The sequence below is a fragment of the Ralstonia sp. Ralssp110 genome (assembly GCF_047325135.1).
GTDB classification, from domain to species: domain Bacteria; phylum Pseudomonadota; class Gammaproteobacteria; order Burkholderiales; family Burkholderiaceae; genus Ralstonia; species Ralstonia mojiangensis.
The window spans coordinates 572,325-686,533 of record NZ_CP168609.1 but is presented as its reverse complement, the minus strand read 5'-3'; the positions used below and the strand labels follow the sequence as shown (position 1 = coordinate 686,533).

The window sequence follows — 114,209 nt, the reverse complement described above, 5'->3', positions numbered from 1 at the left end:
GCTCGATGGGCGAGCTGGGCCGCGCCGGCAGCCACGGCGGGTTGCACACGATCAGCGGCGCACGGCCTTCGGGAAACAGATCTGCATCGACAACGTCCACCCGCGCTTGCAGACCGAGACGCGCCAGATTGTCGCGCGCACAGGCCAGCGCACGCGGGTCCTGATCGGTGCCGATGACGTGCTTCACGCCGCGTTTGGCCAGCACCGCTGCCAGCACGCCCGTGCCTGTGCCGATATCGAACGCCAGGGTTTTCGAAGGCAACGGCGCCTTTGCCACCAGATCGATGTATTCGCCGCGCACGGGCGAGAACACGCCGTAGTGCGGGTGAATGCGCTCACCACCGAGCGCGGAAATCTCGACCCCTTTCTTGCGCCACTCATGCGCGCCGATCAGACCGAGCAGCTCGCGCAGCGAGACGACGGAAGCGGCCTGGCTGGTGCCGTAGGCCTCGGTGCAGGCCTCGCGCATATCGGGTGCCCGGCGCAGCGGGATTGTGTAATCCACGTCCAGCGGAATCAGCAGCATGCCGAGCGTGCGGGCGCGCTGCGATTGCGCCTGTCGGTGCAGGTTGAACGCATTGATGGCCGAGGTGGCTTCCTTGCGCGTCTTGCCGGGTTTGCGATCAGTGCGGCGGGACATGGCCTGCAGCAGTTGGCGCGCGTTCTGGAAATCGCCCTGCCAAAGCAATGCCGTGCCTTCGCAGGCGAGGCGGTAGGCCGCATCGGCGGTGGTGCGATCGTCCGCAACGACCACGCGCTTGGGCGGCGCGTTGCCGGCTTCGGAGCGCCAGAGGACGGTATGGACGGCGTCGTTGCTGGCGTCTGGGCGGTCGTCGGTCCAGGTAAGGGTGGGGTGATCGGTCACGGGGAAATGGCAGGAAAGCGGGGAGGGTGCGGTAGTGGGCGACACAATACCGCTGTCGGCCTGATCGCACAAATGCGGATGGGCGACCCGGATGCCCTCCGCGGCAGCGCTGGAGTGACTCTGTTTCGGCGAAGACCCTCGCCATTACAGGCCCAATGCCCCGCTATGCACTGGAGGATGCAGCCCTATATCGCAGGCGAGCCGATTGATCGCCTTGATTCTTCTTGGGAAGTGATTCTTTTGCCACTCGAAGACGCAGGTCCGACCCGGCAGGCAGTGTAAACTCCAGCCTTTTTTCGGCACTCGTAGCATGGCGCACGTCCAGCAACGCAGGGCGCTCAGCGGCCCTGCGCTGATCCGCATTCTTGCTCGCCTGACGGACGTCGACGTTTCCGCATCCGCGCAGCCCCTTTCAGATCAGTTGAGCCAATGGCTCAGCTGGACGGATGCCATCACGCTTTCATCGGCACTAAGCGCGGCGCCGCCCGCCATTGCCTCCAGCACGCTGGCGGCCGGTCCGGACGCAGAGACGATCGGGGGCCGTGTTCGGGCAGCGTTGGCGAAATCCATCGCGTCCAGCTGTGCGCCTGAAGCCAGGACGGGCCCACGCGCGCCGATCCAGAGCCCGTCGGCGCCGCTAGTGGTCGACTATGCCGACTTTCGGCAGCGCTACGTGCTGATGCAGCAGACGATGGAGCTGGAAATTGGCGACCTGCGTGGCCGCCTGCGACGCCTGCTGGCCGCCAGGACGCCCGACCTCGCGCGACTTGCGGTATTGGACGCCAGCATGGAGCAGGCGCTCGCAGGCCGCGAACGTTCGTTGCTGGGGACCATTCCGTCGATGCTTGGGCCGTACTTCGAGCGCCTGCGCGCGGCCGAGCAGCAGCGGCAGGCCGAGTTGCCCGCAGAGGGCCAGGCCACCCAATCCACATCCCGCGCCTGGCTGGATGCGTTCCGCAAGGATATGCAGAGCGTCCTCCTGGCCGAGCTCGATGTTCGTTTTCAACCGGTCGACGGGTTGCTTGCAGCCCTTGGCCCCCGCTAAGCGGGACAGACACCATTCATGTCCAGACTTCACCTGAATCTCATCGTTTTCTCTGCCGGGCTGGCGGCCTTGGGGTGGATTGCCATCGGCTACCTCGTTGGCGGAAATCTGCTGGCGCTGGCCGTCACGCTCGTGATTGGTGCTGCCTACGTGGCCGGCGCCCTGGAACTGCGCCGCTATCGCCAAGCCACGAACACCGTTACGCAGGCCGTTGCGGGGCTTACCGAGCCGCCGCCCAAGCTGTCCGCTTGGCTGGAACAACTGCACCCCGGCCTGCGCAACGCCGTGCGCCTGCGTGTGGAAGGCGAACGTGTGGCACTGCCTGCGCCCGCGTTGACGCCGTATCTGGTGGGCCTGCTGGTGCTGCTCGGCATGCTGGGCACGCTGCTCGGCATGGTGGTAACGCTCAAGGGCACAGGCGCGGCGCTGGAGAGCGCGACGGACTTGCAGGCGATCCGCGCATCGCTTGCCGCCCCGATCAAGGGGTTGGGGTTCTCGTTCGGGACCTCGATTGCCGGTGTGGCGACGTCCGCCATGCTGGGGTTGCTCTCGGCGCTGTGCCGGCGCGAGCGGTTGCAGGCAGTCCAGGCGCTCGACGCAAAGATCGCGACCACGCTGCGCATCTATTCGCACGCGCATCAGCGTGAAGAGACGTTCAAGCTTCTGCAGCGGCAATCCGATGTGATGCCCGCGCTGGTTGACCGGTTGCAGGCGATGATGGCGTCGCTGGAACAGCAGGGCGCGGCCAGCAGCGAGCGACAGATCGCCGCCCAGCAGGCATTTCTCGACAAGACGGAAGCTGCCTACAGCCAGCTTGCTTCTTCGGTGGGTCAGTCGTTGAAGGACAGCGCAGCGGAGAGCGCACGCGTTGCCAACGCCGCGCTGCAGCCTGTGGTGGAAACGACGATGGCTGGGCTCGCGCGTGAATCGGCTGCGCTGCAGGAGACGGTAACCCATGCGGTGCAGCGTCAGCTCGACGGCCTGTCGACCCGTTTTGAAGCCACGGCCGAGACGGTTTCCGGCATTTGGAACAACGCCTTGTCGGCGCATCAACGTTCCAGCGAAGCCCTGGTTGGCCAAGTCGGCACCTCGCTCGACCGGTTTGCTGAAACATTCGAGCAACGCTCGGCGCGGTTGCTTGACGGCGTTGCCGAGCGCCTTGATGCCACAGCAGGCGGCTTGTCCGCTGCCTGGCGCGATGCGCTTGCCCGGCAAGAACACGCCCACACCGAACTCGCCGTCCAGAACCAGCGCGCGCTGGAGGCCGCCGCCGCCACGTTCGAGCAGCACGCCGTATCGTTGCAAGACGCGTCGCGCCAGTCGCATACGGCGCTGCAAGCTGCGTTGGAAGCACGAGACGCGCAACGTCTCGCGGCCTGGACCGAGGCGCTCAGCGCCACGGGCGAAAAGCTGAGCCAGGCGTGGGAGAAAGCGGGCGCCGATACGGCAAATCGTCAGCAAGATATCTGCGATGCGTTGGCGCAGACCGCGCGCGATATCGCTTCGCAGCAGGATGCGTCGCGCCAGTCGCATGCCACGCTGCAAGCCGCGCTGGAAGCGCGAGACGCGCAACGTCTGGCGGCCTGGACTGATGCACTCGGCACGATGGCCGCCAAGCTGAGCGAGGCGTGGGAGAAAACAGGCACCGATACCGCGAGCCGTCAGCAACAGATTTGCGATGCGCTCGCGCAAACCGCGCGCGACATTTCTGCGCAAACGCAGGCGCACGCCAACAACACGATCAGCGAGATTTCTCGCCTGGTGCAGGCCGCATCGGAAGCGCCCAAGGCTGCGGCCGAAGTGGTGGCCGAGCTGCGCCAGAAGCTGTCCGACAGCATGGTGCGCGATACCGCCATGCTGGACGAGCGTGCGCGCCTGCTGGGCACGCTGGAAACGCTGCTCGACGCCGTCAACCATGCATCGACCGAGCAGCGCACGGCGGTGGATGCGCTGGTGGCAACGTCGGCGGATCTGCTCGAGCGCGTGGGCGTGCGATTTACCGATCGGGTGGAAGCCGAGACCGGCAAGCTCGGCGCGGTGGCCGCCCAGGTAACTGGCAGCGCGATCGAGGTGGCGAGCCTGGGCGAGGCCTTTGGTGCGGCCGTGCAGCTGTTCGGCGAGTCGAACGACAAGCTTGCAGCCCAGCTGCAGCGCATTGAAACCGCGCTCGACAAGTCGCTCACGCGCAGCGACGAGCAGCTTGCCTACTACGTGGCGCAGGCGCGCGAGGTGATCGACCTGAGCATGCTGTCCCAAAAACAGATCCTGGAAGACCTGCAACGGTTGGGTGACCAGCGCGCACTGGCCGGGGCTGACGCGGCATGAGCGACGAGATTGACGGTGGCATCGACGACACAGCGCCAGTCTGGGCCGCGTTTGGCGACCTGATGTCGGTGTTGCTGGGCGCGTTCGTGCTGATTCTGGTGGGTGTGATCGGCGTGCAGTTGGAGCTATCGTCCAAGCTGGAAAACGAGGTCAAGCAGCGCGAGGCCGAAGCCCAGCGCCGCAAGACGCTGGAGCAGGCGCTGGCCGGCCCGCTGGCGGCCGGGCGCGTGACGCTCGTCAACGGGCGCATCGGCATCAATGGCAATGTGCTGTTCGCGATCAATTCCGATCAGTTGCAACCCGAGGGCCGCGCGCTGATGAAGAGCCTGGCAGGGCCGCTGGCCGCGTATCTCACGTCGCGTGAAGAGATCCTGATGGTGAGCGGGTTCTCTGACGACCAGCAGGTGCGTGCCGGCAACCGCCTGTTTGCAGATAACTGGGAGCTGTCCGCCAAGCGCGCCTTGACCGTCACGCGCGCCCTGATTGACGAAGGTATTCCCGCGTCCAGTGTGTTTGCGGCAGCGTTTGGCTCGCAGCAGCCAGTGAGTTCCAATGCGGACGACGTCGGCCGTGCGAAGAACCGGCGTGTGGAGATCGCGCCGGTTCCAAGGCAGGCCGCTTCCAACGGTGGACGCCGTGAGCCACATTGATTTGTCTACGCAGGCCACGCTCGACGGTTGGCGCGCAACCGGCGCGGATCGGCTGAACCGCGTGCGCTTTCGCTTTATTGAGGCGCTGCATCGACGCACAGCCAATCAAACCGGCGAGGCGCGACGCATGCTCGAAGCGCGGCTGGGCACGCTGATCGCGGCTTATGCAGAAGACGTTGACCGCGCGCCGGCGACGTCCGATGCGACCGACGCAGACGCGCCTTCCGGTAGCGCGTTGGCCGAACTACTGCGAGACATTGCCAGCCGTGAACGCATGGATGTCGGCTGCATTGCAGAAGGTGGTTCCGTACGTCATCTGCAAGCATTGCCGGAGCTGAAGATTCTTGAAGACGTGCGGGACACGTGGTCCCGCGTGAGCGCCGAGAAACAGCTGCGCGACGCCTTGGATAAGGTGCCGGTGAATGCCGGTCCGCTGAATTCGAGCAGTCTTGTGCATCGGTCACTGCTATTGATGCGCGAGGTCTCCCCCGATTATCTGCGGCAATTTTTGTCGTATGTCGATGCGCTTTCCTGGCTGGAACGCATGAGCGGGGATGGGGCCGCCGGTGGCCACGAGGCTGCTCGCAGTGGCGGAAAGGCGCGGGGCAAGGCGCGCTAGGAATTCCAGCGATCCATCAGTCGGCAATGTGACATGGATATCACCGCCGGTTCTTTTTGACCGGCAGGCACGCAAAAAAGGGAGCCGAGGCTCCCTTTTTCTTTGCGGCGGCTATTAGCTGTTGACCGCTGCGTCCTTGACCTTCTTCAGGGCACGGACCTTGACACGCACAGTTGCCGGTTTGGCTTCGAACCACTGGTCGACGCCGGTAAAGGGGTTCTTGCCGAAGCGGCGCTTGGTTGCCGGAACCTTGACCGACGTCACCTTGAAGAGGCCGGGCAGCGTGAATTCACCGGCGCCCTTCTTGTGCAGCGAAGCCACGATGGTGTTCTCCAGATGGAGCAGCACCGCCTTCACCGCCTTGGCGTCGACGGCAGCTTGTTCAGCCAGATGGCTCACCAGGCTCGCCTTGGTGAACGTGTCCTTCAAAGGCTTGAGGGTCGGCGTCGTTGCGGCAGGCTTCTTAGCCGGAGCGGCCTTCTTAGCCGGCGAGGCCTTCTTTGCAGCGGTCTTGGCAGCGGTCTTGGTTTTGGTGGCCATAGTGAGAATAGATGGTTGAGTAAAGTTGACCATTCAATGGAAGCAGCGCTGTACAGCGCGCTTCGAGCAAGCATAGCAAAGGTTCAGCACCGTGGAGGCGTTATCTAGCCTGTTTGGGGGCCAGGGAACGCTTATTGCATGCGGTTTGGTCGTTTATCAACCAGTTGAGACACTCCAAGTCGGCACAAGCATGGCCCAACCAAAATCGTCGCGGAGCGTGGTGAGCCCCGAAAATCGCGCGCCCGTGCTAGCCCGGCTACGTCAATCCAAGATGACGCGCTCGACCCATGCGTACGTTCGCGGCAGCACCGTGAAGTTTTATGAGTGGCTGAGCGAGGTGCAGCCTCACGCTTTCCCGGAGGGGCCCGTCATCTGGATTTGCGGCGATTGCCATGTGGGTAATCTCGGCCCTATTGGCGACGCCTCCGGCGCCACGCGCATACAAATCCGGGATCTGGATCAGACGGTGCTTGGCAATCCTGCGCACGACCTGATTCGGCTTGGCGTGTCGCTGGCGACGGCCGCTCGCGGTTCGGACCTCCCGGGCATCGTGACCGCACGAATGGTGGAAGCGCTGATGTCGGGCTACTTGCACGGCATCCATCCGGATGCTGCGGTGCACCTGCCGCCGCGCCCCGCATCCGTGCGCACTGCCATGAAGGCGGCGACTGCGCGCACCTGGAAGCAGCTGGCCCAGGAGCGGCTCGATGGCGCGTCCCCCTCCATTCCTCTGGGGCGTCATTTCTGGCCCCTCTCACGAGAAGAACAGCGCGAACTGAAACAACTCGTGAGCCAGCGCGGGGTGGTTGCCCTGGTGGCATGTCTTTACGAAATGCCCGGCGAAGCCTCTGTCCGCATTGTGGACGCGGCGTACTGGGTCAAAGGGTGCAGCTCACTTGGGCAGCGGCGCTATGCCGTCTTGCTTGCGGTCGACCAGGATCGCGGGCCGCGGTATCGGCTGATTGACGTCAAGGAAGCGGGGAAGGCCGCTGCACCCAGTGCCTCTGCGGGCGAGATGCCCCGGATCAACGGCGAGCGCGTGGTCACCGGCGCGCGGTGTCTCTCTCCCGACCTCGGAAACCGAATGGCATGGGGGCGCATGCTGGGCAGCAGCTTTTTCATGCGTGAGCTGCAACCGCAAGATCTCAAGTTGTCTGTCGACAAGCTGGAGCACAAGGACGCCACGGTATTGGCCGCCTACCTGGGGAACATCGTCGGCCTTGCACATGGCAGCCAGATGCCTAGGGATGTCGCGATGGCGTGGCATCGCGAGTTGAAGGCGCGTCACGGCCGATCCATCAATGCGCCGTTCTGGCTCTGGTCTTCGATCGTCGACCTGCTTGGGTTGCACGAACGCCAGTATCTCGAACACTGTCGCGCCTGGGCCGGCTGATCTGCTGCGCCGCATCCATCTACGGGCACAAACGCTGCTATCAACGCTTCCAGGCCATCGTGAGTCAATCAACGATTGCGGATGGCGCTCGGCTGCGCAGGTGCGCAGCCCAGACATCAAGGAGGAGGCGCGATGTATGTAGTGATGGGTGCAACCGGACATGTGGGGGCCGCAGTTGCAGAAACGCTGCTGGCAAGCGGAGAAGACGTGACGATCCTGACCCGGCGGCCGGAACGCGCGGGGCGCTGGCGCGACAAAGGCGCATCGGTTGCGATGGCCGACGTGGAGGACGTCGATTCGCTAAGGGCGGCATTCCGGCGCGGGCAGCGCGCATTTCTGCTTAACCCACCTGCGGATGTTGCCGGCGACACCGACGCGACGGAGCGCCGGACGATCGCCAACATTCTCGCCGCGCTGGAGGATTCAGGGCTGGAGAAAGTGGTGGCCGCGTCAACCTATGGCGCGCGGCCCGGGCAGGGCATCGGCGATCTGACCACGCTGTGGGAGTTGGAGGAGGGCTTGCGTCGCCAGCCAATCCCGGCCGCAATCAATCGTGGCGCCTACTACATGACCAACTGGGCCGGCTTGCTGGAGATGGTTGCGCAAACAGGCAAGCTGCCGAGCATGTATCCCGCCGACATGCCCATGCCGATGGTGGCACCGGTCGACCTTGGCGAGGCGGCAGCGGCGCGGCTTCTGACACCGCTTGACGACGTGGCCGTGCGCTACGTGGAGGGCCCGCAGCGCTACACACCGCGGGATGTTGCGCAGGCGATGTCGCGCACGCTCGGTTGCGAGGTAGCGGTTGAAGTTGCGCCGCGAGACCGCTGGGAGGCCATCTACAAGGGGCTCGGTTTCTCCGATGAAGCTGCCCGCGCCTATACACGGATGACGGCCGTAAGCCTGGACGAGGGTTTCGACAAGTCGGGTGACATTGTGCGCGGCCACGTCTCGCTGTCGGATTTCATTGCAGCGGCGGCAGTGCGCGCGGCGCATGCGTGATACCCCCAACAATGAACGCCGTCGCACATTGCTACGCGGCGAGATGGACGAGAAGTGCACCGTTCAACCCGGCCACCAGCACGGCCCCCACCGTGGCCAGCACAATCAGGCACTGACTTGCGGCGTGCTGTCCCATCAAATCGGGCCGGCGCGCCAACCAGATCAGTGCCGCCATGGGAAACGGCACCACCATGCTCAGAATGACCTGGCTGAGCACAAGGGCGCGTGTGACATCCATACCCGCCCCGATGACGATGAACGCAGGCACCATGGTGATCAGCCGGCGCATCCAGACCGGCAAACGCACACGCAGGAAACCCTGCAGCACCATCTGCCCCGCCAGTGTGCCAACCACCGAGCTGGACAACCCCGAGGCGATCAGTCCAACCAGAAACACCAGCCCGGCCGATGCCCCGAACAGCGGCGCCAACGTGACGTAGGCATCCTCAATGCCGGCCACCTCTGCATGTGTGCCGTGAAACGCGCCCGCTGACACCATCACCATGGCTAGGTTGATGCAGCCGGCAGCGGCCAGCGCGGCCACCACCTCGCGGTTGGAATACCGAAGCAGTTGCGACGTCTCCGATGCGCTGCGCGGGCGCACACGCGCATTGACCAGACCCGAGTGCAGAAAGAGCGCGTGAGGCATCACCGTCGCCCCGACAATGCCTGCCGCCAACATGAACGCGTCGGGCGGCAGCGCAGTAGGCACCAGGGTCTGCCGGAGCGCGGCCGCCCACGAAACGGGCAAGATCCACACTTGGATGATGTAAGAGATACCGATCACGGCCACCAGCGCGCCAATCATCAGCTCGATATGGCGGAACCCGCGCGCCTGCAGCGTCAGCAGCAGATAGGTCAGCACACCGGCGACGACCATGGCGTGCAGCAACGGCATTCCTGTCAGGAGCGCGATGCCCACGGCGGCACCCACGAACTCCGCAAGGTCGGTCGCCATGGCCGCAAGCTCGGCGATCAGCCACATGCCAATCCCGGCCGGCGCGGGCAGATGCGTGCGACAGAGCTGCGCGAGATTCTGGCCCGTCACAATGCCCACCCGTGCTGAGAGCATCTGGAACAGCATCGCCACCAGGCTGGATGCGAGCACGACCCAGAGCAACTGATACCCGTATCGCGCACCGGCTTCAATGCCGGTGGCGATGTTGCCCGGATCGGTATACGCCACCGAAACCACCACGGCCGGCCCGACAAACGGGATGAACGTGCGCCAACCACGTCGCCGGCCTTCCAACGCTTCGCGCGCGTGGGCAACGACGCATCGCGATGCAGAGGAGGTGTCGTTTTCAAGCGCGAGACTGTCGTCCATGGAATCTCCGGAATGGATGGCGCAGGCCCCCTCCGCAACGCTCGTACCTGATCGCTCGCAGGGCAGGCGTGCGGCGTGCGATGGAACGGGTGTTGCGGAGGAGGGTGGCGCCATGAAGGCGCTCACCCATTCCCGGAGAACCCCCATGTTCATGCACAACAAGCGATTGCAGTACACCGTTCGGGTCAGCGAAACCAATCCCGGCTTGGCCAACCTGCTGCTGGAGCAGTTCGGTGGCCCGCAAGGCGAGCTTGCTGCCGCCATGCGCTACTTCACGCAAGCCGTCGCCGAAGAAGATGCAGGCCGCAAGGACATGCTCTACGACATCGCGACGGAGGAGCTGAGTCACCTGGAGATCATCGGCACCATCGTCGCCATGCTCAATCGCGGCGCCAAGGGGGAATTGGCGGAAGCAGTGGATGAGCAGGCGGAGCTGTATCGCAAGCTCAATGGCGCCGGTAACGACAGCCATGTGACGCAGGTGCTTTATGGCGGCGGCCCGTCGTTGACGAACTCGGCGGGCGTTCCGTGGACGGCGGCCTACATCGATTCGCTGGGCGAGCCGACGGCAGACTTGCGCTCGAACATTGCGGCCGAAGCACGCGCCAAGATCATCTATGAACGGCTGATCAATGTGAGCGATGACCCCGGTGTGCGCGACGCGCTGGGCTTTCTCATGACGCGCGAAGTGTCGCACCAGAAGTCGTTCGAGAAAGCGCTGTATGCCATCAACGGCAACTTCCCCCCGGGCAAGCGGCCACCGGTGCCCGAGTTCAGCGAAGCGTATTTCAAGATGTCGCGCGGTGGCCCCATCGTGCAGGCGCCGTGGAATAGCGGCACGGGCCTCGAGCTGGTCTCGGACCCACCCGTGCCCGTCGACGGCGGGGACGGCAACGCATCAGTCAACCTGACCGACGCCGAACTGGAAGCGCTTGAGGCCATGAAGACGCGCCTGGCGGCGGATCCGGCTGTCGATCCGACTACCGGCGCGGAGCTTGGTGAAGCGAAGGCGTAACGTCCACGTAACGACCGCACCCAGGCCCGGGTGCTGCGCCGCTCGGGCCTGGACATTGCGTCTACGCCAGGCACTGGCTGTTTCAAGCTCGAACAGACATGGAGACGCTCATGCATATGCAAGAACTGCTTGCGATCGCGGCGCTCACTCTTGCCGTGATTGCCATGTATTCCCTCGCCCGCGGCTTGCCCGCCGGGGTGTTCGAGGCGGGCGCGCAACCTCTCGCGTCGATGTACCCAGGACTCAACCCGTCGCCCCCCTTCTTGAACGGAAGGCGATGATGGCGAGCGATGCAACGCACGAAGGCGAGGTGCGGTTCGAGTGTGCCGGCCATACCGTCACTGTCAGCGCGGAGCAAGACGCACAAGGCGTCTGGGTGCCGCGCATCTCTGTTGTAAACGGTGAGCGCCAGTTCCAAATCCGGGAAATATCCCAGACGTGGCGCGGCTGGCATACCGAAGGCGAGGCCATTCGCGACGGCATGGAACAGGCTCGCCTGCTGCTCACGCATGAGCGGCCTTGAGCTCGGTGCTCTAAGCGATGGGCCTACGGCTGAAGCGGCCAGACGCGGTCGTCAATCACTCCATAGAGCGCTTCGCCCGGCGCAACGGGTGCCGTCCACAACCCTGTGAACTCGCCGAATGCGGGTAGCAGCGCTCCGCGTTGCCCGAAGCGGAAGCACGGCAGCCGGAGCCGGTCTTTTCCGCGTCCGCTGATGACAATGCCTGGGTGCACGTGGCCCGCGATGACGTAGCGATCGGGCACCACCTGCGGCTCATGGCATAGCGCGAAGGGGCCGATTGCCCACGGTTCTTCCACCACGTTGAATCGCAGGGCCGCAGGCGGGTCGCCCGCATGGCGGTCGTGGTTGCCGCGGACCAGCGTGCAGGCTACCTCTGCGTGTCGGGTGCGCCAGGCGGCGAGCGCGTCGATGGCCGCGTGCGCCTCGCGTGCGTGCAGCAGGTCGCCCAGCCACGCGATATGTTCGACGGGCAGCCGATCCAGCATGGCATCCAACCGGGCAACGGCCTGGACGGTGCTTCCGGCAGGCACCGGAACGCCGCGCGCGCGGAACGTCGCCGCCTTGCCGAAGTGCGCATCGGCCACCATCAGCATGCGTTGCGCGGGCCACCAGAGCGCGCGTTCGGGCAGCAGCCAGACGGTCTCGCCCGCGCACTGGATGACGAGGTCTTGGGCGGAGGTCATAGCAGTGGCAGCGGTTTCGATATCTTGCGTGGCCGGCGGGTGCGGCGGCTGGACTTGCCTGCGGCTTCGGGCGACTCGGTCAGGCGCAAGGCGGCCTGCACGTCTGCATCGATCACCGGCCTTGTTGCAGCATCCGGATCGGTCGGCTCGGGGCCTGCCGCGCGCTCAGCTTCGGCCAGCATGCGGGCGATCCGATCGGCGAGTTTCTCGGTCGAGAGCTGCTCGCGAAAACGCTCCACCATCAACGGAAAGCCGAACGGCGAAGGCCGGGTCAGCGCGCACAGTTCTAGCCGCAAACCACGCATGCGGATGAGGGCGGATTCAATGCGGTCCAGGTCCAGCTCCTGGCGCAGCACTTCCGTTTCTGCTTGCGAGAGCAGCAGGTTGCCGGGGTCGTGGCGCCGGAACACTTCATAGAACAAGCCGGACGACGCCTGCAACTGGCGCGCGCTCTTGTGCGCGCCGGGGTAGCCCTGGAACACCAGCCCCGATACGCGTGCGATCTCGCGAAAGCGGCGTTGCGCCAGTTCTCCGGCGTTGAGGCTGGCCAGCACATCCTGCATGAGCGTGTGCGTGGCAAAGAGTTCGCCGCTGGCAAGCAGCGCGGGCCAGTCGATAGGCGTGGCCGACAGGAGTTCGAGGCCGTAGTCGTTGAACGCCAGGGAGAACGTGGCCGGCGTGCGATTGGCTGCGCGCCAGCCCAGCAAGCTTGCCAGCCCCAGGTGCGCATGCCGCCCGGCAAACGGGTAGAGAAACAGATGCCAGCCCTCGCGGGAGTGCAGGGTCTCGGCCACCAGCGTTGCCGTGGTTGGCAATGCAGACCAGCGCCCTTGCAGCTCCAGCAGCGGACGTGCGGCTTCCATTTCGGGGCTGTCGAACCGCGCATGTGCCGCCGCATCGAGCTGCGCGACCACCGCGTGCGCCAGCTCGGTAGAAAGTGGCATGCGACCGCCGTTCCAGCGTGGCACGGCAGCGCGTTTGCCGGTGGCACGCCGCACATAGGCCGTCATGTCCTGCACGCGCACCAGCTCCAGCAGGCGGCCAGCAAACAGGAAGTTGTCGCCGGGGCGAAGCCTGGCAATGAACCCTTCCTCAATCGAGCCCAGGGCACCGCCGCCGGCTGCGCGCCACCAGCGCACGGTCATCGTTGCATCGCTGACGATGGTGCCGATGCTCATGCGGTGCCGCCGTGCGAGCCGTGCATCGGGCACGCGCCAGATGCCGTGTTCATCTGGCGTGACGCGGTGGTAGTCGGGATATGCGGTGAGCGAGTGGCCGCCCTGCCGCACGAAGTCGAGCGCCCATTGCCATTCGTCATCGCGCAAATCCCGGTAGGCCCATGCGCGGCGCACTTCCTGCAACAGCGCGTCGGGCACGAAGCCGCCGCCCAGTGCCACCGTCACCAGATGCTGGACAAGCACATCGAGCGGCTTGTGCGGCGAGGTGCGGGCTTCCACGTGGCCCGACACGGCGGCTGCGCGTGCGGCCGCGCCTTCCACGAGTTCAAGGCTATGCGTGGGCACCACCGTCACGCGAGAAGGCCGGCCCGGCGCATGGCCCGATCGCCCTGCACGCTGCAAGAGCCGCGCCACGCCCTTGGGCGAGCCGATCTGCAATACGCGTTCCACCGGCAGAAAATCGACGCCCAAATCCAGGCTTGATGTACAGAACACCGCCTTGAGCATGCCTTGCTTGAGCCCGGTCTCGACCCAGTCGCGCGTTGAGCGGTCCAGCGAACCGTGATGCAACGCAATCAGCCCGGCCCATTCCGGCCGCGCGTTGATGACGGCCTGATACCACAGCTCCGCTTGCGAGCGCGTGTTGAGAAACACCAGCGCGGTGCGGGCGCTTTCCAGCTCCTCCAGCACATGCGGCAGCATCGCCATGCCCAGATGCCCGGCCCACGGAAACCGGCCTACGCCATCGGGGAGCAGCGTATCGATCTCCAGGCGCTTGGGCAGGTGGCCTTGCACCAGCGTGCCGGCGGTGGGCGTCGTCGCATCGCCCAGCGCGTCCATGGCTTCCGGCAGGTTGCCCAGCGTGGCTGAGAGGCCCCACACGACCAGCCCCGGTGACCACGTGCGCAGCCGCGCCAGCGCCAACTGCACCTGCACGCCGCGTTTGTTGCCCACCAGTTCGTGCCATTCGTCGACGACGACCACGCGCACAGAGCCCAGGGCTTCACGCGCATCGGCGCGCGCGAGCAGCAACGACAGGCTTTCGGGCGTTGTCACCAGGGCGGTGGGCAAACGGCGCGATTGCGCGGCGCGCTCGGCATTGCCGGTGTCGCCGGTGCGCTGCCCGAGGGTCCAGTGCGGCGCCAATGCCTGTGCGGCGTCGGTCAATGCGCGCGTGGTGTCGGCCGCCAGCGCGCGCATGGGAGTAAGCCACAGCACCGACAACGGCGGCGCGCCGCCGCGCCCGCGCACTTGCGCCAACCGTTGCAGCGCACCGAGCCAGACCGCATAGGTTTTCCCCGCGCCTGTGGTGGCATGCAGCAGGCCCGATTCGCCGCGTGCCATGGCCGACCACACGGCGCGCTGGAACGGCATTGGCTCCCAGCCGCGCGCGGCAAACCATGCATCAAGATCGGGCAGCGCGGCTTCGTTCATGACGGCGGCAGCAGGCTTTCCAGCGTCTGCAGGGTATCGGCTTCGGCAACGGGCTTGTCATGGCGCCAGCGCAGCATGCGCGGAAACCGCACCGCGATGCCGCTCTTGTGGCGCGCGCTGCGTGCAATGCCTTCAAAGCCGAGTTCGAACACCAGGGTGGGCGCTACGCTGCGCACTGGGCCGAAGCTCTCCACCGTGGTTTTGCGGATCAACGCGTCGACCTGGCGGATCTCTGCGTCGTTCAGGCCGGAGTACGCCTTGGCAAAGGGCACCAGCTTGCGCTCCGGCACGTCGGGCGGTGCATCCCATACGGCGAAGGTGTAGTCGGTGTACAGGCTCGCGCGCCGGCCGTGGCCACGCTGCGCATAGATCAGGACGGCATCGACCGAGAACGGATCGATCTTCCACTTCCACCACACGCCCACATCCTTGGTGCGCCCCACGCCGTAGCGTGCGTCGCGCCGCTTGAGCATCAGCCCTTCAACGCCCAGCTCGCGCGAGGCCTCGCGCTGGTGCGCAAGATGCTGCCAGTCGTCGCCTTGAAGCAACGGAGACAGCTCCAGCGCCGGATGGATGCATTCGGCAATCACACGTTCGAGTTGCGCGCGCCGTTCGCTTTGCGTGCGCTCGCGCAAATCCTGCCCTTGCCATTCGAGCAGGTCATACGCCAGCAGCACGGCTGGCGCCTCTCGCAGCACGCGCGCGTTCAGCGTTTTGCGGCCGATGCGTTGCTGAAGCAGCGCAAACGGCTGGACGCGACCGTCTTGCCAGACCACGATCTCGCCGTCGAGCACGGTGCCCGGCGGCAGCACCTCCGCCATGGCGGACAGCTCGGGAAAACGATCGGTGATGAGTTCCTCGCCGCGCGACCACAGCCATGCGCTGTCGGCCCGGCGCACGAGTTGCGCGCGAATGCCATCCCACTTCCATTCGATTTGCCATTCAGCAGGCGCGCCGAGCAGGGTGTCGAAAGCGTCCACTTCGGCCTGCAGCGGATGCGCGAGAAAGAACGGATACGGGTGGCCGGTATCGAGCGCGTGGCCGTCGACGCTGGCATCGGCCAGCAGCGCCCGATAACGCTCGGCTGTGGGCGCCTGCCCGATGTCGGTATAGCCCATCAGCCGTTGCGCGACGTGCTTGGGGTCGGTGCCGCCCACCTCAGCCAGCGCGCGCGTGACCAGCAGTTTTGACACCCCCACGCGAAACGCGCCGGTCATCAACTTCATCAACACCAGCCGCGCTTGCAGCGGAAGGCCTCGGCACAGTTCCGCAAGGCGAGGCAGTACCAGCTCGGGCGGCTGACCGCGCAACGGCAGCAAACGCGTTTCCATCCACTCGGCCAGGGTGGCGTCGTCTGCGTGATCCGCATCGGGCAGGACGAGGGCGATGGTCTCAGCCAAGTCGCCCACGGCTTGGTAGCACTCCTCAAACAGCCAATCCGGCAAGCCGGAGGTGGTCTGCGCAAAGCTGGCGAGCACGCGCAGCGGCACCAGCTGGCGCGGCTTGCCCCCGGCCAGGAAGTAGACCGCCCAGGCGGCGTCGGCATCGGGCGCGGTGCGCAGATATGCCACCAGTGCGGCCAGCTTGCCGTTGTTCGACGTGGTGGCGTCGAGCTGCGCGTACAGATCGGCAAAGGTTCTCATGGCGCGGGCTGATCCACTGGCGCGGACGTGTCGCGTGCTTCGGCTGCATCGCCTTCTTCGCCGTCGTCGCCATACTCGGTGGCGAAGGCGCGCGCATCCAGGCCACGCTCGCACAGCCAGCGCACCATCGGGGCCACTTGCCCGTGCGTGACATAGACACGCGTGGCACCTGTGGCGTCAATGGCCTGTAGCAAGCCGGGCCAGTCGGCATGATCTGACAGCACGATGCCGCGATCGACGCCGCGCCGCCGACGCGCCCCGCGAAGCTGCATCCAGCCGCTGGCAAACGCATCGGCATAGTCACCAAAACGGCGCATCCACGGCGTGCGTTGTGCGGACGGCGGGGCCAGCACGAGCGCGCGTCGCAAGTCTGCACGCGGCACATCGGTCACAACTTTCGTGGGTGGGAGCGCAACGCCCGCGTGCCGATAGGCGGCGTCTAACTGCAGCATGGCGCCGTGCGAAACAATCGGCCCAATGCCGGTATCGAGCCCCGAGAGAATGCGCTGTGCCTTGCCGAACGCGTAGCAGAACACAACGCTTGCGCGGCCCGCCTCGGCATTGCCGCGCCACCAAGCGTTGAGCTGCGCAAAGATCTCGGTCTGCGGGCGCCAGTGGTAGATCGGCAGTCCGAAAGTGGATTCGGTGATGAAGGTATTGCATCGCACGGGCTCGAACGGTGTGCAGGTGCTGTCCGCCTCGACCTTGTAGTCGCCGGACACGACCCACACGTCACCGCCATATTCCAGCCGCACCTGCGCAGACCCCAGTACATGCCCCGCCGGACGAAAGCTCAACCGGACCCCGTGATGGACGATGGATTCACCGTATGGCAGCGTCTGCAGGGCGATGTCGGCCCCCAGCCGCGCGCGCAGCACGCCCGCCCCCGGGGCGGCAGCCAGGTAATGCTGGTGCCCGACGCGGGCATGGTCACTGTGAGCGTGCGTGATGACGGCACGGTCAACCGGTCGCCATGGGTCAATGTAGAAGTCGCCTGCCGGGCAGTACAGGCCGCTGGGCGTTGTCACGATCAGGTCTGCCGCGCTGGTCATCGTTCGCTCTCATTGGTTGCCCTTATCTGACGCCTGCGCCAGCGTTAACGCAATGGCTGCTTGCGCACGGGCTCGCCGCGCATGTCGGCCGGGCCGCCGGGGCCTGCTGCGGCATTGGTGCCCGAAGGATCATGGCTGCCGCCAGGCTCGCGCGATCCTACGGGCGTGTCCGTAGCCAGTGGGTCAGACGATTTTGGCGCAGATGCCGGCATGGTGTCCGGATACCGTGACAAGGAGTGTTTTGCCGTCTTAGGTTGAGCCGCTGGTGCGGCGTCTGGCGATGCCGGATGCGGGGCAGCGGGCTGTGCGAGCGAAAGCGCGCTGCCAGTCGTCGATACCAGGAAGAACAGCCAACCCGCTGCTGTTCGCTTTGTCACTCGTAATGCGTGATGCATGCGTGGCCTCCGTTGCGCTCCCGTGGCGGAAGCAGCCGGCATGCCCGGTCTGGTGATCGGTGGGTGCGGTGCAGTTAGCTTCGCGGCCCGCGGCGGCGGTTTGCCATGTCTTCAATGGCGGGAAAAAGGGACGGTCGGCAGCCTCGGGGCAGTTCAGAAGTTGATCTGTATCAGCCAGCGAAGGCCAGCATCGGCGTACCGTGAAGCCTATTAGAAAGAGCCATCCAATAGGCTAAAACGGGGAAACGTCATGCTTGAACATCAACCGGACGAGGTGGTTGCCGCCACCCTTTGGGAACTGGAGTCCTCTGTGTCCCATGCGCTACCCAGAGGCGCGCTCGTCAGCTCTGCTCGTACCAATTGCGGCGGCTACGACGTCGCAGCGAAGTGGACGATGTCGACACTCCGTGGCAATCGGCAGGAATGTACGTTGGCAGTGCATTTCAGCTTGGCCGAGGCGAAGGCGTACTGCCGATTGAACCATCCGAGACGGGAAGTGATTCGCCGGCGGGTGGGCGAATGGCTGTGCGTCCAGTTGGAGTTCCGGGGCTCGGAGCCGTGCGCAGACACAGGCTACGACTTGGCGCTCACCGTGCCCAACGCATTCTTCGTCGACGAGAGAGACGCCATCCGTGTAGGCCGTGAAGACCGGGAACACGATTTTTCGCTCCATCGGGGCGCATCACGGCCGCCATTGACGTGAGGGCCGCCGATTGGCGCTCTAAACGCCGGTTCGTTGTGCGCCGTCAACGCATGGAGTTACACAGCAGCTACCTTCGAATGGCGGCCCGTCAATGTGGGCACGCGGGAATACGGAGGCCTTATGCGCGAGCGGATCAACGAAGTCGAAAGGACTGGTCTACGTGAACTCCAAGATGCGCTCACAGAGACGCTGCCCCGTCGCGCCGTCTTGCGGCTTGAAGGGGATGAACTGGACGGAATAGATGTACACGCGTGGTGGATCGTGGAAGGTCCGCAAGGCGACAAGCAGGTCAATTCGATTTCATTCCACCTGACGGAGTTGATGTTGCAAAGCTACTTTCACCAGTCCGTCGACGCCCGTGCAAGTACATGCCGACGATTGAAGGATTGGGCGAGCTGGGCGCTCGAAGGCGCAGAAGAGACAGACGACAACGAGATGGGCTTCGATATCTGCGCGGTTGTACCCGGAGGCATTTTTCATCCAAGCGTCGACGCACAACGGCCCTGACATCCCGGTCGCGGGGTGGTATCGGCTTGCGTCGGTGTTCAGGATGTAAGCGTTGGATGACTGCGTTATGCAGCGCTTCCCCCACGCTGAGCGTTGTGGGGAGGCGGGACAGGCCAATCGACAGGCGATTGAGAGCAGACGTTGCGGCAGGCGAAAATCGCCCGCAAAGCCTCGTAGTACAGGGATTTTTGAGTTTTGTGCCGTTAGGAGATTCGTGGCCGGAAAATAAGCCATAAGCTGACCACAACACGGGGATTTCTTTCGACGTGCCGATAGACAGATAAAGCATAAGTTGTGGGTTACGTGGTCAAGCGCGAGAGCGCGAGCATTACCGTGCGTCGGTGCTGCTCGCGCCACAGCTTTCCAATTAGAACGTGATGGCGACTGGCGTCGTGTGGTCGTTTCCGACATAGGCCGGTGCAAGGCAATTTTGGCCGTCGCACTCCGCGGACTTCACGTTCCCTTGAACTTGTGTCTGCCACGAACCTGCCTGGATCTCATGGCGCCACTGCAGCGTGCCACCAGAGCTGAGGTTCCACATGACGTTCTTCCAAGCGTTCGTACAGTCGGATCCGAAGGCGTTACTGTCGGTGATATTGAAGTACCCCGGTACACCGTTCCTGACGGTGTAAGAAGCGGGGCCGGCATCGTGCATGCAGTGGCTCGCTGTCTTTGTCATGGTGATGTCTGAACCGGTGTTATTCAACAAGATGAGCGTGTAGGTAGCAGACTTGTTGATGGGGCCTCTCTTCTTACTCTTCTCGGCCAGTGCTTGGCCTCCGACGCCAAGAAGGGCCGCGACCATAACGGTAGCAACGACTTTCAAATGGGCTGCTTTCATTTCACGAACCTCGCGCTTGGTGGTGAGTTTTCTATGCGGCGGATGACGCTGTGAGAGCGGTGTGCGCACGTCACGCCCGCCTCAAGCAGCAGACTAGGAAACTTCTGATCCGGCGCCCCGTGAAAGATTTTTAGTTCTGATGTTGAGCGTTGCGAGCGCGCGAGCACAACGAGAAAGAAGGAAACAAAAAGCGTTTACCTTCTCGCAACACTTCCTTGGTCTTCAAGACTGTTCGGCTGAATATCGAACTCCACCGAGGTAGTGAACCCGCTGTCATTCACGTTGTGAACGACGCGTTCCATCGACCAACCCGTGCTGTCGATCTGCAGCTTCCACCCGCTCACCTTTGCATGTAGCGACGGAAACAACTCAGCCCGCCCACGCGCCAGCGTGATGTTGAGCGTCGCCACCCCACGTTGAATCTTCTGCCACTCGGCCCGCGCTGCACGCTCGGCGTTGGACTTTGAAGCGTACGTGTGCCGCGGCACCTTCACGTTGTCGGGGTTCGGGGCGGCCTGCACCGTCTCCTGCTTCTTTGTCCCTTGGGTGGTCCGTTGCTCTTTCGTCGCCACGGCGTTGGAAGCATCGATGACAACCTCGCCGCGCACGCCGGCGCGTGTCCTGATAGTGCGCCTTCGCACCGTTGTAGTTCTCCCGATCGGTAACGCTGAATGTATGCGCACCGCCCGACGCGCGGGTGATGTCGACGGTTGACAGCAGCAGGCGCGAACCGCTGGCCGGCTCGCCGGCGGGGATGAAAAGCAGCGTGCCGTTTTTGACGGTCGCAATGGCGTCGAACTCTTTCTCCAGGCGAGAGAGAAAGTTGGCGTCTGACTCGCCGGTCTGGTCGACGTGAACAATGACCTAGCCAGCGAGCTTCTTGCCCACCAGTCAGGTGAACTTGTTGCGCTTTTCTTTCTCGTCGATCCGATCTTTGAGATGCCACCACTTGCCGCCAGAGGGCGACACTTCGAGGTAGAGGCCGTTGCCATCGAACAGGCGTTGTAGCTTGTCGGCCGGCCTGGCATTTCGGATTGCGATATCAGTTAGTGACATTTGGGGGCAACTCATTTTCGGGGACCAAAGTTGCCCCAATGTTGCCCGCAGAATTGTCGCGCTGCCAACGAATGGCAATGGACGACAGCAGGCGAAAATCGCCCGAAAAGCTTGGTAATACCGCGATTCTTGAGTTTTGTTGTTCCTCAATAAATCATCAGATGGTGGGGCGTACAGGATTTGAACCTGCCTGCCTGCGCCGGTAAACCGCCGCCGCTCGACCCATGAGCTACCGCCCCGCCTTCACTATATCGACCCTTCCTGAGGAAACCCGAGTCGGGACATCTCCCTAGCCGGATCGGCCAGTGCGCCGCTGCGGCGCAGGCATCCGGATGCTCTACCCCGGAATGATTCTGCGCTGGCGTAAGTCGTCGAAGATGCGCACGAACATCGCTTCTGTCTCCACGTATTCGTGAAAACCAAAGCGGCGTGCCTTGGAGCCGTCACCGAACATGTCGTAGTCCCACGAGAAGACGAAGTCGGCAAAGCGCCACGAAGACACATCGCGGTAGGGCGTGTTCGCCAAATCATGTTTGGCGATCATGCTTTGCCAGAGCGGCGCCTTGTCGGCCATGACGGTGTCGAGCGACAAAGGCAGTGGCGGGGCGACTTCCAACGCAAAGTAACCGGCGATCTTGGGCCACATTTCGCTCCAGCGGAACAGGTCTCCGTTGTTGACGTTGAAAGCCTGGTTGGCGCAGCGCGGGTCAGTGGCGGCCCACACGGTGGCGCGGGCAAGCACACCGGCATCGGTCATCTCCAGCAGGTGATCATATGCGCCGGGTTTGCCGGGAAAGCGCAGCGGCAGGCCCAACTCTTTCGAGATCGACGCATACACGGCAATGGCCACCGCCAGATTCATCGGGTTGCCCAGCGCGAAGCCGCCCACCACCGACGGGCGGATGGCCGACCACGTCCGGGCCTTGCCCTGCTGGCGCGCTTCCAGAAAGGTCTGCTGATCGAACATGAATTCAGGCGGCATGAAGTGCGCATCGGTTTCGCGCGCCGGCGTTTTGAAAGGCCCGAGGTGACCGCCGTAGACCTTGTAACCCTGCATCAGGCTGATGTGCGCGAGGTGGGGCGACGCGGCTTCGATGGCGTCGACCACGTTGGTCAGCATGGCGAGGTTGGGCGGCACCAGCTCGGCCCAGGTCGGACGGTCTTGGTACGCGGCGTAGAAGACGTGGGTGACGTTGCCCAGTGCGCCGAGCTTGATGCGCGTGTCAGCCGCGTCGAGCAGGTCGACGGCGATGTGCCGGATGTGCTCTGTCGATTCACCGCCGCGACGCGACAGGCCCACGATGCGCCAGTCGTCCAATGTGGCGAGGTGCTCGATCAGGTTGCGGCCGATCACGCCCTGTGCGCCCACGACGAGCGCGACTTTGTTCTGTGCAGTCATGTTGGTGTTGGGATTGAGCCCGGAGCATCAATGGCAAGGGCAATGGCAACGAGTATGAGAACGATCGAATCTGTGCGATAGACTGCCTACAAGCACAACATCTATGAATTGAAATCACAATGTCGCGGCTTGATGTCAATCGCTTTGGCGAGATGGAAGTTTTCGTGCGGGTCGTGGAAGAGAGCGGCTTCTCTGCCGCGGCGCGCGCCTGCCGGATGACGCCGTCGGCGGTGAGCAAACTGGTGGCACGGCTGGAAGCCCGACTGGGCGCGAGACTGGTGAACCGTTCCACGCGGCGCTTTCGGCTCACGCCCGAGGGCATGGCGTTCTATGAACGCAGCGTGACGGTACTGGCCGATCTGGACGAGGCCGAGCGTGAGGCTTCCGCCGGGGCGCAGCCTTCAGGGCGCTTGCGCATCAATTCCAATGTGCCGGTCGGCACGCATCTGCTGCTGCCGATCGTGCCGGCGTTTCTGGCATGCCATCCGGAGGTGTCGCTCGACATTGCGCTCACGGATCGCGTGGTCGACCTGCTGGAAGACCGCACCGATGTTGCGCTGCGTAGCGGCCCGCTGAAGAGTTCTCGGCTGGTGGCGCGCAAGCTGGGGCAGACGCGCTTGATGGTGGTGGCATCGCCCGCCTATCTGGCCCGCGCCGGCACGCCGCGAACGCCGGCCGATTTGGCAAGCCACAACTGCCTGACGTTCAGCTATGTGCGGGCCGCCAACGCCTGGCCCTTTATCAAGCGGGGTCGCCGCACAGAATTCACCCCACACGGCAACACGCAGATCAGCGATGGCGAGGCGCTGCGCGCCGTGGCGGTCGCCGGGCTGGGTTTGGCGCGTCTGGCCGAGTTTCAGGTGCGCGCCGATCTGGATGCGGGCCGTCTCGTCCCTGTGCTGGAGGATTACAACCCGGGCGAGACCGAAGACATCCACGCCGTCTATGTCGGTCAAGGGGCACATCTGCCGGCGCGCGTTCGAGCGTTTCTGGATTTCCTGGTCGCCCACGTAAAGGTTGCCTAGGCTTTTGTTTCCCCACGCTGGAAGGGCATGGCCTTCACATTCGCGAAACCCTTCAAGTTGCCAAATGCCGTGCCGTTTACCGCCACATAACGTGTGCTTGAACGGGGGAAGACAATGTCGCAGCACGAAGTCGATGAACGGACCAATCTGACGAACAACAACCGCTTTGAACTGTTGTTGTTTCGCCTGGGCGAATCTGCGCGCTCCAATCAGCGCGAGATGTTCGGCATTAACGTGTTCAAGGTGCGCGAGATCATGGTCATGCCGCCTGTGACGCATGTGGCGGATGCCGGCGCCCATATCCTGGGCGCGGTCAATGTGCGCGGCCAGATCATTCCCGTGATTGACCTCGCCAGCGTGATCGGCACCAAAAACGGCAATGCCAACATCCTGCTGATTACCGAATATGCGCGCTCCACCCAAGGCTTTGCGGTGGAAGAAGTGGACGAGATCGTGCGCCTGGAGTGGAGCCAGATCTTCCCGGCCGAGGCGAGCGTGGGCAGCAGCAACATCACCAGCCTGGCGCGCCTTGACGGCAACGCCGACAACTCGCGTCTGGCACAGGTGATCGACGTCGAACAGATTCTGGTGGATGTGTTCCCGACCCGCCGTACCGATCTGGCGCCCGACAATGACGAGCGTCCGATCAAGCTGCCGCCGGGTGCCAAGCTGCTGGTGGCGGATGACTCGGGCCTCGCGCGCTCGCTCATCGCCAACGGTCTGGAAGCGATGGGCACACCGTACGTGATGACCAAGAGCGGCCAGGAAGCGTGGGACACGCTGCAGAACATCGCACGCGATGCGGCCCGCGAAGGCAAAACTGTGCGCGACAAGATCGCGCTGGTGCTGACCGATCTGGAAATGCCCGAGATGGACGGATTCACGCTCACACGCAAGATCAAAACCGAGCCGGCATTCCAGTCGATTCCGGTGGTGATTCACTCGTCCCTGTCGGGCTCGGCCAACGAAGACCACGTGCGCCGCGTCGGCGCCAACGGCTACGTCGCCAAGTTTGAAGCGAACGAACTCGCGCAGGCCATTGCTTCTGCGCTCGGCTAGTCACTGAGCTAAGCACTGAGGCCCGGCTGGCGTGCAATGCGCCGGCCGGGCTTGTTATCACTTGCGGCTATGGTGGTCGCCGCCAAGCGGGTCCACGACGATCATGGTGCGATCAAGCACGCCGTTGTCGTCGAAGAGGGCGTTGAAGTGCGCCTGCTGATACCCGAGGACGTACATCCGGTATGACCACGCCTCCCGCTTCATCAGCGGGTAGTACTGCGTTGGCTCGCGCGGCATGCCAAAGCGCTCCGCCACATCACGCTTGGTCCAGACGCCGGGCCGGGCTTCGTAGATTTCCTTTTCAGTCAGCATCTGCCGGAAGTTGGTGAGCTTGCCGCTCGCGTCAAAGTCTGCGGCATAGACTTCATGCCCCATCGGCTGCTTGGAATAGATCCAGCGGTGCGTGCCGCCTGCCAACTGGTACGTCTCGGTGGGGACGCCGAAGGTCTCGCGTACGGCACTTTCGGGCTGGCCGATCATCTTTTGCGCCGTCTGGATCGGCGAGAGCGACGCGCATGCGCTCAGCACGAGCGCGGCGGCGCCGATCCATCTGCCTGGTCGCATCTGCATGGTGGTTCTCCGGTGTGTGGCCTGTGCTGATGGTAAACACTTCGGGTGCGAGCAATATTCCATCGACCCGCGGTCCAGCAGTCTCTACAGCCCGTTTTCCACCATTTCCACTACACGCAACGCAATGGCGCCGGTCTGCTCGGGCGGGCGCCCGCGCAACGGCCCATCGATGATGAGCAGGGCCAGCCCATGCACGGCCGACCATGCGAGGTATTCGGCACCCGGGCGGCGTTCGGCCGGCAGTACGCCGGCAGCGGTCATCCGGTCCAGCGCCAGACTCAGCAACTGGAACGGGTTCAGGCCGCTATTGCCCGCCTTGGCGGGGTCCGCATCGTTTTCCACTTCATCAGGTACCGCAAAGGCCGTGCGGAAGAGGCCGGTCTCCGTCTGCGCAAACCGCAGATAACCCACGCCGATGGCGCGTAGCGACGCACGTGCGCGCGCATCCTCGGGCCACGTCGGGTCGATGGCATCCAACTCTGCTTCCATGGCCCGCGCCAACGCGGCCAATGCCTCTGCCCGGACGGCCTGCAGCAAGTCCTGTCGCCCCGCGAAGTGCCGGTAGGCGGCATTCGGCACCACGCCCGCGCGGCGCGTGGCTTCGCGCAGCACGATGGCGTCAGGCCCGCCGGCGCGCGCCAGTTCAGTGCCGGCGTCGAGCAGCGCGCGTCGCAAGTCGCCATGGCGATACGTGGTGCGCACGGGTGGTCGAGGCGGTTCCTGGGTCATGCAATGCAACTCCGCAAGTTCTATGTGGACACCGTCCATTATGTCTGCTATCGTTTGTGGACAGTGTTCACAATTCAACCCTAGGCGCTGTGACGCAAATTTCCAAGCCTTTAGTGCGACAGATTCTTGGGAGGTCAACATGACGATTGCCATCACCCCAGCGAATGACGAGGTCCAACTGCGCACGTTGATTGACACATGGGCTGCCGCCGTTCGCGCCAAGGATATCGACGCCGTTATGCGTCATTACGCACCCGATGTTGTGGTGTTCGATGTGATGCCGCCGCTGTTTGTAAAGGGCGTCGATGCATACCGTCGCAACTGGCAAAGCTGGTTCGATGCGCTTGAGGGCCAGGCTGATTTCCAATTCACCGAGCTGCACCTTGAGGTGAGCGGCGATCTGGCCTATTGCTTCAGCGTGAATCGCCTGCGTGCGCGCTATCGCGACGGAGCGAAGCACGATGCGCAGACGCGCGCCACCGTGTGTTTCCGCAAGCGCGATGGCCATTGGCAAGTCGTACACGAGCATGCCTCAGTGCCGATGCCGGTGCCTGAACCGGCGTGCGGCTGAGCGACGTTTTCCCCGACCGCGTGGCGCAATGCGCGGCTTTGCAGTCCCCCAAGTCCACCCCAAGGAGTTGTGATGCAAGTTCAACCGTATCTGTTCTTCGAAGGTCGTTGTGAAGAAGCGCTGGAGTTCTACAAGAAGACGCTCAGCGCCAAGGTCGATGTGGTGATGCACTACAAAGATGCGCCCAAGGACGCGCAGCCCACCGCCGAGCAATGCGGCGGCATGGCACCGCCGCTCGACAAGGTGATGCACGCCGCCTTCCGCGTGGGCGAAACCCAGATTCTTGCCTCTGATGGCATGGCCGGCGGCAAGACAGATTTCAAGGGTTTCGGGTTGTCAGTCAGCGTGCCCGACAACGCCGCGGCCGAGCGCACATTCAAGGCACTCGGCGACGGCGGCCAAGTCACGATGCCGATGTCCGAAACGTTTTTCGCCAACGCGTTCGGCATGGTGACCGACCGCTTTGGCATCACGTGGATGGTGATTGCGCCCAAGCCGATGTAATGGCTGCAATGCATGTGCAAACGGCCACCGGGCGGTGGCCGTTCTACGCAAAATCGTAGGACGCCCGCTTTGGTGCAGGGCGATGGTCCGGTGCTAGACTGCGCGATCACCGGGGCCTTACCAATATCAACGAAATCACCCCCTGGGTGACGACCGGCTGTTCTGGCCGCGACCCTTTGCATGGCGTGCGCAAAGGCGTCCTTTCACCTGCTGCCCCCATCTGTTGGAGCGCTCTTCATGCTGAAGATCATTGCGATCGTCATAGCCGTCGCGATTGCTGCTGTGCTGGGTTTTGCCGCCACCCGCCCGAATACCTTCCGCGTGCAGCGCGAGATCGACATCAAGGCGGCGCCTGAAAAGGTGTTCGCCCTGATCAACGATTTCCACCGCTGGACGGCCTGGTCTCCGTGGGAAAAGCGTGACCCCGCGATGAAGCGCACCTATGGCGGTCCCGCCAATGGCAAGGGCGCGAACTATGCGTGGGATGGCTCGCGGGAAGTTGGGGCGGGGCGCATGGAGATCGTCGATTCAACGTCGCCCAGTCGCATCCAGATTCAGTTGGATTTTTTGAAACCGTTCGAAGCGCGCAACACGGCGGAATTCACGCTCAAGCCTGCCGGCGATGTGACGCACGTCACCTGGGCCATGTATGGCCCGAGCCCATTCATCTCCAAGATGATGGGTCTGTTTTTCAGTATGGACGCGATGATCGGCAAGGACTTTGAAGCCGGTCTCGCCAACCTCAAATCGGCTGCGCAATCCTGAGCAACATTCAGGCGCGGCGGCCAATCATAGGAGTGACTCCATGACGCATGGCATCGACGAACGCAAGCGCTGGCTTGCCCTCATCGTGCTCTGCCTGGGCGTGCTGATGATCGTGCTGGATACGACCATCGTGAACGTTGCGCTGCCGTCCATCCAGGCAGACCTGGGCTTTACTGAAACCTCGCTCGTGTGGGTCGTCAACGCCTACATGCTGACCTTTGGCGGCTGCCTGTTGCTGGGTGGCCGGCTGGGTGACCTGTTCGGACATCGCAAGCTGTTCCTGCTGGGGCTGACGCTGTTCACGCTGGCATCGGCTGCGTGCGGGCTGGCGAATTCGCAAGGGCTGCTCATTACCGCGCGCGCCGTGCAGGGGCTGGGCGGCGCGGTGGTGTCGGCGGTGTCGCTGTCGCTGATCATGAACCTGTTCACCTCGCCGGCAGATCGCGCCAAGGCGATGGGCATCTACGGCTTTGTGTGTGCGGGCGGTGGCAGCATCGGCGTGTTGCTCGGTGGCTTGCTGACGAGCACGCTGAGCTGGCACTGGATCTTCCTGGTCAACCTGCCAATTGGCGTGGCCGTGTATGCCGCCTGCGTCGCGTTGTTGCCTGCGGGCAAGCCGTTGGCCGATCGCACGAAGCTGGACGTGGCAGGCGCGATTGCCGTGACCGCGTCGCTGATGCTGGCGGTGTACGCCGTCGTGCATGGCAATGAAGCCGGTTGGACCTCCACGCAAACGCTAACGCAGCTGGGCATGGCCATTGCGCTGATGATCGCGTTCCTGATCATTGAATCTCGCGTGTCGCATCCGTTGATGCCGCTGCACATGTTTGCTCTGCGCAACGTGGCTACGGCCAACGTGGTGGGCGTGTTGTGGGCGGCGGCGATGTTCGCGTGGTTCTTCATCTCGGCGCTGTACATGCAGCGCGTGCTCGGCTACAGCGCCATGCAGGTGGGGCTGGCCTTCCTGCCGGCCAACATCATCATGGCGGTGTTCTCGCTGGGTTTGTCGGCCAAGCTGGTGATGCGCTTTGGCATTCGCGCGCCGCTCTCGGTGGGTTTGCTGGTGGCAGGCATTGGGCTGGTGCTGTTTGCGCGCGCGCCTGCGGGCGGCAGCTTTGTGCTGGACGTGCTGCCCGGCATGCTATTGCTGGGCTTGGGCGCCGGTGTGGCATTCAACCCGGTGCTGCTGGCCGCCATGAGCGATGTGGCGCCGGATGAATCGGGCTTGGCGTCGGGCGTGGTCAACACCTCGTTCATGATGGGTGGCGCATTGGGCCTCGCCATCCTGGCAAGTCTGGCTGCCGGGCGCACCGAAGGTCTGGCTGCGGCAGGGGCCGATGTCACGACCGCGCTGAATGGCGGCTATCACCTCGCGTTCCTGCTGGGGGCGGTTGCAGCATTGCTCGGCTCGGTGCTGGCGGGCGTGTTCGTGCGCACGCGCGCGCACGGAGCGGCGCAGGGCGACGCATCGTCGGCAGCGCCAATCTGAGCCACCGAGAAAGGACCCGAGGAAGGGAGCGCACCGCATGTCTCACACGAGGCATGCGGTGAAATCCTTTATTGACCGACCGGTCGGACGGTTTATAATCGATCCATCCAAAACACGGCGCGCATGATGCACCGTGCACATGCCCAGAAAGCGGCCGGAGGATCGCATGTACACCCAAAGCCTCGACCAGCCTGGCGGTCTGCCCACGGAGCAGGAGCTGGCGGCCGCCTCTCAAGGCGAAGCCGATTTGCAGGCGCGGTTTGACGCCCGAATTGGCGCAGACCAAAAAATCGAGCCGCAAGACTGGATGCCTGCGCCGTACCGCAAGACGCTGCTGCGGCAGATTTCCCAGCACGCGCATTCCGAGGTGGTGGGCATGCTGCCCGAGGGCAACTGGATCAGCCGGGCGCCGTCGCTCAAGCGCAAGGCCATCCTTCTGGCCAAGGTGCAGGACGAAGCGGGCCACGGCCTCTATCTCTATTCCGCCGCGGAAACGCTCGGCAGCTCGCGCGACGAGATGATCGACGCGCTGCACGAAGGTCGCGCGAAGTATTCGTCGATCTTCAATTACCCGACGCTCTCCTGGGCAGACGTGGGCGTGATCGGCTGGCTGGTCGACGGCGCGGCCATCATGAACCAGGTGCCGCTGTGCCGTTGCTCATACGGCCCGTATGCGCGCGCCATGATCCGCATCTGCAAGGAAGAATCGTTTCACCAGCGTCAGGGCTATGAATCGTTGCTGACGATGATGGGCGGCACGCAGGCGCAACGCGACATGGTGCAGGAATCCGTCAACCGCTGGTGGTTTCCGGTGCTGATGATGTTCGGGCCGCCCGATACTGCATCGCCCAACAGCGCGCAGACCATGGCCTGGGGCATCAAGCGCATCTCGAACGACGATCTGCGGCAACGCTTTGTCGATGCCACCGTTGAACAGGCGCGCGTGCTCGGCGTGACGCTGCCCGACCCGGGCCTTACATGGAACGAAGCGCGCGGCCGTTACGATTTCTCGCCGCTCGATTGGTCCGAGTTCAAGCGCGTGCTGGACGGCCACGGCCCGTGCAACCGCGAGCGCCTCGCCACGCGCAAGCGCGCACACGAGGAAGGCGAATGGGTGCGCGAAGCAGCGCTCGCCTATGCGCGCAAGCAGGCCGAACGCGCCGCCGCCAACCAACAAGCTGCCTGAACCGGAAGGAGCCCACCATGCATCAACACGAATGGCCGCTGTGGGAAGTGTTCATCCGCAGCAAGCAGGGCCTGGAGCACAAGCACTGCGGCAGCCTGCACGCAGTGGACGCCAAGCAGGCGCTGCAGATGGCGCGCGATGTCTACACGCGCCGGCAGGAAGGCGTCTCGATCTGGGTTGTGCCGTCGGCAGCCATCACCGCCAGCGAACCTGACGACAAGCCGATGCTCTTCGACCCGATGGCCGACAAGATCTATCGGCACCCGACGTTCTATCGGCTGCCCGATGAAGTCAACCACATGTGAGCCGCGGTCATGACTTCCGACGCGCATCTGCAATACATCCTTCGTCTGGCCGACAACGCGCTCATCCTCGGCCAGCGCAACGCCGAATGGACTGGCCATGGTCCCGTGCTGGAAGAAGACATCGCACTGTCCAACCTGAGTCTTGACCTGATCGGCCAGGCGCGGCTGCTCTACACGCACGCAGGGCAGATCGAAGGCACGTTCACCGGTACGCCGCGCACCGAGGACGACTACGCCTACTGGCGTGCGGAGCCCGCTTTCCGCAACTACACGCTGCTGGAGTTGCCGCATGCGGGGCCGATGGTGGCGACCTCCGCAGTCGCGCGCGACTATGCCGTCACCGTCGTCCGCCATTTCCTGTACGCCGCATTGATGGTGCCGCTATGGGAAGCGTTGACGCGTTCGACCGATACCGAACTGGCTGCCATTGCCGCCAAATCGGTGAAGGAGATGCGTTACCACCTGGCCCATACGCGCGACTGGCTTGTGCGCTTCGGTGATGGCACCGAGGAATCGCATGCACGTGCGCAGGCCGCGCTCGATTGGCTGATGCCGTACACGAACGAATTTTTCGCCGCGGACGACGTTGAAACGGCCGCGGCCGAAGCCGGCATCGGCGTGCGTCCGGCTGACCTGCGCGACGCGTGGGAAGCCACCGTGCGTGACGCGCTGGACGAGGCCACGCTGCGCTGGCCTGAGCCCGGTCCCTACGTCAGCACCGGCAAGCACGGCGTGCATTCCGAGCACATGGGCTATCTGCTGGCCGAGATGCAGGGGCTGGCGCGCCAGTTTCCGGGGGCATCGTGGTAAGCGAGCGGGTGGACCGCGCGCGTATCGCGCTGGAGGCCGTGACCGATCCCGAAATTCCCGTGGTCACGCTCGCCGAGCTTGGCATCCTGCGCGATGTGCAGCTCGATGAGGCCGGCACACTGGTGGCAACGATCACGCCCACGTATTCCGGCTGCCCGGCCATGGAGCAGATTGCCGATGATGTGAGCCGCGCATTGCAGGCGGCAGACGTAGGTGCGTATCGCGTGCACTCGGTGCTGTCGCCGGCATGGACGACGGATTGGATTACCGCTGAAGGGCGCCGCAAGCTGCACGCCTTTGGTATCGCGCCGCCGGCACATGTGGCCGAAATGGATGGCGCTCGCCCGATTCGTCTCACGCGTCCCGCGCAGGCCGAGCACATCGCCTGCCCGCAATGCGGGTCGCACGATACGGCGCTCATTTCCGCCTTCGGCTCAACTGCCTGCAAAGCGCTGTACCGCTGCCGCGCGTGCCGCGAGCCGTTCGACTACTTCAAGCCTTACTGAGCCCACAGGGCACGACCGCCATGACCCCGCAATTCCACCCCTTGCGTGTTGCCGAAGTGCGCGGCGAGACGGCCGATACGATTTCCGTGCGCTTTGACGTGCCGAATGACTTGCGCGATGCGTACCGTTTTACGCAGGGCCAGTTCCTGACGCTGCGCGTGCCGCCGGGCCAATTGCCCGGACATGAAGAACTGCGGCGTTCGTATTCCATCTGCTGCGCCGTGCAGGACTATGACGCGCACGGCGAACTGCGTGTGGCGGTCAAGCGTGTCGATGCCGGGGTCTTCTCCAACCACCTGCACGACCGCATTCGCGTCGGCCAGACGCTTGATGTGCTGCCGCCGGACGGCCGCTTCTACGTACCGCTGGCGGCCGAAAGCGCGCGCCACTACGTCGCCTTTGCGGCCGGCAGCGGCATCACGCCGATCCTGTCGCTCATCAAGACGACGCTGGCTGCGGAGCCGCAGAGCCGCTTCACCCTGGTCTACGGCAACTGCAGCGTCGACAGCATCATCTTTGGCGAGGCGCTCGAAGACCTGAAAGACCGCTACCTCGATCGCTTCGCGCTGTATCACGTGTTGTCGCGCCAGGCGCAGGAGATCGCGCTGTTCAATGGGCGGCTCGACGGCGCGAAGGTGCACGCTTTTCTGGACACGCTGATCCCGCCCGACGATATTGATGCCGCCTTTATCTGTGGCCCCTCGACGATGATCGATGCGGTGGAAGCGGCGCTGCTGGAGCGCGGGGTGCCGCGCGAGCGTGTGCATGCCGAGCGCTTTGGCGTGCCGGTGGGCGATGCGTCGTCGGCGCCCAAGCCCCGCAGGCATGCCGCAGTGGCGGGTGATGTCGCGCTCAAGGTTGTGCTCGATGGCAAATCGCACGAAGTGCCCATGGCGGGCGACGCCAAGGTGCTCGACAGCGCGTTGAACGCGGGGCTCGATTTGCCCTATGCGTGCAAGGGCGGTGTGTGCTGTACGTGCCGCGCCAAGGTGCTGGAAGGCCGGGTGGAGATGGACAAGAACTTCACGCTGGAAGACTGGGAAATCCAGCAGGGGTTTGTGCTGACCTGCCAGGCGCGGCCGCTTACGCAGCGCGTGGTGGTCAGCTATGACGAGCGGTGAACGTCAACCTTTTCTGGCGCCTGAGCCGCTCAGCCCGTTTTCCAGCATGTCGATCACCATTTCCGCATAGCCCTCATACGAGAGTGGCCCGTCAGGTTTGAGCCAGGTGAATGTCCAGTTCATCATGCCGAACAGCATCATCGTGATGGGCGTGCGGTTGGCTTCATCCACCTTGTCCGGGTAAGCCGCGCCAAGTTGCCGGCCCACGGCCGCCACCACGTCCCGCTCGCGCGCGAGCACGATGTCGCGCTGCTCCGGCGCCAGGTATTTCACGTCATTGAGCAAAGCCACATGCCGGGTGCGCGACGTGGCGTATTCGGCCAGGAAGGTACGGACCAGCAGATGCAGCGTGGCACGCGCCGAAAGCTTGGCGTGCCGCGCGTCGCTCTCGGCGCGTTCAACCAGATCGGCCAGCCGGCGCGTGTAGCGGTCGAGCAGGTCGAACAGGATGGCTTCCTTGCCTTCGTAGTAGTGATACAGGCGCGATTTGGAGCCGCCGCACGCAGCGGCAAGCTGGTTCATCGACACGCTCGGGTAGCTGTCGGCCGCAAAGGCTTCGGCGGCGGTGTCGAGCACGCTTTCGCGGCGCAGCTCGAATTCGTCTTCGTTCTTGACGCGGGACATGGCTGGCGGCACATCGGTTGGATGGCCGCCATGTTAACCGGCTGGGTTGCCGCGTGTCGATGCCGCGTCGATGTATCAAGCCGTTTCGTGCACGGCCAGGAAGTCCAGCACAGCGTCCATAAATGCGTCCGGCAGCTCCACGTTGGCCAGGTGCACGGTGTCCAGCATGTGCAATTGCGCTCCTGGAATGGCGGCGGCAATTTCCTCGCCGTGACGGGCGGACGTCACGGTGTCGTGCTGGCCGGCAATGACGAGCGTCGGATGCGTGATCAGCGTGATCGTGCGGCGCAGGTCGGCATCGCGCACGGCCGTCCACCCGCCGATGATGCCCTCGCGCGGCGTTGCCAGCAGCGTGCGGCGGAACGGCTCAACGGCGGGGTCGCGTGCCTCCAGCATGCGTGCTGGAAACCAGTTGCGCAGGAGTGTTTCGGTCGTTGTCTGCATGTCGGCCGCCTGCTGAAGCTCGGCGATGGCCTGATCGAAATACTGCGTCGGGCCGATATGCGCGGCAGTGTTGGACAGGATCAGCCGGTCAATGCGTTCCGGAACATGGATCGCCAGCCACTGCGCCACGATGCCGCCCAACGACAGCCCCAGCATATGCACCCGCTCGATGCCCAGCGCATCAAGCAGTTCCACCACGTCACGTCCGAGCCGATCGATCGAATATGCGCCGGCCGGTGCATCCGAAGCGCCATGGCCGCGCGCGTCGTAGCGCAGCACATGAAAGTGTTCGGCCAGGCGCGGCACGCTCACGTCCCACATGCGCAGGTCGGTGCCGATGGAGTTGGACAGCAGCAGGACGGGCTTGTCCGCCGCGCCGTCGAAGCGGTAGGCGATGCGCGTGCCGTCACCGGTGGTGATGAAGGAAAGGTCGTTGCGGTTGGTCATGATGGGCTCCTGAAAAAGACGGTTGAAACGGTTGGGATGTCGTCATCCTAGAAGCCGATGAGATTCGTGGATACTATGAAGTTCTGACGAACTTTGTAGGTTTTGCCGACAATGCAGAACTTCACGCTCCACGAGCTGCAGTGCTTTGATGCGGTGGTGACTGGCGGTAGTTTTCAGGCGGCCGCTGACCGGTTGCATCGCTCGCACCCTTCGGTGTTTGCGGCTGTCGCCAAGCTGGAGGGGCAGGTGGGTTTGAGTCTGCTGGACCGCAGCGGCTATCGTGTGCGCTTGACGGAAGCGGGGCGATCGTTTCATCGCAAGGTGCAGTCCGTGCTGCGCGAAAGCGATGAACTGCGAACCCACGCAAAGCAGCTGGCGATGGGCGAGGAAGCCGAGCTACGCGTGGTGCTGGGTGACCTGTGCCCGCTGCAGCCCGTGCTGGCATTGCTCAGCCAGTTCTTCAGCCAGTGCCCGCAGACGCGCCTGCAATTGCAGTTTGAAGCCGTCACCGGACCGTGGGAGCGCTTACTGGAAGACGATACCGACCTGATTGTCCATCGCGTGCCAAAGGGCGACGTGCGCATGGAGTGGATCGATCTGGGCAAGATCGCCATGGTGCCGGTGGTGGCGCCGGGTTTTCTGCCGTTTCCCATAACGTCATCCATTACGCCGCAGCAGATGCAGCGCTTCATGCAATGCGTCATCAATGATTCCGCGCGGAACCCGCCGGAGCAATCCCACTACGTTATCGAAGGGGCGCCGCAGTGCGCCGTGCCGGATCAATTGATGAAGAAAGAGCTGATCCTCCACGGTATGGCGTGGGGGCATCTGCCGCGTTTCCTGGTCGATGCGGAATTGCGCGAAGGGACATTGCTGTCGATTGCGGGGCGGCATTTTCCTGGCATGGTGCAGGAGCTGGCGGTTGCGCGGCGGCGGGATCAGCCGCACGGGCCCGTCGCCAATCGGCTATGGGACTTCCTCGGCGACCACGCACCGGTGCTCAAGCCGGCGCTGGGGCGCGTGCCGCGTCAGGCAGCCGCGGCCATCAGAAAGCGGGGATAATCCGGCGCCTTGCCGATCCCTTCATGCCCCGGCAGGCATGTCATCTAGTCGACTTGGCGGAGTGCCCGCCGCGCGGTTCCGCACTATAACCATTCATGCCCAACCCTCTATTCGGGCAAAGGTGGTGAACGATGGCTGCGCATGGCACCGATCAGGTCTTCTCCGGCTCCATTCCCGAGCTGTATGACACGCTGCTGGTCCCATTGATCTTCGAGCCGTATGCGGTGGACATGGCCGCACGGGCGGCGTCATGTCAGCCGCAGCGCGTGCTGGAAGTTGCCGCAGGTACCGGAGCCGTGACGCGCGCACTGGCGCGTGCGCTGCCTGCAACCACGGAGATTGTCGCGACCGACCTGAACCCGCCGATGCTCGATCGCGCGGCCGCCGTGGGCACAGACCGGCCCGTGACATGGCAGCAGGCCGCCGCCCAACAACTGCCGTTTGCCGATGGCTCTTTCGATTTGGTGATCTGCCAGTTTGGTGCGATGTTCTTCCCCGACCGGCCCAGGGCCTTTGCTGAGGCACGGCGGGTGCTGACTCCGGGCGGCAAGCTGCTCCTGAGCGTGTGGGGCCGGATTGAAGACAACGACTTTGCAAATGTGGTGACGAAAGCGCTGGCGAAACGCTTTCCCGAGAATCCGCCGATGTTTCTGGCGCGTACGCCGCATGGTCATTACGATCCGGTGCCGATTCAAGCCGACGCGCGCGCGGGCGGCTTTACCGCAGAGGTCATGTACGACGTTGTCCCAGCGCGCAGCCGGGCAGACACGGCGCGCGCGGTTGCCATTGCGTACTGCCAGGGCACGCCGGTGCGCGGCGAACTGGAGGCATTCGGCCCCGATGCTCTGGCCGACGCCACCGACGTATGTACCGATGCATTGACGGCGCAGTTCGGCGCGGGCCCAGTCGACGGCAAGATCCAGGCGTTGATGTTCAGCGTGACAGCTTGAGGAGAGCAGGTAGCGGCATCGGTATCGCGTTACGTGGTGCAGGTGGTGCAGAGGCGTCGCTGCTCAAGATTCTTGTTGACCCAGGTGCGTACGCGAGCCGTGTCGACGGTTGCGCATCCAGTCGACGGCGCGGCGGCCCAGAGCGATGGACGGCAATTCGACATAACGATGCAGGAGCATTGCCAATACCAGCGTCAACGCAAGGTTGACGGCAAACAGCATCAGTTGCGTGCCGATCCACTCTGGCGCCAGCCTGCCCACCAGGCGGTGCGTGGCTTCGATCACGCTGGGATGTACGAGGTAGAGCGCGTACGACAGCTCACCCAGCCAGACTGCGACGCGCGGCACGCGAAGCTCGCCGCATTGCTCCATGGCCACCATGCCGATCAACAACGCGCCGGCCGGGAGCCCGCGGGCCAGCAGATCGAACTTGGGAACGGGGCCAACGACCGACATCACGAACGTTGCCACGCCTACCGCCATCAGCATCCGCGCGAAGACCGGCGTTAGGCGATGCCGATGCGCCGCATACAGCCACGCCAGCCCCGCGCCCAGCAGGAACTCCAGCACGAGCGGATTGGCTGCCATGGCCTGCAGCGGTGTTGCCCAGTCGTACAGTGCTTCCGGGTTGCGCTGCACGACGCCGCTATGCCAGAACGGCACGATGATCGTCGTCGTGAACAGCGCCAGTGCCACCAGCCCAAGCGCCCGCCGCCCGAACAGCGCCAGCCCGATCGCACACAACGCATAGAAGAACACTTCGTAGTTGAGCGACCAGCCCACATATAGCGCCGGATATCCGAAGTACGGCGCATCCACATTGGCCTGCGGCGCAAACGCGAGCGAGGTGAGCAGCACGCCCGCAGACACCGGGTTGAGCCACGTGGAGTGCAGCACCGACATCAACCAATAAGGCGGCACAAGCCGGAACGCACGCTTGATGAGAAATTCGCCGGCCGGCTCAGGCCCCTTCGGGCCAAGAACGGCGACCCACGCAATGATGAAGCCGCTGATGACGAAGAACATATCCACACCCACATGCCCGCGCTTGATCACATGCGTGGTCAGCCACGCCAGGGCAGGGATGTCGGCATGGGCCAGGGCGAGCCCGGAGTGGTACACCACCACATACAGCGCGGCAAAGCCGCGCAGCGCCTGAATGCTGAGAAGGGAAGACGAAGATCGGTTCACGCAGGATGGACGACCGTGGCGCAATCAAGGTTCCGCCGCTGTCGCGTTATCGACAAGCCAATCTGAGTAGCAAGCGGCGTGCCGCGCGGGGACTACTCCGGTGCGGCGCAGTTGGCTGCGCGTTCCAGCAATAGCGCGCGTTCTTGCCGATTGTGTGCAAGCGCTGCTGCGCGTTCGTACTCCGCGCGGGCCTCCTCCGGGCGGTTGAGGCGCGCGAGAAAATCGGCGCGCACGCTGGGCAACAGGTGATAGCTACGCAGCGCGGGTTCGGCCAGCAGCGTATCGACAATCTCAAGCCCTGCCTGCGGGCCATACGCCATGGCCACCGCCACGGCGCGGTTCAGTTCGACGATGGGCGACGGCGTGAGTTGCGCCAGTGCGTCGTACAGCGCGGCAATGCGCGTCCAGTCGGTTTGTTCGGCGGTGCGTGCGCTTGCATGGCATGCCGCAATGGCCGCCTGCAGCCCATAAGAGCCAAGCCCGCGCCCGCACGCTTCAGCTTGTGCCAGCGCCGCAAAGCCGCGCTGGATAAGCAGGTAGTCCCAACGGCTGCGGTCCTGCTCCATGAGCAGGATGGGCCGGCCGCCGGGGCCCACGCGTGCACGCAGGCGCGAGGCCTGCAACTCCATCAGCGCGAGCAGGCCAAGCACTTCCGGCTCGCCCGGCATGAGCCCTGCCAGGATGCGGCCCAGGCGCTGCGCTTCTTCACATAGCGTGGGGCGCGTCCAGTCGTCACCGGTGGTGGCGGCATAGCCTTCGTTGAAGACGAGATAGATCACCTGCAGCACGGCTGAAAGCCGCTCGGGCAACGCATCCGGCTCGGGAAGTTCAAACGGCACACGCGCGGCGGCGAGCGTCTTTTTCGCACGCACGATGCGCTGCGCCACCGTCGGTTCGGGCACCAGAAAGGCGCGGGCGATTTCGTCCGTGGTCAGCCCGCCAAGCAGTCGCAGCGTTAGCGCCACGCGACCTTCGTGCGGCAGCACTGGATGGCAGGAAATGAAGACCAGGCGCAGCAGATCGTCGCCGATGGCCTCTTCGCGCGCGGCTTCGGCATCGGCCTGGGCCAGCTCGTGTTCGATCTCCAGCTCGATGGCCAGCAGCGCATGTTTTTGCTCCGCCAGCGTGTGATGGCGCAGCCGGTCAATGGCCCGGTGTTTGGCGGTGGCCGTGAGCCACGCGGCCGGGTTGTCGGGGATACCCGATGCGGGCCATTGCTCCAGCGCCGCGACCAGCGCATCCTGCGCCAGCTCTTCGGCCAGTCCCACGTCGCGCAGCAGGCGGGCAAGCCCGGCAATGATCCTGGCCGATTCGATGCGCCACACCGCATCGATGGTGCGGTGGATGGCGAGCGCATCGGGCGTCGAACCGGCCATGACGGTGCCGTTTATTGCTGCTTGGCCGCCAGTTCTGCGCGCAGGCGTTCTTCACGTTCGCGGGCTTCGGGTGTGAACTCCGCACCAAAATCTTCCGCTTCAAACACGCGCCGGATTTCCAGGCGCACGTTGCCGCCGGCATCCAGTGCCGGCCAGCGCTTGACCCACTCCAGTGCTTCTTCTTCCGACTTGACCTGCAGCATGGTGTAGCCGGCGATCAGCTCCTTGGCTTCGGCAAACGGGCCGTCGATCACTGTTGGCTTGCCGCCCTTGAATTCCACGCGTGCGCCGCGCGAGCTGGGGTGCAGCCCTTCGCCGCCCAGCAGCACGCCCGCCTTGGCCAAGTCTTCCATGTACTTACCCATGGCGGTGAGCAGTTCTTCGCTCGGCATGACGGAGGCTTCGGTGTCTTTGTCGGCCAGTCGCAGAATCATGAATCGCATGGTGTTTCTCCTTGGGTGCGTTGGGTTGGAGGCGACGCATGATGTGCGCGCCTCTACTTGCACGTCGAATGAAGAGTGGGCGCAATCGACAGACCCGGCAACCAAAAGTGTAACAACATGTAACGGAGTGACGCCTGAAGATACCTTTCAGCCAATCAACGGCATTTGACCTCGTAATCGACAACGTGCGGCGGGTCGTCCTCCCCGGCGGTGGTGACGGTCAGCTTGCCGGCGGGGCCGGTGTAGCTGAAGTCGCAGTAGGCGAGGCCCGTGCCTGCACAGTTCTCAGTTTCTACAAGGCCACGCTTGACGAGGGCGCTCTGGCGGGGCTCTCCGTTGGGGCCGCCTCGTACAGGCTTCCAGCCCTTGGCGGCGAGTGCCTTGCGGGCCTTGTCGATTGCCATGCCGTAGATGGTCGGTACTTTGGCGCGGCCATGGCAGACGGCATCTTCGTCGGCAATTTTGCTCAGGCGCACCGTGCCATCAGCGTCGACACGCAAGTCACCGACCGGCGACACAACCATGTCGCCGTCCCACACGCGCACGGCGCCGCCTTCGAGCGCGGTGAGGGTGCCGATGGCGGTGTCTTCTGCGGATTTACCGTAGGCCAGCGCGACGAGCTTGTCGTTGTCGAACACGGCCACGTTGCCTTGCGTGATGCTGCAGGTCGCGCTGGTACCAGCCTCCAGACGGCCCGCAAAACTGATGGCGCGATACGTGCCGGAAGATGCCGAGCCAAGCGGCACATCGGCCATGACCGCCCAGCCTTGTGCCGCCACTTGCTTAGCGGCGGCCGACGCCGGCTTCATGACGGCCTGTGGGCAGTCAGCTCGGTCGCTCGTGCTGCCATTGGCCTTGGGCAGCACGTTCAGCGCCTTGATGCGGATGTCCTTCACATCGGAGGCCACGCGCAGGGCGTTCGTTTGCGCCAACGCTGGCAACGTAAGTGCGAGGCTTAGCACCAAGACGGCACCATGCACGGTGCTCGGCAAAGGTTTCACAGAGGTGGAATTTGGCATGGAGTGGCGTTGCACGGGAGAGAGCAAGTCGGCCCGACATGATCCACTGCGCATGTGAATGGAGGATTAACACCGGGATCAGAGGCGAACAAACGACGCATGCCGAAGTTGTTGCTTCAACACGGCTGAGATCAAGAGACCGCCCCGAGCGGAAGCCGTCCCTCGCCCGAACCTGCTTAGACGGTGAAGTATTCGGGGCGCAGTCGGCGCGTAATTTCCAGCACTGGCAGCACGTGATCCAGGTGCTCACGCATGGCGCGCACGGCGCGTTTCGGATTGTTGGACGCGAGGGCGTCGATCACCGCGCGGTGCTCGGCCAGGACCTCGGTCATGCGGCCTTCCAGCGGGAGGGTCAGCAGCCGGTAGCGGTCGATCTGCGTTTTGACTTCCAGGATGATCTGCCAGACGCCGGGGTAGCCCGACAGCTCGGCCAGCGTGGCGTGAAAGGCTTCGTCGGTGCGGAAGAAGCCGCGCCGGTTGCTCTCGCGCACGCATTGCGCCTGCCGCTCCAGCACGACGTTCAGCTTCTGGATGCCTTCGGGCGTCATGCGCTCGGCTGCCTTCTCGATGATGGCGACTTCCAGCGCGCCGCGCACGAGCATGGCTTCTTCCAGCGTGTTGAGCGGAATGCGCGACACGAACGTCCCGACGCGGGCCTGGACGTCGATCAGTCCTTCCTCTGCCAACCGCTGAACGGCCTCGTGAACGGGGGTGCGGCTGGTACCGAATTCTTCTGCGAGATCCTTCTCGACGATGCGCGTTCCGGGTAGCAGTTCCATCTCGACAATCCGCTCACGCAGTTTCAGATACACGCGTCGGGCGGCGGTCATGGTGGCCTCGTCCTCAGCGGGCGAGGGGAAAGGGCGCGAAGTCATACAGCTCGCAACGAGTTCGGGGGGAAGTGGAAGGGATCGCAACGGCGCAGCCTGAGGTGTCGATGCGGTCAGAGACCAAGGGCAGCGCGGGCACCATGATAGCGGCAAACTCCGCGCACTTGAACTGAGGTGAACCCCGGGGCACAGCGCCTAAACGGCACGCCGTGTCCGGTGATCAACCCGGTCAGAACCGGTGAATCATGCCGACGGCCACGGTCAGCTGCGACCCGGTTGCCGACGGCGCGCCGTTCTGGCCATCGCCGATGGACGCCGTGGCATCGATGATGCTGCCCGTGGGCGAGATCGTCTTACCCTTTGCTTTCTGATACGCCTCCAGAACGTACAGGCCCGTGCGTTTCGAGAGGCTGTAGTACTGCGACAGGTTGAACTGGTGATACGTAGCCGCGTCCGCAATGCCGTTGGCCTTGGTGGCGCGCGTGTACGAATAGCCGGCTGCCAGGTCGAGCGTCGGGGTGGCCTTGTAGTGCAGCACGGCGCCGCCGGTATTGAAGATCGCCTCGCTGGCGAACTTGGAGTTCACGCCCGGGATGTACTGCACGTTGGAGTACGACACCGATACGTCCCATGCGGGCGAGAAGGTGTACGAACCCAGCACGGCAAAGCGCTGTTGCGCCGCCGCCAGCTGGTAGCCGGCATTGATGGCGGACACGGCCGGCTGGCTGCCGTTGTTGGACAGCGCCGAGTTCGCGCCCCAGGCACCGCCGCCCACCGTCGAGTTGTTCACGCGCATGAAGCCGGCGCCCACGCCGACCGGCCCATTGGCATAGCGCGCGGCAAAGCTCCAGGTGGAACCGTTGCCCACGCTGCCCGGCGTTTCGCCCATGCCGTAGGAGCCGCTGAAGGTCACGCCGCCCAGCGTGGGCGAGGTATAGACCACGGAGTTGTTGACGCGGTAGTTGGTGTCGAGCGAGTCGATATCGCCCGGGTGTGCACCGTAGAAGCCGGTCAGCCAGTTGATCGGGCTGTATGGGGCCAGGATCGAGAAGTACGCCGTGTACTGACGGCCCAGCGTGACGGTGCCCAGGTCGCGGTTGGCCAGGCCCACGAAGGCCTGGCGATTGAACATCAACCCCGAGACCGATTGCGAGCCCGTGTCGCCGTTAAAGCCTTCTTCGAGCACGAACTGCGCGCTGTTGCCGCCGCCCAGGTCTTCGTTGCCCTTGAAGCCAAAGCGGCTGCCCGACCAGATGCCGCTGTTTTGCTTGACGACCGAATGGCCGTTCGACGTGGATCCAACCGAGGTCTGGTTACTCTGATACCCGACCGACACGTCGATGTTGCCGTACAGCGTGACGCTGCTCTGTGCATACGCCGATCCGGCGATGCCCCCCGTGAGCGCGATCGCTGCCGCGATTGCTACTTGGCTCTTCATGATGACTCCTTCCTTGATGTCGCAGCCGTGGCTGCATGTTGGTTATTCGCTTGGGGGCTCAATACACCGGGTGCCCGTTGATCACGCTCGGCAGCCAGGTCGAGAAGAACGGCATGTAAGTCACCACGTTGATGGCAGTGAAGATGGCGAGGTAATAAGGCCAGGCGATCTTGGTGGTCTCGCCGATGGAGACCTCGCCGATGGCGCAGCCGACAAACTGCACCGAACCGATGGGCGGATGCACCAGACCCAGCGAGCAGTTGAGCAGCAGCATGATCCCGAACTGCACCGGGCCGACGCCGCAATGCATGGCCATGGGCAGGAACAACGGCGTGGTGATCAGGATGTGCGCCGCCATGTCGACGAACGTGCCCAGGAACACCTGCAGGATGTTGATGTAGAGCAGCATCAGCCACGGTGCGGCGCTGGTCTGCGTGAGCATCTGCTCGATGGCGTCCGGAATCTCCAGGTAGGCCATCTGGAAGCGCAGCATGTTCGACACGGCAATCAGCAGCAGCACCACGCCGGTGGTCTTGGCGGCGTGGGCCAGCGCGCGGCGAAACTTGGTCCACGTCATGGAGCGATAGACGAGCACCGTCAGGCACAGCGAATAGGCGACTGCGATGGCGGCGGCTTCGGTGGCGGTGGCAATGCCCATGGCCACGCACACCAGAATCAGTGCGATCACCATCAGGCCCGGTACTGCGCCCACAAAGGCACGTGCGACGGCAAACCAGCCAGGGAAGGGCGGCAGCTCGGTTGAGCCATCGGCGCGGCGCGGGAAACCGTAGCGCTTGGCTTGCCAGTAGGCGGCGATCAGCACGAAGCCCATGACCCACAGCACCGGCAGCAGCCCCGAGAACAGCAGGTCGCCAATCGACACACCGCTCACCTGCTGGCCGTTGAGCGAGCCCACGATGCCTTGCGCCGCAAAGGCGTAGATGATCATGTTGGTGGAAGTCGGCATGAGCGCGCCGGCCAGGGAGGCATGCGTGGTCACGTTCACTGCGTAGGCCGCGCTGTAGCCTTCGCGCTTCATCAGCGGAATCACCACACCGCCCATGGCTGACGTGTCGGCAGTGGGCGAGCCCGAGACACCGCCGAACAGCGTGCAGGCGACCACGTTGGCCATGCCCAGGCCACCGCGAAAGTGCCCCACCAGTGTTTGCGCGAAGCGCAGGATGCGGTCTGCAATGCCGCCGTGCAGCATCAACTCGCCGGACAGGATGAAGAACGGTACGGCCAGGAACGAGAACGCGTTCATGCCCGAGATCATCGACTGCATGGCGGTGGCCGCCGGCAGGCCTTCGTGCAGATACGTCAGCACGCATGACAGGCCGAGCGCGAACGAAACCGGTACGCCCAGCAGAAGAAACGCCAGAAAACTGACGGAGAGAATGGCGAGATCCATAGTGACTTAACTTGCGTCTTGCGCGAACAGCCCGATCAGGCGTTCGAGAGCGAACAGGGCGATGGCGACACTGGCCACGATAGGAATCCAGTAGCGGACGGCTTCAGGCAGGCCGAGGATGGGAATGCGGTCACCGAACGTGGTTTCGGCCATGTCGAAGCAGCCGATGAAGATCACCACGGCAAAGGCGATCAGGCACAGCTTCTGCAGCACGTGTGCGGCGCGCTTGCCGCCCGTGGGCAGGCGTTCAACAAAGGAATCCAGGCCGATATGGCCGCCTTCGCGCACCTTCAGCGCAGCCCCGAACATGGCAATGGCCACCACCATGAGTAGCGCGATGGGTTCCACAAAATCCGGCGCGTTGTTGAAGACGTAGCGCATGATCACGCCGTAGAAGACAAGCACGGTCAGCGTGGCCAGGCATGACGCCGCCACAAGCGTGAGCACGAGCGCAAACGCATCGTTGATGCGTTTGAGTAAAGACATCGATTGCATGCTGAACCTGGAGGGGAACGCGGTATCGGAGGTGGGCAGGCGGGGCCGGTGTATCAACGGCGTACATCGGTAGCCTGCCCGGCGCACGGGCCTGCGGGAAAGGCGCCGGCCCAGCGCTTGAGCGGTGATGCAGGCTTACTTGGTGGCCACGATCGCGTTGACGATGTCCTTCATCTGCGGCGTCGTTTCGTACTTCGTCCAGAGCGGTTGCATGGCCTTGACGAAGGCGGCGCGATCAACCTGTGAGGCCGGCACGATGGTGGCGTTGCCTTTGGTCACGGTTGCCGTGGCGGCTTGCTCACGCGCGGTCCAGAGCTTGACGTAGTACGGCACGGAGTCGGCAGCAGCCTTGCGGATGGCGGCTTGCTCCTGCGGCGTGAGCGTGTCCCAGATCTTCTTGGAGAACACCAGTACTTCCGGCGTCATCGCATGCTGCGTTTCGGAGTAGATCTGCGCGACTTCAAAGTGCTTGGTTTCTTCATACGACGGGATGTTGTTTTCCGCCGCATCCACCAGGCCCGTCTTCAGGCCGGTGTAGACCTCGCTGAAAGGCATCGGCGTGGGCGTGCCGCCCATGGCCTTGATCTCGTCGACCATCAGGTCCGACGGCTGCACGCGGATCTTCACGCCCTTCATATCGGCCGGCGTGTGGATGGCCTTCTTGGCGTAGATCGACCGCGCGCCGCTCTCGTAGAACGTCAGGGCGACGAAGCCCTTGGCGGCAAACGAATCGAGAATCTTCTGGCCGACCGGACCGTACATCACCTTGCGGAAGTGGTCGATGTCGCGGAACAGGAAGGGCAGCGAGGGGATGACCGATTCCGGAACGATCTCGTTGAAGGCTGCGCCATTGGCACGCACCATGTCGATGGCACCGATGCGCACCTGGTCGATGGTGTCTTTCTCCGAGCCCAGCGCGCTGTTACCGAACACCTTGACGGAGTCCTTGCCGTCGGTGGCCTTCTTGATTTCTTCCCCCATGAACTTGACGGCCATGTTGGTGGGGTAGGTGTCGCCGTGGACATCGGCAACACGGAAAGTGCGCGCTTGCGCAGCGCCGCTTGCGAAGGCGGCCAGCAATGCGGCGAACAGCAGGGACGATCGAGCGATGGCGGTAGGGCGGTTCATGATGGATGTGTGGGCAGCGGGGTCGGAATAAAAAGGGCGCCGGCCAGCCGAACCAGCCGAGCGCGAAGGAGGCGGGTTGCTCAGCGGGCGTCGGTTACGGTGGTGTTGAAAGTCTGTCCTCCGATCACCACGTTCTGCAGCGTGATGTCGTGCACGTTGTAGGCGTAGATCGGCCCCGGCGTGGTGGCGTTTGCCGGGCCTGCCGCCGTGGGCGTGCCGAAGTTGCAGTTCGAGATCGTCACGCCAGTGATGGGCGGAACGGTGGGCACAGGCAGCGCGCCGTTGTAGTCGAACGCCACGGGGCCCTGCGCAACGATGGCCTGGAAGCACGAGCCCGTCAGGCTGCCAATGGTGACGTTGCCGGCGGTTACGTTGGAGATGTTCACGTTCTGCACGAGGGCCGGCCGCGTGCGGATGGCATCGGCTGCAGGCTGGTAGTCGCAGTCGAACGTGATGAGGCCGCCTTGCGAAGCGGACGGGTTTGCCGCGACCGCCGTCACCACGCCCAGCGGCACCGTGCTGTTGATCGGGCTGCCCGCCAGCATCTTGCTGCCGTAGCCCGCACCCGTGAGGTTCACCCCGTTGGGCAGGCTGACGTTGGTGACATAGAAATTCTTCACGAACCCGCCACGGTTCATGTTCGTCTTGATGCGGATGGCGATGTTCAGCGAGTTCGTTGCCCAGAATTGATTGAGCATCGCCAGGTTGCGCGCATAGATGTTCTGCACGCCGCCACCCATCTCGCTGCCCAGCGTGATGCCGCCGTGGCCGCTGTTCATCGTGCAGTTCTGGATGACGTGGTCTTGCGCCGGGCCGTAGCCGGTGTCGAGGTTCTTGCCCGATTTGATGGCGATGCAGTCGTCGCCCGTGTTGAACGTGACGTTTTCGCACAGCACATTGCTGCAGGCATCGGGATCGAAGCCGTCGTTGTTGGGGCCGATGCTGTCGACGGTTACGCCACGGATGACCACGTTCGTGCAGTGCACCGGATGGTGCTGCCAGAACGGCGTGTTGACCGTACGGTAGTTCTCCATCAGCACGTTGGTGCAGCCGATGAACTCCACCATGCTGGGGCGCAGGTAGTGACCGAGCCCGAAGATGCGCTTCTCCACCGGCACGCCGGCTTCGGACAGCGCTGGCAGGTAATTCTGGTCTTGCTGCCAGGGTGTCGCCGGATTGGTGAGCAGCGTGTACAGCGCGCTCGGAATGCCCGGTACCACGGTCTGCAGGTCGACGTTGTTCGGGTTGCTGTAAGCCTGCGACGGCGTGCTCGAGCTGGCGCAGCCATAGGCGCCGTTGCTGCCCTTGAAGGTCCACCAGCACGTGCTGGTGTTGCCCGTGCCGGCAAACGGTGTCATGGCCTGCCCGTTGAGGACCGAAGTCGCCCCTTCGCCCGTCAGCGCGATGTTGCTGGCGTTGCGTGCGTAGATGGGCGAGCCGAAATTCAGGCAATCGTCGGCCTGCCAGCGGCTGTAGTAGAGCTTGCCGTTGGTGCCGCAATCGATGGGGCCATCCTTGGCGTAGTCCGCCGGATTGGCGCTGAAGTAGATCGTGCAGTTGGCGCTCAGGTGAAAGTTGACGTTGCTCTGGAGCACGATCGGCCCGGCGCAATACCACGTGCCCGACGGCACCACCACGCGCCCGCCACCTGCCGCGTTGCATGCCGCAATGGCTGCCAGGAAAGCGGGGCGCGAGTCGAATGCGCCAGGCGCCTGCGTTGCTCCGGCGCCTGAGCTGATCGGCGATTTGGTCGGATCGGTGTAGGGGCTGATTTGTGCGACAACGCTGCATGGCTGTGCGCCATACGCCTCGACCTGGAAATCAACTGCCGGGAATGCACTCTGCGCCACGCCCTTCAGCGACGAAATGATGCTGGTGGCCAGGCCGTTCGTGCCCCAGATCGGGTCTGCCTGCACGGGTGCCGTGGGCGTGGTGGCGACCGGTGCTGGGGCGTCGTCGGAACCGCCGCCACAGGCGCTCACCAGCGCTCCGCCGACGACGGCACCCCCATAACTCAGAAAGGCACGTCGCGACGGATTGCGCGGGGCGTGGGCATCAGATGCCTGCCGCCGCCGGTTACGGAAGGGCGCTGTCATTGGGTCTCCTCGTCTGTTTTTTGTCTGACGTGTCGACCCGGCAGGAGGCTGCCGAATCCGGGCACGTCTTTTGATATATCAGAATTTATTGATTGATATATTAGAGATCAAGGGCGGGTTTTCCCGATCCCCTCCAGCGGGGGTACGCAGGCCGGCGGCAGCTATGTACCCGGCTCGGCGCGGTGTCGCATTGGGCTCGATGGCCCCCCGCAGGCATGCCTGGGGCGACCACGGATCGTCCATCTGTCACCCGCTGCGGGTGCAGCTGTGAGCCGGCGCCGCGCATGGCAGCGCGGTATTGGGCCTTCCCACACAGTATCAAACAGGTGCTCTGTTTCTGGATATCGAACTGCGATTCGATCCAACCGCGATTGAATATGCATGGCTTAAAGAAATGCCCCTGTCACACAGCATTCCTACCATGCGGATGCCAATCGATGTGACCGATTCATTTCATGAATCGCTGGCAATAAAAACAGCATCGAACGCATTCGCTATTTGAGCGTTTTTGAGAATGTTCCGTCTCGGGATGCTCAGTGCGGTTGATCTGTGTCGATGAGAATTGCGGCTTTTCAAGCATCACTTTCATTTCCCTTCGAGCGTTGGACCAACCCTGCGAGTTGCGACGGCAATCGCTTTGCCTTCTGGGTAGCCTAAAACGTAACGGAGAGAACCATGTCAATGAAAAGTCGGGTGGGTCAACAGCAGTTGACGCTGGATGATTTGGCCGCTGTTCCTGAGTTGAAGCGCAGGCAATTGCTGCGCATGATGCTGGCTTCGACGGCGGTCGGCCTGTCGGGTGTGCTGAGCGGGTGCGGTGGCGGGGATTCGTCGGATACCTCAGCGGGTTCCACGCCGCCGGGCGCGGGCGCGTCGCCAGGGGCAGGGGATCCGGGCACCGGTACGATTACGCCAAAGCTGGTGTCGTCATTTACGCTGGCAGCCTTGCCGGATACGCAATTTTATCCGCGCTATGCATCCGCAAAAATGGGCGAGTTGTATCAAAAGAATTACCCGACCATCAATCCGCAATTCGATAATCCATTCAAGGCGCAGACGCAATGGATTGCCCAAAATGCAAAGGCGCTGAAACTGGCATTTACCACACACCTTGGCGATATTGTCGACCAGTCCTGGTATTACACCTCTGAAGGTTCGGCGCCGTGGAGCACGAGTACCGATCTGCTCAGCAACAGCCAACTCAGCAACGGCACGGTGACTAAAGAGTGGGAATTGGCCAGCCAGGCAATGCAGGTGCTGGAAAAGGCCAACTGCAACTATTCGATTTGCGCGGGCAACCACGATGTCGGCGCTATCGGCTCGTCGATGCAATGGGGGCCTGACTGGGGCGTTGGCGTCTCCGGCTTCGATAACACCGACGGATACCAGGACGGCGGCAGCCACCGGCAAGGCTTGGTGGAGCCTTTCCTGAAGGTGTTCCCGACCGCGCGCGCCCAACAGCAGTCCACCTTCGGCGGGCGCCACGGGTCCGGCTTTCACGAGTACCACGTGTTCAAAGCGGAAGGGAATCAGTTCCTGGTGCTGTCGATGTCGTGGCGCGCTTCGGACGATGCGATTGCGTGGGCGAATTCGGTCATTGCAAAGAACCCCGGCATTCCGGTCATCCTGATTTGCCACCAGCTTGCGGGCATTGGCCCTGACGCTGTTACGGCGGCCGATACGGCGTATTCGAATTACCTGTGGGACAAGCTGATCAAGAACAACGACCAGATTTTCATGGCCGTGTCGGGTCACTATCACGGCTCATGCAAGATGACGAAGAAGAACGCCGCTGGCAACGACGTCATCTTCATGGTCGTCGATTATCAGATGGCGTATATGGGCGGCAATGGCCTGATGCGCTTGTACGAATTCGATCTGACGAACAACAAGATCATCGCCAGTTCATTCTCGCCATGGGTGCCGGTCAAGCCCGAAGCGAGCCTGAATCAGTTCGATACGGCATGGCTGACGGCGGATAACCAGAACTTCTCGATCGACATCGATTTTGCCAAGCGCTTTGCTGGTTTCAATCCCACCTTCAAGGCGGCGGCAGGCTCCGTGTCGAGCAGCCTGACCGACGTCGCCAAGGGTCTGATCCTCGCGAACTATCACAACCCGCCGCAGGATGCGGGCAAGCCGGCGTCCGGGCCGAACGACTACCCGGTGGTGCCAAACACGCTGGCGCACTGGCGCTTCTACAACACGGCCGCTGCCGAAGGCGAGGCGCTGTCTCCGTATCAGCCGGGCTTCCAGATTAAGGACGCATCCGTGCCGGGCGATGCCACGGCGGGCGCGAACCCCATCTCGCTCAACACGTGGATGGGCGGCCAGCCAGGCGATCTGGTCTGGTCGAAAGATCATCATCCGCTGTCTTCCGCGCCGGGCAGCCTGCAGTTCAAGAACGCCAGCCAGACGAGGTCTTCGTATTTCACAACCGACTCCACTTCGCCGCTGAACGTACAAACGTTTGCCAACGGCTACACCATCGAGGCGTTCGTCAAAATCGATTCGGCCTGGACCGCGCAGAACAATGCCTGGATGGGCATTCTTTACCGGCTTGGCGCACGCAGCGCAGCCACGGGCGTGTCGTGGCCAGGCGATGTCGACCAGGGCGACACGATGGCGATGTTTGCGTTTTCCAACCTGATGGAGTTCCAGTGGGAGGTCATCCCGACCGACAACACCGAGAACCTGGCGTGCTGGTCGGGCGGTGTCTCGGCGGGGCAGTGGCTGCACGTTGCCATCGTCAATGACGGGAAGGGCAGCACGACGATGTATGTGGAAGGCGCTCCCATCCTGCGCAACAACAGCGGGATGGACGGCATCCGCTACGTGGCGAGCACGCAGCAGATGGCGATCGGATGTGCGCAGTACGGCGGCAGCATGGGCAATGGGTTCTTCGGCAGCCTTGGAGAGATGCGGATTGTCGGCGCCCCGCTGCAACCGAACCAGTGGCTGACGGCACGCGCTTCGTAATAGCAGCCGTGAGGACGGCTCCCGCCGCAACGGTTCGGCGGGAGCGCAGTTTTGGTGTGCCGATGTGGTGGCCTAGCAACTTGGCGGCGTTTCTAGGAATAGCGACTCAATTCCGACTCATGGAGGTGCGGAGAGCGCGTTTTGCGCTTCATTTCATTGACGATGTTGGCGGCACAGCGTTTCATGTCAGCAAAGCAGCTCTTATATGGAGACGCACGTGCCACACGAAGACAACGCAGCCCCGATGTACCGAAGCGGAACGGCCGCCCGCATGGCGAAGATGCCTGTATCCACGCTCCGTGTTTGGGAGCAGCGTTATGGCGTGATTTCGCCCACCAAGTCGGAGTCCGGCCAGCGGTTGTATTCGAGCGAGGACGTCAAGCGCCTCGCGTTGCTGCGCTCGCTTGTCAACCAGGGGCATGCGATTGGCGCCATTGCGCATGCCGACAGCACAGAACTCCAGCAGTTGCTGGAAACCTCTCAGGCTTCCGAAACGCCGGCGCCAGTGCCATCCACCGAGGCAATTTCGCTTGCGGTCTGTGGTGCGTTGCTGGCGGAGCGCGTCCGGCGCAGAAAGACCACGCTTGCATCGCTGGGGATCGAGCCTGTCATCGCGCTGCCTGCACTCGACGGTGAGACCCCCCTTGAGCAGCTTCCGCACGCAGACGCACTGATCGTGGAGGCCGCATCCCTGCATCCGGAGACGGCGGAAGCCCTATTGGCGGCAACGCGCCGGTCCGGTGCCAGCGCCGTGGGCGTGATTTACAGCTTTGGCACGGTTCGCGCCACCGACATGCTGCGCGCGGCCGGCGTGCGGCTGTATCGGGAGCCCAACGCGCAAGGTGAACTCGACCAGGTCCTGCAAGAACTCGCCCAGCTCGTGCGCGTCGACGCGGTCTACGGAAAGCTCGAACCGTTGCGGCGCAATGCGCGTCGGTTTTCGGATCGCCAGCTGGAAATCTTCGCCAACGCATCGCAGACGATTGCCTGCGAGTGCCCACGGCATCTTGTCGGGCTGATCCGCCAGCTCGACGCGTTCGAGCGTTTCAGCGACGGCTGCGCGGTGCGGTCGGCGCTCGATGAACAACTGCACCGCCATCTTGGGGACGTCGCCAACCGCGCGCGGTTGATGCTCGAAGACGCGATGGAATTCGCCATTCGGGCCGAGACGCTGAATCCACCTGCGAGTTAGCTGCGTATAGGTAGCGAACGCGCCCATCCATCTCGCTGTCAGCTCGCCTAAGGCGGCATGGGCGGTGGGAGCACCGCCGACTTTTCGGAGGCAACTTCAATGAAACTGACTTTGGATCCGCCCGGGTTTGCCGGGGCGGCTGGCAGCGTGCCGCTTTCTGTCCGGATTCGGGAGCGGTTGATGAGCGCCGGCCACCGCTTTCACGCCAATGACAACATCGCCGCCTACCTGCGCGACGGCGAACTCGATCTGCTCCAGGCCGAGGTGGAGGAGCGCCTGCAGGCCGTGCTGCGCGCGCTGGTCATCGATGTCGAGCAAGACCACAACAGCCGGGAAACTGCGCGCCGCGTGGCCAAGATGTTCGTGCGCGAGGTGTTTGCCGGGCGCTATGTCCAAGCGCCCGAAGTGACGGCGTTTCCGAATGCGGAGCGGCTCAACGAACTCATGGTGGTGGGGCCGCTGCGTGTGCGCAGCGCCTGCTCGCACCACCTGTGTCCCGTCATGGGCCGTGTGTGGGTGGGTGTCATGCCGCGCCAGGACTCCCAATTGATTGGGCTATCCAAGTACGCCCGGCTGATCGACTGGGTCATGAGCCGTCCGCAGATCCAGGAAGAAGCCATCAAGCAGATCGCCGATCTGCTGGAAGACCGCATGGCGCCCGACGGGCTGGCCGTCGTGCTGGAAGCGGAGCACTACTGCATGCACTGGCGCGGCACGAAAGACGACGGGTCGCGCATGGTGAGCAGCGTGATGCGCGGCGCGTTCCTGACCGATCCGAGCTTGCGGCGCGAATTTCTTGCGCTGCTGCCCGGCCGCCACGGCGGATGAGTGTCCAGTCACCCAAAGAGACATCGCCTTGAACATTCTTCAGTTTCCTGCAAAGCGCATCGCCGTGGTCGGCTCGGGCATCTCGGGGCTGGCGGCCGCGCATTTCCTTGCGAAGCGGCACGACGTGACGCTGTTCGAGGCTGCGCCACGGCTTGGCGGACATACCAATACGGTCGACATCGAGGAGGGCGGTCAGGTCTTCGGCGTCGACACCGGCTTTCTCGTATTCAACGCGCGCACGTATCCGAACCTGATCGCGCTGTTCGACGAGCTTGACGTCGCACATTGCGAGAGCGACATGTCGTTCAGCGTATCGGTGGACGGCGGCGCGCTGGAATGGGCCGGCACCAGCCTGAGCACCGTCTTTGCGCAGCCGCGCAACCTGGTGTCGGCACGGTTCCTGTCGATGTTGGGCGACATCCTGCGCTTCAACCGGCAAGCGCACGCCAACCTGGCGGTAGCGCGCGATGAGCGCCACAGCCTGGGCGCGCTGCTCGCCGCCGGCCGCTATGGCGAGCCGTTCTGTGCGCACTATCTGTTGCCAATGGCGGCGGCAATCTGGTCCACGCCCAGCCGGGACATTCTGGCGTTCCCCGCGGAAACCTTCCTGCGGTTTTGTCTGAACCACGGCTTGCTGCAGGTCTTCAACCGGCCGCGTTGGCGCACCGTCAAAGGCGGGGCACGCAGCTATGTCCACGCGATTGCGCGCGGGCTGGCAGACGTACGCGTCGGCACGCCCGTGCGAGGCATCCGCCGCGCAGCAGACCATGTCGACGTGCGGACCGATTCAGGCAGCGAGCGCTTTGACGCCGTGGTGCTCGCCACGCACGCGCCCCAGACGCTGCGTCTGCTCGACGATGCCACGGACGACGAGCGCGCCGTGCTGGGCGCATTCCGCTATCAGCCAAACACGGCCTTCCTGCACCGCGATACGCGTCTGCTGCCGCGTCGGCGGCGCGTGTGGTCGGCGTGGAATTATCTCGATGCCCCGCGGGCGGGCACAACGGGCGCGGCGCCGTGCGTCAGCTATCTGCTGAACCAGTTGCAACCGTTGCCGGTGTCGACGCCGGTGGTCGTGACCTTGAATCCGTCCGATCCGCCCGCGCCCGAGCTGGAGTATCAGCGCTTCGAATATGAGCATCCGGTATTCGATCAACCCGCCATCGACGCGCAGGCTCGTTTGCCGGCGCTGCAAGGCCGCGGCCACACCTGGTTTGCGGGCGCCTGGACGGGATACGGGTTCCACGAAGACGGGTTGAAATCCGCCCTGCGTGTGGTGGCGGATTTTGGTTGCGCTCCCGCCTGGGCACAGGTGGCGCCATGAATGGCGACGCGCAGCTTCTCGTCGGCCAGGTCATGCACCGCCGCCTGCGGCCGGTGGCTCATCGCTTTGTCTACCCGGTGTTTGCCGTGCGCGTGAAGCTCTCGGCGCTGGGGCGCCTGACGGGCGCGTGGTTTGGCGTGGACTGCTTGCGGCCGCTGTCGTTGCGCATGCGTGACTATGGCCCGCGAGACGGCACGGACCTGCTCACCTGGATACATGGCGTGCTGGGCAGCGCGGGTTTGCCTGCCGATGGCGAGGTCTGGTTGCAGACTTTTCCGCGCATTGCCGGCTGGATGTTCAACCCCGTCTCGTTCTGGTATTGCCACGATGCGGGCGGCACGCTGCGCGCGGTATTGGCCGAGGTGAACAACACCTTCGGGCAGCACCATAGCTACCTGCTGTGCGCGCAGGACGGCGGGGCCATCGGCGCACAGACCGTGCTGACGTGCCGCAAGCAGTTGCATGTCTCGCCCTTCTGCAGGGTCGAGGGCGGTTATCGGTTCCGCTTTACCGAGACGGCGGCAACGGCGCTGGTGCGCATCGACTATCACGACCAAGACGGCCTGTTGCTGCATACCGCCATCGGCGGACGACTGCAGCCGTTTGATGCCGTTCACTTGCGCCGCGCGCTGCTGCGGCAGCCGTTGCTTGCGATGCAGGTCATCGGCCGCATCCATTGGCAAGCCCTGCGCTTGTGGCTCAAGGGCGTGCCGTTCTTTGGCCGTCATGCCCACAACAGAACTTCTCCGGAGAATTCCCGATGACAGCCTTGCGCTCCCTGGCCTGGGTGCCGCCTCATGTTCCCGCGGCCGGCCGGCTGTTCGTGGCGCTGGCCGGGCGGCTGCGACACGGCCGCCTTCACCTTGTCACGCCCGATGGCGATATGCAGATCGGCGATGCCGCGTCGCCGCTGGTGGCCGATCTGCGCATCACCGACTGGCGCGCCTGCGGGCGCATCCTGCGCAGCGGCGATGTGGGTTTTGCCGAGGCATATCGCGACGGATGGATCGACACGGGCAACCTGCCAAACCTGCTGCGACTGGCCATCGTCAATGCTGCCACGCTGGACCAGGCGATCTTCGGACATGCGCTGGCGCGTTCGGTCCTTCGTTTGCGCCACCTGCTGCACCGGAACAGCCGCCGCGGCAGCCGCCGAAACATCCACTTGCATTACGACCTCGGTAACGATTTCTATCGGCTGTGGTTGGACGAAGGCATGGCGTATTCGTCTGCCTGGTTCAACGGCAACCTGCGGCAAGGTCTGGCAGACGCGCAGGCCGCCAAGTACCGGCGCGTGTGCGATCTGCTCAGGGTGGGGCCCGGCATGGATGTGCTGGAGATCGGTTGCGGGTGGGGCGGCCTGATGGAGATGGCTTGCGCTCGGGGTGCGCATGTGCACGGCATCACGCTCTCGGAAGAACAGCGCCGCTACGCGGCCGACCGCTTGGCTGGCGAAGCCCGGGCCCGCGTTGAACTGCGCGACTACCGGGATCTGGACGGGGCATACGACGCCATCGCTTCCATCGAGATGTTCGAGGCGGTGGGCGAGGCTTACTGGTCGACCTACTTTCAGATGCTAGTGCGATGCCTGCGCCATGGGGGGCGCGCCCTGGTGCAGAGCATCACCATCGACGAGGCGCATTTCGAGCGCTACCGCGCCGGCACCGATTTCATCCAGCAGTTCATCTTCCCGGGCGGCATGCTGCCCAGCCGCGAGCGCTTTATCAAACTCGCTGAGCAGCACGGCTTGCGTGTGCTCGAGCGCCTTGACTTCGGGCGCGATTACGCAGAGACACTGCGCCGCTGGAGCCAGCGTTTCGAAGCCCGGCTCGATGCTGTGCGCGCACTCGGATTCGACGAGCCGTTCATCCGCATCTGGCGCCTGTACTTCGCCTATTGCGAGGCCGGCTTTGACGAGGGCCGGATCGGTGTGTCGCAGTTTCTACTGGAGCGGGGGTGACCATGCCCGCGGTTGGCGTCGCACTCATTGTGCTGGTGTTTCTGGTGGCGGTGTTCAGCGCCGTATGGGCGTGGCAGTTGCGCAGTGGGAACGCCGGCATGGTCGACCCGGTCTGGGCGTTATCGCTGGGCATGGTGGCATTGCTTTACGCGTGGTTGGGTGCGGGGTCGTTGCTCGCGCGTGTGTTGGTCGGCGTAGGAGGCGCAGTGTGGGGCGCGCGCCTTGGCGGGCACTTGTGGCGGCGCAATGCCGGCAAGCCCGAAGACGCGCGCTATCGCAAGTTGCGCGAGGAGTGGGGCGCCTCTGCAGCGCGAAACATGTTTGGCTTCTTCCAGTTGCAGGCCGCTGTATCGATGTTTCTGTCGATCGCGTTTGCCGTGCCGAGCTATCGGGCGGATTCACCGAGTGCCCTTGCCATGGCGGCCGCTGTGGCCCTGTGGCTGATGGCGGTGACGGGCGAGGCTCTGGCCGACAGGCAACTGCGCAGTTTTGCGGCGAACCCCCTCAACCGGGGCAAGACCTGTCGGGTGGGGCTGTGGCGTTATTCGCGGCACCCGAACTATTTCTTTGAATGCGTGCACTGGCTGGCCTACGTGCCGCTGGCGATAGGCTCGCCGTGGGCATGGCTCACGCTGCTGCCGCCGGTGGCCATGGCGTGGCTGCTCGTGAAGGTCTCGGGCGTTCCCATGCTCGAAGCCCATATGCATGCCACGCGCGACGACTATGCCGAATACACCCGCACAACGAGCGTGCTGATCCCCTGGCCGCCGCGCCACTGATGTACAGACATACAGATCCAAGGAGCCCCGACATGACTGCGCTGTCCACGCCGACCCTACTGCCGCAGGCCGCGGCCGATGCCAGTGATGGCTGGCTCATCCAATGCTGCGAGCGCGGATGGCTACCGGATGCGCTGGTGCGTGCCGGCATGCGTGCCCTCATGCGCCAGCGGCTGCAAGACGAAGGCCTTGATGACGGCGAGCTGCGTTCACGGCGCTTCAATGCGTTGCTCGATGAGTTGCACGCCAGTCCCATTGCGATTGAGACCGACGCAGCCAATACGCAGCACTATGAATTGCCGCCCGCATTCTTCGAGGCCCATCTCGGGCCGCAGTTGAAGTATTCCTGCGCGCTATACCCAAGCGGCAATGAAACGCTGGCCGAGGCAGAAGAAGCCATGTTTGCCTGCTATGCCGAACGCGCCGGCCTGGCCGACGGCCAGTGCATTCTGGACCTGGGCTGCGGCTGGGGATCGCTGTCGCTATGGATGGCCAAGCGCTATCCAAACGCACGCATTGTGGCGTTGTCGAATTCGCGCGGTCAGCGTAGCTGGATCGAGGCCCGGGCGGCCGAGCGCGGGCTGACGAACCTCAGCGTGCACACGGGAAACATCGTCGATTTCGAATTTGCAGAGATGCCCGAGGGCGGCCGCTTTGACCGCGTGGTATCGATCGAAATGTTCGAACACATGAAAAACTACGGCCTGTTGCTGAGCAAGATCGCGCGCTGGATGCGCCCGGATGCGGTGCTGTTCGTGCACATCTTTGCGCATCGCACGCTGGCGTATCACTTTCAGGTGCAGGACGGCACCGACTGGATGTCGAAGTACTTCTTCACCGGCGGCACCATGCCATCAGAGGCGTTGCTGCTGGAGTTCCAAGACGACCTGCGTGTGGCGCGTCACTGGTGGGTCGGCGGCATGCACTACGCGCGCACGGCGGACCATTGGCTGGCCAACCTTGACGCTGCCCGTGGAAGGTTGATGCCGGTGTTCGTGCAGACGTATGGCGAGCGCCAGGCCGCCGTGTGGTTTCAGCGGTGGCGCATGTTCTATCTGGCGGTGTCGAGCTTGTTCGGCTATGCCGGCGGCAACGAGTGGGGCGTGGCGCATTACCGGTTCGTCAAGCGCTAGGAAGGGCGGCAGCAGTCAGCGCGGGATGCCTGTTCCGTCGCTGCGCTCGCCCATCCATACCAATAGCGGCATCCATATCGCCCAACCGACGGCCAGCACGCCCAGCGTGGCGGCCATACCGGGAATGTGCGCCGCCCCAAGCGCTGCCCCCGCGCGAAACGACAGCGGGCCGGCAATGGCCCCCAGCACCATCGCCAGCCACCACCTGCCGCGCAGCCAACGAAAGAGGACATTCACTTGGATCGCGAACAGTACCCACAGCGCCAGCAGCCAGGGCGGTACGAACCCGGCCAACGCGGCCCCGTGCGGATAGACGATGAGCCCGGTGCGTATCAGCAGGGTTTCCCACGGCGCGGCGAGCACCACGACCCACACCACCAGCCGCCATTCCTGGTACGGCTGGCGGGCCTGCCGCAGGTGAAGCGCGAGCAATACGGCGACAAAAACGATGCCGACCCACGCGGCATCGCGCGCGGCACTGAGCACGCAGACAAACCAGCCGGCTTGTCCGGCTACCGTATAGAGGAGAGCACGATGAGAACGCATCGAAAAGGCCACCGTTGGCTCACCCTGTCAGGTTGGGCACGTCGTTTGGCGGTGGTCACGCTGGCCATCGCCAGCGCTGCCTGCTCCAGCCCACCCCCGAATCCCAACCCGCGGGCTGCCGTGCCGCTGAAGACCGTACCGGTTGATCTGCCGCGCTACATGGGGCGCTGGTATGTCATCGCCAACATTCCGTACTTTGGTGAGCGCGGCAATGTCGGCAGCTATGCCGAATGGTCCCTGCGGCCCGATGGCCGTATTGACGATGCCTACGTTTACCGGCCAGGCAGTTTCGAAGCGCCGTTCAAACGCATGCAGTTCGTCGATTCGGTGGTGGACGGCAGCGGTGGCGGCGAGTGGCGCGTGCGGTTGTTCTGGCCCATCTACGTCTCGCAGCTGACGCTGTATGTCGACCCGGAATACCGGGTGACCCTGCTCGGCTATCCAGACAAGAGCCTCGGCTGGGTATTCTCGCGCGACCCCAACATGAGCGATGCCGACTATCGCGCAGCATTGAGCCGTTTCGACGAGATGGGTTATGACATTTCGCGTTTCCGGCGGGTGCCGCAAGTGCCGAGCCAGATCGGGCAACCGGGCTTCCAGTCGCCGGGAGATGCCAACTAGCCGTACGCGCATCAACGTGACTTGCCCAGGAGATGACGACGCAGGGACGGGGCGCGCGTGCCGGGTGCCAGCCAGATATCGAAGAAGGCACGCGCGAAGGCGGGATCGTCCACCTCGGTCGTCAGTTGTCCATTGGCGTAGAAGCGCGCGCCGCGCCCGGGCAGATACACGCCGCACAAGGTGTCGCCCGGCTTGACGTCAGGGAAAGCGGGGGTCATTGCGCGCTGCCATTGCGCGAGGGTGCCGTCGGATGGGACGGGCGCCTGCAGCCTGCGGATTTCGTCGATGGCGGTTTCGATGAGGCGGCTGCGTTCGATCGCACGCCGATACGTCACCTCCAAGGCAAAGGGCGCGTCATAGCTGGGTGGGAGTTCTGCGCTCCATAGCTGCGCATCGTAGAGGCAGAACCCGAAAAGGCACAGCGCACCCTTGCCGGAGAGTTGCGGGGCGGGCACCGTGTCGCGGCAGTCCGCCCACGCTCCAACGCTCATAAGCGTGCAAAGCGTGAGGATCAGGGCTCGGACGGCGTGAATGCGTTGAGCAGGCATATCGCGAGTGCGTGCGTACGTGTAGGTCAAGCGGTGAAGTGTCCGCTTCCAAAGTCTACTGACGGAGCGCGTGACGCGGAAACGCTGGCACAAAGTTTTCTTGATGCAAAACCTGCTCACGATTGACACCGCTGAGCAACACTTGGGTTGAGGCGGCGGAAGCGGATATGCCAACTCAAACCATGTTCATTGGCGGAAATGAGCCGCTTATTCTGCTGCATTCCGTTGACGCGCTGCGTTGTGCAGCGTTTCATGTCGCAAGGAGCGGCATTCACTCTAAGGGGACTTGGATGGCAGATGTGTTCACAACTGCATTTCAATTCGCGAAGCGCGTAAGGCTGCACGGTGAAGGCGTGTTCAAGCGGAGCGGCGTTGTTCTGCGGGCCGCTGCATTGCGCGCGGTGCGTGCGCGCCTGCACTGGCTGGCACCGTTGCTCGCAGGGGCATTCCTGGCGGGCTGTGCGCCGACGAGCCCGCCCGAAGGCATCACGGCCGTCACGCCGTTTGATCTTCAACGCTATCAGGGGCGCTGGTACGAGCAGGCCAGGCTCGATCATTCGTTCGAGCGAGGCTTGACCGATGTCTCGGCCACGTACCAGCCGCAACCCGATGGCAGCGTTCGCGTGGTCAATCGTGGCTTTGATCCTGCCAAGGGCGAATGGCGCGAGGCCGTGGGCAAAGCGCTGTTCGTGGGCGAGCACGATACCGGTTCGCTGAAGGTGTCATTCTTCGGCCCGTTCTACGGCGGCTATCACGTGGCGGCGCTTGATCCAGCTTATCGCTGGGCCCTGGTTGTCGGGCCTGACCGCAGCTACTGCTGGGTGCTGACACGAGACAAGCATCTCGACCCCGCACAGCGTGAGGCGATCTTCGCGCGTGCGCGTGCGCTCGGCATTGATACGTCCGCGCTGATCTCCGTGCCCCATGAGCGGCAGGACCCGTCTCAGTAGCAGCGAGGGCGCATGCACCACACCAAGGGCGAGTACGAGGCGCAAGACCGTGGCGCCATGTTCCCGAGAACAGTGACATGAACCAGCGTGCGAAGACGCTCCGGCTGGTGCTGGGCGATCAGCTCAATCCGCGGCATTCGTGGTTTGCGCAGGTGGACGATGACGTGGTTTACGTGCTGATGGAGGTGCGGCAGGAAACCGACTACGTGCTGCATCACGCGCAAAAGATTCTCGCCATCTTTGCAGCCATGCGCGACTTTGCACGCTGTCTGCGAGCAGGTGGCCACCGCGTGCGCTATGTGGCGATCGACGATGAAAGCAACCGCCAGTCCCTGACCGAGAATCTCGCCGCGCTGGCCAGACACTACGGCGCCGAGCGGGTGGAGTGGCAATCCCCCGACGAGTGGCGCGTGGATGCACAGTTGCGCGAATGGGCGCAAGCGCAGTCGCTATCCACGTGCGAAGTCGACACCGAACACTTCCTCACGGGCCGACATGATCTGGCCGCCATGTTTGTAGGGCGTAAACAGTGGCTGATGGAGCGGTTCTATCGGGAGATGCGCCGCCGCTTCAACGTGCTGCTCGACGACACAGGTGGGCCGGAGAGCGGGCAATGGAATTTCGATCATGACAACCGCAAGCCGTGGCGCGGCACGCCCCCCGAACCTGCCGACGCGCGCCCCGTGCATGACCACCAAGCGTTGTGGCGCACCGTGGAACGCAGCGGCGTGAAATCGTTCGGCGACCCGCAGGCCAGTGAGTTTCGGTGGCCTGTGAACCGCACGGAAGCGCTGGTTTGCCTTGACGCATTTATCGAACAGACGCTGCCGCACTTTGGCGATTTTGAAGACGCCATGAGCAGCAGCCACCAGCGGCTATTCCACTCGCTGCTGTCTTTTTCACTCAACGTGAAGATGCTGAATCCGCGCGAGGTGATCGACCGGGCAGAGGCAGCGTATCGGCATGGCAAGGCCCCGTTGGCTGCAGTGGAGGGGGTCATCCGTCAGATTCTGGGCTGGAGGGAATATGTACGCGGCATCTATTGGGCGCAGATGCCCGGATACGCGTCGTGCAACGTGCTGAACCATGATGCGCCGCTGCCATCATGGTTCTGGAGTGGAAAGACCCAGATGCGCTGCCTGCAATTGGCGATTGGCCAGTCGCTGCAAACCGCCCACGCCCATCACATTCAACGTCTCATGGTGATCGGCAACTTTGCCCTGCTGGCAGGACTCTCACCTGGCGAGGTGCACCGCTGGTATCTCGGTGTGTATATCGATGCGTTCGAATGGGTGGAGCTGCCGAATACGGTCGGCATGAGCCAGTGGGCAGACGGCGGGCGTATTGCCACCAAGCCGTATGTCAGCAGTGCTGCTTACCTGTCGCGCATGAGCGATTACTGCAAGGGCTGCCACTACGACAGCAAGCAGCGTGTCGGAGAGCGCGCTTGCCCTTACAACGCGTTGTACTGGGATTTTTTCGCGCGCCACATCGAGGTGTTCGGCCGCAACCCGCGCTTAGCGATGGTGTATCGGCAGCTCGCCAAGATGGACACCGACGAGCGCGATGCCTTACGCACGCGGGCGGCCGAGCTGCGCGCGCGGCTGGAGGCGTTATGACGGATGCGACGGCGCGCAGCGCTCAGCCACAATCAGGAGCTCAACCTGGCTTGCGCATCTTGTTGACAGGCGGCACCGGATTGATCGGGCGTGCGCTTTGCCACCAGTGGCACGCGCAGGGGCACGATCTGGTGGTCTGGAGCCGCACGCCTGAGCGCGTATCTCGGCTGTGCGCCGGTGCGCACGGTGTCGCAACGCTGCGAGAGCTGGATGCTGCGGCGCCCTTTGATGCGGTGATCAATCTGGCGGGCGCGCCGATTGCCGATCGCCCATGGACGGCTCAGCGGCGAAAGGTTCTATGGCGCAGCCGGGTCGACCTGACGCGGGAACTCGTGGATTGGCTTGGCCATTGTGAGCAGCGCCCTCGCGTGCTTGTTTCCGGATCCGCCGCCGGCTGGTATGGCGATCGAGGGCAGGAGCCGCTGGATGAAGACAGCCGCCCTGGCGAGCGCGACTTTGGCAGTCAACTCTGCGTCGCGTGGGAAGACGAAGCCCGCCGCGCAGAAAGGTTAGGCATGCGCGTCGTGTTACTGCGCACGGCGCCCGTGCTGGCGAGTGATGGCGGCATGTTGCCCAGGCTGCGTCTGCCGTTCAGCATGGGACTTGGCGGACGTCTCGGCAGTGGCCGGCAATGGATGCCGTGGATCCATCTGGACGATGCGGTGGGCCTGATCGATTTCCTCTTGCACCGCGCGGATTGCCAGGGTGCCTTCAATGCATGTGCGCCGCATCTCGTCAGAAATGCGGACTTTGCCCGCACGCTGGCTGCTACGCTGCGCCGATCAATGTTCTTGTCTGTTCCCGCGTGGACATTGCGGATGGCGCTGGGCGAAATGTCAGTGTTGCTGCTGGGCAGCCAACACCTGCAGCCCAGGCGAGCCATGGAGGCCGGCTATCCGTTTCGCTTTCCGCATCTTGAAGCGGCATTGGGTTGCCTGTTGGGGCGCGAGAGACATCCCGCTACCCGACGCCCCGCAGAATGACTCCAGCGGCGGGCATCGCGCCCGCAGCGCATAGCCGGGTAGCGACCGGTGCCCGAAGGCTCCCGGCCATTTTCGTCAGACCTGCCGCAGGTTGCGCGACGTGACCGCTACCGTGGTGGGGGATTCAGCCAGCGCCACAAAGCGGCGCGTTGCGCCATCCAGCGCATCGATGCTGCCCGTTTCGATGTCATACACCCAGCCGTGCAGATTCATGCGGCCCTGCTCCAGCGCCAGTGCTACCGACGGGTGCGTGCGCAGGTTAGCCAGCTGTGCGATCACGTTTTCGCGAACCAGGCCGTCCAGCTTGGCGCGAGGCGAGTCGAACGTATGCGCGGCGTTGATGACCTTGGCGGAGTCGGAGTGGCGCAGCCAGTTGGCCACGGCGGGCAGATGGTCAAGGCAGGTGCAACGGGAGATCGCGCCCATTGCGCCGCAGTCGGAGTGGCCGCAGATCACGATGTCCTGCACGCCCAGCACAGCCACCGCATATTCAACCGTTGCAGACACGCCGCCCGGTTCAGGACCGTACGACGGCACGATGTTGCCCGCGTTGCGGATGACAAACAGTTCACCGGGTTCACGTTGTGTGAGCAGCTCCGGAACGACGCGGCTGTCCGAGCAGGTCACGAACAGGGCCTTGGGGTTCTGTGATGTCGCAAGTTGTTTGAAAAGCTCTACCCGTTGCGGATAGATGTCGCGCTGAAAGCGCAGGAAACCGTCAATGATGTCGCGCATGGCGTTCTCCACGTTCAATGGTCGGATGCCGGGGCGGTCGTAGGGGGCGCGCGTCCCGGCACGTTCGCCATTTTCGTCGATATCGCACGGAATAAGAATGTCTCCGTACGGATCACAGGGCCATGGCGCGGATACGTCCGTGGGGCAAGCGAAGTCGACCGCCGCGCAGGGCACATCGATCGGAGCCCCGATGGGTCGTCTCTTTGCGAATCCATGCTGGACAGTGCATCCAGCGCGAGCATGCCCGCGTATATGGTCGAGCCCATTGTCTTCACCTTGAACGTGTATGCGCCTTCAATTGTTCCGTATCCCACCACGCATGTGCGGCGTTGGCCGCTATCCGTGTGTTCGCTCGGCTTCGGTGTCGCATGGAGGTCGTCGATGCCTGGTGTGACGCGCCGAGCATGGATGGCAGCCGCCTTGGCGAACCTTGCCGGGTGTTCTGCCCTGGATGTCCTGAATGCGGTGTCCAAGTCCGACGCAAGCTTGCCAGCGCTGGGTCTGGCCTACGGCCCACACTCACGCCAAAGGCTGGACGTTTATCGACCTGTCCGCCCGATGGAAGGGCCGCCTCGTGCGGTTGTGTTCTTCTATGGCGGGTCGTGGCGCGACGGCGACCGCAAGGATTATGCATTCGTAGGTGAAGCGTTGGCTGCCGCTGGGGCGCTTGCGATGGTTGCCGACTACCGGCTGTATCCGGAGGTGCGCTACCCAGACTTCCTGCTGGACTGCGCAGCCGCCACGGCTTTCGCGCGGCGGTGGCTGGATCGGCAGGGCCATGCCGGCGCGCGCCTGTTCGTCGCGGGGCACAGCGCGGGCGCCTACAACGCAGCAATGTTGGCAACCGATAGCCGCTGGCTGGCGGCGCAGGGTCTGCGCATCGAAACGCTGTCGGGCTGGATCGGCATGGCTGGCCCCTACAACTTCCTTCCGATTCAGGCGGCTGATGTGAAACCGGTGTTCAACCATCCGAACGAAACAGCCGATAGCCAGCCGCTGTTCCACGTCAGCCAGGGATGGTTGCCTCCTGCATTGCTGCTCACCGGGGAGCACGATGCCTACGTGGATGTCCGGCGAAATACGCTGTCACTCGCCGAACGTCTGATGGAGTATCGCCACCCGGTGGAGCTCAAGGTTTATCCACGGCTGGACCATAAAACGCTTGTGGCCGCGCTGGCTTCGCCGCTTCAGTTTCTGGGGCCTGTGCTTTCCGATGTGGCTCGCTTCGTGGCCAGCACCTGAACGCGCCACGCAGCATTGCGGCGGGCAGGCGCGCATGCCGTCGATGCTCTCGGCTCGACGGCATAGGGCGGCCGCGTCGCCCCCGCGGCCGGTGGGAACCCGACTCGGCCACGCGGCTCACGGCACGATCACGATAGGCTCGTCCGGGTGGATCAGTCCGACATTGCGATGTGCGAACTGTGGGTTGATCTGCAGCAACTGCGCCAAGGCTGCCTCGACCTGCTGCTCATCCGACATGGACTGGCGCTGCGCATCGGAGACGTGCGCCTCGTGCAACAGCGGCGTGCGATACCGGTCGGCAATGCCGTTGAGCGTATCGCCCTGCTGCACCACGTACTCGGAATGCGTGGGTTGCGGGGTGGCCGGTGTGCTCGGAGGCTGACTGGTTGACGGCGCAGTCGGGCTGGCCGACGACGAAGGCGAGCTTGACGGTGAGAGCGACGCGGACGGCGAGACCGATGGCGACGGTGACACCGAAGGCGATGCCGATGCACTCGGTGATGCGCTAGGCGACGGCGTAACAGCCGATGTGCCGGGCGGGCGCTTGTTCTTGTCGTCCTGCATGAACAGCGGCTTGATCAGGTTGAATGCATACGCCGACAGGGGCAGCAGCGCGATGGCGATCTTGTGCTTGCTGACAAACTCCGACGCATTCGGAAAGTGCGAGCTGAAGCGTGAGAGGCCGAGCGCGCCCGACGACAGCAGCATCGGCACGCCCTTGATGTAGTCGCCACCCGCCATCTGCGCGGCGGCCAGCAGCATGCCGCCGGTGGCGGCGAGCGTATCTGCCGAGATATCGAGCCCGCGCACCGTGCGGCTGCGCTGCTCGATGTCGATGTTGCGCCCGCGCCCGAGCAGCACGCCGGTGGTGTACGCAATCGACGCTACTGTGCCGCCCGTGGGCAGCACGTACCAAATGGCCGAATCGTGCCCCAGTGTCCACGCCTTGGCCCACATCGCATGCGCATACGAGGCGAGGCCCATACTGTAACCGCCGATGGCGATCTGCCTGCCCCAATAGCCGAGCTTGGTGCGCGGGTGGCCCAGGTGCACCTGCTGCAGCCCGGTGCCGCTGAAGATGGCCTGGATCTGTTTGACCAGATCGGCCGACACGGCTTGCGTGGCCTCACTGGACTGTGTGCGCGTGATTTCCCGATTGCCCAGGCGCTGGTAGATGTTGTGCACGCTCCAGTTGGCTTCGGCAACGAAGGTGCGCAGGCGGTCCTCAATCTTTGCCAGGTCGTCCGGCTCCGTCTTTTCCTTGTGGTTTGGCAAGGCCTTGACCAGCCGGTCGACCATCGTCTGCGTGGCCTCGCTGAAGACGCGTGGGTCCGCCCGCTCGATCGTCGCCATCGTCGCCTGATGCAGCACCTGCGCCGAGCGGCCGACCCGCAGCAGCAGCATGGAGGGGTTGCTGGCGAGCGAAATCGTAGTGGCGCCGGTGCCCGGTATGCCGATCAGTACCGCACCCATGCCCCCTACCACGGAGGCCCCAACGGTCACCGTTTCTCGCACGCTCGCGCCACCCTTGGGCTTGGCGCCCGCCACGCCAAGCGCATTGAGCTCCGCCGAGGCCTGTCTGGGTGCGGCCAGCCCCTTTTGCGCGGTCTGCGTGGTTTCCACTCGCCCCGCGCTCTGCAGTTCGCCTGATGCGTCCACCGACAGCGCTTTCGCTTTCACCATGTCCTTCCAGGGAGGCAGGGGCGTGGCCGGGTTGCGAGCCGATGCCGGCAGCGCCTTGACGCCCGCGGGGCGCGCAGCTACGCCCATCTCGGTCTTCCATTGGTCGGCAAACTGGTTGGCGCGTTTTTCTGTCGGACCCAGGCGCCGCTTGGCTTCCCACAGCGGTTTGGCAAAGTCGATCTCGGTGGCGCGGGCGCGATTGACGAGCGCGCTCGTGTTGCCATTGAAAACGCGGTCGATGATCGCGTTGACGTCGCTGTCCGACAGGTTGTACTTCTGCTTGCCCAGCCGCGCGATCTCGGCCAGCAGTACCTGGTTCTGGGCGTCGTACTGGCTCTTGGAGGGGCGCTCGAACACACGCGTGAGGGCGTCGTCGCCATGCAGCCGGCCCTGGGTGGGCGCGCCGTCTTGCTCAAAGCGCAGCACCATGTCGGCCACGGCGGTGTTCAGCCGTTCGTTGGCGATGGCGTCGGCGCCATTGGTGGCGTACGACAGGCCCATATGCACCCAGGGCAGCGTGGGGCGCTCCAGCACCTGTTCGACGAGCTTGGCGTTGCCGCCGCCCGGCACGGGCTCGAGCACGGTATCCCAGCCGTGGAAGCTCACCATGACGTGCGGCGCCGATACATCGGGGTGGGTGGCGCCCCACTTCTCGAGCATCGAGAACAGCCGTACGTGGTTGTCGTACGCGTCATTGGTGCGCGCGGTGAAGTGGTCGTTGGGGCCGATGTGTGGCCGCGACGGCGCAAATTCCAGGCGGATGACCACGCCAGTCTTCGCCGACAGGTCGAGCCATTTGTCGAGATGCGACTGGTGCAGATCGTCGAGGAACAGCTTCTTCGTATCGGCGCCCTTGCCGGATTTGATCTGCGCATTCCTATGGTCGATGGTGGCGTTGCTTTCATCGATCTGCTTGGCGGCCCGCACAAAGCTCGGGTCCTGGCGCTTGCCGACGGCGGCGCGCAGCGAATACGGGTCGACCACCAGCGAGATCACCGGCATGGCGCCGCCCGTTTTTTTGATGAACGCGAGCGCCTTGGCGGGGTCGTCGCGCAGGCGATATGCCCGGCCCATCGGCGCTAGCCGTGCCTGGAGCGGAAATTCCGAACGCAGGAACGTGTTGACCATGTGCCGGTCACCTGTGGCCGCTGCCGAGTACCGCTGTGCGATGCGTTTGCCCGCGAACGGCACGCGGCGCGACACGGTGTTGGCGGCCACGTCGCGTGCCACGCGCAGCTTGAGCTTGATCTTGCGCCAGAGCTGCGCATCGGCCATCACGACCTCGGGCGCGTGGTCCTTGACCGATTTGAATTCGACATTGCTGGCATAGGGATCGTCCTTCTTTCCGGCCAGCAGCTCGACCTCGTCCAGCGGGCGGGTGAGGTTGCCCAGCTTGGGTGCATCGGGCGGCAGCGCCACCGTGGTGGTGCTGGAGAGCACCGGCTGGTACACGCCAATATCCAGGCCGGTGCCGCTGCGCTGCCATGCCTCGAATTGATCGGGCGGCAGACGCGTGAGCAGGAAGTGGGTATCCGCGCCAAAGCTGTCGTGACCGACGGCCAGTTCCTTGGCCGGGGTGCCGTTCTGCTGCGCGGCTGCCTTGTTCCAGGCGCCATACCACGTGAGGGCGTTGCCATCAGGCTCCAGCCGGCCGGTGGGCGTATGGGCGCCCAGCTCGCCCGCGTTGTCGCCTGTCTTGTAGACGTAGATGTAGTGCGTGCCGGCTTCGAGCCAGCCTTGCTTCACCAGGTCGCGCAGGTGGACGATGTTCGGTCCGCTGTAGTCGAGCGCATGGGCGTCGGTGTCGGGCAACATGCGCGCGTTGGCGTAGCCCAGAGCGGAGGCTTCCAGCGGCGTGCCGGTGGTGACGGGCTCCTCCAGCGTGCGCTGCCGCCATTGCAGAAGCTGCGCAGCGCGCCCGCGCAGGAAGCCGCCGTTGGCCTGTCGGTTCAGTGTGGTGGTCGCCTGTGCAATTTCGCCCGGCTTGAAGGCCGGCATGCCGTATTCGGCCCGCTTCCATAGCGTGCGCGGCTCCAGGAAGCCGCCCAGTTCCTTGACCGTCTCGGGCTGCACCGAGCTGACCACGAACCGTACGCCGCGCGGCGCGCTGCGCAGTGTGCGTGCGCCGTGCGTCTGCTGCTTGGCAAAGGCGGCTTCGAGGCTGCGTTCGGGCACGGTGGCGCCGTCCATCGGTGCATCCACGTGGTATGTCCACGTGCCGTCGGTACCGCGCTTGGCATGGCCCTTCGGGGCACCGCCTTTCTTGTCGATGACGTAGATGATGTTGTCGTCCTTCGCGGCGCTGGTCGCCTCTTGCACGCTCTTGTAGCGCTTGGCCCCACCAAGCTGCTGGATATGGTCGACCACCTCGGTGTCGATCTTGTCGGCCGCAGGCGAGAGCACATGAGAACCCTCATCGCCATTGATGCGCGATGGGCCGCCAAAGGCCTGCAACCGCTCGTACGACACGGGGCTGATGTAGAAGTCGACGCCCTTGCGTGCGGTGTGCATGGCTGAGTTGTCGCCACGCACGGCGCGCTTGACGATCTTGGGGACGTTGCTGCCACGTACGGCCTGGGGCGGCGCGAAGGTGCCGTCGTCGCGCAGTTGCGTGGTCGCGATGATGACGGGCGTGCCGTCCGGCTGGCTGGTGCCCTTGAGCGCGATCAGGACGGTGTTGCTGCCCGCCTTGTTGGCCAGATCGCTCAGCCTGGGCACCTCGGCGCCGGGCACGTGCCGCAATGTCCGCAAGTCTTTCACATCGAGCCATTCGGCAGCCTGCGCCGCTTTTTGGGCGCCCGACGCTGTCGCCGGCGCTGGCATGTGCGGTGTGCCGGGCGCGTCGCCGTTCCAGTGCGAGGCGTAGTACTGCACGTAGGTCTGGTCTGGCGCGACGGACGTGCGCATGCTCGCCATGGTCTGCGCCAGGCGCAGGTAGGCCTCGGGGTTGTTCGCATCCCACTGCGCGTAGGCCTGTTCCAGGGGCTGCGGCATCTGCGCGCGGGCGCCGATGTCTACACCGGTTGCGGCCAGCACCTCGTCGCGGACGTTGAACGCGTTGCCCTGCGCGCTGGCCTCGCCGGCGAGCAAGGTCCGCACGAAGCTGCCCTCGCTGTGGTGTTGCAGGCCCTGCAGATCGAGTTCGGCCTTCACAGCGTGGTCGGCCTCATGGCTCAGCGTGTAGACCAGCGCGCCGGCGTCGGGCGCGTTGGCGTCAAGCGTGATGGTCTTGCGCTCGGTATCCACCGCAGAGCCGCGGTTGCTGTGTCCGAGGCGCACCGTCCAGCCCGCGTCGTGCAGCAGGCGCAATTGGCGCGTGAGCGTGTCGGAGGCGCCAATCAATGCGTGGGCGCTGGGCGGCAGCGGTGCGCCACCAAACGACATCGTCACGCGGTCGGCCGGCGTGGTCTGGTATGTGCCGTCGTGGGGGCGGTATTGCGTGCCGGTGCCGCTGTAATCGGGCGAGCCGGCCGGGCGTGACACGGGGCCGCCGAGGTTGCGCGCGGGGTTGGCGGGGTCGATGCCGATTTCGGCAAAGCGCCGGCTGGTGGCTTTCTGCAGCGCGGCGCTGTAATCGAACGGTACGCCGTATTGCGCCGCGGCCTGCTGAGCCAGCACGGTGTCGTGCTGGGCCAAGGAGATTGCGTAGGCGCGGATGCCGCCAAAGCTCTGTTCCGGGCTGGGTGTGCGGCCGATGTCGGAGGTGCCAAATTGTGTGTTGCCGGCGGCAAATCTGTCGATGGCGCTGAGCAACCGGTCGACCATCGCAGGGGTCGGTTCCGCTGCGGTGGACACGCCGCGCAGCTGCGCCTCGGTCATCGACGGCACCGTGTCGTGGAAGTAGTCCGGATGCTGCTGTTGGTAATGCCGCAACGCCTCCACCACGCGGTCCACGGCCGCGCGGTCGGTGGCATACACGACGATGTTGTCGGCGCGCGGGCCGGCGGCGTCAGGGCCGGCCGCCTTGGCCGCGTAGATGCCGGGGAAGCGCCCGGGCTGGTCCACCACGCCGCGCACCAGGAAGTCGAGCACGTCGAGTACATGCGGCGTCTTTGCATTGACATAGACGCGCTCGGTGACGGCGTCCGGGTCGACCCGGCCGTCTTCGCGCATGAAGTGATAGAACGTGGTGCGCGCGCGGCCTTCCGTCGGCATCGTGCTGTCAACGAAGGCGCCGTCGGCTTGCGACACGGTGTAGGCCCCTTCGGGACGCTGCTCTGCCAGTGCGATCAGGCGGGGAAAATAGAATTCGCCCGGCATGGTGTCTTCCGGGCCGGTGACGCCGCCCGTGCGGGAGTACAGGCAGTACACCTGGTTATTGTTCAACGCACCCTGTGCACCGTCTGTCTGCACCCTGGCAAGCAGCGCCTGCTGCGATTCGAGTGCCGATTCGGCGCCACGCGGCCCAAGCTCGGGCACCACGCGTTGTACCGGCGTGCTGCCCGGGTCGGGCGCCACGCCCGGCATGCGCATGCCGGAAGCAGCCAGGTTGGCCGCCGCCGCCTCGTAGGCCTGCCGCTGCGATGCGCCATGCTGGCGCGCCACGCCCATGCCGGCACCCATGAGCCCCGCCGAGGTGAAGAACTGCACCCAGTCTTCGCCCGTGGCCTGGCCGTTGGATGTCGCCAGCGACTGCCCCTGGTGCAGCATCGCCGCGAGGTTGGTGTTGAGCGCGCCGGTACCCATCAGTCGATAGGCGAGGGCGCCGCCGCCCAGGAACCGCAGCCCGGCCAGCCGACGCAGGCGTGCGGGCAACCTGGCGAGCACGTCCGCCCGGTTGAGTAGCGGGATGGCCTCATTCAGCCGCTGCAAGCGTAGCGTGCCCTGCGTGAGGTCTGCGACGACGCCCGGGTTGCGCGTGACGCCGAACACGGCATTCAGCCGTTGCGCCGCGTTGGCGGTTGCCGCGGGCGACCCATACAGCGCGTGGCTGAGCACGGCGTTGGTGAGGTTGTTCTGGAACGGGCGCAAGGCCCAGCGATTGTCATTGAGCAGGCTGATGCGCGCGGCATCTTCCGCGCTGGCGCCGCGCGTGATGCGCACAGCGTTGATCGCCTCCATGAAGTCGGCGTTGTAGGCGCCCACGCGCGCTGCGGCCACGGCCGTGCGATTCACGAGCCCGCCTACGCCGGCCGCACCGCCCAGCACGTTGGCACCCAGGCCCACCCAGTTCCACGGGTCTTCACGACCCTTGGCGGTGGAGAGCGCATTGATCGAGTGTGCCGCCCCTGCCACGGCCGTCACCGCAAAGTACGCATCGGCCAAGTTCGACAGCACCACGGCCCACAGCGCAGCGGTCTCCGGTTGTACGACGGTGGTGATGATGCCGGCCGCTACCGTCAGGCCGATCTCCAGATCGGTCTTCAGGTGTTCCCAGTTGTACCAGTGGTCGTCGGGCTTGTAGGTCTTCCAGTAACCGTCGTCGGTCATTAGATTGCCGTTGGCGTCGACCACCCAGTGCGGCTGGGCGATCAGCAGGCCGCGATCCAGCCCGCTGTGCGATTGCCAGTCGCCATAGCCGTTGCGCACGGTGGTATCGGCGGGGCCCACGTCGATGTAGCGCCCGTCGGTGCCGATGCCCTCCATGATGGCCAGGCGCTTGGCGTCGCCCTTGCCCTCGCGGTTGTCCCACCACTGCATCGACAGCGAGGTGAGTGCCACGGGCGTGGCGCCGCTGGGCGTGTTCACGCCTTCGCCGTGCATGAGCTGGCTGGCCACCTGTGCCAGTGTGGTCTTGTGGCCCTTGTGATCGTAGACGACTTCGTTGCCGCTGTATTCCGCAAACTGGCCGTCGGCCATGGCTTGCTGCTCGTCCAGTGAGCGTGCCGTGTATGTCGGGTCCAGCCCATATGCCTGACCGACGGCGTTGTACACCTGGGCCTGGCTGGTGACGGTGTGCATGCCGTCTTGCCAAGGCAGCCCGACGGTGTTGCCGCTGGCCGTGACACCAGCGGTGGTGCCCGAGCTCACGCCTGCGGTGTCGGGCGCCCAGTGCAGGTCGTTCTTCAGCGGTGGGCTCGCGTTCGGGTCGGCGTTGGCCGGCGTCGGCGGCTTGGGGGAATCTTTGAAGCCGGTCTCGCGCCGGATCTCCTTGCTGACGTCGTCGCCGATGTTGTCGCCGATGATGTCCTGCGTGAGCTGCATCGGGACGTTGTCGTCCTTCACATCCTTCAGTCCGAAATCCTGTCCGGTGACCACGGCCATGCCATCGCCGCCAACAAAGTACGTGGTGTTCAGCCGCGAATCCACCGATTCTGTGCCCAGCCCGCCGTTGTCGAGGGGCTTGAGCATCAGGCCCTCGATCTGCTTGCGCAGGTCGGTCATGTCCTGGTTGCGTGCGCCGCCCGCGGCCGCGTAAATGCGCGACATGGCTTTCAGGTCAGTCACGTCCAGCTTGCCTTGGAACTGGCTGTGGTACAGCGCAGCGGCCAGGTCTGGCGCGACGCCGTTCATCTGATCGGCCGCGGCGTTGGCCTGGTCTTTCTTGTCCTTGCCGAATACCTGGGCGCCGCTCTGCTGAAACAGCGACTGGGTCTGCGGTGCCTGGATCGTGTCGTCCAGCAGTTGCGCGTAGAAGATCGTGCCCTTGTAGACATCGAGCGACGTGCCCATGGCGCTGAGCCGGCCCTGCGGCGAATCCTTGCCGTCGTTGGCGGCGGTGCACATCATGGGTGCATGGTCGAGGATGGATTGCAGCGCGCGCTGCTGCAAGCCCGAGATGCTCGCGTCCCCCATGACCTGGTCGAACAGCGGGTCACCGGACTGCATGCCGGCGAGCAGGCCCGTGAGCCGTTTGGCCGCCGCCGCGTCGCCCTTGCCCGGGCCACCGTTGGTTTGCAGGGCATGCGCGGCGATGTGCAGCACCTGTTGCGCGCCCAGCCCCGTCTGCCATTGCTGGAAGCTCGTCAGCAGTTGCTTGAACTCGGGCGAGTCCTTGCCGGTGCCGCGCGCCGCCTCCATCTCGGGCGCGATGCCGGCCATGGTGACGGCGTTCTGCGCTTTCCACAGAGTATCGACGTTGTCGGGGTTGAGCTGCCAATCGCCATCTTCGGGTTTGTGGCCGGCGGCTACGTTCAGTGCCTGGTCGAGGTCGTTGTGATACGACTGCAGGGCGCGCGCGGCAGCGGCTTTGAGGTCTGCGTTGTCGGGCGCTTTGTCAGATTTGGCCTTGGCGTCCTGCCATGCCGCGTAGTCGGTGCGGGCCTGCGTAACCGCGCCGTCCAGTGCCTTCTGGTCGGGCTGAATGTCCTGCTTCATGATGCCGGCCGTCACGCGCAGCACGTCCGGGTCGAGCACCTTCAGGTTGGCCAGGTCCTGGGCCCCGGCATCGACGGGGTCCTTTGTCGGGTCTTGGTAGTAGTCCTCCAGATGTTGCTGCGCAGCCACCGTCAGTGCGGATTGCGTCAGCATCGCTTCGTTCTGTTCGTTGCCGCCGAGCCAGGCTCGCGTGGCGGCAATGGCCTCGGGCATCGTCATGCCGCTGGCCACCAGTTGGCCCAGATGGGCGGTGGTGTCGGGCTGGGCGCCGTCGCGCTGCGTGTCGGGCGTTTTGGCATCCGGCGTTGCCGCCACGTTGCCCGTGCGCAGGGCGTTCACGCCGTCCTGCAGGTCCTGTTCGGTAAAAAGCTGGTCTCCGTCGACGTCCTTGGTGGCCTGGTCGATGGGGTCGCTGGGGGTTTGGGGCTGCCCGGCCTTGTCCCCTGTCTTGTCGCCGGTGTTGTCCTGTTGCCGTGCAACGGTCACCGCCTGGGCACGTGCCAGTACCGCGGCCTGGGCCCACGTCTGGTTGCTGATGTCGGCGTTTGCCTTGTCGTTGCGCGCGGCATCGAGCGCCTTCTGCAGACCGGCCGCATCGGCTGTGCCGCCGCCCAGCGCCTTGTCCAACGCCGCCTGGGCCTTGGACAGGTGAGCCGCATCGTCCGGCCCGACTGGCACCGTGGGCGGCGATGGCTTCAGGCCGGTGTGCTTCTGCAGCGTTTTCGACAGCGCGCCGTTCGGGTCTTCATCGATGATGGTCTGGTACGGCGCCATCGATGCATTGTTGGCCTTGGCCAGGCCCAGCGTGTCGAACGGTGTGCTGGGCGGTGTGTAGCCGTTTTCCTTGTAGCGGTCCTGGTCGGCCTGCGCGTTGTAGAGGAAGGACCGCAGGCTGCCCATGACATGGGCTGCGCCGTCGCTCTTCGGGCCGCCCAGCGCGTTGACGATGCGGCTGATGGGGCCGTAGTAATCGTCGCGCTTGTCCAGCGTTTGCATGGAGGGCGCGTAGACCTCGGGGTCGCCCGCTTTGATCTTGCTGTCGATCTTGCCTTGCAGGTTTTGGGTGTAGAGCGCCTGCGCCAGTTCAGGCGAGGCACGCTGCACGTCTTCGAGCAGCGCCGCGATGTCGCGCAGCTCACCTGGCGTGCCCACCTTTGTAATGTTGTCGTGCGTGATGCCGGCGTTCAGCACCGAGTTGACAAGGTCCTTGTACAGCACCGTGTCCTTGTAGCGCGATAGGGCGTTGCCTTCTGCCACCAGCGTGTCGTGCGGGTTCTTGCCGCTGGCTTGGGTGATGTCCTGCAGCGCGCCAGACTGGATGTCCTGCGTGCGTGCGTCGTCCATCACGCTCGCGTAGAGCGGGTCGGTGTTGGCCACGCCGCGCAACTGCTGGGTGAGCGCCTGCGCTGCTTTGAGGTTGCCGTCGGCGCCGCCCGACGCGCGCGCGGCCAGCGCGGCGTCGACGATCTCAGCGGCGTGCAGGTCGTTCAGCACGCTGGCGGCGGCAGGGGCTCCTTGCGTGCCACTTGCGGCGCTGTTGCGTTGCGCGACCAGGCGCTCGGCAAGCAGGCGCCGATCGGTCTGGAGTGGATCGGCACGCCACTGGCTGTCGGGCTGGCCGGCAGCGGCGTTCAGTTCATCGGAAAGGGCGGTGTGATAGGCCTGCTTGTCGCGCGCCAGCGTGGCCGCGTCCGCATTGGCGGCCTTATCTTTCTGCCAGGTCTCGAAGGCGGTCTGAGTGGCCTTGACGGTGTCGTCCAGGTTGGCGGCCGGCTTGAGCTCGACGTGCAGCGCCTTCACCACGTTGTCGATGGTGGGTTTGGAGAAAATGCCGAGCCAGACGTCCTGCTTGGCAGCATTCTGGATGGGGTCGGCATCGGCCGGGACCTTGCCGTCTGCCACGGCTTTTTCGGCTGCGATGGTCAGGGCGGCTTCGCTCAGGACCGTCTCGTTTTGTTCGCTGCCGCCAAGCTGGGCACGCGCCGCGTTGACGGCTTCGGCCTCTGTCATGCCGCCGTCCAGCCCCGCTTGAATGGCGGCCCGTGCGTCTTGCAGCGTCACGGCTTGCGTGGGCGGGGCCTGGTCGGTTGCCAGCGGTTTGTCGGACAGCGACTGCGTGGCGCTGTCCAGCGTCGTGTTGTCGAACACGTGCGTGAGGCCGACCTGGCTGGCGGCCTGCTTGAGCGAGTCGACCTTGGGTTGCGGCGTGGCCCGTGCCGGGCCGTTGTGCGCGGCCTGCAACAGGATGGCGGCCCGCGCAAGCGCATCTCTGCTGACTGAGGGCTGCGTCTGCTGAATTTTCTCAATGGCAGCCTTCAGCGCCGCTGTATCGTCGGGTGCCTTGCCCTGGAGCGCATTCTTCAGGGCCGTCTCGGCATCGGACACATCGCGCGCACTGGGGGGCGGCGGCGGTTGGATGGGCTGGGGCGGCGTCGGGACGCCACCACCGCCGTCGATGGCTCTGAGCATACGGTTCTCCTGGGCAGACTACGAGCACTCGCCCATGATTGCCGCGCTTGCCAAGCACGCCTATTCGGAAAACTCGTAGAAAAGCGCGCGAGACCGGCTACCTCCATACCGCGGACTACGCGTTCCAGTGGCGACTTTTCCTTGGCTCTCTCAGCAAGCCCTCCCGGACCCCGCTACAATATAGTTGACACATCAATCGTTGATGTATCATTTGTATTCCCGCCCTCCGCCATGGCCGTCCACACTGCGCTCCCGCACTCCCATACTCAGGTTCTGCCGTTCAAGGAATCGCTCTTGGCGATGATCGGCATCTGCTTTGTCGTTGTTCTGGTCGCCTTCGACCAAACCGTGGTCGGCACGGCGCTGCCGACGGTGGTGGCGGAACTCAAAGGCTTTGAGCTGTACGCCTGGGTGGCAACGTCGTATTTGCTGACGTCAGTGGTGACGGTGCCGATTTTTGGCCGCCTGGGAGATTTCTACGGACGCAAGCCGTTTGTGATTGCCTCCATCGTGGTGTTCACGTTGGCGTCGGTCATGTGCGGTATGGCGGGCAGCATGACGTTCTTGGTGTGGTCGCGGGCGCTGCAGGGCATTGGTGGCGGCATGCTGGTCGGCACGGCTTACGCGTGCATTCCCGATCTCTTTCCCGATGCGCGTGTACGTTTGCGCTGGCAGGTAATGCTGAGCGCGTCGTTTGGTATTGCCAACGCCATCGGCCCGACGCTGGGCGGCTGGATGACGCAGGCGTTCGGTTGGCGGTCGGTGTTTTACGTGAACATTCCGTTCGGTGTGCTGGGGCTGTGGTTTGCCTGGCGCTTTCTGCCGCATCTGCGCCAGAACGCGCATACCGGGCGTATCCGGCTGGACTGGCAGGGTGCGGTGCTGATCACGGTGGCGCTGGGTGCGCTGCAGTTGTTCGTGGAATGGCTGCCGCGGCATGGCCTGTCGCTGCCGCTCTTCGGTTGGCTGGTGCTGTCCGCTGCCGCATTCGTGGCGCTGTGGTGGTGGGAGCAGCGTGCCGAACAGCCGCTGCTGCCGTTTGACATGTTGCGCAATCCGGCGCTGGCTGCGCTGTTCATGCTTGCGTTGCTGTCGGGCTTCTCGATGTTTGCGGTGCTGTTCTACGCACCGCTGCTGTTCCAGGGCGGGTTTGGCATGTCGCCTCAGGAAGCCGGCCTGGTGATTACGCCGCTGGTGGTGTGCATCACGCTGGGCAGCATCATCAACGGGCGCATCGTCACGCGCATTCCCAAGCCCAATGCCATGCTGTATGCCGGCTTTGCGCTGCTGACCGTGGCGGTGGCAGGCATGTCGGTGTCGTCCAAGGGCATGCCGCACGCGGTGCTGACGTTGCTGATGCTGCTGGCAGGGCTCGGGCTCGGTTTCGTGCTGCCCAATCTGACCGTGTTTGCGCAGCAGACGGCCGGCCGCGCGCACCTGGGCATTGCCACCGCGTTGCTGCAATCGCTGCGCATGGTCGGTGGCATGGTGGGCACGGCGCTGGTCGGCACCCTGGTGAGCGAGCGCTATGCCTCGGGCGTTGCCAATGCGCTAAGCGCTGATAACGCGATGCAATGGCTGCGCCAGCTTGCCGATCCCGAAATTCTCATCGATCATGATTCGCAAGCCGCCTTGCTCTCGCAGTTGCATGTTGCCGGCCACGACGGTACGGCTCTGCTCGAAGCCGCGCGCCATGTGCTGGTCAGTGCCATCCATATCGGTCTGATTGTGGCGACGGTAGTAGCGTTGATCGGCCTTTGGTATGTGCGCCGGGTGCCGCCCGTGGTGCTGCACCATGTCGAGCCTGTGCAACATACGGAATAGGCGCCGGATAGGCGAGAACAAGCCGGAGCGGTTAGGATGCGCGGTTCCCCAGCAATCTCAGCCCTGATCGATGACCTCTGAACGCGAACGCTTCGCCGTCATGCACCAGTTCGGCCGCACGTATCGTGCGTTCATGGCCGCCTTCGAGGCGCATGTCGGCCAGCCGATGCCGCGCTGGCGCATCCTGCTGGCGCTGCATGACAACACCGGAGGCGGCATGGCCCAGAAGCAGCTCGCCGAGCGCCTGCAGATGGACCCTGGCGCGCTCACCCGCCAACTCAAGGTGCTGGAGCAGCTCGGCTGGATCGAACGCGCAACCGATGCGCGTGACAACCGCCTGACTAACGTGTCGCTGTCAGATGCTGGCCTGGCCGTCGTGCTTGAATGCATGCCGCGCCGCATCGCCTTCATCAATGCCACGCTCGACGGATTGCCCGATGATCTCGTCCACGCGCTGTCCGAAGCGCTGGCGCAGATCGAAACACGCCTGGCCGAAGTGCCGGCGCTGGCCGCCCAGGCCTCTACCGCATCCGATACCAAGACAGCAGATCAGCCCGCAGACCGCTAATGCGCGCTGAATGCGTTCCGGAGACAACCATGTCCATGGTGATCAACAGCGCGCTGTACCGTAACGGCAAGCGAGAGCGTGACCTGTCCGTCGAAGCCATCAGCGACGTACTGCACACGCCGGGCTCGTTCGTCTGGCTGGGTTTGCATGAGCCGGACAACGCCATGCTCGACCGCGTGCAGGAGGAGTTCGGCCTGCACGATCTCGCCATTGAAGATGCGCGCAATGCGCACCAGCGCCCCAAGCTCGAACTGTACGGCGACGTGCTCTTCATCGTGCTGAACACCGCGCAAATGGAAAACGGCAACGTCGTCTTTGGTGAGACGCACCTGTTTGTCGGCAGGGATTTTCTCGTCTCTGTGCGGCACGGGCCGTCGGCGTCGTATTCGCCGGTGCGCGAGCGCTGCGAGCGCACGCCGCAACTGCTGGCCAAGGGCGCACCGTTTGCGTTGTACGCGGTGATGGACTTTGTGGTCGACAACTATCAGCCCGTGCTGGAGCGCCTGCAGGAAGAGTTCGAGCAGATCGAAAGCCAGATCTTTGGCGACACGTTCGATCGCGCGGCCATTGAGCGGCTCTATACGCTCAAGCGCCAGCTTCTGCGGCTGCGCAACGCTGCGCTGCCAGTGGAAGACATCGCCGGCCAGCTCGTGCGCCTGCATGAAGACGTGGTGCCCAAAGAGCTGCGCGCGTATTTCCGCGATATTGCCGACCACGCGCACCGCGCGGTGGGCGCACTCGACGTGATTCGTGAAATGCTGACCACGGCCATCTCGGTGAACGTGGCGCTGGTGTCGGTCACGCAGAACGACATCGTGAAGCGGCTGGCGGGTTGGGGCGCTATTCTGGCAATTCCGACCGTGGTGTTCAGCAACTACGGCATGAACTTCAAAGGCATGCCGGAGCTGGAGCATCCGGCGGGGTATCCCATCGTTCTGGCGTGCACCGCCACCGCTTGCGTGTGGCTGTATCGCAAATTGCGCAAATCGGGCTGGATCTAGGAGGCAACATATGGCGCGCTGCTGCTGGGCGGGCGAAGACCCGCAGATGATCGCGTATCACGACACCGAGTGGGGCGTGCCCTCGCACGATGATCGTCACCTCTACGAGATGCTGATCCTGGAGGGGGCGCAGGCCGGTTTGTCGTGGCAGACCATCCTGCGCAAGCGTGCGCGCTATCAGGAAGTGTTCGAGGGGTTTGATGCGGCACGCGTGGCGCGCTTCACGCCGGCACGCATTGAAAAGCTGCTCGCTGATCCGGGCATCGTGCGCAATCGCGCCAAGGTGGAAGGCGCCGTCATCAACGCGCGGAAAGTGCTGGAGCTTCAGGAAGAAATGGGTTCGCTCGATGCGTTCCTGTGGTCGTTTGTCGGTGGCAAGACCATCGTCAACCGATGGGACAGCTACCGCGATGCACCCGCCGCGACCGATGCGTCGAAGGCGATGAGCAAGGCGCTGGTCAAGCGCGGTTTCAAGTTTGTCGGCCCGACCATCTGCTACGCCTTCATGCAGGCGACCGGCATGGTCGATGACCACGAGGCTGGGTGCTTTCGCGCTGGGAATGCATAACGCTCAAGGCCCTTCTTGATCGGGCGAATGTCCGTTATTCTCGCCAATCCCAACATTGACGGAGTCGCTCTTCATGTCGCTGAATTTTCTCGGCATTGCCGGCAGCCTGCGCCGCAAATCCACCAACCAGGGCCTGCTGCGTGCGGCGTCCACCCGCGTGCCCGCCGGCGTTGAAATGGACGTGGCCGATCTGACGGATATTCCGTTCTACAACGCCGACATTACGGACAAGCCTGCTTCGGTGGTGCGCGTGCTCGAACAGATCGGGCGCGCCGATGCGCTGGTGCTGGCCTGCCCTGAATACAACTACTCGCTGGCGCCGGCGCTGAAGAACATTCTTGACTGGGCCTCGCGCGAACCCAACAACGCGTTGCTGGCAGGCAAGCCGGTCGCGATCCTGGGCGCGGGCGGCGGCATGGGTACGTCGCGCGCGCAGTATCACCTGCGTCAGGTGTGCGTGTATCTGGACCTGCATCCGCTGAACAAGCCGGAAGTGTTTGCCAACGCGTTTGCCGGCGGCTTCACCGCCGATGGCGATCTCACAGACGAGCGCATCGCCGGCCTGATCACCGAGCAGATGCAGGCGCTGGCCAACTGGACGTTGAAGCACAAGGCTTGATCGAGGCCTTGCGATAGCAGTCTCACTCGCCGGCGTGCAGCGTACGGTTGCGCCCGGCGAGTGAACCCGCCACCAGGGATGCGAGCGCAATAGCGCTGAACAGCCAGCCCATCACGGCCCAGCTGCCCGTCAGATCGTGCAGCACGCCCATGAGATACGGCCCCGCGGCAGCCATGGTGTAGCCAATGCCCTGCGTCATGGCCGACAGGCTTGCCGCCACGCGCGCATCGGCCGAGCGCAGCACGATCAACGACAGCGCCACGCTGAAATTGCCGCCCTGGCCGAGTCCCAACAAGACCGCCCACCACCACAGCGTCGACAACGGCGCATACAGGCAGCCCATCAGGCCGGCCCAGCACATCAGCATCATCAAGATCACGGCGGGGCGTTGGTCGCGGCCGAGCCGCGCCACAAAGGGCCCACCCAGCGCGGTGATGAGCTGCACGAGAATCGACACCGCCACCACCACGCCCGACTGCACGGCAGACAGCCCGCGGTCTTGCAGGATCACCGGCAGCCAGCCGAAGACGCAATACGCCAGCGACGATTGCAGCCCCATATGGAGGGTCACCTGCCAGGCAATCGGCTTGTTCCACAGTGACACACGCTGCAGCCGAGTGGCCGAGCCCTTGCCGTGCGCATGCCGCATATGCGGCCACCAGCCGACAAAAGCCAGCAGCGCGGGGAGAGCCCAGAACGCCAACGCAAGCTGCCAGCCGCCCAGCCATGCCGAAAGCGGCGCGCTGGCGCCGGCTGCCACCGCCGCACCAAAGCACAGCGCCATGGTGTAGACGCCTGTCATCAGGTCAGCCTGGCGGCCGAAATCCCGCTTGACGATGCCCGGCAACAGAACGCCCGTCACGCCAATGCAGGCGCCCGCCGCCAGCGTGCCGATGAAGAGCGGTGCAACGCCACCCGCGCTGCGCAAGGCAATGCCTGCCGCCAACGCAATCAGTAAGCCGCCCACGGCGCGTTCTGCGCCAAACCGCCGAGCCAGCACCGCGGCTGCAGGCGCAAACAGGCCCAGGCACAACACCGGCAGGGTCGTCAGCAACCCCGCCGTGGCGCCCGACAACCCTGTGCCAGCCGCCACCTGTTTCAGCACGGGCGACAGGCTCGACAGCGCGGGCCGCAGGTTCACGCCCACCAGCACCAGCCCGACAACGAGCAGGATCAGCGCGCTGGACGAACGGCGGTCTGCAGCGTCATGCGCAGCAGGAGATGGCGATGTGTGTGGACGTTGGGACATGGCAGAACGGGCATGCAAGCAAGCTGCCGATTGTAGGTCGCGCGCCGGATTGGTGCATGCGCGCCACCCAATGCCAATGATCCCGACTCCGTCATTACGTAGGATCAAGGCGCGCGGCGAGGTCGGACAGTACGTCTGCGGAAGGCGCGCCGCGTTCGGCCGCCAAGGTCAGCGCACGCCGTGTGAGCGCTGTGTAAAGCGCGGCATGATCGGCGCCCAGTGCATCCAGTGCGTGCAGATGTTTGTCGATGACGCCGCCGTCTCCGCGCGAGACTGGGCCTGCCAATGCGCCAGCCAGGCCACGTGCGCGTGCCGCGGCCAGCGTGCCGTCCACCAGCGGCCACATGGCAGCCACGGCGGCATCACGGTCGATGCCTGCGGCCTCCCACAACGTGGCGGCTTCATGGAGTGCGCACAGCAGGAAGCTGGCCGCGTAGTTGGCCCCGGCGTGATACAGGGCACGTTGCCCGGCACGCACTTTCAACGGCGTGCAGCCGAGCCGCAGTGCAAAGCTGGCGAGCGCCGCGTCGTGTGGGGCATCGGCGTCAATGGCGATGGACGCGCCGCCCAGACGTTCGGCATCGTCGGGCAAGCCGGCAAACAGAAACAGCGGATGAAAGCTGGCGGTATCCGCGCCGCACCGGCGAGCGCCCTCCAGCAAGTCGCGCTCGCCGGCACCGCTGCAGTGGATGACGAGTTGGCCGGGTCGCCAGCGGATGTTATCGACCACGCCCGGGATGGCGTCATCCGGCACGGTCACGAACACCCAGTCGGCAGCATCCGCCACGCCTTGCGCGTCGACGGCCTTGGCGCCTGTAGCATGCGCGAGCCAAGCGGCAGGTGCGCTTGAACGGTTGGCAACCGCCACGGTGCGTACACCGGCGCCGTGTGCCCGCGTGGCCAATGCCCGCGCCAGCCGGCCCGCGCCAATCCAGCCCACCGAAACCGGCGTTTCGATTGCAAACGACGTCATGGCAACCCTCGATTTTTCATGGTCTGCATCTTATAGCGAAGCCACGTCAGGTGATCGGGCGGTACGGCGGCCGGTAAACTGCACGCCTTCGCCTGCAGCGTTGGGCCGCGCGCGAACAAACGGTTTTTTTGGATGGACATGTCAGTGCAGGCAGGCGTTATGCAAAGCAAAAGTAGGGCAACCGTCATCGGGCTTATCGCGGTGCTGCTATGGAGTTCGATCGTCGGGTTGATCCGGGGCGTGAGCCAGCATCTGGGGGCCGTAGGTGGCGCTGCCATGATCTATACCGTCGCGTCGATGCTGCTCGTATTGACTGTCGGCTTCCATCATTTGAAGACGTTTCCGCGGCGCTATCTGGTGTGGGGCAGCCTGCTGTTCGTGTCGTATGAGCTGTGCCTCTCGCTGTCGATCGGCTATGCCAACAGCGGGCGGCAAGCAATCGAAGTCGGGATGGTCAATTACCTGTGGCCGACGTTCACGATGCTGTCTGCGATTGCCTTCAACAAGCAGCGGGCGAATGCCCTGATCATGCCGGGTGTCCTTGTTTCCATCATCGGGATTTGCTTCGTGCTTGGCGGTGATCAAGGGTTCGATATCGCCGGCATGGCCGAGAACATCAAAGACAACCCGCTCAGTTACGGATTGGCATTCGCAGGCGCGGTGATCTGGGCGGCGTATTGCACGGTCACCAGCCGGATTGCCGAGGGCAAGAATGGCGCAACGCTGTTCTTCATCCTGACGGCGCTGGCCCTGTGGATCAAGTTTTTCGCCACGGGTGGCGGTGCAATGCATTTCAGCGTGTCGGCGATGATTTATCTCGCGTTGGCCGCGTCAGCAATGGGCTTCGGCTACGCGGCCTGGAATGTCGGCATCCTGCACGGCAATGTCACGGTGTTGGCGACCGCGTCATATTTCATCCCTGTGTTTTCTGCTGCCCTGGCCGCTGTGTTGTTGCATGCCCCGCTGTCGTTTGCGTTCTGGAAGGGCGCACTGATGGTGGTTGCGGGGTCGATCCTGTGCTGGCTTGCGACGCGTGGGGGTCGGGCAAAGACGTTGTCTTCGCCCAAGTCTTCGGCCTGACATAAGAACGGGCACACCCACACATCCGCGGTATTTAATATTCGCAATTAACCGCCAAGATTTAAGAAAAACCGCAGATATAGCCAGCACGGGAACGAGGCGTGCTAGATGCCGGGTAAGCCGCTGCGCCACGAGGGAACGGCGGCATACCAACACAGAAACAGGAGGCATCATGTTGAGCACCATTCTCATCATCGTTCTCATCTTGCTGCTGATCGGCGCGCTGCCGTCTTGGCCGTACAGCCGGGGCTGGGGCTACGGGCCGACGGGCGGCCTCGGGCTGATTGTGGTGATCGTGGTCATTCTCGTGCTGCTGGGCTATATCTGACGCCAGCCAACGCCGATGCACGCATGGTTCTGAGCATCGCCTGACCGGTTTCCGAGGGTTGGCTGAGCACCGTAGTGGGGCGAGTGTCTTGCAGACGCTTGACTGGGCATAATCCCAGCTGCGTTCCCGAAGGACACTTCCATGAAGACAGGTCGACACGCCGGCGTCCACGCGCCCGGCGGTCGCGCCCGAATCGCGCCGGTGTTGCTGGCCCTGCTGTTGGCCGGCTGCGCGGTCGGGCCCGATTACCACACGCCGCCCCTGAGCGGCCCCGAAGCGCCGCAAGGCTGGCACGCCACGCTGCCGCACCACGGCAACCGCATGGCGCTGGCGCACTGGTGGGAGCAATTTCACGACCCGGTGCTGACACAACTGGTGGAGCAAGCGGATGCGACCAGCCCGACAATCGCGCAGGCCGTCGGCCGCGTGCGCGAGGCGCGGGCGAGCGCTTCCGCCAGCCGGGCGGCGCTGTTCCCGCAACTGAAAGGTTCCGGCTCTGCCACGCGGCAGGGCGGGTTTGGTGGTAACCAGTTTGCCGGCGGCACGGGCGGGCTGTCTGCCGGTGCGCTGAGTCCCACGCTGGGCCTGGGTACGATCACCACTTTGGCGGCGCAGGCCGACGCGTCGTGGGAGATCGATCTCTTCGGCGGCAAACGCCGCAGCCTGGAAGGCGCCGATGCGCGCCTGACTGCCAGCGAAGCCGATTGGCACGACGCGCGGGTGTCGCTCGCCGCCGAGGTTGCCAATGCTTATTTGCAGCAACGCGAGTGTGAGGCGCTGGTCGACATCGGCGCGGCAACGTTGTCGTCCCGACAGGAAACGCTGCAACTGACCGAACGCAAATTCCGCGCTGGCTTTGTCGCGCCGGCTGATTTTGCGCAAGCGCAGGCCACGGTGGGGGATGCCGTCAATGCGCTGGAAGGCCAGCGTGCGCAATGTGCGCAGGGCATCGACAAGCTCGTCACGCTCACCGGCATGGACCACGATGCGCTGAACGGGCTGCTATCCAAGGCCAGCGCGCAGATTCCAGCTCCGCCCGATGCCGGCGTGCCCGATGTACCGGCGCAGGTGCTGTCGCAACGGCCGGATGTGTCGTCGGCCGAGCGCGCGGTGGCGGGGGCAAGCGCCGATATCGGGGTGGCGGTGGCGAGCCGATTGCCGTCGATCACGCTGGCGGGCTCCATCGGCATCAATTCGTACCGCCTTGGCGGGCAATCGCTGACGACCAAGTCTTGGTCGTTCGGGCCATCGGTGTCGTTGCCGATCTTTGACGGTGGCTCGGGTGCGGCGCGAGTGGAAACAGCACGCGCCCGTTACGACCAGGCGCTGGCCAGCTACCGCAGCAAGGTGCGTCAGGCTGTGCAGGAAGTGGAGGATGCGCTGGTGCGCCTGGACGCTTCCGACCGACGTGTCGACGCAGCCACCATGGCCGACGCCCAATACGCAAAGGTGCTGGAAGCGTCCAACGCCCGCTATCGTCTGGGCGCGGGCAGCCTGCTTCAGTTGGAAGACGTGCGACGCACTGCGTTGCAGGCTTCGCAGTCTCTGGCGGCGGTCAAGCTTGAACGCGCGCAAGCCTGGGTGGCGCTGTACAAGGCCGTGGGCGGCGGCTGGCGCGACGATGCGCCCAATCCTCATCCCGATAACAAGACCACTGCGCCGACCGCTCAGGGCCGGACGCATACCGGAAGCGCTTCATGACAGGACAACGAGTTTGGATGGCCGCGCTGGCCGTGATGCTGGCCAGCGCGTTGGCGGCGTGCGGCAAATCTGCGCCCGAGAACAAGAAGAACGAGCAGACGCCTGCCAAGCCGGCGCTGGCCGTCAACGTCGCGCACCTCGCGCAGCAGGTGTGGCCGCGCATCGCCACGGCCAGCGGTGCGGTGCAGCCGTGGCAGGAAGCCAGCATCGGCGCCGAGGTGAGCGGGCTGAAGCTGGCGGAAGTGCTCGTCAACGTGGGCGATGTGGTGAAGCAAGGCCAACTGCTTGCCCGTCTATCGGATGAAACCGTGCGCGCCGATGTGGCTGCGCAACGCGCCAGCCTGGCCGAAGCCGAAGCATCGGCCGCGCAAGCCGCCGGCGAGGCGCACCGCGCGCATGAACTCGACAAGAGCGGTGCGATCAGCCAACAGGATCTGATCCAGTACGACACGCAGGCCAAGACGGCTGCTGCCAAGCTGGCCGCAGCACGCGCGCAGTTCGAGAGCCAGCAATTGCGCTTGCGCTACACGCGTGTGGTCGCACCCGACGACGGCGTGATCAGCGCACGCACGGCCACCGTGGGCGCTGTGGTGTCATCCGGCACCGAACTCTTCAAGCTCATCCGCAAGAATCGCCTGGAATGGCGCGCCGAAATGCACGGCGACATCCTGCCCCGCATCCAGCCCGGCCAAGCCGCGCGCGTGCGCCGCATGGACGGCGGCGTGGTAAACGGCCGCGTGCGCCAGGTCGCTCCCACGGTCGACGCCAACACGCGCAATGGCCTCGTCTATGTCGATCTGCCGCCGGAAGCTGCAACGTCCGGCGTGAAAGCCGGCATGTATCTCTCGGGCGATGTGCAGCTGGGCGATGCGCCGGCTGCGACCGTGCCGGAGACCGCCGTGTTCTCACGCGATGGCTACGACTACGTGATGGTGATCGGCCAACAAGGCCGTGTGCGCCAGACCAAGGTTACAGCTGGCCGCCGCCAGGACGGGCAAGTCGAAATCGTGCAGGGCATCGGCGCGAAGGACGGCGTGGTCGCCGCCGGCGCAGCATTCCTGAGCGATGGCGATGTGGTGCGTGTGGCCGCTGGCGGTACAGCCTCCGCGCCCGCCGCATCGGCGCCCGCAGCCGGAGCCAAGCCATGAACTTTTCTGCCTGGGCGATCCGCAAGCCGATCCCTTCGATCCTGCTGTTCATCCTGATCACGGTGGCAGGGCTGGTGTCGTTCAAGATGTTGTCGATCCAGAACTTTCCGGACATCGATTTTCCTGCCGTATCCGTGACGGCTAGCCTGCCGGGCGCCACGCCCACGCAGATGGAAACCGAGGTCACGCGCAAGATCGAAGACAGCATTGCGAGCATCGGCGCGATCAAGCACATCACGTCCACCATCAACGACGGCAGCTCGACCACGATGGTCGAGTTCCAGCTTGAGAAGGATGTGCAGGAAGCCGTGAACGACGTGCGCGATGCGGTCAGCCGTATCCGTGCGCAGCTGCCATCTGACGTGCAGGAGCCGGTCATCTCCCGCGTGACATTCGCAAGCCTCCCGGTGCTGACGTACGCCGTGGAAGCAAGCGACATGGACGCGGAGGACCTCTCCTGGTTCGTCGACAACACGGTCAACAAGCGGTTGCTGTCGGTGCATGGCGTGGCCAAGGTGACGCGCCAGGGCGGCGTGGACCGCGAAGTGCGCGTCCAGCTCGACCCCGTACGCTTGCAGGCATTGAACGTTTCGGCGGCGGACATCAGCGCGCAAGTGCGCGGCATGCAGCAGGAAGCGCCGGGTGGGCGCGGCAACGTCGGCGGGCAGGAACAGGCGGTGCGCACGCTGGGCACCGTGAAGAGCGCGCGCGAACTGGCGCAGATGGACATCCCGTTGTCGGACGGCCGGCGCATTCGCCTTGCAGATGTCGCAGACGTGCGCGACACCGCGGCGGAGCCCCGCCAGATGGCGCTGTTCGACGGCAAGCCCGTCGTCAGCTTCCAGGTGTTCCGCTCGCGCGGTGCGAGCGAAATCTCGGTGGCCAAGGGTGTGCGCGACGCGCTGGCCGCATTGCAGGCCGAACGGCCCAATGTGCATGTGACCGAGGTCTACAACATGGTCAAGCCGGTGTCGGATGCATACACCGCCTCGATGCACGCGCTGTACGAAGGCGCCATCCTGGCCGTGATCGTGGTGTGGCTGTTCCTGCGCGATTGGCGTGCCACGTTCGTGTCGGCCGTGGCGCTGCCGCTGTCGATCATTCCCACGTTCGCGGCCATGCAGTTGCTCGACTTCACGCTCAACGGGATCACGCTGCTGGCCCTCACGCTGGTGGTCGGGATTCTCGTCGACGATGCCATCGTGGAGGTGGAGAACATCGTGCGCCACCTGCGCAATGGCAAGAAGCCGCTGGAAGCCGCCATGGAAGCCGCGCAGGAAATTGGCCTGGCCGTGGTGGCGACATCGCTCACGCTGGTGGCGGTGTTTCTGCCGACGGCGTTCATGGGCGGCATCTCGGGCAAGTTCTTCAAGCAGTTCGGCTGGACGGCATCGCTGGCGGTGCTGGCCTCGTTGCTGGTGGCGCGGCTGCTCACCCCCATGATGGCGGCCTACATGCTCAAGCCGCAGGATGAACCCAACCGCGACGGCTGGATCATGACGCGCTATCTGCAGGCGGCACGCTGGTGTCTCGTGCACCCCTGGAAAACGGGCGGTATGGCAGCGGCGTTCTTCGCTGTGTCGGTCGCCATCATCGGACTGATCCCGGCAACGTTCCTGCCGCCCGAAGACTGGGCGCAGCTGCAGATGACGGTGGAAAGCCCGCCCGGCAGCACCATCGCCCAGACCCGCGACAACACCGAGCGCGTGCGCAAGATCGTGATGCAGCACAAGGAAGTCCGTCACGTCTATACCGCCATCGGCTCGGGCGTGATGGCTGGTGTGCCAGGTTCCAGCGGCGGCGAGGTGCGCAACGGCACGCTCACGATCTCGCTGACCGACCGGCATGATCGGCACGTCAAGCAGCAGGACGTCCAGCGCCAGTTGCGCGAAATGCTGGAAGGCGTGCCGGGCGTGCGGATCTCGTTCGGCGCGGTGGGCTCTGGCGAGCAACTCCAGGTGGTGCTGACCGGCGACGACCCCGCCACGCTTCAGCAGGCCGCGCGCGATGTGATGCGCGATCTGCGTACCGTGCCGGGGCTCGGCGCGGTCACATCGTCGGCGAGTCTGCTCCGGCCCGAAATCGTCATCCGCCCGGACTTTGCGCGCGCGGCACAGCAAGGTGTGACAGCCGCCGCCATCGGCCAGGCCGTGCGCGTGGCCACCGCCGGCGACTACGACGTCAACCTGCCCAAGCTGAACCTGCCGGAGCGGCAGGTGTACATCCGCGTTGAACTCGATCCGAAGGCGCGCAACCAGATCGATACGATTCGCCAGTTGCGCGTGCCGGGCCGCAACGGCGCGGTGCCGCTGGAAAACATCGCCGATATTTCCATCGGCAGCGGCCCCGCGCAGATTGACCGCTATGACCGCAGCCGCAACGTCACCATCAGCGTCGGCCTGGAGGGGCGCGCGCTTGGCGACACCAACATGGCGGTGGAGGCGCTGCCGTCCATCAAGAACTTGCCGCCGGGCGTGCGCCGCATTGCCTCGGGGGACGTGGAGGGCATGCAGGAGCTGTTCAGCAGTTTCTTCCTCGCCATGTTCGCGGGGGTGCTGTGCGTGTATGCCGTGCTGGTGCTGCTGTTCCACGACTTCACGCAGCCGGTGACCATCCTGGCGGCGCTGCCGTTGTCGGTGGGTGGAGCGTTCGGGCTTTTGGCGCTGTTCGGCTTCAGCTTGTCGCTGCCGGCGTTGATCGGCTTGCTGATGCTGATGGGCATCGTGACCAAAAACTCGATCCTGCTGGTGGAATACGCCATCGTCGCGCGGCGTGATCTTGGCATGTCTCGCACCGAGGCCATCATCGATGCATGCCACAAGCGCGCACGCCCCATCGTCATGACCACGGTGGCCATGACGGCCGGCATGGTACCAATGGCGCTCGGTCTGGAGGGCGATGCGGGTTTCCGGGCGCCGATGGCCGTGGCGGTGATCGGCGGCCTGCTGACTTCCACGCTGCTGAGCCTGCTGGTGGTGCCGGTGGTGTTCGAAAAGGTGGATGACTTCAAGGAGTGGACGCTGCGCAAGTTCCGTGGCGTGCGCCATCACGGGCACAGCGCTGAGCCTGTACCGCAGCAGGAGCAGCGATAACGGTGGCGTCGCCCCGGCCTCACGGAGGCCGGCGAAGCGGCCGCTTCCGAGGCGCTACACGGAAGCGTCGCCGTCTTCGGCAATCGATTCCATGGGGCGGCGGCCTCGACGTGCTACGGCGGGTAGCGTCGCGGAGGTCAGCACTGGACCTTGCTGTCGCGCCCAGCGCGGCGCGCGCACTGCGTCAAATGCGGGGTTGTCCATGACTGCATTCTCGTGATCTACCGAGAAGCGCGAGAGCGCGGCAGCAAACTGCGTTGCGTCTGCGTGATAGCCGAGTCCGGGCGGGCCGCTGGTTTGCGGGCGTTTGCCGTTGTGCCCGTCAGTGTCCGTCAAGCCAAGTTTGAGTTGTACGAGCCCTGGATATCGGTACCCGCCCGGGCCCTTCATGACGCCCATCAGCCCGCGATGTGGCGCCCGGGCATAGTCCAGCGTGAGCGCCACGCCACGGGGCTTGCCGTAATCGACATCGAGCGGGCCGCCCTTGGTGGCGCGACGACCCTGGTTGTTGTTCAGCAGTTGCGGGTCCATCAAGATCATGGACGGCTGCTTGGGCAGCAGAACACGGCTCTCGACCGTCGCACGGAAGCTTTGTGCCATGGCGCCGCCCATTGACGCGCCAGAAATGAAATCGAGTTCGACATGGTTGGGCCGGGACAGGATCTTTGCGAACAACTCGCCCGCCCGCTTGGTCGCACGGTCAACATCGCCAATCCGGCCGAAGGCGCTGCTGATGTCTTGGCGCACATCCCGGAAGTTTTGCGTGCCGCCGAAGAACATGCGTATGCGTTGCGGCCCTTCAGCATCGTTGGCGGAAGCAGGCTCCAGCGCAACACTGATGTGGGCGATTCTCATGGCCTTGACCAGTTCGGCGTGCTCGCCCTCTGTCAGGGCTCCAGACAGGGCGGGATGCTCCAGCGCTGAAAGGCCGTAATTCGCGAAGTTGCCGCCGATTTCCTTGGCAAACTTCGAAAACGTCTCGCGTATGGCGGCCCGCTGCTGGGCGCGCACGTTTACATCTTCCGACGACAGGGCGCCGAATCCCAAGGCCTCGGAAAGCGCGCTGGCATCCCGATCTGGCAATTCGTCGAACGTGCGCAGCGCGTCGTGGACGAGGTTGATCTTGTGCCCCGATTTCAGCGTGTTGATTGCAGGCTTGGCCGTGCGTGCTGTCGCTGGCGACAACCGGAGTTCGGGCTCCGCCCGCAACTCAGCCAACGGGGTCGCAGACGGCCCTACGCGCCGCGTATTGGCCGCTGCTGCATCGGTGGGCAGGGGCGTTCTGTCACGAAGGTTGCCGACCAAGGTCTCGCGTTTGGCAAGTTCCAGAAACGCCTTGGCCGCCACGCCCGTCTTGGGGATGGTGTCTGGCGATCCGCCAAATCGCATCGTCAACACGCGCGCGAATGTGCGGCCCGCTCCGTTCGGGGTGCGCAAATCAGGGTTATGCGCCAGCATGGCAAGCACCGTGTCTTTGTTCGCAGCCTGGGCGAGCCGCATGACGGCCGTATTGCCGCGCGCGTCGCGGGCATCGATTGGCGCGCCCGCACGGACGAGCAGATCGACGGCATGCGCAGAGCGGGCGTTAAAAAGCGGCGTTGCGCCCTGATTGTTGGTCGCGTGCACGTCGGCACCGGCTTCGAGCAATTGCTCCAAGAGCGCCGTGTCGCGTCCTGCCACGGTATGCAGCGGCGTATTGCCCACGCCGTCCTGTGCGTTGATATTCGCGCCGTGCGCGACCAGCGCCTTGGCCAACCTGAAGTTGTCACAACCCAGCGCGCTCACGAGCAGCGGGTCGCCATGGTGGTCAACGGCATTCACGAGGTCGGGATGCTTGGCGAGAATCTCGTCGAGCCGCTCAGATGAAAAATCGTGCTGCCACACCATGTCGAGCACCTCTGCGCGATGCTCGGCCTGGTGCAGAAAGGTCATCCCCCAGCCGTCACCAGATGGAATCGACGGTGCAGCGCCAGTATTCTTTGGCGACGTTGCGGACGCCGCTTCCCGGCGGCTCGTGCTTGGCGACCACTGCGCGCCGGAGCGAATCGCCTTGATGGCGTCGTGCAGTTCCGGGTCGGCGGACGTGCGCCCAGCGGCTTTGGGGCTGCTTGTGGAAGCGGCACTAATGGCAGGCAGTGTTCCAGTGTGCTTGCGTGCGGGCAGCCGGCTGAGTTGAGGCGCAACTTTGCGAGGGCTACGCCCCGTGCTGCTGCTCGTCTGCTCCGGCATCTGCCGGGCATCGGCCACGCGGTTTGTAGGCGCGGACGAACCGAGCCAAGTGCGAACAAGAGAGACCGGGCTTTTCATGGGATCGTCCCATCGATATTAGAAAACACGAATCACTGGATTCAATATTGTTTTCTGCACGTGTCAGCCGCGTACCGTGTTGCGAAATGGTGAGCGCGTGTGCGAAGCGACGCTGCCTTGTTGGTTGACAATCGCTCTGCTGCGACAGCGCTGTGGCACCTGGTGCACGTTGTGGCAAGAGATGACGAAAAAAAAACGCCAGCTGGATGGCTCCAGCCGGCGTCTTTTGGGGGCGCGCAACAATCAGGCCGATGCGGTTTCCGCGTGAACATGCTGGCTGCCAGCATGTGCCGCGTTTGCGTGTTTGGCACGCAAGCGGCGCGTGGCTTCCACCATGCCTTGCAATGCCGCTTCCACTTCCGGCCAGCCGCGTGTTTTCAGGCCGCAGTCGGGGTTCACCCACAGGCGTTGCACCGGCACGACTTGAGCCGCCTTGTCGAGCAGCGCTTCCATCTCTTCCACGCGCGGCACGCGCGGCGAATGGATGTCGTACACGCCCGGGCCGATCTCGTTGGGGTACGCAAACTCGCCAAACGCGTCGAGCAGTTCCATGTTCGAGCGCGACGTCTCGATGGTGATCACGTCGGCATCCATCGACGCAATAGCTGGCAGGATGTCGTTGAACTCCGAATAGCACATGTGCGTGTGGATCTGCGTGTCGTTGCGCACGCCGGAGGCCGACACGCGGAACGCACGCGCCGCCCATTCCAGGTAGCCTGGCACATCAGATGCGCGCAACGGCAGGCCTTCGCGGAAAGCCGGCTCGTCGATCTGGATGGCGGCAATGCCTGCGGCTTCCAGATCGCACACTTCGTCGCGCAGGGCCAGGGCGATCTGCAGCGCGGTCTGCTCGCGCGGCTGGTCGTCGCGCACGAACGACCACTGGAGCATCGTCACCGGGCCGGTCAGCATGCCTTTCATCGGCTTGGCGGTCAGGCTTTGCGCGTATTTGGACCACTCGACCGTCATCGCTTCAGGGCGATACACGTCGCCGTAGATCACGGGCGGCTTCACGCAGCGCGAGCCGTAGCTCTGCACCCAGCCGTTGGCGGTGAACGCGTAGCCCCACAGCAGCTCGCCGAAGTATTCGACCATGTCGTTGCGCTCGGCTTCTCCGTGCACGAGCATGTCGAGGCCCAGGGCTTCCTGGCGGCGCACGACATCGGAGATCTCAGCCCGCATGCGTTGCAGGTAATCCAGTGCGGGCAGTTCGCCGCGCTTGTGCTGTGCGCGTGCCTGGCGAATCTCGGCCGTCTGCGGGAACGAGCCGATGGTGGTGGTCGGCAGCAGCGGCAGGTTCAGGCGGGCTTGCTGTGCTTCAGCGCGGGCAGCGTAGGGCGCGGCGCGGTCGGCATCTTCTGCGCGGATCGCGGCCACGCGCTTCTTGACGCTGGCGTTGTGCACGCGGCGCGATTCGGTACGCGAGGCGATGGCGGCACGGTTGTCATCGAGCGCCTTCTGCACGGCAGCGGGGCCTTCGACCAGCGCGAGCTTGAGGATCGCCAGTTCGTCCAGCTTCTGGCGCGCGAAGGCCAGCCAGCCCTTGAGTTCGTCGTCGAGCTTGGTTTCGGCAGACAGATCCACCGGCACATGCAGCAGCGAGCAGCTCGGCGCCACCCACAGGCGATCGCCAAAGGCCTCGGCCAGCGGCGCCACGCTTTCCAGCACGCGTGCCAGATTCGAACGCCAGATGTTGCGGCCATCCACCACACCAATGGAGAGGACCTTGTCGGCAGGCCACGGCGCGAAGGCGCCAAGCTGTTCCGGTGCACGCACCAGATCCAGATGCACGCCATCGACCGGCAAGGCCTTGATCAGCGCTGCGTGGTGGGAAGCGGCTTCAAAGTAGGTCGCAAGCAGCAGCTTCGGGCCCTTGGCGGCGGCCAGCGCCTGGTAAGCGGGACCGAATGCATCTACCCAGGCTTGCGGCAGATCCAGCACCAGCGCAGGTTCGTCAATCTGCACCCATTCGACATTCAGTGCGGCCAGGCGTTTGAGCACGGCCGTGTAGGCCTGCAGGATTTGCGGCAGTAGCGTGAGCTTGTCGGTCAGGCCGTTGCGGGCCTTAGCCAGATGCAGGAACGTCACCGGCCCGATCAGGGCGACCTTCACGCGGTGCCCGGCGGCCTGCGCTTCGCGCACCTCGTCGAACAGCCATTGGGTGCCGGGTCCAAAGTGCAGGTCCGGCGTGAGTTCGGGCACGAGGTAGTGGTAATTCGTGTCGAACCACTTCGTCATTTCCATGGCGGCATGGTCGGCATTGCCGCGCGCGAGCACGAACGATTGCGCCAGCGTCAGCTGTGCGGCGTCAAAGCCATAGCGTGTGGGAATGGCGCCGAGCAGCGCAGCCGTCTGCAGCATCTGGTCGTACCAGGCGAAATCGCCCACGGTCACAAAATCGAGGCCGGCATCGCGCTGTGCCGTCCAGTGGCGCTCGCGCAAAGCGCGGCCGGTGGCGCGCAGGTCATCTTCGGACGAGGCGCCTTTCCAGAACGATTCGAGGGCGAACTTCAGCTCGCGTTGTGCGCCGATGCGCGGGTAGCCGAGGGTATGGATGGTCGTCATGGTGGTCGCAGGAGAGGCGATTCGTTTTTCAGTCCTGCGATGATCGGCGACCCTACATCATGAATCAAATGATATTATTTTCGCCAAAGTTGAATCATATTCATACATTGGAAGCCGCACCAACATGCTTGAAATCCGCCACCTACGCACGCTGATCGCCCTGGCCGACGGTGGCTCCGTCTCGCGCGCCGCCGAGCGGCTGCACCTGACGCAGTCGGCGCTGTCGCATCAGTTGCGCGCGCTGGAGTCGCACTATGGGCTGGCCGTCGTGCGCCGCAAGGGCCAGACGGTGGAATTGACCGAAGCGGGCGAGCGCATGCTTGAACTCGCGCAAAAGGTCGTTGCCGACATCCAGACCGCCGAGCGCGACCTTGAACGCATCAAGGGCCGCGCGGCCGGCACGCTGCGCATCGCGCTGGAATGTCACACCTGCTTTGACTGGCTGATGCCCGTGATGGACGCTTTCCGCCAGCGCTGGCCCGAGGTCGAGATGGATCTTGTGTCGGGGTTCCATACCGATCCGCTGGCGCTGCTCAAGGACGGCCGTGCCGACGTCATCATTGGCTCCGATGCCAAGATGCGACGCGGCGTGGTGTTTGCGCCGCTGTTCCGCTTCGAGATCCTCGCCGTGCTGCCCGTTGACCACGCGTTGCGCAACAAGAAGTGGCTGGAAGCAAAGGACTTTACGGACCAGACGCTCATCACGTACCCCGTGCCCGAAGAGCGCATCGATCTGATCCGGCAGGTCCTGACGCCGGCCGGGATCGCATTCAACCGCCGCACGGCGGAACTGACCATCGCAGTGCTGCAGCTCGTCGCCAGCCGACGTGGGCTGGCCGCGCTGCCGAGCTGGGGCATCAAGAATTACGTCGATTACGAATACGTGGTGGCCAAGCGTGTCGGCAAGGAGGGCCTGTGGAGCGATCTCTACGCCGCCATGACGCGCGACTATGCGCAGGCGCCGTTTGCGCAGGACTTTATCGAGACGGCCAAGTCGATCTGCTTTGCGCAGTTGCCGGGCTTGATGCCGCTGGAAGCGTAATCAGGCGTGCCCCTTGCGGGGCAGGCGCGGCAACTTGCCTTGCAGACCGTCTTTCAGGAAGTCCAGCAAGTGCCGCGTCGCGAGCGTCCGGTATCGGCTGGGCATCGCCAGCATGTAAAGGCGGCTGCCAAACACGCTGAACCGATACCCCGGCAGCACGCGTTTGACGTGCCCGTCGCGCAGATCATCAGCCGCGGCGTAATAGGGCAGGATTCCGAGCCCATTGCCCGAACGCACGGCGGCTTGAAGGAACAGGTAGTTGTCGGACGAGACGCCCGGGTCCAGCGTCACGAGTGTCCGTTCATCGCCCAGTTGCGCCGATAGCCGCAGCGGCTGCCCAACCGCAGGCGCGCTGACGATGGTGTGTTCGCCCAGCGCGTCGAGGGTTTTTGGCATGCCATGCGCGGCCAGGTAATCCGGCGCCGCGCACAGCACCCAGTCAACCTCATCGAGCAGCGTGGCGACGAGCGATTCCGGCGGGTTCGAGACGATGCGCAGCGCCACATCCACATCTTCGCCAATCAGGTCGGACACCCGGTTGTCGAACCGCACATCCAGCCGGATATCCGGATACGCACGCTTGAAGGCCACCAGCAGCGGCGACACCAGCAAATGCCCCAACCCCGTCGGCACCGACAGCCGCACGCTGCCTTGCAGTGATTTGCCGAGCGATGAGACCAGCGCGTCGGCGGCGGCCATTTCGCGCAGGATGCTGCGGCCGTGTTCGTAGATGCCGGCACCCACCTCCGTCGGTTCCACGCGGCGCGTGGTCCGGCGCAGCAATTGCACGCCCAGTGCGCGCTCAAACGCCTTCAGCCGGTGGCTCACGTTCGAGCGCGTGGTCTGCAGCCGGCGTGCCGCCGCCGACAGGTTGCCCGCATCGACGATTTCCACGAACAGCTTGAGCGCATTGAGATCCATGGCGGCCCGCCAGATTGGTGAATTGAATTCGACATTCTGTTGATGCGGGCGCGGATTGTCAAAACACGCCAACCCGGTAACATCCCCCGGAATATCCCACAGGAGCAGGTGACATGGCGCTCGACGACGAATCCTTCGGCCTGCTGCAGCAATCGGTGCAGCGATTCATCCAGGAACGGCTCGTGCCGGCGGAAAACATTCTCGAGGAAGAGGATGACGTGCCCGCCGACATCGTTGCCGACATGAAAGAGATGGGCCTCTTCGGCCTGTCGATTCCGGAAGAGCACGGCGGGATTGGCCTGGCGATGGCGCAGGAATGCGAGGTGGCGTACGACCTCGGGCACACGGCGCTGGCTTTCCGCTCGGTGTTTGGCACCAACGTCGGCATCGGCTCGCAGGGCATCCTGATGGACGGCACCGATGCGCAAAAGGCCAACTACCTGCCGCGCATTGCCAGCGGCGAGCTCATCATCTCGTTTGCACTCACGGAACCGAACGCGGGGTCGGATGCTGCATCGCTGCAGACGCGCGCCACGCTGGAAGGCGATCACTACGTCATCAACGGGACCAAGCGTTTCATCACCAACGCGCCGCGTGCCGGGGCATTTACGCTGATGGCGCGCACGGGCGACGAAGGCGCGGGCGGCATCTCAGCCTTTATCGTGCCGGCCGACACGCCGGGCATCACGCTCGGCAAGCCCGACAAGAAGATGGGGCAGCGTGGCACCAAGACGTGTGATGTGATGCTCGATAACGTGCGCGTGCCGGCAGCCAACATCATTGGCGGCGTGGCAGGGCAGGGCTTCAAGACGGCGATGAAGGTGCTGGACCGCGGCCGCCTGCATATCTCGGCGCTGGCATGCGGCATGGCGCACCGGCTGATGACCGACGCGGTGGCCTATGCCAAGGAGCGCAAGCAGTTCGGACAGCCCATCGCAGACTTTCAATTGATCCAGGCCATGCTGGCCGACAGCCAGGCAGAGCTGTACGCCGGCATGTCGATGGTGCGGGATTGCGCGCGCCGGTACGACGCCAAGCCCGTCGGCAAACAGGACCACGAAGTCAGCATGCTGGCCTCGTGCACCAAGATGTTCTGCACGGAGATGGTCGGCCGCGTGGCGGACCGTGCTGTACAGATTCACGGTGGCGCGGGCTACATCGCCGAATACAAGGCCGAGCGTTTCTACCGCGATGTGCGCCTGCTGCGTCTGTACGAGGGCACTACGCAGATCCAGCAGCTCATCATCGCCAAGAACCTGCTGCGCGACTAGGCTGGCTCTAACAATCTTCCAGGATATGGCTCTGTTTTGGAGCCACGTTCTGGTTCAGAATGGGCGCATTCCTGTTCGATTGCACGGTTGCTGCCGGAGTTGCCATGTACGTTCCCGCCCACTTTGAAGAATCGCGCCCTGACGCGCTGCACGACCTGATCGCGCAGAACCCGTTCGGGACGCTCGTCACGCATGGCGAGCATGGGCTGGACGCAAACCACATTCCGTTTTTGCTGCTGCCGGAAGAGGGCAACCTTGGTGCGCTGCATGCCCACGTGGCACGCGCCAATCCGGTCTGGAAAGACGTGGAAAATGGCGACGAGGTGCTGGTCATCTTCCGAGCGGGCGATGCGTATATCTCGCCAACGTGGTATCCGAGCAAGCACGAAGCCCACCGGCAGGTGCCGACATGGAACTACCGCGTCGTGCATGCGCATGGTCGTATCACCGTGCGTGACGACGAGCGTTTTGTGCGCGGCGTGCTGGCACGCCTGACGCGCACACATGAGGCATCGCAACCCACGCCGTGGAAGATGTCCGACGCCCCGGCCGACTACATCGATGACTTGTTGAAGATGATCGTGGGCATCGAGATCGAGATCACGCGCCTTGAGGGCAAGCTCAAGCTCGGCCAGAACCGGGAAGCGCGCGATGCACGCGGCGCGGGCGAGGCGCTCAAGGCCAACGGCGCGCATGTCATTGGCGACGCGATGCTCGCTGCGCTGGCTGCAAAGACGGAATGATGGGAGCGGCGGACTGTTAATCCGTCGCTCCACACCGCATTACTTCACACTGCGCGCCGGCAGAATCTCGCCGCGCACTTCCCCAAAGCCCACGCGATAGCCATCGCCCTGGCACCAGCCGGTCATGGTGACTTCGTCGCCGTCTTCTAAGAAGGCGCGCGTGGTGCCGTTGCCGAGGTCCAGCGGCTGCTTGCCGTTGACGGTCAGCTCCAGCAGGCTGCCGTAGGAATCCGGCGTCGTCCCGCTGATGGTGCCCGAGCCCATCAGATCGCCCACGCGCACGTTGCAGCCGGATACGGTGTGGTGCGCGAGCTGCTGCGCCATCGTCCAGTACATCGCGCGGAAGTTTGTGCGGGCGATGGTGGTGCGCTCGCCGCCGTGGGGCCGCAGCGCAGTTTCGAGGGCGATGTCGTAAGCGTTAGGGCGGCTCTGGCGCAGGTATTCCAGCGGCTCAGGCGATTGCGCCGGGTTGGCCACGCGGAACGGCTCCAGCGCCTCCATCGTCACGATCCACGGCGAGATCGATGTGCCGAAGCCCTTCGAGTTGAACGGGCCGAGCGGCACGTATTCCCATTGCTGAATGTCGCGCGCGCTCCAGTCGTTGAGGAGCACGACGCCGAACATATGGTCCGGTGCCGCGTCGACAGAAACCGGCTCGCCGAGCGCGCTCGGTTTGCCGACCACAAAGGCCATCTCGAGTTCGTAGTCCAGCTTGCGGCAGGCCGTGAAGATCGGGCGCGGCTGATCGGGCAGCTTGATCTGGCCCATCGGGCGGTGCAGCGGTGTGCCGCTCACCACCACGGAGCTGGCGCGGCCGTTGTAGCCGATCGGGATTTCCAGCCAGTTGGGCAGCAGCGCGTTCTCGGGATCGCGGAACATGCGGCCGACGTTGGTGGCGTGCTCGCGCGACGAATAGAAATCCGTATAGCCGGGGATGTCGATGGGCAGGTGCATCACGGCATGCACTTGCGGCACCAGCGCGCGAGCGTGCAGCGTGGCGTTGTCGCGCACGTGCGTGTCGGCCACGCTGAACAGCGCTTGCAGCTTCTTGCGCGTTTCCGCCCAGATGGGCTTGCCGAGGGCGATGAAGGTGTTGAGCTTGCCGGTGCGGAACGCGCCGCGTGTTGCTGCGGGGAGCAGGCCGGCGTCATCCAGGGCGCCGAGATCGATGACCTGATCGCCCAGTGCCACACCTGCGCGTGGCGACGGGTTTTCCTTGGTGGAGAAGATGCCGAAGGGCAGGTTTTCCAGGGGGAAATGGGTGTCGGGGGTGTTGGCGGATTCCAGCCAGCTTAGTTGTCGGGCGGTCATGATGGGGGCGGTGGTTTGTTTGTTGAGTCGGTTATTGCTTGACGTTGCTGGTGCATCCTGCGCTTCGTCCCCTGCCGGGGCCGACTCACTTTCTTTGTCTTGCCAAAGAAAGTAAGCAAAGAAAGGCGCGCCCGAGATGGCGAAAGACTCCTTGAATTTCCGTAACCGGGCGGAGAAGGACCGAAACTCGCTGCGCTCAGACAGCGGTCCTTCTTTTTTCCGCTCGCTTACGAAAATTCAAGGCGCCATCTAGGGCAGGGTACGGCCACACCGTCTGGATGCTCGCCTTGGCGTCAATGTAAATTCGTCGATCGTGCTTAACGCTTGCTCGGGTCGAAATGCTTCTTCAGGCCTTGCCAGCATTCGAAGTACTTGGCTTGCAGTTGCGCCGATTCCGCCGCGAAGCGCGTGGGGCGGATCACCGCCGGCGTTTCGAACATGAAGGCCATCGTTGCGTCGACCTTGTGCGGCTTGGTGGTGTCGCCGTTGCTGGCTTTCTCGAACGTGTCGGCATCTGGCCCGTGGCCGCTCATGCAGTTGTGCAGGCTGGCGCCGCCGGGCACGAAGCCTTCGGCCTTGGCGTCGTACACGCCCTGGATCAGGCCCATGAATTCGCTGGCGACGTTGCGGTGGAACCAGGGCGGGCGGAACGTGTTTTCGGCGGCCAGCCAGCGCGGCGGGAAGATCACGAAGTCGATCGTGTCCACGCCCGGCGTGGCGGAGGGGCTCTGCAGCACCAGGAAGATCGACGGGTCCGGATGGTCGTAGCTGATCGAGCCGATGGTGTTGAACAGGCGCAGGTCGTACTTGTACGGCGCGAGGTTGCCGTGCCAGGCAACGACGTCCAGCGGCGAGTGGCCGATCTTCGCCGTCCACAAGCTGCCCTGGAATTTTGCGACGAGTTCAAAGTTGCCCTCGCGGTCTTCATACCAGGCGTGCGGCGTGAGAAAGTCGCGCGGGTTGGCCAGGCCGTTCGAGCCGATCACACCGAGGTCCGGCAAGCGGAAGAGCGCGCCGAAGTTCTCGCAGATGTAGCCGCGCGCGTCGCCATCCGGAAGTTCGACGCGGAAGCGCACGCCGCGCGGGATGACCACAATCTCCAGCGGCTCGACATCGACCACGCCCATCTCCGTCAGCAGGCGCAGGCGGCCTTGCTGCGGGACGATCAGCAGTTCGCCGTCGGCGTTGTAGAAGAAGCGGTCGGACATTGACGCGTTGGCGGCGTACAGGTGGATGCCGCAGCCGGTTTGCGCGTCCGGCCCGCCGTTGCCGGCGAAGGTGACGATGCCGTCGATGAAATCGGTGCCGGCCGCCGGTGCGGGCAGCGGGTCCCAGCGCAACTGGTTGGGCGAGGGCGGTACCTCGTTGAAGTTGCTGTGGAAGCGGCCTTGCGCCATGGCTTCGAACGGCAGATGCACGGCGCCCGGACGAATGCGATACAGCCACGAGCGGCGGTTGTGCGCACGCGGCGCGGTGAATGCCGTGCCGGAAATCTGTTCCGCATACAGGCCATACGGCGCCTTCTGCGGGGAGTTCTGGCCGTGAGGCAGCGCGCCGGGCAGCGCTTCGGTGGCGAACTCGTTGCCGAAGCCGCTTTGGTAAGCGGGCCGGTCCAGCGACGCGGGGGTGAATGCGACGGGGGACGCGCTCGGGGCCGTCGGGGCGAGCATGTTCATGGTGAAGTCCTTGGAGAAAAAGTCAGGAGCGTCTTCAGGGAAAGCGTAGTCGTTACCAGACCATCAGGCGGGCTTGCCGGTTGTGCGGCCTGAGGCAAAGCGTGCGGCGTCCGGGCCACTGGCGGCCAGCGTGAGCGCCAGCACCATGCCAAACGACACCAGTGCCGGCACCGCCGCGGCCGAGAACAAGGCCGGGCTGCTCCATTGCATGGCAATCAGTTGTCCGCCGATCACCGGGCCGATGACGGAGCCGATGCGGCCCACGCCAAGGCTCCAGCCGATGCCGGTGGCGCGCAGCGTGGTGGGGTAATACGTGGCGGCCAGCGCATTCACCGCGGGCTGTCCGCCGACGATGCAGAAGCCGGCCACGAACACCACCGCCACCAGCATGGGCAGCGCAGCCGCCACATGGCCGATCAGCCCGACCGTGACGCAGGCGATTAGGAAGCACACGGCCAGCACGCGCACAAAGCCCAGACGATCGATCAGCCGGCCCAACGTGAGCGTGCCGATCACGCCGCCCACCTGCAGCGCGGTGGCTACCAGCACAGCGGTATCCGTCGGATACCCCGCATCGCGAATCAGCGTCGGAAGCCAGTTCGACAGGAAATACAGGTCGATCAGGTTCATGAAGTTGATGACCCACAGCACGAGCGTGACCTTGGCGCGGCCTTCCGTGAATAGCGCCGAGACTGGCATGCCCCGTGCGGGCGCCTCGGGCACCACGAATTGCGTCTGCGCGTTCACTAGGAGTTGCGGCGCGAGCTTGCCCAGCCAGCGAGCCAGGCGTTGGTGGCGCGTTTGTGGATCGCCCTTGAGCACCAGGTATTGCAGGGATTCCGGCAGCCACAGCACCATCATCACGCCAATGACAAGAGGCACCAGGCCGCCCACCAGAAACACCGCATGCCACCCAAAGCGCGACAGCAGCGCCGCGCTCACAAAGCCGCCAAGTGCCGCGCCCACGGTAAAGCCGCACGACACCAGCATCATCCAGGTCACGCGCGTGCGTGCGGGGCTGAACTCGCCGGCCAGCGCCATCGCGTTGGGCATGATGCAACCCAGGCCCAGGCCTGTGATGAAGCGCAAGACGAGTAGCGCCTCCACCGTTGCCACCTGCGTGGTGGCCAGCATGCAGGCCGCAAAGAAGAACGTGGCGACGATCAGCACAGGCCGACGTCCGAAGCGGTCGCCCAGCACGCCAAACACCAGCGAGCCCACCAGCATGCCGAACAGCCCCGCGCCGAACACCGGCCCGAGGCTCGCCTTGGTGATGTTCCAGTCCTTGATGATGGCCGGCGCCACATAACCCATGGCCTGCACGTCAAAGCCGTCGATGATCAGGCACAGGCCGCAGATGGCCAGCAACAGAATCTGAAAGCCGCCAACCTTGCCCTGGTCGATCAGGCGGGCGAGGTCGATGGGCGTGGAAGGTGTTTCATGTGCGGCGGGGGCAGGGCGCATGGTGGTCTCCGGTGGCGGCGTTGCCGCTCTGTTCTGGATTCTTGGTATGCGCGTATTGTCCGGATTGGATGAAAATTTGAAATATCAATGCGAGAATGCGAGATATTGATTTTATGAATGTCAAGGCGCCGCCATGCTGAACCTGCGGGATGTCGATCTGAACCTGCTGGTGCTGTTTCAGGAAATCCTGCGCGAAAAGCGCATTTCCGTCGTGGCCGAGCGGCTTGGCTTGTCGCAGCCGGCAGTCAGCAACGCGCTCTCGCGCCTACGCCAGACCTTCGACGACGAACTCTTCGTGCGCACGCCGCGCGGCATGATGCCGACCGCACTTGCCGAGCAACTGGCAGAACCGGTCGCCACGGCGCTCGACACGCTGCAACGCGCCTTCGGCCAGCGTACGCACTTTGAAGCGGCGACCTCCACGCGCACCTTCACACTTGCCATGAGTGACGTCGGCGAGGTGTATTTCATGCCGGTGCTGGCGCAGTTATGTGCCGAGCAGGCGCCCGGCGTGCGCCTCGATACCATGCGGGCCGGCGGGTTCGACATGAAGGCCGAAATGGAGGCCGGCGCCATCGACCTCGCCATCGGCGCGTTCGATGATCTTTCCGGCGAGAGCCTCTTCCAGCGCCGGCTGTTCCGGCAGGATTACGTGACGATGTTCCGGCGCGGCCATGCGCTGTCGGAGGGCAAGCTGACGCTGGAGCGCTTTCGCGCCGCGTCGCACCTCGTGGTGGCAAGTTCGGCCAGCCCTTACAACGCGATCGGGCCGCTGCTGGACAAGGCGGGGATCACGCAATCGGCGCGTTTTTCGGTGCCACACTTCGTGGCGGTGCCGTACATCGTGAGCACGACCGACCTGGTGGTGACGGTGCCGCGCAAGCTGGCCGAGCGCGCGGCGCCGCCGTTTGGGCTGGAGTTCGTTGCGCCGCCGCTCAAGCTGCCGGCATTGCAGACCAATGTGTTCTGGCACCGGCGCTTCCATCAGGACGCCGGCAACCAGTGGCTGCGCAACGTGGTCGCGCAGCGCTTTGCCGAGCTGGAGAGCTAGGCCTCAGCCTGCCGAGACCGTGCGCTGCAGTTGTTCGCCCAGGCCGGCAATGCCCAATCGCACGGACTGCCCCGGCTTGAGATAAACCGGGCTGGGTTTGATGCCCAGCCCCACGCCCGGCGGCGTGCCCGTCGAGATGACATCGCCCGGCTGCAGGCTCATGCAGCGGCTCAGATACGCCACGAGTTGCGCCACGCCAAACACCATCGTCCGTGTATTGCCGTTCTGATAACGATGGCCGTCCACTTCCAGCCAGAGGTCCAGCGCCTGCGGGTCGGGCACCTCGTCACGCGTGACGAGCCACGGGCCAAGCGGGCCGAACGTGTCGAAGCCCTTGCCCTTGTCCCACTGGCCGCCGCGCTCGATCTGCCATTCGCGTTCGGAAACGTCGTTGACGATGCAATAGCCCGCCACGTAGTCGAGCGCGTTGGCTTCGTCGACGTACTTGGCGGCTTTGCCGATCACCACGCCCAGTTCAACCTCCCAGTCGGTCTTAACGGAGCCGCGCGGGATTTCGATGTCGTCGTTCGGGCCGCAGATGGCGCTGGTCCACTTGTTGAAGACGACCGGCTCGGCCGGCACCGGCAGGCCGGATTCGGCAGCATGGTCGGCGTAGTTCAGTCCGATGCAGACAAACTTGCCGACGCGCCCGACGCATGGGCCAATGCGGGGTTGTCCGCTGACGGCCGGCAGTGTTGCGGGATCCACGTCGCGCAGCTTGGCTAGGAATGCGTCCGACAGCACGTTACCGGCAATGTCGTCGACGATGCCTGACAGATCGCGGAGGGTGCCGGTTGCATCGAGCAGGCCCGGTTTCTCTTGGCCGTGGGGGCCGAAGCGCAGCAGTTTCATGAAAGGCTCAAATCGGTTGGGGGAAAGGCATCAAGGTATCAATTTGACCAGCCGCCGTCGATCAGGTGGGCTTGGCCTGTCGTGAAGGCGGCTTCGTCGGAAGCCAGATAGGCGGCCAGTGCGGCTATTTCTTCCGGCTGCCCGAGGCGCCCCATCGGCTGACGTGCGACAAACGCAGCTTCGACTTCTGCGCGTGGTTTGCCTTGCGTGCGGGCTTGTTCATCGATGCGCTGGGCGAGGGATGGCGATACCACCGTGCCTGGGCAGATCGCGTTGCAGCGGATGCCGCGCGACACAAAGTCTGCCGCCACGGATTTGGTCAATCCGATCACCGCGGCCTTCGATGCGCCATACACAAAGCGGTTCGGAACGCCCTTGATGCTCGACGCGGCGGACGACATGTTGATGACACTGCCGCCACCGCGTTCCAGCATGCCCGGCAGAAACGCGCGGATGGTGCGGTACATCGACTTGACGTTGAGGTCAAACGAGAAATCCCACGCATCCTCATCGCACTCCAGCACCGAGCCGGCGTGTACGAAGCCTGCGCAGTTGAAGAGAATGTCGATGCCGCCAAGCTCGGCAGCGAGCGCATTCACCTGCTGGGAATCGCGCACGTCGAGGCGGCGGACGTCGAACGGCACATCGTTCAATGCATCGATGCGCAGGTCGGTGGCGATGACGCGGGCGCCTTCGCGGGCGAAGCGCTCGGCGCAGGCGCGGCCGATACCCTGCGCAGCGGCTGTCACGAGCGCCGTCTTGCCCGCCAGGCGGCCGGGGAAAGCGGCGCCGCTCATTCTTTGGGCAGCAGGTAGGCCTGACGCGCAAACAGGCGCCAGCCGTCCGGATGCTTCTTCCACACCTGCAGCACGCCGATATGCGCGGTGCTGGTCTTGCCGTCGGGCAAGTTGTTGACGGAGTCGAACACGTGGCGCACCCACGCGTTGTCGCCGTTGACCTGCACGGTCTGATTGGTCAGCGCAATCGACTTGAATGCATTCGTGCCGTCCAGCGCCTTGAGAAAGGCTGCGTGGTCTTCCAGCTTGCCCGACGAGTGGCCGTAGGTCAGATCGTTCTCGATCAGCTTGGTGAGCGTGGCGCCGTCGCTGGCAACCATGGCGACGCGCATGCGCTCCACGGCCTGCGCCACCGTGTCGGCGTCAGTGGCGGCATGGGCGAGGGCGCTGCCGGCAGCGAGCGCGGCGGTCATCGCAACGCCCGCAATGCGGCGGACAAACGTGTGCAACAGCATGGGCAATCTCCTCTCTGATGGTGTGTGCGCTGCATCGCAGGCGGAGTCAGAAATGGGCTTCGCGGTGCGCAGCCTGTGGCGGCAGGCTTGCGGTTTCCGGCTCGGGCAACGGGGCCGCGCGGCCCACACGCCGCACCCACATCGCGGTCAGGATCGGCACGAGAATCGCCGTGACGAGGCACGCCGTGGCCACCAGCGCCGTGGCAGCCGGCACCATGGGTTTGAACTTCGGAATCATCTCGCCGATGATGGCCGGGTTGGCGACCGCCGCGCCGGCCGTGGACGATGCCGCCAACCCAGCGGCGCCATTGCCGCCGGCGATGAGCCTGTCCGCCAGAATGAGCGGCACGCCTGTGATGACGATCACCGTCAGGCCGAGCAGCAGGCCCGGGAGGCCGCTGTTGGCAATCACGTGCAGGTCGATGCCGTTGCCCAGCGCAAAGCCGAAGAACGGGATGAGCGGATGCACGCAGCGGCCGAACAGCTCGCGCAGCTCACCGTCGAGATTGCCCAGCGTAAAGCCGATCAGGAAGGGCAGCACTGCGCCCACGAACAGCCGGGGTTCAAACACGGCAATGCCCGTCGCACCCAAAATGAACATGCTGACCAGCGGTCCGGATTCGATCGACATCAGCACGAACGCACCCGCTTCTTCCTTGGTGCCGTACTGCTGCATGACGGCGGCGTAGAGCCCGCCGTTGGTCATGTCCATCGACGTTGTGATCGCCAGCACCGACAGTCCGGCAAGGATGCCGGTCTTGATGCCCTCGTCCGGAATGAACTGCGCAGCCACCAGCGTCGCCAGCCACGCCACGGCAATCTTCGTGACGAGCAGCGTGCCCGACTTGCGCAGCACCACGCCGGTGGCATGCAGGTCGATGGTCGCGCCCATGCAGAAGAACCACACCGCCAGGATCGGCACCGTGCCGGTGATCAGGCCGTTGGTGAACGAGCCGAAGTACTTCCCGGCATCGGGCGCGAACGTATGCACGCATGCGCCCAGCAGCAGCGGCACGAGCATCAGCCCGCCCGGAATGCGGTCAATCGCCTTCTTGATCTTCACGTCTCCTCCATGAGCCTCTATGGGCTCGGTTGGTCAGGGTCCAACATCGTGGAGTGACTATAGCGGATGATGTGGAACGATGTTCCATGTTTTTGACTTCGCGGATTTATCGTTTACCCTCGGGCGCAAATGTGTGCGGTGCAGCGTTACCCAGCTTTATGCCGACTTCATCTCGGAAATATGGATCGACGTTCCGTATTTTTGTTTTTTGTGCTTCAATCCAACCCACACGGCCGGCGGCGCAGTACATGCCGGTGCATCCCCCAACGGAGAAACGGCATGGAAGTGCGGCAAGGAATCCACAGCGAACACGCAAAAACCCTCGACACGGCGGGGCTGCGCCGGCAGTTTCTGGTGGAACAGGTGTTTGAGCGCGATGCGCTTCAGCTCACGTACAGCCATATCGACCGGATCATCGTTGGTGGCGCGTGGCCGGCGACGCGGCCGGTGGAGGTGCCGGCTTCGCTGGCCAAGTCGATGGGCGTGAGCCATCTGCTGGAGCGCCGCGAGCTGGGCGCGATCAACATTGGCGGCGCGGGCTGGGTGGAGGTCGATGGCACGCGGCACGACGTTGGTAATGAAGAGGCGATCTACATCGGCCAGGGCGGTCAGAACGTCGTCTTCGGCAGCAACGATGCGGCGCGGCCCGCCAAGTTCTACATCAACTGCGCGCCGGCCCATACGGCGTATCCCACGCGCACGATCACGCTGGCGCAGGCGTCGCCCGAAACGCTGGGCGATCCGGCCACGAGCAACCGGCGCACGATCTACAAATTCATCGTGCCCGACGTGCTGCCCACCTGCCAGCTTTCGATGGGCATGACCAAGCTGGAGCCCGGCAGCCTGTGGAACACCATGCCGTGCCACACGCACGAGCGCCGCATGGAGGTCTATTTCTATTTCAACCTGCCCGACAACGCCGCCGTGTTCCACATGCTCGGCGAGCCGCAGGAGACGCGTCACATCCTCGTCCACAACGAGCAGGCCGTGATCTCGCCAAGCTGGTCGATCCACTCGGGCGTGGGCACGCAGGCGTACACGTTCATCTGGGGCATGGTCGGCGAAAACCAGGTGTTCCACGACATGGACCACATCGCCATTGCCGACCTGCGCTGACACCATGCGGCTCGAGAATCCCTATCTCCAGAGCGCTAGCCTGTTCGACCTGACCGGCAAGGTGGCCATCGTCACCGGCAGCAACACGGGGCTGGGCGCGGGCATGGCGACGGCGCTTGCGGCGGCCGGTTGCGACATCGTCGGGGCCAACCGCTCCGACCCAGCGGAGACGGCCGCGCGTGTGGAAGCGGCCGGCCGCCGGTTCGTCGACGTGCGAGCCGATCTGTCTTCGCTGGAGCCGATCGGCAGCATTGTGGAAGCCGCGATGGACTCCTTCGGGCGCGTCGACATCCTCGTCAACAACGCCGGCATCATCCGCCGCTGCGACGCACTGGAATTTTCCGAAGCCGATTGGGATACCGTCATCGACGTCAATCTCAAGGGCGTGTTCTTTCTCTCGCAGGCAGTGGCGCGGCAGTTCGTGCAGCAAGGCGGGCGCGGCAAGATCATCAACGTGGCGTCGATGCTGTCGTTCCAGGGCGGCATTCGCGTGCCGTCTTACACGGCGTCGAAGAGCGGCGTGCTGGGTCTCACCCGGTTGCTGGCCAACGAGTGGGCGGGGCGCGGCATCAACGTCAACGCCATCGCACCCGGCTACATGGAAACCGACAACACGGCGCAATTGCGCGAAGACCGGCAGCGCAGCGAAGAGATCCTGGCGCGTATTCCGGCCGGGCGCTGGGGCGTGCCGGATGACCTGGCGGGCGCGGTGGTGTTTCTCGCTTCGGCGGCGTCGGATTACGTGCACGGCCACACGCTGGCAGTGGATGGCGGCTGGCTGGCGCGGTAGGCAAAGTCGGCAGGTGGATTGATGGAACGCGGTATGAGACCGGTTATGCTCTCTCCAGATTTTGAAATCACGGAACCACGAGAGATGAAAGCCACGCCCCGGCAACGCAAGCCGGAAGACCTGTCCGCCAATGAAGCCGTTGATACCGGTGCCGATAAGGCCGAATCGGTCTCGGCGGTCGACAAGGTGTTCACCATCCTGGGCGCGATGGGCGAGCTTGGCGCCGTCGGCCCGAGCGAACTGTCGCAGCGCCTTGGCATGTCCAAGACGACCGTGCACCGTTTCCTGCAGTCGCTCAAAGGCCTCGGCTATGTCGCACAGGAAGGCGACACCGACCGGTATCGGCTGACCATCCGCCTGTTCGAGCTTGGCGCGAAGGCGCTGGAAAACGTCGACCTTGTCCGCGAAGCCGACACCGAAATGCGCCGCATCGGGCAGCTCACGCGCGAGGCCGTCCACCTCGGCGCGTTTGACGAAGACGCCATCATCTACATCCACAAGATCGACGCCGATTACGGCTTGCGCATGCAGTCGCGCATCGGCCGGCGTAATCCGCTGCACAGCACGGCCATCGGCAAGGTGCTGCTGGCCTACATGCCGCCGGAAGAAGCGCGCGAGGTGCTGTCGAAGGTCGAGTTCAAGAAGTCCACGCAGAAGACGCTCGCCTCTGCCGAGGCCGTGCTGAGCATCCTGCCGCGCGTGCGCCAGCAAGGTTTTGGCGAAGACAACGAAGAGCAGGAAGACGGGCTGCTGTGCATTGCCGTGCCGGTGTTCGACCGCTTTGGCCGCGTGATCGCGGGGCTGTCGATCTCGTTCCCGACCATGCGTTGCGGCGCCGATACCAAAGCGCACTATGTCGCGCTGCTGCAGCAGGCGGGCGCGGCCATCTCCTCGCGCCTGGGCTATCACCCCGCATCCCACTGAGCGCTCTGCAGGATCGGCCGGTCCGTCCTATCCTCTGCGTTGTTTCCCGCATCTGAGCCTGTGCGCTCAGCATTCCATTCCCACCGTATTGGAGTCGATCACATGCGTTACAACCAGCTGGGCCGGACCGGCCTGTTCGTTTCGGAGCTGTGCCTCGGCACGATGACCTTCGGCGGCAACGACGGCATCTGGCAGCACATCGGCGATTTACAGCAAGCCGATGCCGAGCGCCTCATCGGGCGCGCACTCGACGCCGGCATCAACTTCATCGACACGGCCGATGTGTACGCCAACGGTGTCGCTGAACAGATGACAGGGCAGGCGCTCAAGAACCTGAAGGTGTCGCGCGACAGCGTGGTCGTCGCCACCAAGGTGTTCGGCCAGACCGGTGAGAGCGTGAATGCGCGCGGTGCCTCACGCTTGCACATCATGGACGGCATCAAGGCGAGCCTGAAACGCATGCAGCTCGACCATATCGATCTCTATCAGATCCATGGTTTCGACCCGGCCACGCCCATTGAGGAAACGGTGCGTGCGCTCGATACGCTCGTCCAACACGGTCATGTGCGCTATGTGGGCGTATCGAATTGGGCGGCGTGGCAGATCGTCAAGGCGCTGGGGATTGCGGAACGCCTCGGCTGCGCGCGCTTTGAAAGCCTGCAGGCGTATTACACCGTGGCCGGCCGCGATCTGGAGCGCGAGCTGGTGCCGATGCTCAAAAGCGAAGGCCTGGGCCTGATGGTCTGGAGCCCGCTGGCCGGTGGTCTGCTCAGCGGCAAATATACGCGCGAGCAGCACGGCGAACAGGACAGCCGCCGCAACAAGTTCGACTTCCCGCCGGTGGACCGTGCGCGCGCTTACACGTGCGTAGATGCCATGCGCGTCATGGCCAATGCCCGCAGCGTGTCGGTCGCGCAGATTGCACTCGCGTGGCTGCTGCATCAACGCGCAGTGACCACCGTGATCGTCGGTGCCAAGAAGATTGAGCAGCTCGACGACAACATCGCGGCCACCAAGGTTGAACTGACGGCGGAAGAACTGGCGCAGCTTGATGAGCTGAGCAAACTCCCGGCCGAATACCCGGGCTGGATGCTGGAGCGGCAAGGCGAGTACCGGCGTGGCCAGCTTGCCGGAACGCGGCAGGCCGGACGCTAATCTGCCGGCTCGAATCGTTCGCCTTTGAACGCGCGGTGCGGATTGCCGCGCTCCACCTGGTGATGGAGCGCGCGCCGCTGCGCACGCTGTGCCGCATCGACAGCCGCATCGCGGTCCGCCAGCTTGTGTGCGAGCAGCAGCACGGCCAGCCGCTTGTTGGCGTGCTGGCTGCGCTCGGTCTGCACCTTCACGCTGATGCCCGTGGCGATATGCGTGGCCCGCACGGCCGATTCCGTCTTGTTGACATGCTGCCCACCGGGGCCGGACGAACGCGTGGTCTCGAAGTGGATCTCGCTGGGTAGCGTTGCCGACGGCGCCGCACAGCGCGCCACCCCAAAGAACCAGTTCTTGCGCGCGTGCCGTGGCCGATACGGGCTCGGGCATGTCCACTGGATTGTGCCTTCCCATGCGCGAGCCACTGCGTTCTCGGAGTCGCCTTCCAGGCTGATCAGGGCGGAGCGCAGCGTGCCGGCGCGCTCCCCATCCTCCTGTTCCAGCAGTTCGAGTTGGACGCCGGCGGCTGCGGCTTCGCGTTGCAGCCGCCCAAGCGCTTTCACCACAGCCAGCTCGCATTCGGCCGGACCTTGCGCGGAAGAGAGTTGCAGTAACACCATCAGCAGCACTCCCCACGCGTCTTGTACGTCAACACCGGGCGCAGGCGCGCGAGCACCTTCACCAAGCCAGCATCCACCAGTGGCGCGATGACGCTCTCGATCGGCTTGTAGGCTTCGGGCGCCTCTTCGTAGATCAACTGCTTGTCCTCGCAGATGACGTGGCCGCCGAGCTTGGTGCGGTTGAGCTGCGCGGGCGTGAAGCGGCGGATGAGCCGGTCTTTGCACTCGCTGCGCATCCACTTGCGACCGGCACCGTGGGCGAGCGAGAACAAACCGTGCTCGCTCGGGCGTGGCGCGACGAGGTAGCTGTAATCCCCACGCGAACCCGGGATGACGACCACGCCGGCATCCGATGGCGTTGCGCCCTTGCGGTGCAGCCAGCCGCGCTCACCGAATATCGTGGCCGGTGCGACAAAGTTGTGATGCACGTCGAGCAACACCTTGCCCTGAGCGTGCAGACGGTCGAGCATGCGGCGCGCGATGAGTTCGCGGTTGGCCTTGGCAAAGTGCAGCGCCGTGTCGTGGCGTGCCAGATAGGCGGCGCACACCGCAGCGTCCTGTGCGAGCCCGGCGTGGCCATACGTGCGCACCTGCTCCTCGAGGATGGCCTGGCCGAGCCCTCGCGAGCCGCTGTGCACCAGCAGCAGAAACTGGCGTGGGTCCAGCGGCAGTTCCTCTGCATCGTAAATCTCGTCGACGCGCTGTAGCTCAGCGAAGTGGTTGCCGCCGCCGATGGTGCCGAGTGCGGCATCGAAGCCGGTACCAGCCGGCGCCAATGCTGCGACAAGCTCGCTCCAGCTTTCGTCGAGTGGCGCATCGATGTTGCCAAGACGCTTTTCAAGCTTGTCCAGGCTGGCCTTGTTGGCATCGAGATCGGTGGCCCACAGCGTCATGCCGCAGCCGATGTCGTTGCCGATCAATGCCGGATATAACCGGCCGACCGAGAAAAACGCCGCGCCGACTGGGTAGCCGCGACCCGGGTGCAAGTCGGGCATGCCGGCCACATGGCGCATGCCGTCGAGTGCCTTGGTGGTTTGAAGTTGTCGGATCGCGTCGCCTTCGATCCAGGTGTCGTCCGAGGCGATCAGCGAGACGCCGTCGAACAAATGCAAGATGCAATTGCCCATGAACTATCCATATCAGGTCTGAAAAAAAACTGATGTGGCAGGCCGAAGGCCGGGCAATGCGAAGACGCTGCGAACGACAGCGCGAGAGATTCGATCAACCCAGGCAAGGGCCTGCAAAGGGGAAAGCAAGGTGACGCATGATGTTTTTTCCTCCTATGCAAAATGGTTGATCGGTAA

General features: G+C 64.4%; 98 protein-coding genes, 1 tRNA gene and 1 pseudogene (1 of these 100 only partly in view). 55 read left to right on the top strand and 45 right to left on the bottom strand.

Annotation, left to right across the window (positions count from 1 at the left end; all coding sequences use genetic code 11):
- Positions 1-865, bottom strand: the 5' portion of a protein-coding gene (locus ACEN9T_RS03690) for a methyltransferase (protein ID WP_413706463.1). Its footprint begins 290 nt before the window's first position; the window shows 865 of its 1,155 coding nt (coding positions 1-865); it begins with the start codon at positions 863-865; the stop codon falls past the left edge of the window.
- 310 nt (positions 866-1,175) lie between these two features.
- Between ACEN9T_RS03690 and ACEN9T_RS03685 the strand changes: the two genes are divergently transcribed.
- The 4 genes from ACEN9T_RS03685 to ACEN9T_RS03670 are packed head-to-tail and all read left to right on the top strand — an operon-like array spanning position 1,176 to position 5,504.
- On the top strand, positions 1,176-1,910 hold the full coding sequence (locus ACEN9T_RS03685) for a DUF3348 domain-containing protein (protein ID WP_092971186.1): 735 nt from the start codon (positions 1,176-1,178) through the stop codon (positions 1,908-1,910).
- An 18-nt stretch (positions 1,911-1,928) separates the two neighbouring features.
- Positions 1,929-4,235, top strand: coding sequence for a DUF802 domain-containing protein (locus ACEN9T_RS03680; RefSeq protein ID WP_413706462.1), 2,307 nt, complete (start codon positions 1,929-1,931; stop codon positions 4,233-4,235).
- Positions 4,232-4,885 (top strand): OmpA family protein, encoded by a 654-nt coding sequence (locus tag ACEN9T_RS03675; RefSeq protein ID WP_413706461.1) that lies wholly within the window; start codon positions 4,232-4,234, stop codon positions 4,883-4,885. Before ACEN9T_RS03680 ends, ACEN9T_RS03675 begins: the two co-directional genes overlap by 4 nt.
- Positions 4,863-5,504, top strand: coding sequence for a DUF2894 domain-containing protein (locus tag ACEN9T_RS03670; protein ID WP_413706594.1), 642 nt, complete (start codon positions 4,863-4,865; stop codon positions 5,502-5,504). Before ACEN9T_RS03675 ends, ACEN9T_RS03670 begins: the two co-directional genes overlap by 23 nt.
- Positions 5,505-5,618: 114 nt before the next feature.
- Here the strand turns inward: ACEN9T_RS03670 and ACEN9T_RS03665 are convergent, their stop codons facing one another.
- Positions 5,619-6,044 carry an HU family DNA-binding protein gene (locus ACEN9T_RS03665; RefSeq protein ID WP_004631552.1) on the bottom strand — a complete coding sequence of 142 codons (426 nt, stop codon included), beginning with the start codon at positions 6,042-6,044 and terminating at the stop codon, positions 5,619-5,621.
- 190 nt (positions 6,045-6,234) lie between these two features.
- Between ACEN9T_RS03665 and ACEN9T_RS03660 the strand changes: the two genes are divergently transcribed.
- Together ACEN9T_RS03660 and ACEN9T_RS03655 are read left to right on the top strand one after the other, a co-directional pair.
- Positions 6,235-7,437 (top strand): DUF2252 family protein, encoded by a 1,203-nt coding sequence (locus ACEN9T_RS03660; RefSeq protein ID WP_092971190.1) that lies wholly within the window; start codon positions 6,235-6,237, stop codon positions 7,435-7,437.
- Positions 7,438-7,518: 81 nt separating this feature from the next.
- A complete protein-coding gene (locus tag ACEN9T_RS03655) occupies positions 7,519-8,439 on the top strand; it encodes an NAD(P)H-binding protein (RefSeq protein WP_413706460.1) in 921 nt (306 codons plus the stop codon).
- A 31-nt stretch (positions 8,440-8,470) separates the two neighbouring features.
- Here the strand turns inward: ACEN9T_RS03655 and ACEN9T_RS03650 are convergent, their stop codons facing one another.
- Positions 8,471-9,766, bottom strand: coding sequence for an Nramp family divalent metal transporter (locus tag ACEN9T_RS03650; RefSeq protein WP_413706459.1), 1,296 nt, complete (start codon positions 9,764-9,766; stop codon positions 8,471-8,473).
- Positions 9,767-9,911: 145 nt separating this feature from the next.
- On the opposite strand from ACEN9T_RS03650, the gene ACEN9T_RS03645 reads away from it, so the two are divergent.
- The 3 genes from ACEN9T_RS03645 to ACEN9T_RS03635 all read left to right on the top strand — a co-directional run bounded on the left by ACEN9T_RS03645 (position 9,912) and on the right by ACEN9T_RS03635 (position 11,304).
- Positions 9,912-10,781 (top strand): manganese catalase family protein, encoded by an 870-nt coding sequence (locus ACEN9T_RS03645; RefSeq protein ID WP_413706458.1) that lies wholly within the window; start codon positions 9,912-9,914, stop codon positions 10,779-10,781.
- 110 nt (positions 10,782-10,891) lie between these two features.
- Positions 10,892-11,062: a hypothetical protein gene (locus ACEN9T_RS03640; protein ID WP_175537097.1), complete on the top strand. Its 171-nt coding sequence runs from the start codon at positions 10,892-10,894 to the stop codon at positions 11,060-11,062.
- Positions 11,059-11,304 carry a DUF6566 family protein gene (locus ACEN9T_RS03635; RefSeq protein ID WP_139219355.1) on the top strand — a complete coding sequence of 82 codons (246 nt, stop codon included), beginning with the start codon at positions 11,059-11,061 and terminating at the stop codon, positions 11,302-11,304. Before ACEN9T_RS03640 ends, ACEN9T_RS03635 begins: the two co-directional genes overlap by 4 nt.
- Positions 11,305-11,327: 23 nt before the next feature.
- Here ACEN9T_RS03635 and pdeM read toward each other — a convergent pair whose 3' ends face one another.
- Genes pdeM through ACEN9T_RS03615 form a run of 4 tightly spaced genes read right to left on the bottom strand, consistent with a single transcriptional unit; the run spans position 11,328 to position 17,294 of the window.
- Entirely contained in the window at positions 11,328-11,987 is a 660-nt protein-coding gene (gene pdeM, locus ACEN9T_RS03630; protein ID WP_413706457.1) for a ligase-associated DNA damage response endonuclease PdeM, read from the bottom strand.
- On the bottom strand, positions 11,984-14,599 hold the full coding sequence (locus ACEN9T_RS03625; protein WP_413706456.1) for a ligase-associated DNA damage response DEXH box helicase: 2,616 nt from the start codon (positions 14,597-14,599) through the stop codon (positions 11,984-11,986). The genes pdeM and ACEN9T_RS03625 overlap by 4 nt, the downstream gene beginning before the upstream one ends.
- Positions 14,596-16,242 carry an ATP-dependent DNA ligase gene (locus ACEN9T_RS03620; protein ID WP_413706455.1) on the bottom strand — a complete coding sequence of 549 codons (1,647 nt, stop codon included), beginning with the start codon at positions 16,240-16,242 and terminating at the stop codon, positions 14,596-14,598. Before ACEN9T_RS03620 ends, ACEN9T_RS03625 begins: the two co-directional genes overlap by 4 nt.
- The gene (locus ACEN9T_RS03615; RefSeq protein WP_413706454.1) at positions 16,239-17,294 is read right to left on the bottom strand and encodes a ligase-associated DNA damage response exonuclease; all 1,056 of its coding nucleotides are present in this window, start codon (positions 17,292-17,294) and stop codon (positions 16,239-16,241) included. The genes ACEN9T_RS03620 and ACEN9T_RS03615 overlap by 4 nt, the downstream gene beginning before the upstream one ends.
- 645 nt (positions 17,295-17,939) lie before the next feature.
- Here ACEN9T_RS03615 and ACEN9T_RS03610 point away from each other — a divergent pair.
- Both ACEN9T_RS03610 and ACEN9T_RS03605 read left to right on the top strand, forming a co-directional pair.
- Complete coding sequence (locus ACEN9T_RS03610; RefSeq protein ID WP_413706453.1) at positions 17,940-18,392, top strand: hypothetical protein; 453 nt, start codon at positions 17,940-17,942, stop codon at positions 18,390-18,392.
- A gap of 120 nt (positions 18,393-18,512) precedes the next feature.
- Positions 18,513-18,899: a hypothetical protein gene (locus ACEN9T_RS03605; protein ID WP_092971200.1), complete on the top strand. Its 387-nt coding sequence runs from the start codon at positions 18,513-18,515 to the stop codon at positions 18,897-18,899.
- 367 nt (positions 18,900-19,266) lie between these two features.
- On the opposite strand, the gene ACEN9T_RS03600 is transcribed toward ACEN9T_RS03605, so the two are convergent.
- The 5 genes and pseudogenes from ACEN9T_RS03600 to ACEN9T_RS03580 form a co-directional block, all read right to left on the bottom strand.
- Entirely contained in the window at positions 19,267-19,809 is a 543-nt protein-coding gene (locus ACEN9T_RS03600) for a hypothetical protein (RefSeq protein ID WP_139219356.1), read from the bottom strand.
- Positions 19,810-19,934: 125 nt separating this feature from the next.
- Positions 19,935-20,348 (bottom strand): hypothetical protein, encoded by a 414-nt coding sequence (locus ACEN9T_RS03595; protein WP_254775630.1) that lies wholly within the window; start codon positions 20,346-20,348, stop codon positions 19,935-19,937.
- A 298-nt stretch (positions 20,349-20,646) separates the two neighbouring features.
- Positions 20,647-20,796, bottom strand: a pseudogene (locus tag ACEN9T_RS03590) (Arm DNA-binding domain-containing protein); the annotation flags it as partial.
- A gap of 162 nt (positions 20,797-20,958) precedes the next feature.
- A tRNA-OTHER gene (locus tag ACEN9T_RS03585) sits at positions 20,959-21,035 on the bottom strand.
- 98 nt (positions 21,036-21,133) lie between these two features.
- Positions 21,134-22,195 carry an SDR family oxidoreductase gene (locus ACEN9T_RS03580; protein ID WP_413706452.1) on the bottom strand — a complete coding sequence of 354 codons (1,062 nt, stop codon included), beginning with the start codon at positions 22,193-22,195 and terminating at the stop codon, positions 21,134-21,136.
- A gap of 119 nt (positions 22,196-22,314) precedes the next feature.
- Here ACEN9T_RS03580 and ACEN9T_RS03575 point away from each other — a divergent pair, with 119 nt between their 5' ends.
- Positions 22,315-23,220 carry a LysR family transcriptional regulator gene (locus ACEN9T_RS03575; protein WP_413706451.1) on the top strand — a complete coding sequence of 302 codons (906 nt, stop codon included), beginning with the start codon at positions 22,315-22,317 and terminating at the stop codon, positions 23,218-23,220.
- Between the two features lie 114 nt (positions 23,221-23,334).
- On the top strand, positions 23,335-24,279 hold the full coding sequence (locus ACEN9T_RS03570) for a chemotaxis protein (RefSeq protein ID WP_092971204.1): 945 nt from the start codon (positions 23,335-23,337) through the stop codon (positions 24,277-24,279).
- A 57-nt stretch (positions 24,280-24,336) separates the two neighbouring features.
- Here ACEN9T_RS03570 and ACEN9T_RS03565 read toward each other — a convergent pair whose 3' ends face one another.
- The gene (locus ACEN9T_RS03565; protein ID WP_092971205.1) at positions 24,337-24,849 is read right to left on the bottom strand and encodes a hypothetical protein; all 513 of its coding nucleotides are present in this window, start codon (positions 24,847-24,849) and stop codon (positions 24,337-24,339) included.
- Between the two features lie 84 nt (positions 24,850-24,933).
- Positions 24,934-25,578, bottom strand: coding sequence for a TetR/AcrR family transcriptional regulator (locus tag ACEN9T_RS03560; protein ID WP_413706450.1), 645 nt, complete (start codon positions 25,576-25,578; stop codon positions 24,934-24,936).
- Positions 25,579-25,717: 139 nt separating this feature from the next.
- Between ACEN9T_RS03560 and ACEN9T_RS03555 the strand changes: the two genes are divergently transcribed.
- From ACEN9T_RS03555 to paaE, 9 genes are all read left to right on the top strand, one after another.
- The gene (locus tag ACEN9T_RS03555; RefSeq protein WP_413706449.1) at positions 25,718-26,149 is read left to right on the top strand and encodes a YybH family protein; all 432 of its coding nucleotides are present in this window, start codon (positions 25,718-25,720) and stop codon (positions 26,147-26,149) included.
- 72 nt (positions 26,150-26,221) lie between these two features.
- Complete coding sequence (locus ACEN9T_RS03550; protein WP_092971208.1) at positions 26,222-26,653, top strand: VOC family protein; 432 nt, start codon at positions 26,222-26,224, stop codon at positions 26,651-26,653.
- 237 nt (positions 26,654-26,890) lie between these two features.
- A complete protein-coding gene (locus ACEN9T_RS03545) occupies positions 26,891-27,418 on the top strand; it encodes an SRPBCC family protein (protein ID WP_413706448.1) in 528 nt (175 codons plus the stop codon).
- Positions 27,419-27,458: 40 nt separating this feature from the next.
- Positions 27,459-28,907, top strand: a complete 1,449-nt coding sequence (locus tag ACEN9T_RS03540; RefSeq protein WP_413706447.1) for a DHA2 family efflux MFS transporter permease subunit — start codon at positions 27,459-27,461, stop codon at positions 28,905-28,907.
- A gap of 166 nt (positions 28,908-29,073) precedes the next feature.
- A complete protein-coding gene (gene paaA / locus ACEN9T_RS03535) occupies positions 29,074-30,093 on the top strand; it encodes a 1,2-phenylacetyl-CoA epoxidase subunit PaaA (protein ID WP_092971211.1) in 1,020 nt (339 codons plus the stop codon).
- Between the two features lie 17 nt (positions 30,094-30,110).
- The gene (paaB, locus tag ACEN9T_RS03530; protein ID WP_004635034.1) at positions 30,111-30,398 is read left to right on the top strand and encodes a 1,2-phenylacetyl-CoA epoxidase subunit PaaB; all 288 of its coding nucleotides are present in this window, start codon (positions 30,111-30,113) and stop codon (positions 30,396-30,398) included.
- A gap of 9 nt (positions 30,399-30,407) precedes the next feature.
- Entirely contained in the window at positions 30,408-31,208 is an 801-nt protein-coding gene (gene paaC, locus ACEN9T_RS03525) for a 1,2-phenylacetyl-CoA epoxidase subunit PaaC (RefSeq protein WP_413706446.1), read from the top strand.
- Positions 31,202-31,714 carry a 1,2-phenylacetyl-CoA epoxidase subunit PaaD gene (gene paaD / locus ACEN9T_RS03520; RefSeq protein WP_413706445.1) on the top strand — a complete coding sequence of 171 codons (513 nt, stop codon included), beginning with the start codon at positions 31,202-31,204 and terminating at the stop codon, positions 31,712-31,714. The genes paaC and paaD overlap by 7 nt, the downstream gene beginning before the upstream one ends.
- A 20-nt stretch (positions 31,715-31,734) precedes the next feature.
- Positions 31,735-32,835 carry a 1,2-phenylacetyl-CoA epoxidase subunit PaaE gene (paaE, locus tag ACEN9T_RS03515; protein WP_413706444.1) on the top strand — a complete coding sequence of 367 codons (1,101 nt, stop codon included), beginning with the start codon at positions 31,735-31,737 and terminating at the stop codon, positions 32,833-32,835.
- A gap of 3 nt (positions 32,836-32,838) precedes the next feature.
- Here the strand turns inward: paaE and ACEN9T_RS03510 are convergent, their stop codons facing one another.
- Entirely contained in the window at positions 32,839-33,459 is a 621-nt protein-coding gene (locus ACEN9T_RS03510) for a TetR/AcrR family transcriptional regulator (RefSeq protein ID WP_092971214.1), read from the bottom strand.
- Positions 33,460-33,534: 75 nt separating this feature from the next.
- Positions 33,535-34,350, bottom strand: coding sequence for a 3-oxoadipate enol-lactonase (pcaD, locus tag ACEN9T_RS03505; RefSeq protein WP_413706443.1), 816 nt, complete (start codon positions 34,348-34,350; stop codon positions 33,535-33,537).
- A 111-nt stretch (positions 34,351-34,461) separates the two neighbouring features.
- Between pcaD and ACEN9T_RS03500 the strand changes: the two genes are divergently transcribed.
- Positions 34,462-35,412, top strand: a complete 951-nt coding sequence (locus ACEN9T_RS03500) for a LysR family transcriptional regulator (RefSeq protein WP_413706442.1) — start codon at positions 34,462-34,464, stop codon at positions 35,410-35,412.
- A 131-nt stretch (positions 35,413-35,543) separates the two neighbouring features.
- A complete protein-coding gene (locus ACEN9T_RS03495; RefSeq protein ID WP_413706441.1) occupies positions 35,544-36,362 on the top strand; it encodes a class I SAM-dependent methyltransferase in 819 nt (272 codons plus the stop codon).
- A 63-nt stretch (positions 36,363-36,425) separates the two neighbouring features.
- On the opposite strand, the gene ACEN9T_RS03490 is transcribed toward ACEN9T_RS03495, so the two are convergent.
- From ACEN9T_RS03490 to ACEN9T_RS03445, 10 genes are all read right to left on the bottom strand, one after another.
- Complete coding sequence (locus ACEN9T_RS03490) at positions 36,426-37,553, bottom strand: acyltransferase family protein (protein ID WP_413706440.1); 1,128 nt, start codon at positions 37,551-37,553, stop codon at positions 36,426-36,428.
- A 92-nt stretch (positions 37,554-37,645) separates the two neighbouring features.
- Positions 37,646-38,929 carry an RNA polymerase sigma factor gene (locus ACEN9T_RS03485; RefSeq protein ID WP_413706439.1) on the bottom strand — a complete coding sequence of 428 codons (1,284 nt, stop codon included), beginning with the start codon at positions 38,927-38,929 and terminating at the stop codon, positions 37,646-37,648.
- Positions 38,930-38,940: 11 nt separating this feature from the next.
- Positions 38,941-39,372, bottom strand: coding sequence for a YciI family protein (locus tag ACEN9T_RS03480; RefSeq protein ID WP_092971220.1), 432 nt, complete (start codon positions 39,370-39,372; stop codon positions 38,941-38,943).
- 155 nt (positions 39,373-39,527) lie between these two features.
- On the bottom strand, positions 39,528-40,391 hold the full coding sequence (locus tag ACEN9T_RS03475; RefSeq protein ID WP_413706438.1) for a hypothetical protein: 864 nt from the start codon (positions 40,389-40,391) through the stop codon (positions 39,528-39,530).
- Between the two features lie 176 nt (positions 40,392-40,567).
- Positions 40,568-41,221: a GntR family transcriptional regulator gene (locus ACEN9T_RS03470; RefSeq protein ID WP_092971221.1), complete on the bottom strand. Its 654-nt coding sequence runs from the start codon at positions 41,219-41,221 to the stop codon at positions 40,568-40,570.
- 229 nt (positions 41,222-41,450) lie between these two features.
- Positions 41,451-42,659, bottom strand: a complete 1,209-nt coding sequence (locus tag ACEN9T_RS03465; RefSeq protein ID WP_413706437.1) for a porin — start codon at positions 42,657-42,659, stop codon at positions 41,451-41,453.
- 58 nt (positions 42,660-42,717) lie between these two features.
- The gene (locus ACEN9T_RS03460; protein ID WP_045203352.1) at positions 42,718-44,070 is read right to left on the bottom strand and encodes a TRAP transporter large permease; all 1,353 of its coding nucleotides are present in this window, start codon (positions 44,068-44,070) and stop codon (positions 42,718-42,720) included.
- A 6-nt stretch (positions 44,071-44,076) separates the two neighbouring features.
- Positions 44,077-44,565, bottom strand: coding sequence for a TRAP transporter small permease (locus ACEN9T_RS03455; RefSeq protein ID WP_092971223.1), 489 nt, complete (start codon positions 44,563-44,565; stop codon positions 44,077-44,079).
- 135 nt (positions 44,566-44,700) lie between these two features.
- On the bottom strand, positions 44,701-45,693 hold the full coding sequence (locus ACEN9T_RS03450) for a TRAP transporter substrate-binding protein (protein ID WP_092971224.1): 993 nt from the start codon (positions 45,691-45,693) through the stop codon (positions 44,701-44,703).
- Between the two features lie 80 nt (positions 45,694-45,773).
- Positions 45,774-47,789, bottom strand: coding sequence for a glycoside hydrolase family 28 protein (locus ACEN9T_RS03445; RefSeq protein ID WP_092971225.1), 2,016 nt, complete (start codon positions 47,787-47,789; stop codon positions 45,774-45,776).
- A 675-nt stretch (positions 47,790-48,464) separates the two neighbouring features.
- Between ACEN9T_RS03445 and ACEN9T_RS03440 the strand changes: the two genes are divergently transcribed.
- From ACEN9T_RS03440 to ACEN9T_RS03405, 8 genes are all read left to right on the top strand, one after another.
- Positions 48,465-50,768: a LamG-like jellyroll fold domain-containing protein gene (locus ACEN9T_RS03440; RefSeq protein WP_413706436.1), complete on the top strand. Its 2,304-nt coding sequence runs from the start codon at positions 48,465-48,467 to the stop codon at positions 50,766-50,768.
- A gap of 217 nt (positions 50,769-50,985) precedes the next feature.
- Positions 50,986-51,960, top strand: coding sequence for a MerR family transcriptional regulator (locus tag ACEN9T_RS03435; RefSeq protein ID WP_254775632.1), 975 nt, complete (start codon positions 50,986-50,988; stop codon positions 51,958-51,960).
- Positions 51,961-52,059: 99 nt separating this feature from the next.
- Positions 52,060-52,788, top strand: a complete 729-nt coding sequence (folE, locus tag ACEN9T_RS03430; protein WP_092971227.1) for a GTP cyclohydrolase I — start codon at positions 52,060-52,062, stop codon at positions 52,786-52,788.
- Between the two features lie 28 nt (positions 52,789-52,816).
- Positions 52,817-54,112: an NAD(P)/FAD-dependent oxidoreductase gene (locus ACEN9T_RS03425; protein ID WP_413706435.1), complete on the top strand. Its 1,296-nt coding sequence runs from the start codon at positions 52,817-52,819 to the stop codon at positions 54,110-54,112.
- Positions 54,109-54,876, top strand: coding sequence for a DUF1365 domain-containing protein (locus tag ACEN9T_RS03420; RefSeq protein WP_413706434.1), 768 nt, complete (start codon positions 54,109-54,111; stop codon positions 54,874-54,876). Before ACEN9T_RS03425 ends, ACEN9T_RS03420 begins: the two co-directional genes overlap by 4 nt.
- Positions 54,873-56,072 (top strand): class I SAM-dependent methyltransferase, encoded by a 1,200-nt coding sequence (locus ACEN9T_RS03415; protein WP_413706433.1) that lies wholly within the window; start codon positions 54,873-54,875, stop codon positions 56,070-56,072. Before ACEN9T_RS03420 ends, ACEN9T_RS03415 begins: the two co-directional genes overlap by 4 nt.
- Positions 56,073-56,074: 2 nt before the next feature.
- Complete coding sequence (locus ACEN9T_RS03410; protein WP_413706593.1) at positions 56,075-56,851, top strand: DUF1295 domain-containing protein; 777 nt, start codon at positions 56,075-56,077, stop codon at positions 56,849-56,851.
- Positions 56,852-56,883: 32 nt separating this feature from the next.
- A complete protein-coding gene (locus ACEN9T_RS03405; protein WP_413706432.1) occupies positions 56,884-57,984 on the top strand; it encodes an SAM-dependent methyltransferase in 1,101 nt (366 codons plus the stop codon).
- A 15-nt stretch (positions 57,985-57,999) separates the two neighbouring features.
- Here the strand turns inward: ACEN9T_RS03405 and ACEN9T_RS03400 are convergent, their stop codons facing one another.
- On the bottom strand, positions 58,000-58,530 hold the full coding sequence (locus tag ACEN9T_RS03400; RefSeq protein WP_092971365.1) for a DUF2878 domain-containing protein: 531 nt from the start codon (positions 58,528-58,530) through the stop codon (positions 58,000-58,002).
- On the opposite strand from ACEN9T_RS03400, the gene ACEN9T_RS03395 reads away from it, so the two are divergent.
- Positions 58,519-59,151, top strand: a complete 633-nt coding sequence (locus ACEN9T_RS03395; RefSeq protein WP_175537099.1) for a lipocalin family protein — start codon at positions 58,519-58,521, stop codon at positions 59,149-59,151. The two genes, ACEN9T_RS03400 and ACEN9T_RS03395, sit on opposite strands and share 12 nt — an antisense overlap.
- 11 nt (positions 59,152-59,162) lie before the next feature.
- Here ACEN9T_RS03395 and ACEN9T_RS03390 read toward each other — a convergent pair whose 3' ends face one another.
- A complete protein-coding gene (locus ACEN9T_RS03390; protein ID WP_092971233.1) occupies positions 59,163-59,642 on the bottom strand; it encodes a chalcone isomerase family protein in 480 nt (159 codons plus the stop codon).
- 347 nt (positions 59,643-59,989) lie between these two features.
- Between ACEN9T_RS03390 and ACEN9T_RS03385 the strand changes: the two genes are divergently transcribed.
- The 3 genes from ACEN9T_RS03385 (at position 59,990) to ACEN9T_RS03375 (ending at position 63,251) form a co-directional block, all read left to right on the top strand.
- A complete protein-coding gene (locus tag ACEN9T_RS03385) occupies positions 59,990-60,649 on the top strand; it encodes a lipocalin family protein (RefSeq protein ID WP_413706431.1) in 660 nt (219 codons plus the stop codon).
- A gap of 77 nt (positions 60,650-60,726) precedes the next feature.
- Entirely contained in the window at positions 60,727-62,268 is a 1,542-nt protein-coding gene (locus tag ACEN9T_RS03380) for a cryptochrome/photolyase family protein (protein ID WP_413706430.1), read from the top strand.
- A 50-nt stretch (positions 62,269-62,318) separates the two neighbouring features.
- On the top strand, positions 62,319-63,251 hold the full coding sequence (locus ACEN9T_RS03375) for a TIGR01777 family oxidoreductase (protein WP_413706429.1): 933 nt from the start codon (positions 62,319-62,321) through the stop codon (positions 63,249-63,251).
- Between the two features lie 75 nt (positions 63,252-63,326).
- Here ACEN9T_RS03375 and ACEN9T_RS03370 read toward each other — a convergent pair whose 3' ends face one another.
- Entirely contained in the window at positions 63,327-63,986 is a 660-nt protein-coding gene (locus tag ACEN9T_RS03370) for a carbonic anhydrase (protein WP_413706428.1), read from the bottom strand.
- Between the two features lie 381 nt (positions 63,987-64,367).
- Between ACEN9T_RS03370 and ACEN9T_RS03365 the strand changes: the two genes are divergently transcribed.
- Complete coding sequence (locus tag ACEN9T_RS03365; protein WP_092971366.1) at positions 64,368-65,228, top strand: alpha/beta hydrolase; 861 nt, start codon at positions 64,368-64,370, stop codon at positions 65,226-65,228.
- A gap of 117 nt (positions 65,229-65,345) precedes the next feature.
- Here ACEN9T_RS03365 and ACEN9T_RS03360 read toward each other — a convergent pair whose 3' ends face one another.
- Positions 65,346-76,637, bottom strand: coding sequence for an LWXIA domain-containing protein (locus tag ACEN9T_RS03360; RefSeq protein WP_413706427.1), 11,292 nt, complete (start codon positions 76,635-76,637; stop codon positions 65,346-65,348).
- Between the two features lie 231 nt (positions 76,638-76,868).
- On the opposite strand from ACEN9T_RS03360, the gene ACEN9T_RS03355 reads away from it, so the two are divergent.
- The 5 genes from ACEN9T_RS03355 to ACEN9T_RS03335 all read left to right on the top strand — a co-directional run bounded on the left by ACEN9T_RS03355 (position 76,869) and on the right by ACEN9T_RS03335 (position 81,217).
- A complete protein-coding gene (locus tag ACEN9T_RS03355; RefSeq protein WP_413706426.1) occupies positions 76,869-78,461 on the top strand; it encodes an MFS transporter in 1,593 nt (530 codons plus the stop codon).
- Between the two features lie 70 nt (positions 78,462-78,531).
- The gene (locus ACEN9T_RS03350; protein WP_092971240.1) at positions 78,532-79,029 is read left to right on the top strand and encodes a MarR family winged helix-turn-helix transcriptional regulator; all 498 of its coding nucleotides are present in this window, start codon (positions 78,532-78,534) and stop codon (positions 79,027-79,029) included.
- Positions 79,030-79,058: 29 nt separating this feature from the next.
- On the top strand, positions 79,059-80,030 hold the full coding sequence (locus ACEN9T_RS03345; RefSeq protein ID WP_092971241.1) for a magnesium and cobalt transport protein CorA: 972 nt from the start codon (positions 79,059-79,061) through the stop codon (positions 80,028-80,030).
- Positions 80,031-80,040: 10 nt separating this feature from the next.
- The gene (locus ACEN9T_RS03340; protein ID WP_413706425.1) at positions 80,041-80,598 is read left to right on the top strand and encodes a DNA-3-methyladenine glycosylase I; all 558 of its coding nucleotides are present in this window, start codon (positions 80,041-80,043) and stop codon (positions 80,596-80,598) included.
- 73 nt (positions 80,599-80,671) lie between these two features.
- Positions 80,672-81,217: an NADPH-dependent FMN reductase gene (locus ACEN9T_RS03335; RefSeq protein ID WP_092971265.1), complete on the top strand. Its 546-nt coding sequence runs from the start codon at positions 80,672-80,674 to the stop codon at positions 81,215-81,217.
- Positions 81,218-81,239: 22 nt separating this feature from the next.
- On the opposite strand, the gene ACEN9T_RS03330 is transcribed toward ACEN9T_RS03335, so the two are convergent.
- The 3 genes from ACEN9T_RS03330 to ACEN9T_RS03320 are packed head-to-tail and all read right to left on the bottom strand — an operon-like array spanning position 81,240 to position 83,439.
- On the bottom strand, positions 81,240-82,466 hold the full coding sequence (locus tag ACEN9T_RS03330; RefSeq protein WP_092971266.1) for a CynX/NimT family MFS transporter: 1,227 nt from the start codon (positions 82,464-82,466) through the stop codon (positions 81,240-81,242).
- Positions 82,423-82,524 carry a hypothetical protein gene (locus ACEN9T_RS03325; RefSeq protein ID WP_139219359.1) on the bottom strand — a complete coding sequence of 34 codons (102 nt, stop codon included), beginning with the start codon at positions 82,522-82,524 and terminating at the stop codon, positions 82,423-82,425. Before ACEN9T_RS03325 ends, ACEN9T_RS03330 begins: the two co-directional genes overlap by 44 nt.
- A 36-nt stretch (positions 82,525-82,560) precedes the next feature.
- Positions 82,561-83,439 carry a Rossmann-like and DUF2520 domain-containing protein gene (locus ACEN9T_RS03320; protein ID WP_092971267.1) on the bottom strand — a complete coding sequence of 293 codons (879 nt, stop codon included), beginning with the start codon at positions 83,437-83,439 and terminating at the stop codon, positions 82,561-82,563.
- A gap of 159 nt (positions 83,440-83,598) precedes the next feature.
- Between ACEN9T_RS03320 and yddG the strand changes: the two genes are divergently transcribed.
- From yddG to ACEN9T_RS03295, 5 genes are all read left to right on the top strand, one after another.
- Positions 83,599-84,519, top strand: coding sequence for an aromatic amino acid DMT transporter YddG (gene yddG, locus ACEN9T_RS03315; protein WP_413706424.1), 921 nt, complete (start codon positions 83,599-83,601; stop codon positions 84,517-84,519).
- A 172-nt stretch (positions 84,520-84,691) separates the two neighbouring features.
- Entirely contained in the window at positions 84,692-84,847 is a 156-nt protein-coding gene (locus ACEN9T_RS03310; RefSeq protein WP_004634893.1) for a DUF3309 family protein, read from the top strand.
- 141 nt (positions 84,848-84,988) lie between these two features.
- Complete coding sequence (locus ACEN9T_RS03305; protein ID WP_413706423.1) at positions 84,989-86,548, top strand: efflux transporter outer membrane subunit; 1,560 nt, start codon at positions 84,989-84,991, stop codon at positions 86,546-86,548.
- Positions 86,545-87,696 carry an efflux RND transporter periplasmic adaptor subunit gene (locus tag ACEN9T_RS03300; RefSeq protein WP_092971270.1) on the top strand — a complete coding sequence of 384 codons (1,152 nt, stop codon included), beginning with the start codon at positions 86,545-86,547 and terminating at the stop codon, positions 87,694-87,696. The genes ACEN9T_RS03305 and ACEN9T_RS03300 overlap by 4 nt, the downstream gene beginning before the upstream one ends.
- Positions 87,693-90,788 (top strand): efflux RND transporter permease subunit, encoded by a 3,096-nt coding sequence (locus ACEN9T_RS03295; protein ID WP_092971271.1) that lies wholly within the window; start codon positions 87,693-87,695, stop codon positions 90,786-90,788. The genes ACEN9T_RS03300 and ACEN9T_RS03295 overlap by 4 nt, the downstream gene beginning before the upstream one ends.
- Positions 90,789-90,842: 54 nt before the next feature.
- Here ACEN9T_RS03295 and ACEN9T_RS03290 read toward each other — a convergent pair whose 3' ends face one another.
- Both ACEN9T_RS03290 and metE read right to left on the bottom strand, forming a co-directional pair.
- Entirely contained in the window at positions 90,843-92,720 is a 1,878-nt protein-coding gene (locus ACEN9T_RS03290; protein WP_413706422.1) for an ankyrin repeat domain-containing protein, read from the bottom strand.
- A gap of 618 nt (positions 92,721-93,338) precedes the next feature.
- On the bottom strand, positions 93,339-95,660 hold the full coding sequence (gene metE / locus ACEN9T_RS03285) for a 5-methyltetrahydropteroyltriglutamate--homocysteine S-methyltransferase (RefSeq protein WP_413706421.1): 2,322 nt from the start codon (positions 95,658-95,660) through the stop codon (positions 93,339-93,341).
- Between the two features lie 124 nt (positions 95,661-95,784).
- Here metE and ACEN9T_RS03280 point away from each other — a divergent pair, with 124 nt between their 5' ends.
- Entirely contained in the window at positions 95,785-96,702 is a 918-nt protein-coding gene (locus tag ACEN9T_RS03280; protein WP_027680114.1) for a LysR family transcriptional regulator, read from the top strand.
- On the opposite strand, the gene ACEN9T_RS03275 is transcribed toward ACEN9T_RS03280, so the two are convergent.
- Positions 96,703-97,623: a LysR family transcriptional regulator gene (locus tag ACEN9T_RS03275; RefSeq protein ID WP_092971274.1), complete on the bottom strand. Its 921-nt coding sequence runs from the start codon at positions 97,621-97,623 to the stop codon at positions 96,703-96,705.
- 113 nt (positions 97,624-97,736) lie between these two features.
- Between ACEN9T_RS03275 and ACEN9T_RS03270 the strand changes: the two genes are divergently transcribed.
- Together ACEN9T_RS03270 and ACEN9T_RS03265 are read left to right on the top strand one after the other, a co-directional pair.
- A complete protein-coding gene (locus tag ACEN9T_RS03270; protein ID WP_092971275.1) occupies positions 97,737-98,894 on the top strand; it encodes an acyl-CoA dehydrogenase family protein in 1,158 nt (385 codons plus the stop codon).
- A gap of 104 nt (positions 98,895-98,998) precedes the next feature.
- Positions 98,999-99,637 carry an FMN-binding negative transcriptional regulator gene (locus ACEN9T_RS03265; RefSeq protein ID WP_092971369.1) on the top strand — a complete coding sequence of 213 codons (639 nt, stop codon included), beginning with the start codon at positions 98,999-99,001 and terminating at the stop codon, positions 99,635-99,637.
- A 39-nt stretch (positions 99,638-99,676) separates the two neighbouring features.
- Here ACEN9T_RS03265 and fahA read toward each other — a convergent pair whose 3' ends face one another.
- The 3 genes from fahA to ACEN9T_RS03250 all read right to left on the bottom strand — a co-directional run bounded on the left by fahA (position 99,677) and on the right by ACEN9T_RS03250 (position 104,088).
- Complete coding sequence (gene fahA, locus ACEN9T_RS03260) at positions 99,677-100,948, bottom strand: fumarylacetoacetase (protein ID WP_413706420.1); 1,272 nt, start codon at positions 100,946-100,948, stop codon at positions 99,677-99,679.
- Between the two features lie 317 nt (positions 100,949-101,265).
- Positions 101,266-102,624, bottom strand: coding sequence for a homogentisate 1,2-dioxygenase (gene hmgA, locus ACEN9T_RS03255; RefSeq protein ID WP_413706419.1), 1,359 nt, complete (start codon positions 102,622-102,624; stop codon positions 101,266-101,268).
- Between the two features lie 63 nt (positions 102,625-102,687).
- Positions 102,688-104,088 carry an MFS transporter gene (locus tag ACEN9T_RS03250; RefSeq protein ID WP_413706418.1) on the bottom strand — a complete coding sequence of 467 codons (1,401 nt, stop codon included), beginning with the start codon at positions 104,086-104,088 and terminating at the stop codon, positions 102,688-102,690.
- 133 nt (positions 104,089-104,221) lie between these two features.
- On the opposite strand from ACEN9T_RS03250, the gene ACEN9T_RS03245 reads away from it, so the two are divergent.
- Positions 104,222-105,139: a LysR family transcriptional regulator gene (locus ACEN9T_RS03245; protein ID WP_413706417.1), complete on the top strand. Its 918-nt coding sequence runs from the start codon at positions 104,222-104,224 to the stop codon at positions 105,137-105,139.
- Between the two features lie 3 nt (positions 105,140-105,142).
- Here the strand turns inward: ACEN9T_RS03245 and ACEN9T_RS03240 are convergent, their stop codons facing one another.
- The 4 genes from ACEN9T_RS03240 to kdgT are packed head-to-tail and all read right to left on the bottom strand — an operon-like array spanning position 105,143 to position 108,306.
- Complete coding sequence (locus tag ACEN9T_RS03240; protein WP_092971280.1) at positions 105,143-105,991, bottom strand: ureidoglycolate lyase; 849 nt, start codon at positions 105,989-105,991, stop codon at positions 105,143-105,145.
- Positions 105,992-106,029: 38 nt separating this feature from the next.
- Positions 106,030-106,788: an SDR family oxidoreductase gene (locus ACEN9T_RS03235; RefSeq protein WP_413706416.1), complete on the bottom strand. Its 759-nt coding sequence runs from the start codon at positions 106,786-106,788 to the stop codon at positions 106,030-106,032.
- Entirely contained in the window at positions 106,785-107,243 is a 459-nt protein-coding gene (locus tag ACEN9T_RS03230) for a nuclear transport factor 2 family protein (RefSeq protein ID WP_413706415.1), read from the bottom strand. The genes ACEN9T_RS03235 and ACEN9T_RS03230 overlap by 4 nt, the downstream gene beginning before the upstream one ends.
- A gap of 46 nt (positions 107,244-107,289) precedes the next feature.
- A complete protein-coding gene (kdgT, locus tag ACEN9T_RS03225) occupies positions 107,290-108,306 on the bottom strand; it encodes a 2-keto-3-deoxygluconate transporter (RefSeq protein WP_092971283.1) in 1,017 nt (338 codons plus the stop codon).
- A 279-nt stretch (positions 108,307-108,585) separates the two neighbouring features.
- On the opposite strand from kdgT, the gene kduI reads away from it, so the two are divergent.
- The 4 genes from kduI (at position 108,586) to ACEN9T_RS03205 (ending at position 112,291) form a co-directional block, all read left to right on the top strand.
- Entirely contained in the window at positions 108,586-109,422 is an 837-nt protein-coding gene (gene kduI / locus ACEN9T_RS03220; protein ID WP_413706414.1) for a 5-dehydro-4-deoxy-D-glucuronate isomerase, read from the top strand.
- Between the two features lie 4 nt (positions 109,423-109,426).
- Positions 109,427-110,212: a 2-dehydro-3-deoxy-D-gluconate 5-dehydrogenase KduD gene (gene kduD, locus ACEN9T_RS03215; RefSeq protein ID WP_413706413.1), complete on the top strand. Its 786-nt coding sequence runs from the start codon at positions 109,427-109,429 to the stop codon at positions 110,210-110,212.
- 84 nt (positions 110,213-110,296) lie between these two features.
- Positions 110,297-111,136 (top strand): DNA-binding transcriptional regulator KdgR, encoded by an 840-nt coding sequence (gene kdgR, locus ACEN9T_RS03210; protein WP_413706412.1) that lies wholly within the window; start codon positions 110,297-110,299, stop codon positions 111,134-111,136.
- Between the two features lie 102 nt (positions 111,137-111,238).
- The gene (locus ACEN9T_RS03205) at positions 111,239-112,291 is read left to right on the top strand and encodes an aldo/keto reductase (RefSeq protein ID WP_413706411.1); all 1,053 of its coding nucleotides are present in this window, start codon (positions 111,239-111,241) and stop codon (positions 112,289-112,291) included.
- Here the strand turns inward: ACEN9T_RS03205 and prfH are convergent.
- Together prfH and ACEN9T_RS03195 are read right to left on the bottom strand one after the other, a co-directional pair.
- Entirely contained in the window at positions 112,288-112,905 is a 618-nt protein-coding gene (gene prfH / locus ACEN9T_RS03200) for a peptide chain release factor H (protein WP_413706410.1), read from the bottom strand. The genes ACEN9T_RS03205 and prfH overlap by 4 nt on opposite strands.
- Complete coding sequence (locus tag ACEN9T_RS03195; RefSeq protein ID WP_413706409.1) at positions 112,905-114,032, bottom strand: RNA ligase RtcB family protein; 1,128 nt, start codon at positions 114,030-114,032, stop codon at positions 112,905-112,907. Before ACEN9T_RS03195 ends, prfH begins: the two co-directional genes overlap by 1 nt.
- Positions 114,033-114,209: the final 177 nt, after the last annotated feature.

Excerpts from the sequence above, each read along its gene's own strand:
- ACEN9T_RS03685 (WP_092971186.1), top strand. The coding sequence starts at position 1,176 with ATGGCGCACGTCCAGCAACGCAGGGCGCTCAGCGGCCCTGCGCTGATC.
- ACEN9T_RS03680 (WP_413706462.1), top strand. The coding sequence starts at position 1,929 with ATGTCCAGACTTCACCTGAATCTCATCGTTTTCTCTGCCGGGCTGGCG.
- ACEN9T_RS03675 (WP_413706461.1), top strand. The coding sequence starts at position 4,232 with ATGAGCGACGAGATTGACGGTGGCATCGACGACACAGCGCCAGTCTGG.
- ACEN9T_RS03665 (WP_004631552.1), bottom strand. The coding sequence starts at position 6,044 with ATGGCCACCAAAACCAAGACCGCTGCCAAGACCGCTGCAAAGAAGGCC.
- ACEN9T_RS03660 (WP_092971190.1), top strand. The coding sequence starts at position 6,235 with ATGGCCCAACCAAAATCGTCGCGGAGCGTGGTGAGCCCCGAAAATCGC.
- ACEN9T_RS03655 (WP_413706460.1), top strand. The coding sequence starts at position 7,519 with ATGGCGCTCGGCTGCGCAGGTGCGCAGCCCAGACATCAAGGAGGAGGC.
- ACEN9T_RS03650 (WP_413706459.1), bottom strand. The coding sequence starts at position 9,766 with ATGGACGACAGTCTCGCGCTTGAAAACGACACCTCCTCTGCATCGCGA.
- ACEN9T_RS03645 (WP_413706458.1), top strand. The coding sequence starts at position 9,912 with ATGTTCATGCACAACAAGCGATTGCAGTACACCGTTCGGGTCAGCGAA.
- ACEN9T_RS03640 (WP_175537097.1), top strand. The coding sequence starts at position 10,892 with ATGCATATGCAAGAACTGCTTGCGATCGCGGCGCTCACTCTTGCCGTG.
- ACEN9T_RS03635 (WP_139219355.1), top strand. The coding sequence starts at position 11,059 with ATGATGGCGAGCGATGCAACGCACGAAGGCGAGGTGCGGTTCGAGTGT.
- pdeM (WP_413706457.1), bottom strand. The coding sequence starts at position 11,987 with ATGACCTCCGCCCAAGACCTCGTCATCCAGTGCGCGGGCGAGACCGTC.
- ACEN9T_RS03625 (WP_413706456.1), bottom strand. The coding sequence starts at position 14,599 with ATGAACGAAGCCGCGCTGCCCGATCTTGATGCATGGTTTGCCGCGCGC.
- ACEN9T_RS03620 (WP_413706455.1), bottom strand. The coding sequence starts at position 16,242 with ATGAGAACCTTTGCCGATCTGTACGCGCAGCTCGACGCCACCACGTCG.
- ACEN9T_RS03615 (WP_413706454.1), bottom strand. The coding sequence starts at position 17,294 with ATGACCAGCGCGGCAGACCTGATCGTGACAACGCCCAGCGGCCTGTAC.
- ACEN9T_RS03610 (WP_413706453.1), top strand. The coding sequence starts at position 17,940 with ATGCTTGAACATCAACCGGACGAGGTGGTTGCCGCCACCCTTTGGGAA.
- ACEN9T_RS03605 (WP_092971200.1), top strand. The coding sequence starts at position 18,513 with ATGCGCGAGCGGATCAACGAAGTCGAAAGGACTGGTCTACGTGAACTC.
- ACEN9T_RS03580 (WP_413706452.1), bottom strand. The coding sequence starts at position 22,195 with ATGACTGCACAGAACAAAGTCGCGCTCGTCGTGGGCGCACAGGGCGTG.
- ACEN9T_RS03575 (WP_413706451.1), top strand. The coding sequence starts at position 22,315 with ATGTCGCGGCTTGATGTCAATCGCTTTGGCGAGATGGAAGTTTTCGTG.
- ACEN9T_RS03570 (WP_092971204.1), top strand. The coding sequence starts at position 23,335 with ATGTCGCAGCACGAAGTCGATGAACGGACCAATCTGACGAACAACAAC.
- ACEN9T_RS03565 (WP_092971205.1), bottom strand. The coding sequence starts at position 24,849 with ATGCAGATGCGACCAGGCAGATGGATCGGCGCCGCCGCGCTCGTGCTG.
- ACEN9T_RS03560 (WP_413706450.1), bottom strand. The coding sequence starts at position 25,578 with ATGACCCAGGAACCGCCTCGACCACCCGTGCGCACCACGTATCGCCAT.
- ACEN9T_RS03555 (WP_413706449.1), top strand. The coding sequence starts at position 25,718 with ATGACGATTGCCATCACCCCAGCGAATGACGAGGTCCAACTGCGCACG.
- ACEN9T_RS03550 (WP_092971208.1), top strand. The coding sequence starts at position 26,222 with ATGCAAGTTCAACCGTATCTGTTCTTCGAAGGTCGTTGTGAAGAAGCG.
- ACEN9T_RS03545 (WP_413706448.1), top strand. The coding sequence starts at position 26,891 with ATGCTGAAGATCATTGCGATCGTCATAGCCGTCGCGATTGCTGCTGTG.
- ACEN9T_RS03540 (WP_413706447.1), top strand. The coding sequence starts at position 27,459 with ATGACGCATGGCATCGACGAACGCAAGCGCTGGCTTGCCCTCATCGTG.
- paaA (WP_092971211.1), top strand. The coding sequence starts at position 29,074 with ATGTACACCCAAAGCCTCGACCAGCCTGGCGGTCTGCCCACGGAGCAG.
- paaB (WP_004635034.1), top strand. The coding sequence starts at position 30,111 with ATGCATCAACACGAATGGCCGCTGTGGGAAGTGTTCATCCGCAGCAAG.
- paaC (WP_413706446.1), top strand. The coding sequence starts at position 30,408 with ATGACTTCCGACGCGCATCTGCAATACATCCTTCGTCTGGCCGACAAC.
- paaE (WP_413706444.1), top strand. The coding sequence starts at position 31,735 with ATGACCCCGCAATTCCACCCCTTGCGTGTTGCCGAAGTGCGCGGCGAG.
- ACEN9T_RS03510 (WP_092971214.1), bottom strand. The coding sequence starts at position 33,459 with ATGTCCCGCGTCAAGAACGAAGACGAATTCGAGCTGCGCCGCGAAAGC.
- pcaD (WP_413706443.1), bottom strand. The coding sequence starts at position 34,350 with ATGACCAACCGCAACGACCTTTCCTTCATCACCACCGGTGACGGCACG.
- ACEN9T_RS03500 (WP_413706442.1), top strand. The coding sequence starts at position 34,462 with ATGCAGAACTTCACGCTCCACGAGCTGCAGTGCTTTGATGCGGTGGTG.
- ACEN9T_RS03495 (WP_413706441.1), top strand. The coding sequence starts at position 35,544 with ATGGCTGCGCATGGCACCGATCAGGTCTTCTCCGGCTCCATTCCCGAG.
- ACEN9T_RS03485 (WP_413706439.1), bottom strand. The coding sequence starts at position 38,929 with ATGGCCGGTTCGACGCCCGATGCGCTCGCCATCCACCGCACCATCGAT.
- ACEN9T_RS03480 (WP_092971220.1), bottom strand. The coding sequence starts at position 39,372 with ATGCGATTCATGATTCTGCGACTGGCCGACAAAGACACCGAAGCCTCC.
- ACEN9T_RS03475 (WP_413706438.1), bottom strand. The coding sequence starts at position 40,391 with ATGCCAAATTCCACCTCTGTGAAACCTTTGCCGAGCACCGTGCATGGT.
- ACEN9T_RS03470 (WP_092971221.1), bottom strand. The coding sequence starts at position 41,221 with ATGACCGCCGCCCGACGCGTGTATCTGAAACTGCGTGAGCGGATTGTC.
- ACEN9T_RS03465 (WP_413706437.1), bottom strand. The coding sequence starts at position 42,659 with ATGAAGAGCCAAGTAGCAATCGCGGCAGCGATCGCGCTCACGGGGGGC.
- ACEN9T_RS03460 (WP_045203352.1), bottom strand. The coding sequence starts at position 44,070 with ATGGATCTCGCCATTCTCTCCGTCAGTTTTCTGGCGTTTCTTCTGCTG.
- ACEN9T_RS03455 (WP_092971223.1), bottom strand. The coding sequence starts at position 44,565 with ATGCAATCGATGTCTTTACTCAAACGCATCAACGATGCGTTTGCGCTC.
- ACEN9T_RS03450 (WP_092971224.1), bottom strand. The coding sequence starts at position 45,693 with ATGAACCGCCCTACCGCCATCGCTCGATCGTCCCTGCTGTTCGCCGCA.
- ACEN9T_RS03445 (WP_092971225.1), bottom strand. The coding sequence starts at position 47,789 with ATGACAGCGCCCTTCCGTAACCGGCGGCGGCAGGCATCTGATGCCCAC.
- ACEN9T_RS03440 (WP_413706436.1), top strand. The coding sequence starts at position 48,465 with ATGTCAATGAAAAGTCGGGTGGGTCAACAGCAGTTGACGCTGGATGAT.
- folE (WP_092971227.1), top strand. The coding sequence starts at position 52,060 with ATGAAACTGACTTTGGATCCGCCCGGGTTTGCCGGGGCGGCTGGCAGC.
- ACEN9T_RS03420 (WP_413706434.1), top strand. The coding sequence starts at position 54,109 with ATGAATGGCGACGCGCAGCTTCTCGTCGGCCAGGTCATGCACCGCCGC.
- ACEN9T_RS03415 (WP_413706433.1), top strand. The coding sequence starts at position 54,873 with ATGACAGCCTTGCGCTCCCTGGCCTGGGTGCCGCCTCATGTTCCCGCG.
- ACEN9T_RS03410 (WP_413706593.1), top strand. The coding sequence starts at position 56,075 with ATGCCCGCGGTTGGCGTCGCACTCATTGTGCTGGTGTTTCTGGTGGCG.
- ACEN9T_RS03405 (WP_413706432.1), top strand. The coding sequence starts at position 56,884 with ATGACTGCGCTGTCCACGCCGACCCTACTGCCGCAGGCCGCGGCCGAT.
- ACEN9T_RS03395 (WP_175537099.1), top strand. The coding sequence starts at position 58,519 with ATGAGAACGCATCGAAAAGGCCACCGTTGGCTCACCCTGTCAGGTTGG.
- ACEN9T_RS03400 (WP_092971365.1), bottom strand. The coding sequence starts at position 58,530 with ATGCGTTCTCATCGTGCTCTCCTCTATACGGTAGCCGGACAAGCCGGC.
- ACEN9T_RS03390 (WP_092971233.1), bottom strand. The coding sequence starts at position 59,642 with ATGAGCGTTGGAGCGTGGGCGGACTGCCGCGACACGGTGCCCGCCCCG.
- ACEN9T_RS03385 (WP_413706431.1), top strand. The coding sequence starts at position 59,990 with ATGGCAGATGTGTTCACAACTGCATTTCAATTCGCGAAGCGCGTAAGG.
- ACEN9T_RS03380 (WP_413706430.1), top strand. The coding sequence starts at position 60,727 with ATGAACCAGCGTGCGAAGACGCTCCGGCTGGTGCTGGGCGATCAGCTC.
- ACEN9T_RS03370 (WP_413706428.1), bottom strand. The coding sequence starts at position 63,986 with ATGCGCGACATCATTGACGGTTTCCTGCGCTTTCAGCGCGACATCTAT.
- ACEN9T_RS03365 (WP_092971366.1), top strand. The coding sequence starts at position 64,368 with ATGCCTGGTGTGACGCGCCGAGCATGGATGGCAGCCGCCTTGGCGAAC.
- ACEN9T_RS03360 (WP_413706427.1), bottom strand. The coding sequence starts at position 76,637 with ATGCTCAGAGCCATCGACGGCGGTGGTGGCGTCCCGACGCCGCCCCAG.
- ACEN9T_RS03355 (WP_413706426.1), top strand. The coding sequence starts at position 76,869 with ATGGCCGTCCACACTGCGCTCCCGCACTCCCATACTCAGGTTCTGCCG.
- ACEN9T_RS03350 (WP_092971240.1), top strand. The coding sequence starts at position 78,532 with ATGACCTCTGAACGCGAACGCTTCGCCGTCATGCACCAGTTCGGCCGC.
- ACEN9T_RS03345 (WP_092971241.1), top strand. The coding sequence starts at position 79,059 with ATGTCCATGGTGATCAACAGCGCGCTGTACCGTAACGGCAAGCGAGAG.
- ACEN9T_RS03340 (WP_413706425.1), top strand. The coding sequence starts at position 80,041 with ATGGCGCGCTGCTGCTGGGCGGGCGAAGACCCGCAGATGATCGCGTAT.
- ACEN9T_RS03335 (WP_092971265.1), top strand. The coding sequence starts at position 80,672 with ATGTCGCTGAATTTTCTCGGCATTGCCGGCAGCCTGCGCCGCAAATCC.
- ACEN9T_RS03330 (WP_092971266.1), bottom strand. The coding sequence starts at position 82,466 with ATGTCCCAACGTCCACACACATCGCCATCTCCTGCTGCGCATGACGCT.
- ACEN9T_RS03325 (WP_139219359.1), bottom strand. The coding sequence starts at position 82,524 with ATGCACCAATCCGGCGCGCGACCTACAATCGGCAGCTTGCTTGCATGC.
- ACEN9T_RS03320 (WP_092971267.1), bottom strand. The coding sequence starts at position 83,439 with ATGACGTCGTTTGCAATCGAAACGCCGGTTTCGGTGGGCTGGATTGGC.
- yddG (WP_413706424.1), top strand. The coding sequence starts at position 83,599 with ATGCAAAGCAAAAGTAGGGCAACCGTCATCGGGCTTATCGCGGTGCTG.
- ACEN9T_RS03310 (WP_004634893.1), top strand. The coding sequence starts at position 84,692 with ATGTTGAGCACCATTCTCATCATCGTTCTCATCTTGCTGCTGATCGGC.
- ACEN9T_RS03305 (WP_413706423.1), top strand. The coding sequence starts at position 84,989 with ATGAAGACAGGTCGACACGCCGGCGTCCACGCGCCCGGCGGTCGCGCC.
- ACEN9T_RS03300 (WP_092971270.1), top strand. The coding sequence starts at position 86,545 with ATGACAGGACAACGAGTTTGGATGGCCGCGCTGGCCGTGATGCTGGCC.
- ACEN9T_RS03295 (WP_092971271.1), top strand. The coding sequence starts at position 87,693 with ATGAACTTTTCTGCCTGGGCGATCCGCAAGCCGATCCCTTCGATCCTG.
- ACEN9T_RS03290 (WP_413706422.1), bottom strand. The coding sequence starts at position 92,720 with ATGACCTTTCTGCACCAGGCCGAGCATCGCGCAGAGGTGCTCGACATG.
- metE (WP_413706421.1), bottom strand. The coding sequence starts at position 95,660 with ATGACGACCATCCATACCCTCGGCTACCCGCGCATCGGCGCACAACGC.
- ACEN9T_RS03280 (WP_027680114.1), top strand. The coding sequence starts at position 95,785 with ATGCTTGAAATCCGCCACCTACGCACGCTGATCGCCCTGGCCGACGGT.
- ACEN9T_RS03275 (WP_092971274.1), bottom strand. The coding sequence starts at position 97,623 with ATGGATCTCAATGCGCTCAAGCTGTTCGTGGAAATCGTCGATGCGGGC.
- ACEN9T_RS03270 (WP_092971275.1), top strand. The coding sequence starts at position 97,737 with ATGGCGCTCGACGACGAATCCTTCGGCCTGCTGCAGCAATCGGTGCAG.
- ACEN9T_RS03265 (WP_092971369.1), top strand. The coding sequence starts at position 98,999 with ATGTACGTTCCCGCCCACTTTGAAGAATCGCGCCCTGACGCGCTGCAC.
- fahA (WP_413706420.1), bottom strand. The coding sequence starts at position 100,948 with ATGACCGCCCGACAACTAAGCTGGCTGGAATCCGCCAACACCCCCGAC.
- hmgA (WP_413706419.1), bottom strand. The coding sequence starts at position 102,624 with ATGAACATGCTCGCCCCGACGGCCCCGAGCGCGTCCCCCGTCGCATTC.
- ACEN9T_RS03250 (WP_413706418.1), bottom strand. The coding sequence starts at position 104,088 with ATGCGCCCTGCCCCCGCCGCACATGAAACACCTTCCACGCCCATCGAC.
- ACEN9T_RS03245 (WP_413706417.1), top strand. The coding sequence starts at position 104,222 with ATGCTGAACCTGCGGGATGTCGATCTGAACCTGCTGGTGCTGTTTCAG.
- ACEN9T_RS03240 (WP_092971280.1), bottom strand. The coding sequence starts at position 105,991 with ATGAAACTGCTGCGCTTCGGCCCCCACGGCCAAGAGAAACCGGGCCTG.
- ACEN9T_RS03235 (WP_413706416.1), bottom strand. The coding sequence starts at position 106,788 with ATGAGCGGCGCCGCTTTCCCCGGCCGCCTGGCGGGCAAGACGGCGCTC.
- ACEN9T_RS03230 (WP_413706415.1), bottom strand. The coding sequence starts at position 107,243 with ATGCTGTTGCACACGTTTGTCCGCCGCATTGCGGGCGTTGCGATGACC.
- kduI (WP_413706414.1), top strand. The coding sequence starts at position 108,586 with ATGGAAGTGCGGCAAGGAATCCACAGCGAACACGCAAAAACCCTCGAC.
- kduD (WP_413706413.1), top strand. The coding sequence starts at position 109,427 with ATGCGGCTCGAGAATCCCTATCTCCAGAGCGCTAGCCTGTTCGACCTG.
- kdgR (WP_413706412.1), top strand. The coding sequence starts at position 110,297 with ATGAAAGCCACGCCCCGGCAACGCAAGCCGGAAGACCTGTCCGCCAAT.
- ACEN9T_RS03205 (WP_413706411.1), top strand. The coding sequence starts at position 111,239 with ATGCGTTACAACCAGCTGGGCCGGACCGGCCTGTTCGTTTCGGAGCTG.
- prfH (WP_413706410.1), bottom strand. The coding sequence starts at position 112,905 with ATGGTGTTACTGCAACTCTCTTCCGCGCAAGGTCCGGCCGAATGCGAG.
- ACEN9T_RS03195 (WP_413706409.1), bottom strand. The coding sequence starts at position 114,032 with ATGGGCAATTGCATCTTGCATTTGTTCGACGGCGTCTCGCTGATCGCC.